Genomic DNA, 115,343 nt, shown 5'->3' with positions numbered 1-115,343 from the left:
GTCGCGTTCTCGTCGGGGTCGGCCGCTGCGAGCGTCGTGGGAAGGGTGGTCGTGCTGGTGGTCAAGCTGGTGGTCATGGTCTCTCCTGGTCGTGGTCGGTGCCCACGGGAGAGACCTCGCCGCACGTCCTGGACATGCGAGGAGCCGCCCGTGGGCGGCTCCTGATCTCGGGTTGGTTCGAAGGGCCGCCTCAGCTGGGCAGCCACCACGCGCGGGTCGGTGCGACGGTCGAACTCATGTCAGTCAGGATACGCGAGGAGCACCCGCTCGGCGATCAGGGTGACCCACGGACTGGGAATGCCCACCCGCTCGTTGGGCACGTGGGTCAGGCCGGGGTAGGCGCGGGCGGGCGTCCAACGGCCGTCCGGGCGACGGCGACCTCGGATGATCGCCAAGGCCTCGTCCATGCGCTCGTCGCGCGGGATCCGAGCGCCCGCAAGGGAGTCGAGTCCCCGCAGGACGTCGTAGTGCCACCGTGCCGGGTAGTGCAGCCCGGCGAACTCCGCCCGGATGACCTCCCCCGTGCGCTCGCTCCTCAGGAGCCGGTGGCGCAGGAGGAACTCAGCCGCCGACAGGCGTGCCCGGTCCAGCTCGTCGGCGCGGTAGGCGGCGCCCGACGCGAGGTAGCCGGTGATGCCCTCGATGACGCACACCGTCGTGTGCACCGACGAGTGCGTGACGGCGGCGCCGGGACGGTTGTGCCGGCAGTTGAAGCCCCCGTCCGCCACGACCTCACGCAGGAGGAAGTCGACGACGCTGCGCAGCTCGCCCTCCGGCGCTCCTAACCAGCTCGAGTAGCCGAGGGCCATGCCGTTGATGCAGGCGTCGCTCGGCTTCGTGGGTGGGGACGGGCTGACCCCACCGTCGGCAGCCTTGTGCGAGCCGAGGACGAGGGCCACGGTCTCGCGGGCGGCGTCGTGGGCGCCCGGGAGTCCGATCTGGCTGAGCTGCAGCAACGTGTAGTGGCTGGAGGTCCACTTCGGCTGGTAGAAGCCGCGTCCCCAGTGACCCTCCGGCCCACGCGCGGCGAGCAGCGCCGCGCCGATGCCCTCGGTGGCGATCCGTGCCTGGAGGCTCGCGTCCTCGTGACCGAGCAGGTCGCGCGTCGCGAGGTGGGCCACGGCGACGTCACCGTCGAGGAGCCAGCCGAGGACGGCGGAAGTGGTCACCGTCTCATCGTGACAGTCGGGCTGCCCCCGTCGACAGACCTAGGCTGACAGGCGTGCCAGACCCGACCCCGACCAGCCCTACCAGCCCTACCAGCCCGACCAGCTCGGCCTCGAGCCGCACGTCCCAGCAGGCGGCGCTGCTCGACCAGCTCGCCGCACTGACCGAGCTGCCCGACGTGCGCGACCGCGCGGACGCGGCTCGTGAGGCCTGCACCCGGCTGCGTTTCCACGAGGCCCTGCGCCGGCGGATCCCCGAGGCCTCCGCCGAGTCGCGCGTCCGCGGTGCGCAGGCCAGCGCGGCACTCGACGGCGCGGAGTTCCCCGTCGACGTCGTGCGCGCGCTGATGAGCGGTGCCCGCGACTGGCCGGACGACCTCGACCCGGGCCTGCGCACCCTCAAGGGCGCCGTCTCGGCGACGGCCGAGAGCGAGCGCGTCGTCGCGCTCGTGCGCACCGCCCCGCTCCAGGCGCTCGCCCGGCTCCACGTCGCGGCCGCCTCGCCCGTCGTCCGCGGCGAGGCGCTCGGCCGTCCCCGCATGGGCGACGAGGACTGCACCGAGCTCGTCGACCTCGGGCCCGCACCCGCCCCGACCGTCGTGGCCGCACGCCTCGCCTCGCTGTCCGACGTGGTCGTCGCAGCGGCCGGCAGCAACCGGGTCCCCGCAGCCGTGGTCGCCGCCCTCGTGCACGCCGAGATCGCCTCCATCCGCCCGTTCGTCCACGGCAACGGTCTCGTCGCGCGGGCCATGGAGCGCGCGCTCGTCCAGGCCCTCGGGCTCGACCCGACGGGCGTCGCCGTCCCGGAGGCGGGCCACGTCGCGAACGGTGGGCCGGCCTACCTCGGTGCGCTCACGGCATACGCCCAGGGTGGCGCCGCAGGCGTGGGTCTCTGGCTCTCGCAGGCCGGGGAGGCGATGGTCCGCGGCGCCGCCGAGGGCGCGCGGATCAGCGACGCGGTGCGGGCGGGGCGGCTCACCTGAGTCTCGGCTGAACGCCTGGTTGCGACGATTCGTGCGGGATGTCCACGGGGGTGGACAGTTTCTTGCCGCCGCGAGGAGGTGGGGGGTGTCGCCACGCCGACGCCGTGGAGTAGAACGGAGTCAGGAACCACATCGCCGAGAGGCGTAGATCCGGATCCACGCAGAACAGATGTCTCGAGAAGAGGCCGAGTACCCACGCGAGAGCAGTTCCCTTGGAACAGTCCACCCCCGGGCGCACAACCGGGGCGACATATTTGAGAATGCACGCCTGGTAGCCCGGAGCTTCTCTGGAGGCCCTCCGACCGACGGTCCGGGGGCCTCCGCGCTGTGTGCGAGGATCGTTCCTCGTCGCCGGATTTGAACGTTTCCCTCGTGTCATGACAAATCATGAGAAATCATCGCGTGTCGTGACTTCTCGGTTTGCAATCCGGTGGACTAGCGTCCAGCATTGTTGGTGGTGCTCCCCTCCTGGGTCGAGCACCGACGCGATCTGGCCCCTCCCCCCCGGTGCCAGTCTCGTGAGGTGGCCTTCGTCTTCCCCCGGACGAAGGCCACCGCCATTTTCCGGACCTTTGCGGGTCGGCGCGCCGGGCTCGGCGTGGCTTTCGTTGTCCACACCCCTCTGGCGCGGGGGCGCTCTGTCCACCGGCTCGCGTATGCCGCTGGGCGGGCCCGTGTGACTGCGTGACGGTGGGCGCATGGGAAACGTCATCGCCTTCGTGCCGGCCTCGGGTGGGGTCGGGTCCTCGACCCTGGCGGTCGCCGTCGCAGTGCGGGCCGCCGCGGCCGGTCGCTCGGTCGTGGCCGTCGACCTCGACCGGGTGTCGGGGTGTCTCGACGTCATCTTCGGGCTCGAGCAGGAGCCGGGCTGGCGCTGGCCCGAGCTCGCCGACGTCGCCGGCCTGGTGGACGGTCTCGGGCTGGCCGACGAGCTCCCGGTCTCGTGCGGGGTGGCGGTCCTGTCGGGAAGCGGAGGCGCGGGTTGGGTGTGGCCCGCCGCCGACGAGGGTGACGGGGCCGGCGGTTGGGCCGAGAGCCTGCCGGACGTCGTGGCCGGCCTGGCCGACGCGCACGACCTGACGGTCCTCGACCTGTCGCGCGACCCGTCCGTGCTGGCCGGGGTGGCCCTGCTCGTCGACGCGGTCGTCGTCGTGTCGGGCACACAGGTGCCGCAGCTCTGCGCCACCTCCGCCGTCGTCACTGGCGTGCGCCGCCTGCTGCGCCGGCAGCGTGACGCGGGCCGGTCGTGGGATGCCGAGCCGCTGCTGCCGATCGAGCCCTGGGTGGTGCTGCGGGGCGACCGCATCGAGCCCGACCTCGAGGACCTCGTCGTGGACGGGCTCGACGTGCCGCTCGTTGCGACGATCGGCGACGACCGGCGCCTGGCCGCCGAGGTGACCGAGGGGCTGCCGCCGGGCGCGCGGGGACGTGGTGAGGTCGTGCGCGCCGCCGACGACCTGCTGCTCCGGCTCACCGACCAGGCGGTCGCGGCATGAGCGTCGAGCCACGCCCGGGCGGTTCGCTCACGGCGGCGATGTGGCAGCGCGTCCGGGGCGGCGTCGGTCCTGACGGCGTCGCGGTCGCCGAGGTGGCCGCGCAGGAGCGCGGGGCCCTCGGGGCCCAGCGCGTCGCAGAGACCCGTTCGGCGCTGGCCGCGAGGGTCCTCGGCGCCGGGCCGCTGGACCCGTGGCTCGCCGAGCCGGGCGTCACCGACATCGCCGTCAACGGCGACGGGCGCATCTGGGTCGACCGCGGCCACGGCATGGAGTGGGCGGGTGAGCGACTCGACGCCGACGACGCGCGCGGCCTCGCGGTGCGCCTCGCCGGCATCGCGGGCCGGCGCCTCGATGAGGCGAGCCCGTGGGTCGACGGCCAGCTCCCGTCGGGAGCCCGCCTCCACGCGATGCTGCCGCCCCTCGTCGACGGCGGTCCGCACATCACGATCCGGGTACCGCCACGGGAGCCGGTGTCGCTGTCCGAGCTCTGCGACCGCGCGATGCTGCCTCCCGAGTGGGAGCCCGTGCTGCGTGCGCTGGTCGCCCGGCGGCTCGCGTTCGTCGTCTCGGGCGGCACGGGAGCGGGCAAGACGACGCTCCTCGCGGCGCTCCTCGGCTGCATCGACCCGGTCGAGCGCCTGCTCGTCGTCGAGGACGTGCGCGAGCTGACGGTCGACCACCCGCACCTCGTGCGGCTCGAGGCGCGTCCGGCCAATGTCGAGGGGGTCGGCGAGGTCACGCTCACGACGCTGGTGCGCCAGGCGCTGCGCATGCGCCCCGACCGGATCGTCGTGGGAGAGGTGCGTGGGGCGGAGGTCCGGGAGCTCCTCGCAGCACTCAACACCGGACACGAGGGTGGCTGCGGCACGGTGCACGCCAACGCTCCCGTCGACGTCCTGGCCCGCTTCGAGGCACTGGGCGCCCTGACGGGCCTGACGCCCGAGGCGGTCCGGGCCCAGCTGGCGGCGGCCATCGACGTCGTCGTGCACGTGACACGCGACCGCGGTGGCCGGCGCGTCGCCTCCGTCGCGGCGCTCTTCCGCCGCGACGGCGACCCCTGCATCGTGCCCGCGCTCGAGTGGGACGGCCCGGGCCAGGAGCCCCGCCTCGGCCCCGCGTGGTCGGCGCTGGCGGGCCGCCTCGGGCTGGAGACGGAGCTCGCACGGCACGCCCCAGCGCTGTCAGGCGGCCCCGTGCTGGCAGTCGGCCCCGTGCTGGGGGCGGAGGCCGGGCGGACGGGCCGTGCGCTCGCTGACTCCCACCCGGGCCCGCCGGCCGCAGTGATGGCGTGCCCTGATCCGACCTCTTCGGCTGCGCCAGACGACCCCGTCCGAATAGGGGAGGCGTCGTGAACGCCGGGTCAGCGGGGGTGGTCGCGGCGGCCCTGCTCGGTCTGGCGGTGCTCGTGTGGCCCCGTCGGGTGCCGCTGAGGTCGACCGACGTCGACGTCCGCGTCGGCGCCGTGGGCGGGACCGGGGGCGGGACCGGGGGCGGGACCCGGGGCGGGCAGCGCGCTGGTCGCGACCCGGCAGCGGACGGGTCCTCGCCGGGCTCTGATGCCACGGGACAGAGCGTGTGGCAGCGGGATCCGGTCGACCTCTTCCGCCGGTGGCGACTTCGTCGTCGGCCGGGAGCGCTCGTCGACGACGTGCTCGACCTGCTGCGGGGCATCGGACCTGCGCTCGGGGCAGGGCTGACGCCGAGTCGGGCCATCGAGCTCGCGGCCACGTCGACGCTCGGCGCCGAGCGGGTCCGTCTGGCCCGCGAGGCCTCGGGGCGGAGGAGCCGGCGGTCGTCCGCAGCCTCGTCGCCCCGCCGCCGGCGGGGGTTCGGTTTCGCGAGCGAGGAGCACCGGACCGTGCCCGTCGCCGACATCGACCGGCTCGTCGGGGGCCTGCTCGAGGCGACCGACCGAGCGGAGCCCACGTCGCCGGTCTGGGCACAGTGGGCAGCGCGCAGCGCGTCCCAGGAGCTGGCGCTCGTCGCCGCTGCCTGGCGCCTGTCCGAGAGCACGGGTGCGCCACTCGCGTCCGCGGTCGACCGCGCGGTCCGCGGGCTCCTCGACGCCCGGGCACGACGGGGCAAGGTCGCCGTCGCCGTGGCCGGCCCGCGTGCCACCGTCACGGTGCTGACCCTGCTGCCGCTCACGGGCCCGCTCTTCGGGCTCGCCTGCGGCATCGACCCGGCCACGCTCTACCTCGGCTCCCCGGTCGCGACGGTCTCGGTCCTCCTTGGACTGCTCCTCGTGTCGGTCGGGCGGGTCTGGTGCACCCGGATGGTCCGACGGGCGGTGCGACCGTGACACCCGAGGTCCTCGTCGACGCACTGCGAGACGCTCCGGCGCTCGGCCTCGTGGCGGCCGGCCTGACCGCCCTGGCCGTCCTCGTCCTCCTCGGAGGCGGCGGCGACACATCCGCTCGGGGGGCCGATGACCTCCTCACTCACCGCGGCGTCGGCTCGACACCCGAGACGGGCTCGGCGGGACGTCCAGGTCGTCCTTCTGACGACAGCAGCGCCGGCGACGGTGAGGCGACAGAAGCCGAGGTGTCTGCGGCGCTCTCCCTGCTGGCCCTGGCCTACCGCTCGGGTCTTCCCACGTGGGACGTCCTCGAGGCGGTGGCCACCGGCCTGACGGGTCGTGCGTCCAGGGACCTTCGCCAGGTCGCGGCCGCCCTGAGGTGGGGAGCGACGGAGGCCGAGGCCTGGGCGTCGGTCGGTCCCACGTGGGCGCCGGCCGCCCGGGCGGTCGCCATCGCCCACCAGGCGGGGGTCCCGCCCGGAGCCATGTTGCTCGCCGCCTCGGACGACCTCCACGCGGCCGAGCTCGAGCGGCTCGAGGTCTCCGCGGCCAAGGTCGGCGTGCGTCTCGTCGCCCCGCTCGGTCTCGTGCTGCTCCCGGCCTTCTGCCTGACCACCGTCGCGCCGCTCGTCATCGCCCTCGCCGGTGACCTGCTCCGCAGCTGACCGGCCCATCGACCGTCCCTCGACCCACGAGGGCACGCATCCCGGGCATCCCGTCCGGGTGAGGAGAGGAGAACCCATGACCCACAAGCTCATCCGACTGCGCGCGAGGTGCAGGGCGATCGCGGGGGCTCAGGACCGAGGGATGACGACCGCGGAGTACGCCGTCGGCATCATGGCGGCCTGCACCTTCGCGCTCGTGCTGCTCGGAGTCGTCAAGTCCGACGCGGTGCGCGGCGCCCTGGCCGGCATCGTCCAGAGCGCCCTGGGGATCGCGGGGTGAGGTCGCGACGCGCCCGACCCGATCCGGGCCGGGAGCGCGGGATGGTGACGGCGGAGCTCGCCGTCGCCATCCCGTCCATCGTGCTCGTCCTGGCCTTCTGCCTCGTCGCCGTCAACGCCGCCGTCGACCAGATCCGGTGCGTCGACGCGGCACGCGTGGCCGGTCGGGCTGCGGCCCGGGGTGACGACCCCCCGCGGGTACGGGCGCTCGCGGCCGAGTCGGCCCCGGCGGGCGCTCGGGTCCAGGTCGCCGGCGTCAGCGGGGGAGTGCGGGTCACCGTCTCGGCGCGCACCGGGGGCTGGGGACTGCTCCCTGGCTGGGAGCTGAGCGCGTCCGCCGTGACCCCGGTCGAGTCGCCGTCATGAGCGCCCCGCCGCCCCAGCCATCGCCGGAGCCCCTGCCGTCGCCGTCACGGTCACTCGCGCCGACGGTGTCACCTCCGCCCCCGCCGTCACCCGCGCCGACCCTGCCATCTCAGCCGGCACCGTCACCCGCACCGACGCCGACGTTGCGGCGCAGGCCGGAGGGCGAGCGCGGGGCGGCGAGTGTCATGGTCCTGTCGCTCGTGGCCGTGGTGCTCGCCCTCACGGCGGGTGGCCTCGTCGTGGCCTCGGTGGTCGTGGCCAGCCACCGGGCCCGCGTCGCCGCCGACCTCGGCGCACTCGCCGGCGCCGCGGCGATGCAGGACGGAGTGTCAGCAGGACAGGCCTGCTCCGTCGCGCACCAGGTGGTTCGCGCGAATGGTGCTGCGACGCAGTCGTGCTCGTCGACGGGAGGTGACCTCGAGCTACGGGTCGAGGTCCGTGCCGCCCTCTGGCCCGAGCCTGCGACGGCTCGTTCACGCGCCGGTCCCGAACGCTGACGGCAGGCTCGTCGGTGCCGCTACGCGTCAGCGGTTCGCCCCGGGGTCAGCCGGTGTGTCGGGTGCTGAGCGTCAGCGGTTCTGCCAGGCGTCCGGGGCCGTGAGCAGCTGGCGCACCCGGTCGGGAAGGTCGCCGGTGCGCAGGTCCTCGAGGGAGGTGTCGTCGAGCACCTCGCGCAGGCTTGCACGGACAGCGACCCAGAGGCTCGGCAGATGGGTGGCGACCCCTTGGTACTCCGTCTCGTGCGGTCGCAGGCCGCGCACCTCGGCGAGCGGTCCGTCGACGGCGCGGAAGATGTCGCCCACACTGATGTCCCCGCGTGGGCGCCCCAGCACGTAGCCACCACGGGCGCCGCGACGGCTGAGCACGAGGTTGCCGCGCCGCAGGTCGGCGAAGATCGCCTCGAGGAACTTGCGCGGCAGCTCCTGCCGGGTCGAGAGGGTGTCGATGCTGATCGGGCCCGACCCCTCCGCGTCCGCTTCGGCGAGGATGAGCATCGCGCGGACCGCGTAGTCGACTCGTGCCGAGATGTCCACCCGTGCAGTCTGCCGCACACGACGCCCGCGCCGCGCCGATGCCCGCACCCGACCCTCCCGAATCGGCCGCTGACCTCCCGTCACACCAGTGAGCGGGGTCGCGTCGCCCGAGGTGGGCGACCCGACCGCCGGGCCAGAGGTGCCCACTCGATCACGAGAGCGCCCGGCACCCTGTGTTCCGGGAGAACGTGTCCCCTGGTCACGAGAGCGCCCGGCATCCTATGCTCCGGGAGAACGTGCCCACTCGACGTGGGAGACCCCGGAGTCCCGTGCGCGAGGGGAGGGGTCCACTCGACGTGGGGAGACCCCCGAGGTCGGTGAGCCGAGAGAAGTGCCCACTGAGGGGTGGGGAGTGGGGAGTGTGACTGAGGCGGCGAGGTGTCGTCCCCTCGCCGCCTCAGTTCACTCGGTGACCCGAGCCGCCCACCCACGTCGCTCGGCGACGAGAGGGGCTTCACGGCATACGTTATGCCGTTGCCTGTGCCCGTGCGAGACCTGTCCCACCTTGGTTCACGCACCTGGACGGCGAGCGTCAGATGGCGAGCGCGGGATCGTGCTCAACGACGCTCGACCGGCCGACGGCGCGCGCGTGGATCGTCTCGCCCTCACGCAGCTGCAGCTCGGCAGCGTCGCGCCGGGTGATCTGGGCGGCGAACCGCTCGCCGGAGTCGGCGCGCAGGTCGACCCGCACCTCGAAGCCGAGGGGCACGACGCGCTCGACGACGGCGTCGATGACGCCGGGGGAGTCAGGGACCTTCGCGTCGAGGGCCAGCGCCATCTCGCGGCTGCGCTCGAGGGCGATGTCGTGCGGCCGGACGAGCTGCCCGCCGAGGTGCGCGACCGAGCCGAGGAAGCCCATGACGAAGTCGTTGGCGGGGCGCTCATAGAGCGTGACGGGGTCACCGACCTGCTCGATGCGTCCCCTGTTGAGCACGGCGATCCGGTCGGCCACGTCGAGCGCCTCCTCCTGGTCGTGCGTCACGAGCACCGTCGTCACGTGGACCTCGTCGTGCAGCCGGCGCAGCCACTGGCGCAGGTCGGTGCGCACCTTGGCGTCGAGCGCGCCGAACGGCTCGTCGAGCAGCAGCACCTGCGGGTCGACGGCGAGGGCCCGGGCGAGCGCCATCCGCTGGCGCTGCCCACCCGACAGCTGCGCCGGGTAGCGGTGCTGGAATCCGTCGAGCCCGACGATCTCGAGCAGCTCGTCGACCTTCTTGCTCGTCTCGGCCTTGGGGCGCTTGCGGATCGTCAGTCCGAAGGCGACGTTGTCGCGGACGGTCATGTGCTTGAACGCGGCGTAGTGCTGGAAGACGAAGCCGATCCCACGCCGTTGCGGCGGCTCGTCCGTGACGTCGCGGCCCTCGATGGTCACGGTCCCGGAGTCGAGCTCCTCGAGTCCGGCGATCGCGCGCAGCAGCGTCGACTTGCCCGAGCCGCTCGGCCCGAGCAGCGCGGTCAGCGAGCCGCTCGGGATGTCGAGGCTCACGTCGTCGAGCGCGGTGAACGAGCCGTAGTCCTTGCGGGCGCTGGTCACGGTGATCATCGGTCGCTCCTCTTGCGGTCGAGCAGGGTCATGAGCAGCAGCACGACGAGCGCGATGCCCATGAGGAGGGTGGCGGCGGCATACGCGCCGTAGGTGTTGTGGTCGTCGATGTAGCGCGAGTGGACGAGGAGCGTCAGGGTCTGCGAGACCCCGGGGAAGCCGGAGCTGACCATGATCACCGCGCCGAACTCACCGAGGGCCCGCGCGACCGTGAGCACGACGCCGTAGGTCAGCCCCCAACGGACCGCGGGGAGCGTGATCCGCCAGAACGTCTGCCACCCGTTGGCCCCGAGCGTCGAGGCGGCCTGCTCCTGGTCCTGGCCGATCTCGTGGAGCACCGGCTCGACCTCGCGCACGACGAAGGGCAGCGTGACGAAGATCGTCGCGAGGACCATGCCCGGGATGCCGAAGATGACCTGGAAGCCGGCCCGGTCGAGGGCGCCGAACCACCCGCCTGCGCCCCACAGCATGATGAGCGAGACGCCGACGACGATCGGCGACACCGCGAATGGCAGGTCGACGACGGCCTGGAGCAGCCCGCGTCCGCGGAACCGCCCGCGCACGAGGGCGAGCGCGGTCGCGACGCCGAAGACGACGTTGACCGGCACCGTGATCGCAACGATGAGCAGCGACAGGTTGAGCGCCGACTTCGCTGCGGGCGTGGAGATCGAGGCGATGAACTCCGACAGGCCGGGCTCGAAGGTGCGCCAGAGGATGACCCCGATCGGCACGGCGAGCAGGACGAAGAGGTAGCCGAGCGCGACGACGCGCAGCGTCAGGCGGGTGCCCCGGGAGACCCTCATGCGTCACGCTCCTCGCGTCGCTGGCTGCGGCTCGACACGACCCGCAGCAGCAGCAGCGTGACGAACGCGATGGCGAGCAGGGCCACCGAGACGGCGGCGGCGTTGAGCGGCCGGTCGATCTCGATCTGCTGCTGGATGTACTGCGAGGCCACCTGCGTCTCACGGGGGATGTTGCCGCCGATGAGCACGACCGAGCCGTACTCGCCGATGGCGCGCGCGAAGGCGAGACCGGTGCCGCTGAGGATGGCCGGCGCCAGGGTCGGCAGCACGATGCGACGGAAGGTCGTCCATGTCGTGGCGCCGAGGGAGGCGGCCGCCTCCTCGACCTCGTGGTCGGCCTCGATGAGCACCGGCTGCACCGACCGGACGACGAACGGCAGGGTGACGAAGAGCAGCGCGACGACGAGCCCCCAGCGCGTCGCGTTGAGCTCGACCCCGATGGGGCTGTTGGGGCCGTAGAGCGAGAGCAGCACGATGCTGGCGACGATCGTCGGCAGCGCGAACGGCAGGTCTATGACGGCGTTGACGAAGCGCTTGCCGCGGAACTCGTCGCGCACGAGCACCCACGCGACGAGCGTGCCGACCACGGCGTTGACGAGCGCGACGACGGCCGAGACGAGCACGGTCACCCAGAGGGACGCGAGCGCGGCGGGCGCGGTCACCGCCTCCCAGAAGCCGGCGAGGCCCTCGTCGAAGGCCGCGACCGTCAGGGCCGCGAGCGGCAGGAGCACGATGACGCTGAGCCACAGGGTGACGATGCCGATGCCGAGGGGTCCCCGCAGTCGTCGGAGGCCCTTCCCGTGGCGCCTGGGTCGCGTCGTGCCCCTGGGTGGCTCCGCCGGGCGTCCGGTCGGGAGCGTGTCCGGGGGCGTGTCCGGGAGCGCAGCGTCGCCGCCGTGAGGGCGTATGCCGTCCGGCGCGGTCGCGTCCGGACGCGGCGGCAGGGGCGCCGCGTCCGTCTCCGGATACGGGCCCCTGCGCTGCTGGTCGGTGTCAGGCGTCACTGCGTCGCCTGGTCGTAGATCTTGGCGATGTCACCGACGTCCTTCTTGAAGAGCGTGCTGTCGACGGTCTTCCAGCCACCGAGGTCGGCGATCGTCCAGAGCTTCGTCGGCGCCGGGAACTTGGAGGTGTACTCCTGGGCGACGGTCGGGTCGACGGGGCGGAAGCCTGCCTCGGCGAGGAGCTTCTGCGCCTCCGGCGTGTAGAGGTAGTCGTTGAACGCCGTGGCCGTGGCGAGGTTCTTGCTGCCCTTGAGCACCGCGGCGGGGTTCTCGATCTTGAACGTCGTGGGCGGCGTCACGTGCTCGACGGGGTCGCCGTTCTTCTCGATGAAGAGGGCCTCGTTCTCGTAGCTGAGGAGCACGTCGCCGCTGCCCTGCAGGAAGGTCTCGGTGGCCTCGCGGCCGGATTTCGGCTGCACCTTCACGTGGTCCTTGACGAGTGCGGACACGTAGGCGAGGCCGGCAGCCTTGTCGACGCCACCGTTGCTCTTGGCGGCATACGGGGCCAGGAGGTTCCACTTGGCCGAGCCGGACGAGAACGGGTTGGGCGTGACGACCTCGAGGCCGGGCTTGAGCAGGTCGTCCCAGTCCTTGATGCCCTTGGGGTTGCCCTTGCGCACGACGATCGTCACGACGGAACCAAAAGGAATCCCCTTGTGCTCGTTGGCGTTCCAGTTCGGGTCCACGAGTCCGGCGTCGACGAGGCGCGTGATGTCGGGCTCGACCGAGAAGTTGACGAAGTCGGCCTCGGCGCCGGCTGCGACCTTGCGGCTCTGGTCGCCCGAGGCGCCGTAGCTCTGCTGGAACTGCACCCCCTGTCCGGCCTTCGTCTTCTGGAAGGCGGGGATGACGACGTCGAAGCCGACCTTCGGGACGGCATACGCGTAGAGGTTGATGGTGCTCGTCGTGGCGCCATCGGCGGCGGCCGTGCCGGCCGCTGCGGCGGAGTCGCTGGCGCCGCCGCCGGCACACGCCGTCAGGCCGAGGGTCGCGGTGACGGCGATGGCGGCGATGGCGATCGAGGGGCGGCGCATGTCGGGCTCCTGAGGGGTGAGGTCCGGATCGGGGTCGCGCCGCGGGGTGCGGCGGGCCGGGTCGGGCGGCGGCCGTCGGGTGGCTGCTTTCCTATCCGTTGCATGGGAGTTTCGAATAGCGAGGCGTTACTGGTCAAATAACGCAGCATTATGTCTCAGAGTGTGGTCCGTCCCGCCCGATCCCCCGCCTGACCCCCTGCCTGGCCCCGTCTGACCGCCCGCCTGCCGGAGGAGGCCGCGGCCAGCGCCGGCTCAGTCGCCGCGCGACAGGGACCGCACGCGCAGCACCGGCCCGACCGTCGACGTCGTGGCGACGTCGGTGGCGGCGTCCCCGCTCACGGTCACCCGGGCGCCCGGCTCGGCCTCGAGCGCCCACCCGGGCGGGAGCAGCAGCTCCCACGTCGTCCCGTCGTCCGCGTCCAGCACGAGGGGTCGCTTCTCCACCTCGACCCGGCGGAGCGTCCCTCGCGCGACGACCGTGGGCGCCTGCCTACCGGTCGTCCCGCCTGTGATCTCGTGCCACGGGCCCGATGGGCCCGAGGAGCCCGACGGCCCGGAGGAGCCCGACGGGCCGGACGAGCCCGAACGACCCGGCAAGCCCGGCGAGCCCGACGAACCCGATGGGCGCGGTCGGCGGGGTGGTCGGTTCACGTCGGCCTCCGTGGTCCTGGACCGGCGTGGCGCAGCACGAGGTCGAGCAGAGCCACGGCGCCTCGCTTGTCGAGGGGCTCGTTGCCGTTGCCGCACTTGGGCGACTGGATGCACGACGGGCAGCCCTCCGGGCACTCGCACGAGTCGATGGCATCACGGGTCGCCCTGAGCCACGGGCGGATCCGGCGGTAGCCGCGCTCGGCGAAACCCGCACCGCCGGGGTGTCCGTCGTAGATGAGGATCGTCGGCAGCCCGGTGTCCGGGTGCAGCGCGGTGGACACGCCGCCGATGTCCCAGCGGTCGGCGGTGGCGAAGAGCGGGAGCATGCCGATCGCCGCGTGCTCGGCCGCGTGCGCGGCACCGGGTATGCCGTCCTCGGCCACTCCCGCGGCCGCGAACTCCTCGACGGGCATCGTCCACCAGACGGCCTTCGTCGCGAGCGAGCGCGGCGGCAGGTCGAGCGGGTGCTCGCCGAGCACCTCGCCGCCGGGCAGGCGGCGCAGGAACGAGGTCACCTGGTGGCGCACCGTGACGTGCCCGAAGGAGCAGCGCAGCGGCCCCCAGTCCTCGTGCTCGGTCTCGTGGACGATCCGGAAGTCGCTCACCGACTGCGCCTGCGTCGTCCAGCCGGGGTCGCCGCGCACGGCGAAGGCGGCGTGGTCGTCGAGGTCGAGCTCGGTGACGACCCACGCCTGGCCCTGGTGCAGGTGCACGGCGCCGGTGTGCACCTGGGCGTGCGCGCTCGCGTCGTCGACGGTGCCGATGACGCGGCCGGTGCGGGTCTCGATGATGCGGACGGGCTCGCCGGCCCCGCGCAGCGAGAGGTGGTCGGCGGGTCGGTCCTCGCGCCCCCAGAACCAGCCGCGTGGCCGCTTCTTGAGGATGCCGCGGGCGACGAGCGCGTCGAGCAGGACTCGCGTCTGCGGCCCGAAGATCTCGAGGTCGGCCTCGGTCACCGGCAGCTCGGCCGCCGCTGCGGCGAGGTGCGGCGCGAGCACGTGCGGGTTGTCGGGGTCGACGACGGTGGCCTCGATGCCGCGGCCGAAGATCGCCTCCGGGTGGTGCACGACGAACGTGTCGAGCGGGTCGTCGGCGGCCACGAGCACCGCGAGCGAGCGCTCGCCGGAGCGCCCGGCCCGACCGGCCTGCTGCCACAGCGACGACAGGGTCCCCGGCCATCCGGCGAGCAGCACGGCGTCGAGGCCGCTGACGTCGACGCCGAGCTCGAGCGCGTTGGTGGCCGCGAGCCCGAGCAGCTCCTTCGCGCGGAGCGAGCGCTCGAGCTCGCGCCGCTCCTCGGGGAGGTAGCCGCCGCGGTAGGCGGCGACACGGTGCTCGTCGGTGACGGGGACCCGCTCCTTCGCGATCCGGGCCACGACCTCGACCCCGGCCCGGGACCGTGCGAAGGCCACGGTCTGCACGTGCTCGCGCACGCACCCGGCGAGCAGCTCGCCCGTCTCCGTGATGGTGCTGACGCGGGACGGCTGCCCGGTCTCGTCGACGAGCAGCGGCGGCTCCCACAGGGCGAAGGTCATCGACGCGCGGGGCGACCCGTCCCGCGTCACCGGGGTGACCGGCATACCGAGGAGCCGGGAGGCGTGCTCCTCCGGGTCGGCCACGGTGGCGGACGCGAAGACGAAGGTCGGCTCGCTGCGGTAGCGCGCGGCCACGCGGCGCAGCCGTCGCAGCACGGCCGCCATGTGCGCCCCGAAGACCCCCTTGTAGACGTGGCACTCGTCGACGACCACGTAGCGCAGCGCCCGCAGGAACGAGCTCCACCGCTCGTGGCCGGGCAGCAGGGAGTGGTGGAGCAGGTCGGGGTTGGTCAGCACGAGGTTCGCGTGGTCGCGGATCCAGCGACGCTCGTCGGTGGGCGTGTCGCCGTCGTACGTCGCGGGGCGGACCGCGGGCAGCGCGAGCCGGTCGATGCGGCTCAGCTGGTCGGCGGCGAGCGCCTTGGTGGGGGAGAGGTAGAGCGCCGTGGCGCCGCGGCCGTTCGGGGCGTTCGCCCCGGCGATGATGTCGCTGAGGATCGGCAGGTGGTAGCCGAGACTCTTGCCCGACGCGGTCCCGGTGCTGACGACGACGTGGCGCCCGGCGTGGGCGGCCTGCGCCACCTCGACCTGGTGCGACCAGGGGGCCTGGATGCCGGAGGCGAGGAGCGCGCCGAGGAGCGTCGGGTCGACCCAGTCGGGCCACTCGCCGAGCATCGCCCGGCGTGCGGGCACCTCGTGGACGTGCACGAGACGCTCGGGATGGTCGCCGACGAGCGTGCGCAGGAGGTCCTCCGGCACGGGTCCCGTGGGCGATGGCTCCCCGTTCATGTGGAGCAACCGTATGCCGTCGGGGTACGGTAACCGACGTGCGGGGGATGTTACTGCGCAGTCAGTCACACAGGGGGAACGTGACGGGCGGGGAACGGTCAGCACTACGTCAGGACCGGACCAGCGCGACCTCGCGACCAGAAGCTTTGCAAGTGTGGGCACAGGAAGGGAAACAGGTGGATCTCTCGATCACCCGAGCCGACCATGGCGAGCAGACCGTGGTGCACCTCGGCGGTGAGATCGACGTCTACACCGCGCCGCTCGTGCGCGAGAAGCTCGACGAGCAGATCCAGAGCGGGCGCACCCAGCTCGTCGTCGACCTCACGGACGTGACCTTCCTGGACTCGACGGGGCTCGGGGTGCTCGTCGGGCGGCTCAAGCTGACCCGCACCCGGGGCGGCTCGATGCGGCTCGTCGGCACCGACGACCGCGTCCTCAAGGTCTTCTCGATCACCGGCCTCGACAAGGTCTTCGAGATCCACCCGACCCTCGACGCGGCGCTCGCCGCGAGCGAGGCCGGGGCGAGCACGCCGGGCGAGCAGTCCTGAACGACACCCCCGTCGTCGACCGGTCCCTCGTCGCGCTGCTGCGTGCGGACCTCTCGGCGGCCGGTTTCACCGTCGACGGCGTCGCCGACCGGCTCGGCCCGGTGGCGTCCGCCGCCCTGCACCGGGAGCAGCCACTGCCCGCGCTGCTCGAGACCGATGCGTCGGCCACGTCGGTCGACGACGCGTGCGGCGTCCTCGTGCGCCTCTTCACGCTCGGCCGTCCGGTGCGGGCCTCGGCCCTCGCTGCGACCCTGCCGTCGCTCGGCGTCGACGGGGCCGTCGCCCTCGGCCTCGTGCGTCTCGAGGGCGGCCGTGCCGGCTTCGCCGCCGACCGCTGGGCACCGCCTGACCGCGACGTCGTCGCGACGTGCGACCTGCGGCCCTACGGCGACGATGCCCACGACTGGTGGGTCGCCTCCGACCTCTCCGAGCTCGCCGTCGGCGGGCCGCTGCGTCCTGACCACGTGCTCGGCATCGGCGGCGCCTCGACCACCCTCGCGTCGTGGACCGTCCGGCGGTCCGTCGACCGCGCGCTCGACCTCGGGACCGGGTGCGGTGTCCAGGCCCTGCACCTGACCGGCCACGTCGGTGCGATCGTCGCCACCGACATCTCCGAGCGAGCCCTGGCGTATGCCGCCTTCAACCTCGCGCTCGCCGCCTCCGAGGGTGCCGACGCGGTCCCGGGCGTTCAGCTGCTCGGCGGTGACCTGCTCGATCCCGTTGCGGGGCAAGAGTTTTCGCTCGTCGTCAGCAACCCGCCCTTCGTCATCACGCCCCGTGACGAGGGCCTGCCACTCTACGAGTACCGCGACGGCGGCCGCGCCGGTGACACTCTCGTCCGTTCGCTCGTCCGCCAGGTCGGCGCCGTGCTGGAGCCGGGCGGCATCGCCCAGTTCCTCGGCAACTGGGAGGTCCCGGCCGGTCGCACGTGGCGAGACGTGTGGGCCGACTGGCTCGACGAGCAGGCCGGTGAGGGTGTCGCCCTCGACGCCTGGGTGATCCAGCGTGAGTCCCAGGACCCCGCCGAGTACGCCGAGCTGTGGGCGCGCGACGGCGGCGCCCAGCCCGGGAGCGAGGCCCACTCGAGGATGTATGCCGCGTGGCTGCGCGACTTCGCCTCGCGCGGTGTCGAGCGGGTCGGGTTCGGGGTCGTCACGCTCCAGCGTCCGGCGACGGACCGGGCGACGTGGCGTTCCCTCGACGAGGCCCACGGCCCTGTCGCGGCGCCGATGGGACCGGCGGTCGACGCCGGCCTGCGCGCCCGGACGTGGCTGGCGGAGCACTCCGACGACGACGTCCTCGACGTCGCCTGGTCGTGCGCGCCCGACGTGACGGAGGAGCGCCACGGCACACCCGGCGCCGAGGACCCGAGCGTCATCCTCGTCCGGCAGGGCGGCGGGCTGGGACGCGTCGTCCGTGCCGGGACGCTGCTGGCGGCATACCTCGGTGTGGCCGACGGTGAGCTGACGGCGCGGGTCGCGCTCGACGCCATCGCGACGGTGCTCGACCTGGATGCCGGCGACGTGCGGTCCGAGCTCGTCCCCGGCCTGCTCGTCTGAACGAGCAGGCCGCCGCCGTAAGGGTTTTCGCGCTCCTCAGCGCGCGATGGAGGTCAGGCGAGGAGCTTGGCCGCCGTGGTGATCGTCTGGATGACGCCGTAGGCGAGGATGACCGCGATGACCGCCCAGAGGGCGACGACGCGCGCAGGTCCCGGCATCCGGGACGAGCCCTCACCGTCGTCCACCGGCGCCGGCTTGGCCGCCTCGACGACGTCGTCCGACTCGTGGAAGCGGTCGGCGACCGGGCGCACGAGGAGGTTGGCGACGAAGCCGACCGCCAGCACGCCGACCATCGTCAGCAGCGCCGGCGTGTAGGCGTCGGCCGTCAGGGTGCCGGGCTTGCCCTGGGCGTCGAGGAAGCCGTTGATGATGAGCGGGCCCGCGACGCCGGCGGCCGACCAGGCCGTGAGCAGCCGGCCGTGGATGGCGCCGACCTGGAAGGTGCCGAAGAGGTCGCGCAGGTAGGCGGGAGCGGTCGCGAAACCGCCGCCGTAGAACGAGATGAGCACCGCGGCGATGAGGACGAAGAGCCCGATGGCGACGTGGCCGGCGAGGGCGAGACCGATGTAGGCGAGGATGCCGACGCCGAGGTAGACCATGTACATCGGCTTGCGGCCGATGGCGTCGCTCGTGGAGCTCCACACGAAGCGGCCGGCCATGTTGAAGAGCGACAGCAGGCCGACGAATCCGCCTGCGGCAGCAACGGTCACGGCGGACGAGCCGTTCTCCCGGAAGAAGTCCTGGATCATCGGGCTGGCCTGCTCGAGGATGCCGATACCGGCCGTGACGTTGCAGAAGAGGACGACCCAGAGCAGCCAGAACTGCGGCGTGCGGATCGAGCTCGCGGCCGAGACCGACTTCGTCGTGACGAGGGCGGCGGTGTCGCTCGCGTCGGCGGGCGGGGTCCAGCCCTCGGGCTTCCAGTCGGGGTGCGGCACGCGGATGTTGAAGACGCCGATGAGCATGACGAGCGCGTAGACGATCCCGAGGGTGACGAAGAGGAGGGTCAGGGCGTGCCCGTCGGCCGTCGACGTCGAGTCGGAGGGGGTGTAGCCCGGGTCGTAGCGGCTGAGCAGCTGGCGCGAGAGGGGGCTCGCGACCATGGCGCCGCCACCGAAGCCCATGATCGCGAGGCCCGTGGCGAGGCCCGGACGGTCCGGGAACCACTTGATGAGCGTCGAGACCGGCGAGATGTAGCCGATGCCGAGTCCGATGCCGCCGATGACGCCGTAGCCGAGGTAGAGCAGCCACAGCTGGCTCGTCGCGATGCCGGCCGCCCCGACGAGGAAGCCGGCGCTCCAGCACACCGTGGCGACGAACATCGCCTTGCGGGGGCCGTTGCGGTCGACCCACGTGCCGAAGACGGCGGCGGACAGGCCGAGCATGACGATGGCGATCGAGAAGATGATGCCGATCGCGGTCTGCGAGGTGTCGAAGTGTGCGACGAGTGACGTCTTGTAGACGCTCGTCGCGTAGACCTGGCCGATGCACAGGTGGACGGCGAGGGCGGCCGGCGGGATGAGCCAGCGGTTGAAGCCGATCGGGGCGACCGTGCGGCGACGGTCGAGGAATCCCGGGGAGCTGGTGGTCGTGGCGGTGCGCTGCGTCGTTGCAGTCATGCGGACCTCGGATCGACGAGAGGGACGGGTGGGCGTGGGACCGCGCGCGAGGTGGCGGTGGCGCGGACGAGGGATCCGGAGGGGTGCATACCCGGGTTCAGGGCGAAATGTGTCATCCGTACCGGGCAATCGACTTGTGAGTGAGCACTCACTCATTCATGATGGACAGCATGTCGACACGAGTGGACGGCCAGCGCGCCGGTCAGCGGGCCGCCCCGATGAACCCCGACGACCGCCGGGACGCCCTCATCGAGGTCTTCGTCCGGCTCGCCCACCGCGAGGGACGCAAGCCGACGACGAGCGAGATCGCCCAGGAGGCGGGTGTCGCCGAGGGCACGATCTTCCGGGTCTTCCCGACCAAGGAGGTTCTCGAGAACGAGGCCGTCCAGGCCGCGTTCTGCCCGGCTCCCGTGCGGCGGCGCATCGCGGCCATCGACCCCGAGGGCTCGCTGCGTGACCGGCTCGTCGACTTCACACGGATCATGCAGATGCGCTTCACCGAGGTCTTCGGTCTGATGGGCGCCCTCGGCCTGAGCGAGCCGCCCAACCGCGGCCCGCACCGGGCCTGCTATGACGCTGGTCGGCACCTGCGCGGACACGCCGACGAGGAGGAGCACGAGGCCGCCCACCAGCCGCTGCTCGAGTCGATCCACGAGCTGCTCATCCACGACGAGGAACACCTCGTCGTCCCCGGCCCCGACGTCATCCACCGCATCCGGCTGCTCACCTTCTCGGGCAGCCACCCCGGCATCGCCGACGGGCAGGTGCTGACGCCCGAGGAGATCGTCGACACCGTCCTTTTCGGACTCGTGAGACGGCCCAGCCCCACCGAGAGCGGCCTGTCGATCGCCGAGCTCCACGCGCAGCTCGGCGGGGAGCCGCGGATGCTCGCACCGAGCGGGGAGCCGCGACCGTGACAAACCAGTTGACCCTCACCCCACGTGAGTCCCTAGCGTTCCTCAGCGACACCACGCACCGAAAGGCACCGACATGCTGATCCGACTGCTCCGCAGTCACCTGCGCCCCTACTCGGGCCAGATCGTGCTCATCGTCCTGGCCCAGCTGGTCAGCACCATGGCCTCCCTCTACCTGCCGAGCCTCAACGGCGAGATCATCGACGAGGGCGTGGCCAAGGGCGACACCGCCTTCATCATCAGCCACGGCGGCATCATGCTCGCCGTCAGCCTCGTGCAGATCGCCGCGTCCATCGCGGCCACCTTCCTCGCCGCCCGCGTCGCCATGGGCATGGGTCGCGACATCCGGGGCAACGTCTTCGGCACCGTCGTCGACTTCTCGGCCCAGGAGGTGACGCGCTTCGGCGCGCCGACGCTCATCTCGCGCAGCACCAACGACGTCACCCAGGTGCAGATGGTCGTCTTCATGGGCTTCGCCCTGCTGGTGACGACCCCGATCATGATGGTCGGCGGCATCATCATGGCCCTGCGTGAGGACGTCGGCCTGTCGTGGCTCGTCGCCGTCGCGGTGCCGCTCCTCGGCCTCGTCGTCGGCCTCGTCATCTCCCGGATGGTGCCGTGGTTCGGGCGCATGCAGACCTCCCTCGACGGGGTCAACCGCGTGATGCGCGAGCAGATCACCGGCATCCGCGTCGTGCGCGCCTTCGTCCGCGAGGAGCACGAGGAGGCCCGCTTCGCCGAGGCCAACGACCAGCTGACCAACGCCGGTCTCCAGGTCGGGCGGCTCATGGCGCTCGTCTTCCCGATCGTCATGGTCATCTTCAACCTCTCGACCGTGGCCGTCATGTGGTTCGGCGCCCACCGCATCGCCTCCGGCGACATGCAGATCGGCGAGCTGACGGCGTTCCTGTCCTACCTCGTCCAGATCCTCATGGCCGTCATGATGGCGACCTTCATGGCCACGATGATCCCGCGTGCCTCGGTCTCGGCCGGCCGCATCCAGGAGGTCCTCGACACCGAGTCGTCCGTCGTGGAGTCCGTCCAGCCCCTGCGGATGCCGGCCGCTGCCGCCGGGCTCGAGTTCGTCGGCGTCGACTTCCACTACCCGGGAGCCGAGGCGGCCGTGCTCCACGACGTCAGCTTCCGGGCCGACCCGGGGCGCACGACGGCCATCATCGGCTCGACCGGTGCCGGCAAGACGACCCTCCTCGGCCTCGTGCCGCGCCTGTTCGACGCCTCGACGGGCCGCGTGCGGGTCGGGGGCGTCGACGTGCGCGACCTCGAGCTCGACGACCTGTGGAGCAAGATCGGGCTCGTCCCGCAGAAGCCGTACCTCTTCAGCGGGACCGTCGCGACCAACCTGCGCTACGGCAACCCCGACGCCACCGACGACGAGCTGTGGGACGCCTTGCGCATCGCGCAGGGACAGGACTTCGTCGAGGCGATGGGCGGCCTCGACTCGGCCATCGCACAGGGCGGCACCAACGTCTCGGGCGGCCAGCGCCAGCGCCTCGCCATCGCCCGGGCGATCGTCAAGCGACCCGACATCTACCTGTTCGACGACTCGTTCTCGGCCCTCGACCTGTCGACGGACGCACGCCTGCGCCGGGCCCTGCGCCCGGCCACGGCGCACAGCACCGTCGTCATCGTGGCCCAGCGCGTCTCGACGATCGTCGACGCCGACCACATCATCGTGCTCGAGGACGGCCGCATCGTCGGCCAGGGCACGCACGACCAGCTCGTCGACTCCTGTGAGACCTACCAGGAGATCGTCGAGTCCCAGCGCAGCGCGGAGGAGGCGGCCTGATGGCCGAGGGAGTCAAGACGGCCGAGGAGAAGGCCGCGGAGAACCGGCGCGGTCCGGCCCGTCGGGGCGGTCCGCCCCACATGCAGATGGGCCAGCCGGGCGAGAAGTCGCTCAACTTCGGCCCGTCGGCCAAGCGCCTGCTGGGCCGGCTGCGCCCGCACCGCGTCAAGGTCATCGTCGTCCTCGTGCTGTCGGTCGCGAGCGTCGCGCTCAGCTCGATCGGGCCGAAGATCCTCGGCCGCGCGACCGACCTGATCTTCGCCGGTGTCATCGGTAGCACGATCCAGGCGCCGCCCGGCACCACCAAGGAGCAGGTCATCGAGACCCTGCGGGCGCAGGGCCAGACGACGTATGCCGACCTGCTGAGCAACGTCGACTTCACCCCGGGCGAGGGCATCGACTTCGAGGCCGTCGGCAGCGTGCTGCTGGTCGTCGTCGCGCTCTTCGTCGTCGCGTCGCTGCTCATGTGGATCCAGGGTTGGATCCTGCAGGGCGTCCTCCAGCGCACGATGTACGACCTGCGCCAGGAGGTCGAGGCCAAGCTCAACCGGCTGCCGCTGCCCTACTTCGACAACCAGCCGCGTGGCGAGCTGCTCAGCCGCGTGACCAACGACATCGACAACGTCGGCCAGTCCCTGCAGCAGACGATGTCGCAGCTGCTCAACTCGCTCCTCACGGTCGTCGCCGTGCTCGGCATCATGTTCTGGATCTCGTGGGAGCTGGCGCTCATCGCCCTCGTCTCCATCCCGATCTCGATCGTCGTGACGGCCCTCATCGCCAAGCGCTCGCAGAAGCTCTTCATCCAGCAGTGGCGCAACACCGGCGAGCTGAACGGCATCGTCGAGGAGACCTTCACCGGCCACGGGCTCGTCAAGGTCTACGGCCGCCAGAAGGAGACCCAGGCGAACTTCAAGCAGAAGAACGACGAGCTCTTCGAGGCGTCGTTCGGTGCCCAGTTCATCAGCGGCATCATCATGCCGGTCATGATGTTCGTCGGAAACCTCAACTACGTCGCCATCGCCGTCGTCGGTGGCCTGCGGGTCGCCTCGGGCACGATGAGCCTCGGTGACGTCCAGGCCTTCATCCAGTACTCCCGCCAGTTCACGCAGCCGCTGACGCAGGTCGCCTCGATGGCCAACGTGCTCCAGTCGGGCGTCGCGTCGGCCGAACGCGTCTTCGAGGTGCTCGACGCCGAGGAGCAGGAGCCAGACCTCGCCACCCCGACCCGCATCGACGACCCGCACGGCGCGGTGGCGTTCGAGTCGGTCGCGTTCTCCTACACGCCCGAGAAGCCGCTCATCGAGGACCTCGACCTGTCGGTGCGGCCCGGACAGACCGTGGCCATCGTCGGCCCGACCGGCGCCGGCAAGACGACGCTCGTCAACCTCATCATGCGGTTCTACGAGCTCGACGGCGGACGCATCACCCTCGATGGCGTCGACATCCGCGACCTGACGCGCCACGACCTGCGCGCCCGCATCGGCATGGTGCTGCAGGACACGTGGCTCTTCGGTGGCACGATCCGCGACAACATCGCGTACGGCCGGCCGGGTGCCACGGACGAGGAGGTCGTCGCGGCCGCCAAGGCCACCTACGTCGACCGTTTCGTGCACTCGCTGCCCGACGGCTACGACACGGTGCTCGACGACGAGGCGTCCAACATCTCGGCCGGCGAGAAGCAGCTCGTCACGATCGCCCGCGCGTTCCTCTCCGACCCGGCGCTGCTCATCCTCGACGAGGCGACGAGCTCGGTCGACACGCGCACCGAGCTGCTCGTCCAGCACGCCATGGCGGCGCTGCGGTCCGATCGCACGAGCTTCGTCATCGCGCACCGTCTCTCGACGATCCGCGACGCCGACCTCATCCTCGTCATGGAGGAGGGGCGCATCGTCGAGAAGGGCTCGCACGCCGAGCTGCTCGCGACCGATGGGGCCTACGCGACGTTGTATGCCGCCCAGTTCGCGGGTGCCGCGGCCGACCTCGACGAGACGGCGGGGGCACCCGGTGCGCCGGACGGCATACCCGAGCTTGCCGGTGTCGGGGCGGGCGCGCCCGGACCGACCGGTGGACCCGGCGTCCCTGCGCCGGACAGCGCGGTGCCGGCGGACGGTGCTCCGCCGAGCTGACTCGCGGGAGCCCGCCGGGGCGCCGGTGCAGACCCGACTGCCGCGCCGACCACGAGGTCGGCGCGGCAGTCGCGTTGTGGGAGAGGGCGGGTCAGGCCGTCTGCGGCGGAGTGGGGTGGCAGGAGCCGTCCGCGCTCTGGTAGGCGCACCAGCTCGGCGGTGCGGCCTGGGCGTTGGTGGCGGCACCCGACATGCCGAAGAGGCCGGTGACGATGACGGCGGCGGCGACACGAGCGACAAGCTTCATGATGGTGACTCCCCTTGACCATGAGGCCCGTCCGGTGAGGGCCTGTGCTGATGCACCCGACCCTACGGAGGGTGCGCCAACAAACGGCTAACAACCGTTAGCCGGTCGCTGCCGAAGGTGTGCCGGGAGGCGCAGGGCGTCCCGAGGCAGGTCGAGCCGCCCGAGGATCGCCCGGTACTCGGACGCGGCCGCGCGGACGGCACCGGGCGGTGGCTCGCCGGAGTCGTCGGTCGAGGCGGTGGTGGGGGCGGCGTAGGGCAGGTGCTCCTCGCACGTGGCCTGGCGGGCCAGGTCACGCGCCAGCTCCAGCTCGTCGCCGGACGCCCGCCGAGCGGCGACGAGCCGCGTCACGCGCGGGTGGGCGTCGCCCCAGCGTTGGGCCGCCGTGTCGAGGTCGATGCGCAGCCGCAGGAGGTCGAGGTCCTCACCCGACCGGGACTGCGCGTCGAGTCGTGGTCGCGCGGCGTCGTAGTCGGCCATGGCGCCGGTGAGCGCGCCACGCCCGAGGTGAGCCCGGGCGCGTGCGAGGTGGCAGTGCGCCTCGCCGAGGTCGTCGCGCACCTCGTGGGCGAGCTCGAGGGCCTCGTCGAGCAGGGACTCGGCCTCGTCGAAGAGGTCGAGGTCGATGAGCCCCTCGGCGCGGGTGACGAGCCAGATGCACGTCGAACGGCGGGAGCCGTGCCGACGCGACTCGGTGACCATCGCGGCGAGGAGCGGGTCGCCTTCGGTGGGCCGTCCCATGTTGCGCAGGAGCACTCCCCGATGGGCGTCCGCCGTGGTGCGGGCCGTCAGGTCGTGACGGGTGGTCGCCAGCTCGGCCGCCTGCTCGTACCAGCGGAGCGAGGCGGCGAAGTCCCGCTGCGTCATGGCTGCCCATCCGAGCTGTGAGAGCGCCCGCTGCTCGAGTGGCCCGTCGCCGACACGTCGGGCCGCGGCGAGGAAGCGGGTCGCCACGTCGGTCAGCTCGTCGTGACGGTGCTCCTGGGCCAGGACGCCGAACAGGGCAGCGAGGAGCTGTGCCGCCAGACGCTGGTCGGCCTCGTCGGGGTAGTCGTCGAGGGCGATGCGCAGGACGCGTTCGCGCTCGTCGTCGTAGGCCCGGATCGTGAGGAAGGTACGGATGGACAGGGCGATGCGTGCGGCGAGCTCGCGGTCGTCGCGGGCCACTGCCGCGTGGACGGCGCCGACGAGGTTGAGCCGCTCGGACTCGAACCAGTCGGCCGGGGACTCCGAGGCGGCGCGGGCCGCGGCGTCTGCGGACGGACCCGTCGTCCCGTCGTCCACCCGGGCGTCCCCGGGGTCGAGCCGGGCGTCGGCCACGTCCGCGAGGGCGAGCCACTGCCACGCCAGGACGGCAGCGAGCTCGTCGACGTTCGGCGACGGCTCGGCTTCGCCCAGCGCCTCGCCTGCGAGCTCCGCGACGAGGCTGTGCACGCGAAACCGGGGCTGCCCAGCGGTGTCGCGCCCGGTCGGCTCGACGAGGTGGCAGTCGATGAGCTCGTCGAGGGCGCGGGTTGCTCTGCTCACGCGGAGCCCGCGTCCCCGGGGGCCGTCGCCCTGCGCGCCCTCGCATTGGGCGCCCTCGCCCTGCGCGCCCTCGCCCTGCGCGCCCTCGCGCTGCGCACCGGACGGCTGTGCTGGCGGATCGAGCAGGAGCGATGCGACCCACCCGGGCCAGTCGCCCGAAGGAGCGACAGCGAGGCGGCGGAAGAGGATGCCGGCGGCGGGTGACAGGTCGGTGACGGAGGTCGTGATGCTGGCCCTGACGTCGATGTCGCCGACCGACAGCTCGTCGAGGCGGGCGTGCTCGTCGCTGAGGCGGTCCCGGAGATCCTCCAGCCGGAGGTGCTCGTCCGTCGCGAGCTTGGCGGCTGCGACGCACAGTGCCAGGGGCAGGTGCCCACAGAGCGTGCCGATCTGCTCCAGGACCCCGCGGTCGTCGCCCTCCGGCGTCCCGGACAGCCCCGCGAGCATCGAGGTCGCGTCCTCCGCCAGCAGTGGGGGGATGGTGTGCCGGTGCACCCCGGGCAGCCCGGCGAGCTTGCTCCGGGAGGTCACGAGGGCGGCCGACCCGGGCGAGGTCGGGAGCAGCCGGCGCACCTGGGCCTCGCCCGAGGTGTCGTCGAGCACGACGAGGACGCGCTTGCGGTCGACCGTGCTGCGGTAGAGCGCGACCCGCTCGTCGGGGTCGGCCGGGATGGCCGCGTGCTCGACGCCGAGGGCGCGCAGGAACCGGCCGACGACCTCGTGGCCGTCCGCGGCCCCGGACGGTCCTGCGCCCAGCGCCGCATGCAGGGTGCCGTCGGGGAACGCATCGGCGAGCTGGTGGGCGGCCGCGACGGCGAGCGCCGTCTTGCCCACCCCACCGACCCCGGCGAGGACGACGATGGACGGGGGCCCCGATGACGGGATCTCCGCGCGACGCCGCGTGAGCTGGGACATGACCGAGCCCAGGATCGCGTCGCGTCCCACGAGGGTCCACGTCATCGCGGGCAGCTCGCGGGGCACGATGCGTGGCTGCGGCCGGGCGGACGCCAGCGCCGAACCGTCGAGGATCCGCGTGTTGAGCTCGCGCAGCCCCCGGCCGGGTTCGACCCCGAGCTCGTCGAGGAACTGGCGGCGGACCTGGCGGTAGGCGTCGCTGGCCTCCTGCCGGCGCCCGGTCGCCGCGAGCGCGCGGATGCGGTGCTCATGCAGCCGCTCGTTCCACGGGTCGGCCGTCAGGTGCTCGGAGGCCGCCCTCAGGACCGCCTCGTGCTGTCCGCCGGTGGCGAGCGACTCGAGCAGCAGCTCCACGGCGGCGATCCGTTCCTCCGCGAGGCTCTGGATCAGGGCCTCGGTGCCGGCGTCGGAGCTGGCCGGGACCGCGTCGCTGAGCGGGGCTCCCCGCCAGAGGTCGACGGCACGGGAGGCCGTGCGGGCGGTGTCGTCGTCACCGGCGGCGCGCTGGGCCCGAGCCTGGGTGCAGAGGCTGCGGAACTCGGCGAGGTCGAGAGAGTGCCGGGTCATGCGCAGCTCGTAGCCGAACGGCCGGGTCGTGACGAGGCCCGGGTCGTGGGCGACCAGGCGCCGCCGCAGACGCGCGATGAGGTTCTGCAGCTGCTGCCGCGCCGTCGGTGGTGGCTCGTTCCACAGCGAGTCGATGAGCTGCTCCGTGGGCACGAGTCGATCGGCGCCGACGAGGAGGAGGGCGAGGACGAGACGCTCGCGGCCACCGCCCAGCGGAATGGGGGCGCCGTCGTCGTCGAGAGCCTCCACCGGCCCCAGCACCCGGAACTGCACAGGGACATTGAACCCGACCCCGGACGTGACCGCGCGGCACGACCTCGGCCCTGCGCCGGATGGGGACGTCGTCCGCGACGTGGCAGGGCGTCGGCGGCCCCCGGGAAGGGCGCCCTTTCACCGGAGAATGGCGCGCGCCGTTAGGGGTTAACGAATTGTTAGCGGCGCGGTGGACATTCGACACAAGCCAGGGCGCGGTCATCCCCGAAACGCGTCCGGCGGTGAGGCGACGCGGTCGCATCACGCCTTTCGCACTTCCCGTCCGACGGACGAGAGATCGCGGAACCAGCCACCGGGAACCGTCAGGAAACGAAGGAGTCAGTCTCATGAACATCTCCATGCGGATGAAGCGCACCGTCGCCGCCGTCGCCACGCTCGCCGCCGTGGGTGCGGGCACGGCCGTGAACGCCGTCAACGCCGACGCGGCCGGCACCCGCCCGCTGCTCAAGGTGCCCTTCACGTGCCAGCAGGAGTGGCGGGGCCAGACCTGGCAGGGTCACAACCCGGACCGCGCCATCGACTTCAACCAGGGGTCGGGCGACTTCGACCTCGGCAAGGCCGTCAAGGCGAGCGCCGGCGGCCGGGTCTCCGCCGCCGGCAACGTGGGCAGCGGCTACGGCAACCGCATCATCGTCGACCACGGGAACGGCTGGAGCACGCTCTACGCCCACCTCAACTCGATCAACGTCAGCGTCGGACAGAACGTCGCGGACACCACGACGATCGGCACCGTCGGCAAGTCCGGTGGCCAGGCCACGTCCCACCTGCACTACGAGCAGCGCGCCGACGGCAGCCCGGTGAGCATCAAGTTCGGCACCAGCACGTGGGTGTCCTACTACACGACCGACTACTTCACGCGCACCAACTGCTGAACCGTGCTCCCGCGGGCCCAGGGGTTCCGCGGGGGGACGCGTTCGACGGCGTATGCCGCTGGGTGGACTCGTGCACCACGAGTCCACCCGGTGGCGTACGCCCATTTCCGTAAGGCCCCGACCTGCCGACAGCGAACCATTCTCCGCGGCATTTCCACGTGTTAGCGAATTGTTGGTCCGTGATGGCAGGTTCGGCATCGCCAGAAACACCAGGTGAAACCACCACAACACCAGGCGCCGAATCGTGAGAAGGCTCGCGACGGCCCCCGATAAGGAGTTGAAACCATGTCGACGATGTCCCGCCGCACCATGATCCGTTCGGCCCTCGCCACCACGATGATCGCCGTTGCGGTCACCGCCGCACCCGCCGCCCCCGCCAGTGCGGCCCCCAACGACCCCATCAGCAGGGCCGACGTCATCGACAGGGCGCAGAACTGGATGGACCGCAACATCCAGTACAGCCAGAGCGGCACCGCGACGGGGCCCGACGGCGTCTACTCGTGGCGACGCGACTGCTCGGGCTTCGTGTCGATGGCCCTCAAGCTCGGACCCACCGGCCTCAGCGCGCCGAACACGTCGGCACTGGCCACCTCCACCTACAGCTTCGGCATCTCGCGCGCCAACCTCAAGGCCGGCGACTTCCTCGTCGACCCCGGCAACCACACCGTCCTCTTCCAGAAGTGGGCCAACGCCGACCACACGCAGTTCTGGCTCTACGAGGAGTCCAACCCCACCGACGACATGAACCACCGGATCGCCAACCTCAGCAGCTACTCCGGCTACCTCGCCCGTCGCGCGAACAACATCCGCGACTGACTCCGGTTCTCGGCCCACGACACGGCGCCTGCCTCCTCGTGGGGGCAGGCGCCGTGTCGTGGGGCGGCCGGCGGTCGAGCGAATGCGCCGGCCCGGGCTCTCAGCCGGTCCGCTCGAGGGCCTGGCGCACCGAGTCCCGGATCGAGACCATGTCCCAGTTGTAGGGGTCGATGGCGGCCGCCGGGCTCGTCTCCCGGTGCGCGCGCACGTGGCGCTGGTCGCGACCGAGGCGAGCGACGATCGTCGCGGCGGCCACGATCGCGGTCGACTTCTGCACGCTCGTCGCGTACTGCGTGGGGTCCTGGGTCGTCGCGGCGTACTCGACCTCGATGCCGACGTAGACGGCATCGCCGTCCCCCTCGGGCATCGGGCCACTCGTGTCGGCCCGGCCGGCATGGCTCGCGCGCCCCGCGGCGACGACCCAGCACTCCCCGTTGCGGTCCACGAGGACGTGGCAGAGGGGGCCGGGGCGATCGGTGTCCCCGGCGACCACCAGGTCGAGCGACGGGTGGGGGTCGGACGGCGTCGCGAGGACGGCGGTGTGGTGGAGCAGCACCCCGCCGGGCTCGAACACGCCGGGCCCCAGGCGCGTCGTCCATCCAGAGGTCTCGTGGACGACGAGCCCGGCGTCCCGCAGCGCGTCGGCCAGCCAGGTCAGGGGCAGCGGCTCTCCCTGGCTCGCGAGGGCTCCCGGCTCGGGTGATGAGGTGGCGGTTCCGGCGCCGGCAGAGTCGTCCGCGGCGGCCTCGGACCCGCCGAGCGGCAGCGCGCGCATGCAGGTCTCCGTTCGGGTTCGGACCGGACGGTCCGGTCACGAGCCGACGATCCCAACTCCCAGTAACAACGGGCTAACCCGAGCGCCGGCGGAGCAGCGATGGAGGGGCGAACGGCAACCCGCGTGGAAGAGGACGCGTCCACGGAGCCGACCGGACGGCATACGCCCTCGGGCCCGGCGGCGGCGCGCTCAGGGCTCGAGGAGGACGGCCCCGGGCCCGTGCTCGGCCAGCACGTCGGACGGGTTGTTGAGCGCGCACGTGCGCAGGCTGAGGCACCCGCAGCCGATGCAGGAGTCGAGCTGGTCGCGCAGCTTCTCGATGCGGCGGATCTGCTCGTCGAGCCGGCCGCGCCACGCGCGCGAGAGCCGGGCCCAGTCCGTGGCGGTGGGGGTGCGCGCGTCCGGGAGCGTTGCGAGTGCGGCCCCGATCTCGTCGAGCGACAGGCCCACCCGCTGGGCCGCCCGGATGAACGACACCCGGCGGATCGTCGCCCGCTCGTAGCGGCGCTGGTTGCCGGTCGTGCGGACCGAGCTGATGAGCCCGAGGTCCTCCCAGTAGCGCAGGGCGGAGGTGGCCGCGCCGGTGCGCTCGGCGACCTGTCCGATCGTCAGGCCCGACATCTAGGCCACCCTTGCCTCGGCGAGGCGGGCGAGGATCTCCTCGACCGTCTCGTCCGGCGTCTGCTGCGAGCTGTCGAGCCACAGGCCGATGTGCGGCGTCTCCGTGCGCACCTTGTGGTCGAAGTCGCGGATCGACCAGAGGTCGCCGTAGCCGACCTTGACCCGCTCGGACTCGCGCTGCATGACGGTGCCCACGTCGGGCGCGAGCATCACGAGGCTGAGCGGTCGCGCGGTCAGCTGGTCGAGGAAGGGCCGAAGGGTCGTCCCGACGAAGAGGTCCTGGACGACCACGGTGAAGCCCGCCGCGGCGTACTCGTTGGCGGAGTGGGCCGCGATGGCGTGCCGCAGGGCGAGCTGCCGCTCCGCCTCGGGGTCACCGTGCGGCGACATGTCGACGCGGCCGCGCACGACGACACGGCGGAACTCGTCGCCGCGCAGGTGCACCGCGCGCGAGAAGCGCTCCGCGAGGAGCTGGGAGACGGTCGACTTGCCCGCGGCCATGACGCCGGTGACGACGATGATCTGCGGGAGGTCGACGGCGGAGTGGAGGGGCCGGTCGCTCACACCGCACCACCCTAGGCGCCGCGGGGTGAAAAGTCGCCAGAGTTCATGTGACGTTCAAGTAGCGTCCGCAGCCCTCCGCCGCCCGGCACCGATGCCGTATGCCGTCACCGCCCCTGTGGAGTGGCCCTGTCGGTCCCACGGACGGTGGCCCAGTCCCGTCAGGCGTAGGCCTCGACCTCGTCGGGGGTGGCTCGACGCACGACGACACGCGTCCAGGCGCCGACGTAGAGGCGGTCGTCGTCGCCCAGCTCGGTCTTGGGGCCGACGGCGATCGCGCGCTGGGGGAGCGGCCCCGACGCGGGCCCGACGAAGGTGCCGTTGGAGCTGCCGAGGTCCTCGACGAACCAGCGGCTCCCGTCGGTGGTCAGCTGCGCATGGCGGCGGCTGACTCCGGGGTCGGACGAGAGGTCGATCTCGGGGTGGGTGTTCTTGCTCGTCGACACGCGGCCGAGCAGGACGCTGCGGTGGCGCAGCGGCATGATCGTCGGCAGCCCCGGTGACGGGCAGGGGTCCTCGGCCTCCTGGGTCTGGTACCAGTCCGGGTCGACCCAGACCTCGGCCAGCCACTCGAAGGACGTGGTGGACTCGCCGGTCGAACCGTCGGACGCAGCGGCTGCGGCACCCGCGGCACCCGCGGGGCCGGCTGACGCGTGACCGACGGCTTCGCCCTCGGGCTCCGTGTCGGCGAGGTCGCCGGGTCCGGCCGCCGGGTCGCGTGGCATCGCGCCGGTCGTGAAGTCGTAGCCGCAGGCCTCGCAGAAGAGCGCGCCGTCGGGGTTCTCGGTCTGGCAGTGGGGGCACACGAGGGCGGCCGGAGCGACCGGGTCCGCCGTCTCAGGAGCCGTGGCGGCCGCGGCCGGCGAGTCGAGGTCGAGGGAGGAGCCTGACGTCGGAGCACCGGCTGCAGGGGCGGAGGCGGGGTCGCCCGCGCTCGCCGCGACGCCGCCACCCGAGGCCGGCTGGGCGCTCGCGTCGATGGGCGAGCCGCACGTGTCGCAGTAGTCCTCGGCCTCGGACGTGTGCCCGTTGGGGCAGACAGCGCTCACCGGCGCACCCTGCTCGTCTTCGTCGAGGCCGTGTCGAGCGACATCTCGTCGATCTTCGAGGCCCCCTTCTTGAGGCGGACGGTCCCGGTGTCGGCGTCGTCGATCTCGACGACCTTCTTGAGGCGGGAGGTCATCTCGTCGTTGCCCGTCTGGTCGGCGAGCTGGACGGCCCGGCCGAGCTTCGACGTCGCGACGTCGTCCTGGCCGGCGGCCTTGGCCGCGAGGCCCTCCTGGATGACGGTGGCGAGCTCGGCCTGCCCGGTGTAGGCGGCGACCGCGGGGTCGATGCGCGTCGTCAGCGAGTCGTCGTTGCTCCACTTGGCCTTGACGAGCGCCTGCGCGACGGGGTCACCACCGAGCGAGAACTGCACGCGGGCCGCCAGCTGCTCCTGGCCCAGCGTGCGGGCGGGGAGGCGGACGGCCACGTGGTAGTCGCGGCTCTCGTCGGACCACGCGCCGGTCGGGTAGGCGCCGGTGAGCGGGTTGACGACGGTGCGACGTGACGTGAGGTCCTCGAGCGTCGGTGACACCTGCTTGACGAAGAGCAGCTCCGCGCCCTGCGGCACCCACACGCGCAGCTCCGAGTTGGCGACGCCGCGTGACATCGACGTGCGCATCATCGCCTCGAACTCGGCGGCCATCTCCTCCGGCGCCGGGATGAGGTCGACGGTGCCGAGCAGCGCCGAGGCGATGCCGCGCACCTCGTCGACGCGCCACTGGTCGCCGACGCCGCGGCAGTCGCACTGGAAGGCACCGACGCAGCTCTGGACCGCGGCCTGCAGCGACTGGGACGTCTCGCCCTCGTTGACGCCGTCGGTGAGCAGGATCGCGTGGCGCTTCGTCACGTGCGGCACGGTCTCGAAGATCTGGCGGGCGAGGGAGAGCCAGGTGCCCATCGCCGTGCCGCCGTTGGCGCGGAGGCCGTCGATGGCGCGGCTGGCCTCGCCGCGGGTGTGCGCCGACATCGGGACGAGGGCGCCCTGGTGGCTGTACGGGTAGACGATCTGGGCCGTGCCGTTGCCCGACACGATGGAGAAGAGCGTGCCGTCGACGATCTCGGCGAGCGCGGCCTTGGCGGCCTCGCCGGCCGCCGCGACCCCGCGCCGACCCATCGAGCCGGACGTGTCGATGAGGATGACCTCTGCGGCCGAACCGGGATCGGCCAGCCCCGCCGAGGCCGCGGACGACGTGCCCGTGGACGCGCCCGTCGAGGTCACACGCACGATCGCGTGCACGTCGGTGCCCCCGTCGGGCAGGAACTCGTTCTGGAACACCTCTGCCGTGAAGTCAGCCATCGGTCGGGTCCCCTTCCACCGGCGCCGCCGCTGCGGTCGCCTCGGTCGTCGTCGTGCTCGATCCTCGCCCAGCCAGTCTGGCGAGGGCAACCGTGATGTTGTCGCGTCCACCCTGCTCGTTGGCGAAGTCGACGAGCGCCTGCGCCAGGGTGGTGGGCGTGGCGTCGTCGAGCCGTGCCGCCGCGTCGTGCAGCAGGGTGCGCAGCGACTCGGCCTCGGAGCAGTAGTTCCACAGCCCGTCGGAGCAGACCATGAGCCAACCCGGTGTCGGCGTCAGCGTCGTCAGGTGCGGCGTGAGGTCCTCGGGTGCGTCCTTGCCGAGCCAGCGCGTGATCGAGTGCGCGTGCGGTCCGGTTTCGGCCTCGAGCCTAGGTACACCCGCGGTCATCTGCTCCTGCGCGAAGGAGTCGTCGCGGCCGAGCTGACGCGCCGGCTCGTCGGCGGCGTCCGGCAGCCAGTAGACCCGGCTGTCGCCGACGTTGCCGGCCACGACGACGTCGTCCTCGACGACCGCGGCCGCGAAGGTGCACGACGGGGGGTTGGGGACGTCCTCGACGACCGAGGCGGCGACGGCCTCGTTGGCGCGGGTGACGGCGCTCGTCAGCGCCCGCGCGGCACCGGACGCCCACGAGTCCGGGGTGCCGACGCCCTTGGGGAACGGCTGGTCGAGCACGGCCCGGGCAGCTTTCGCGGCGGCGAGCGAGGCGATGTGCGAGTCGGTGGCCATCGAGACGCCGTCGCAGACGACGAGGACGGCCCGCGACCCCGGTGGGTCGGTGGCGCTGAGCGACATGGCGTCCTCGTTGCGGGCGTGGCGCCTGCCGATGTCGCAGACGCCCCCGACCCAGGCCGTCGGCGAGTCGACGAGGTGGTCGCGGGGGTTGGGCGGCGGGGTGCCGCAGTGGTCGCAGTAGCCGTCGACGATACGGCCCTGGCCGCAGGCGTGGCAGGTGAGGTCGTCGGTCGCGGGGGCGGTGGCCGAGGAGGGCACGGCCCCGGTCCAGCCGACGTCGAGGGGGGACTCCTCACCGGCGGGCGCGGTCTGCGGCGTCGCCGAGGCGAGCACCGTGCCGTCCGAGACGTCGGCCGGCGGCTGTGCCCCGTCGGAGGCGCGGGCCGCGACCACGAGGTCGGCGCCGCACGCCTCGCAGAAGGTCGAGTCGGCCGGGTTGGCCGTGCCGCAGGCGGGGCAGTCCCGCGAGGCGGGTGGCGCGGGCGCGGTCGTGACGCTCGGCAGGGACCCGGGCGCAGGCACGGGAGCGGGTTGTGGCGCTCCCGCGGTCGGGATGTCGGTCACCAGAGGCTCCAGGGTCGGATGGCGTTGGCCTCGTCCACGAGGGGAACGCGCTCGGACAGGTCGGGGGTGCGCTTGGCCAGCTCGCGCAGGGCCTCCTCGAGCCCGAGACGCAGGCCGTTGGGGGTGCCCTTGTGCTCGCCGAGGCGGACGTCGGCCTTGTTGCCGGTCTTCTCCACCGTCACGAGCGCCTCACGGTAGATCAGCGTCGTGAGCTCGGCACGGCGCCGCGCCGACAGCGACGTGTCGTCGAGGGTGCGCAGGGCCTCGGCGAGGTCGGGCAGTCCCCGGTTGGCCTTGGCGAGCAGCTCGGCGAGACCCGCGCGTGCAGTGCGGTAGGCGCTCGACTGGACCGGGACGAGGCGGTATGCCGCCACGGCACCGTCGACGTCGGACCGTGCGGCCCGGATGCGGGCGAGACCGAACGCGGCCATCGGGACGTAGGTCGCGTCGGTCCGCGCGCAGGCCACGTAGAGGTTCTCCGCGACGGCCGCGTCACCGGCCTGCTCCGAGGCCTGGGCGAGCGCCAGCTTGGGCGCCAGCTCGCCGGGCACCTGACCGTAGACGGCGTTGAAGGCGGCCTGGGCGGCGCGTGAGTCGCCGCGCTCGAGTGCCGCGAGACCCTGGATCCAGACGGCCCGCCACTCCCACGGGTCGGCGCTCAGCAGCTCGCCCGCGGTGGTCTCGGCGACGTCGGGCCTGCCGGCGTCGAGTGCGGTGCGTGCCTGCTCGAGGAGCACCTCCGTCGTGCGCACGGCCGCGCGCTTGAGCGTCGCGAGGCGTTCCTCCGGCGAGCCGGACACCGTGGTCAGCCAGCCCGTCTGGGGGTCGTGCGGGTCGCGTCGCAGCGCCGGCAGGTTGCGCCAGTCGTCGGGCTCGACGCCCGGGGTCGGCACGTCGAAGAGGAGTGAGCTGACCGTCGTCGCCGCAGCGCCCGACCCCCGGTCGAGGGCGACGACCTCACGCAGCACGCCGACCATCTGCGAGCGCAGCTCGTCGGCCGAGACGAAGCGGTCGTCGCGGTTGGGCGCACACGCCTTGGCGACGAGCCGGTAGAAGGAGTCGTAGCGCTGGAAGACCGGGACGGTGTCCTGCGCGGGCAGCGTGTTGAGGTAGGTCGTCTGGTAGCCGCGGAACTCCATCGTCAGGACGACGAGCGTGCGGCCGATCGTGTAGATGTCGGAGGCCGCGGAGACGCCGAGCTCGGCGACCTCCGGGGCCTGGTAGCCCACGGTGCCGAAGATCGCCGAGTCGTCGTCGTCTGCGCGGCGCACGCCGCCGAGGTCGATGAGCTTGACCTCGTCGCCGACCTGGATGATGTTGTCGGGCTTGAAGTCGCAGTAGACGAGCCCGAGGTCGTGGAGGTACTGGAACGACGGCAGGATCTCGAGGATGTAGGCGAGGGCCTGGTCGACGGGCAGCGGATCGTACCTCCCGGCGGCCTGGAGGCGCTGCTTGAGGATCGACTTGAGCGACGTGCCGCCGACGTACTCCATGACGATGTAGCCGGCGTCGTCGTGCGTCACGAAGTTGTAGATCTCGACGATGCTCGGGTGCGACACCTGCGCGAGGAAGCGCTGCTCGGCGATCGCCGCCGCGAGGGCGTCGGGGTCGGCGGAGTTGAGCAGGCCCTTGAGCACGACCCACCGGTCGGACACGTTCTTGTCGCGCGCGAGGTAGATCCAGCCGAGGCCACCGTGGGCGAGGCAGCCGGCGACCTCGTACTGCCCGGCGACGAGGTCGCCCGCCTTGAGCTTGGGGTCGAAGGAGAAGGGGTGGCGGCAGTTGGCGCAGAAGCCGGTGGTGCGGCCCGGCTTGCCGTCTCGACCGCGGCCGACGGGCTCGCCGCACTTCGGGCAGAAGCGCTTGTTCTCGGGCACCGACGGGTTGGTGAGCAGGGCCTTCTCGGCGTCGATCTCTGGAGCCGGCCGCACCGAGGTGATGCCGCCACCGAGGCGGGCCGAGCGCAGTCGCTGCGAGCCCCCGGTGCGTCGTGTCGCGATCGACCCGGACTCGCGGGCCCGCTTGGAGCCCAGGGCTGCCGATGCGAGGTTGCTCGAGGCGGCCGACCGCGTGGAGATCTCGGGGCCGACGCCCCCGGTGGCCGCGGTCGCGGCGGTGGCACCGGCTGTGGCGGGTGGGTCGGAGGGCGCGGCGTACCCGGCGACGCCGAGCTGGTCGGCCGGGGTGCCGCACACGTTGCAGTAGCCCGCGTCGATCGTCCCGCTGCAGCCGGGCTGCTGGCACGCGCCCCCCTCGGGGATCGACGGACCGACGGCCGGCGCCGCGGCTCGGGCCGGGGCCGCGACGGGCGTGGACGCCGCGCCGACGGAGGCGCTCGTGACGGGGACCGGGCTCGACCCGGCGGCCATGCCGCACACGTCGCAGTAGCCGTCGACGATCGTTCCGGTGCAGCCCGGCTGCGTGCAGTTCATGGGCGAGGCCTCTGGGGTCGGGGTGCGGACGGACGGGGGGCGAGGCGGCCGGAGCGAGGCTGCGGGCGGGTCGCCGTGTCGACGTAGGCGGAGAAGGCGGCCGCGAGCGCGCGGGCGCGGCCGATCGGCAGGGGACGCGAGGCGAGCGTCTCGTCGAGACGGCGACGCAGCTCGGCCACGTCGGCCTCCGCCTCGGGCGTCAGCGTCGCCGACGCGGCCATGGCGCCGACGGCACCCACGAGCCCGACGACCTCGTCGCGCTCGGCCAGCCCGGCGGCATACGTCTCGTGGGCGAGGTCGAGGGCCCGCGAGACCCGCTCGAGCTTGCCGCGGTATGCCGTGAGCTCGGCCGCCGCCTGCGGCACGGGTCCCAGCGCGCGGACGTTGGGGATCGCGAGGTGCGGTGCGGGCGTGATCGCCTCGAGGCAGGCGCGCTCGAGGGCCCGGATGGCGGCGGCACGCGCGTCGAGCTCCTCGACCTGCTGCTGCGTGCGCACCCGGCTGCGAGCGGCCGAGGCGCGCTCTGCGGCGGCGACGATGAGGTCGCGCTCGAGCACCGCGACGTCGATCTCGAGCGGACCGATGATGCCGCCGACGTCGGCGCCGCGTCGGGCGCGCTCGACGAGGTCGCCCATGCGCCGGTCGAGCCGCACGAGCTTCTCGGTGGCGTCGTCGCGCTCCGCACCGGCGGGGACGAGGGGGACCTGGTCGCGAGTGCGCTCGATCCCCGCGCGCACCAACGTGATCCGCTGGGTCGCCTCTGCCGCGCCCGGCGCGAGGGAGGCGCGCGCCTGGAGGGTGCGGGTCAGCGAGTCGAGCAGTCGGCACGCCTCGGGGAGGCTCACCGCGAGCGAGCCGCTGGACGGCAGTGCCAGGTGCTCGGTCGTGTTGGAGTCGAGCCGCCCGTGGATGAGCGTCGAGAGCCGTTCGGCCTCGACCGGCCCGACCCGGCCACCGTCGAAGGTCGTCTCGAGGAGCGTGAGCCGGTCGCTGACGGCCTTCCAGAAGGTCAGCGCCACGGTGAGGTCGGTGGTGATCGCGACCTGCTCGGCCTGCGAGAGCTTGAGGACGGCGCGGTCGACCTCGCCGAGGTCGGCACGGCGCTGGGCGACCCACTCGCGCAACGCGTTCAGGTACGTCTGGGCCTCGCCGGCCTGGACGGGCACGCCGAGCCGCCCGGGCGCCGTCGGGGCGACGGTGCCCGGGTCGGGATGGCTCTGCGGCACCGCGCTCATCGTCCGTAGACCGGGGTCGGGGGTGCGGGCGCGGGCCCGAGCGGTGCCGCCAGCCAATGGTTGTAGATCGCCTTCCACCCGCCGTCTGCCTCGAGGTCGGCGATGACCCGGTTGAGGTAGCGCGCGAGGTAGACGTCGGCCTTGTTGACGCCCAGGCCGTAGGGCTCGACGGTGATCGCCTTGGCGCTCGTGACGACGGTGTTGGGGTCCTGCGCGGCGAGGCCGGCGAGCACGGTGTCGTCACCGGTGATGGCGTCTGCCTTGCCCTGCTGGAGCAGCACGAGGCATCCGGTGTGGGTGCCGGCCGTCACGACGACCGGCCCCTTGACCTGCTGCAGCTTGGCCAGCGAGGTCGTGCCGGTGGGGGCGCAGACCCGCTTGCCCTTCAGGTCGGCGAGCGTGAGGTCCTTGGCGCCGGGCAGGGCCTTGCTGACGAGGACCTTCTGGCCGGACCGGTAGTACTCGGCCGAGAAGCCGATGTCGTTCCAGCGATCGCACGTCATCGACATGTTGCGTGCGACCATGTCGATCTCGCGGTTCTTGAGCAGGGGCTTGCGGTCGTCGGCCGTGATGACGCGCAGCTGGACCTTCGAGGAGTCGCCGAAGATCGCCTTGGCGACGGCCCGGGCCATGTCGATGTCGAAGCCCTCGATGCCGCCGGTGAACGCGTTGCGGGCCCCGAAGAGGTACGTGTCGGCCGAGACGCCGACCGTGATGAACCCCTTGTCGATGATCCGGCGCATCGACGCATCGGTGATGTCGCCACGGCTCGGCAGGCTCGGCAGCGGGTCGTAGGACTGTGTCGCGTTGCTGCACGTCGGCGCCGGGGCGGCGGGTGTGCTGCTCGTCGGCTTGGGTGCGGCGCTCGCCGGCAGCTGGGTCTCGGCGTAGGTGACGCCGGAGCAGCCGGCGAGAACCCCGACGCCGGCGACGGCGACGAGGGCCACGAGGCGACGCCGCAGCGCCCGGGTGATGGTGCTCATCGGTACTCCTCGATCCGCTGGCCGACTCCTCGGACGATGAGCCACGACGCGACGAGGGCCGCGAGGGCGACGACGACGGCCATGAGTGGCGCCGCACGGCCGAGCGTCTCCAACGTCGTGACGGTGGCCTTGGCGGCGCTGTCGCGGGCCTGCGTCACGGCGACGTCGAAGGTGCTGAAGGTCTTGGCGGCACCGCCGTCCTCCGTGCTCGTCGACAGCGTGACCGCGTCGTCCCAGTGACCGCCCTTGTCGAGGGAGCGCACCTTGACGTGGGCGTCGACGTAGTCGGCCCACTGGTCCTGGAGGGCGCTGTCGTCGAGGGTGGCCAGCGTCGCGTCGACGGCCTTGCGGTCGGCGACCCAGGCCTGTTCGTTCGAGGCCCCCGAGCCCCGGCGGATCAGGGTGAGGCTCTCGTTGGCGCGGGCGTCGTTGGCTGCGGTCGTCACGTTCGCGAGGGCGACGGCCCGCTGGTAGCTGCCGTTGGAGACGTCGCGCGTCGCGCTGCCGACGCCGGTGATCACCGTCGCGGTCACGAAGAGCGCGACGAGGAGCAGGGCGATGGCTCCCGTCAGGGACGGGTTGAGGTAGCGGTGTGTGCGCTTGGCCAGCCAGACGGCGAGCGCGACGAGGCCGATGAGGGACACGACGCCGACGAGCAGCTGGAGGCTCGAGTTGCTGCGCTCGAACTCCTTCTTGGCGCGCTCCTCGTTGGCCTTGACGACCTGCGTCACGATCGGGATGGCATCGGCGCGCAGGCCTGCGCTGGCCTGGGTGAGGTACTGCGCGCCGACGGGCAGGCCGAGCCGGTTGTTCGATCGGGCCTGCTCGACGAGGGCGGCATACGTCTGCACGCGCTGCGAGAGCACCCCGAGGGCGTTGCCGTCGGCGGGCTGGGCGGCGGCGGCCTCGGCGATCCCGGCGGCGACCCGGCCCATGGCGCCCTCGTAGCTGGCGCGTGACTCGGGCGACTCGAGGCCGCCGACGAGGAACGCGTTGGTGGCGACGGCGTCGGCGCGCAGGAGGTCGACGTGGATCGACTGGGCCCGGACCACCTGGGCGCTGTTGTTGGCGGCGCGCTCGACGGCCGCCTCCGAGGCGAGGAGGGCGTTGGCGCTGACGGCTCCGAGCAGCACGGCGGCAACGACGCCGAGGAGGCCGAAGAGGCGCATCCGCCCGGGAGTGCCGTGCAGGAGCCGGCCGGCGAGGCCGCGGGCGCCGGGGATACCCCCGGAGAGGCTGCCGGCGATGGTGCGCGGCCGCTGGCCCGCGGGCGCGCCGGACGACGCACCCGCCGGGATGGCGACGGGGATGTTCGTCGTCGGTGCGCTCATGCGGTGTCCTCGTGCTCGGTCGCGCTGGTGTCGTGCTGCTCGTGCTGCTCGGTCTGCCCGTCCTGCTCGGTCTGCCCGTCCGAGACTGCCTCATCGGCGTCCGCCGGACCATCAGGGTCTGCCCTGACCGCCGCCGGGTCCTGCTCGGGGGCGCCGGGCGCGTCGTCTGCCGCAGTTCCGTCGGCCGGTGGGTCGGCGGGCGCGTGGGCTGGTTCGTCGGCCGGCGTGTCGGGCTGGTCGGTGAAGTCGTCTGCAGTGAGTAGACGCAGGTCGTCGCGCGTCGGCTCCGTCGCGTCCTTGAGGCGCCACGCGTGGCGACCGACGGCGTGCTCGAAGACGTTGCGCGAGAAGCGGCCGTTGCCGAACGCAGGTGTGCGCGGCGTGGCCTCGAGCTGGTGCCGGACGCGGGTGCGGGCGTCGTCGGTCAGCTCGTAGTCGCTGCCGGCGGCGATCGAGTCGAGGATCGCGAGCAGCTCGTCGTCGGAGTAGTCGTCGAACTCGATCGTCGTCGTGAACCGGCTTGCCAGGCCGGGGTTCTGGGCGATGAAGCCGACCATGGGGTCGGGATAGCCGGCCACGATGACGACGAGGTCCTCGCGGTGGTCCTCCATCTCCTTGACGAGGGTGTTGACGGCCTCCGAGGCGTACTGGTCGCCGGTCAGGGCGTAGGCCTCGTCGATGAAGAGCACCCCGCCCGTGGCCTTGGCGCAGACCTCGGCCGTCTTCATCGCTGTCTGCCCGACGTAGCCGGCGACGAGCTCGCTGCGGTCGACCTCGACGAGCTGCCCGGTGGGCAGCAGCCCGAGGGCCTTGTAGATGCCGCCGACGAGGCGCGCGACGGTGGTCTTCCCGGTGCCGGGGTTGCCGACGAAGATGAGATGCCGGCTCATCTTGTGTGCTTTGAGGCCGGCCTCGGTGCGCATCTTCTCGACGGTGAGCAGCGCGACCTGGCGGTGGATCTCCTTCTTGACGCGCTCGAGACCGATCATCGCGTCGAGCTCGGCGAGGAGCTCCTCGACGGACTTCTCGGGCTCGGCCGGCGTCCTGGGCTCGGCCGGTGGGTCAGCAAGGGCGGCTGACGCCGTGGCACCGCTGTCCTGACCTCCGGGCGGGCCGCCTTGTGCCGCAAGGCGATCCGGTTGCAGGAGATCGAGGAGCCGTGGGTCGATGGGGCCGGGAATGCTCGGACGCATCGTGTCGGGGGACCCGAGGCCCATCCCGGGTGTGCCGCCGAGGAGCCGGCGCTCTGCGTCGGACTCGCTGCCGGGGAACGCGGGCACCCGCTGGGAGGACAGGCGTGCGGCGGCGAGGTAGGCACCGGACGCGGCCGAGGCGTTGGCGATGACCCAGATCGGCGCCGTCCCGAGCATGACGGCGGACGACGCGACCTCGGTCAGCGCCTCGGCGTACTCGGGGGCGAGCGTGTGACGGGAGGCGACGAGCGCCTCGAGCAGGTCGGTCGGGGCTCCGCGCCAGCGCCGCCCGCGCGAGGCGGCGTCGAAGAACGCCTCGTTGATGCGGGCGAGGTCGGTCAGGCCCGGGTGTGCGACCTCGGCCCAGGCGGGGGGCGCCCCGGGCACGGCCTCGGCGAGGGCGGCGGCGACGCGCAGCCCCTCGTCGCGGGCCGCGGCCGGGTCGAGACCGGCCTCCGCGGCGACGTCGCTCAGCTGGTCCAGGCTCTCGGCGAGGCGGGACTCGTCAGCGTTCATGCTCGGTTCTCATGCATCACTCCGGCGGGGCCAGTGGGCGGGGGGAGGCGGACGGTGACGTGCTGACGGCACCCGGAGGACTCGGGGTGTGGGCCGAGCCGGTCTCGGGCGGAGGGGCGACGCGAACCGGGTCGGGACCGAGCCCGAGCACCCCACCGTCGGAGGCCTGGCCGAACTTCTGCTCGAGGAACGCCCCGTGCACGATGATCGCCTCGGCGTCGGCACGGCATACGGCGTCGTAGACCTTGTCCATCGTCGTGCCGAGCAGGTCGAGCTGGTCGACGAGGAGCATGACCGAGCTCTTGCCCGCGGCGATGGGACGCGTGTCGGCCCAGTCGCGCGGGAGGCGCAGGTAGTTGCCGATGGCGACCGGGAGGTAGTCGGTGGCGGTGGCCATGACGCTGAAGCCCTCTCGGCTGCCGAGGCCGAGGTTGTCGAGGCGCGGCAGGGTCTGGCGCACGATGCGGGTGACGCGCAGCAGGCGGGAGAGCACGACGCCGGGCACCTTGCCCTCGCGGGCCTGCGTCTCGATGGCGTCGAGCGCCCCGAGCAGCTGCTCCGTGGTGGGTGGGCCCGAGCGCACGGGCTCGGGTGCCTCGGGCCTGTCCAACCCGAACCACGACCGGATACCCACTGCTGTGTCCCCTCTGGTGTGTCGCGCGCCGACCGTCGACCGGCCACGCACATCCTGCTGTACGAGTCGCGCCACGGCGACCCTGCCTCACCTCACCCGCGTCGCGGGCCCGTCACCGGCTCCCGGTCCCAGCCACCCTCACCGGCCCGAGCCGAGGTCGAGCAGTCCGGGCGCGGCGTTCTCGGCGCGGCGGGCGTCCTGCTTGGACACGCGGTCGAGGTAGGAGCGCGACTTGGCCACCTCGGTCTCGAGCGTGCCGATCGTCGCGGCCATGTTGTCGAGCGCCCGCACCTTGAACTGGTCGATGGTGTCCATCGTCTCGTAGATGTTGGCGAACGCCTTCTGCAGCGACTCGATCGACAGCGTCGCGCTCGCCGACTGCTCCTGGATGCGGGCGGAGTTCTGCTTGAGGGCCTCCGACGTACGCTCGATGATGCCCGAGGTCGTCGTGTTGAGGGCCGTGATCTGGTCGAGCACGAGCTGCTGGTTGTTGAGCGCCTGGGCCACGATGACGGCGGTGCGCAGGGCCGAGACCGTGGTCGTCGTCGCGCGGTCGACGCCCTTGATGAGCTCGATGTTGTTCTTGATGATGATGTCGATCGCGAGGTAGTTCTGGATCGACACGGCGAGCTGGGTCAGCAGGTCCTGGTGCTTCTGGCGGACGTAGAAGAGGACGTCCTCGCGCAGCGCCTTGGCGCGTTCGGGGTCGGTCGACTCGAGGGTCGCGACCTGGGCGGCGAGCTTGGCGTCGAGGCGCTCGGCGACGTAGACGTACTGGTTGAGCCGGCCCATCGACTCCCAGAGGTTCTTCTTCTCGAGGTTGAGGGCGACGTTGTCCTTGACGAGCTCGTCCTGGCCGGACTGGAGCGAGTGGAGGATGCCGTTGAGGTGGCTCTGCGCCGACTGGTACTTGCGGAAGTAGTCGTTGACCTTGTCGCCGAACGGGATCATGCCGAGGAACTTCTTGGCGCCCGCGGCCTGGCCCGGGTCGAGGTCCTCGACCGTGCGCCGCAGGTCGAGCAGCGTCTTGCCGACCTTCGAGTTGCCCGACAGGCCGCCCTCGTTGAGCGCCTTGACGGGCATCTGGAGCATCCGGTTGGACGACTCGGCGGCGAACCGCACCTCGTCGTTGCCCATGCTGCGCACGTCGGCGGCCTTGGTCTCCCACTCGGGCGAGCGGGCCGCGGCCTTCGTGAGGGAGTCGAGGTAGGTGTCGACCTTGGCGTCGAGGCCGGGCAGGGCCGCCTCGGGGACGGCCGGTGCCATCTTCGGCGCGGCGGTCTCGGCGACGGCGGCCGTCGGCGCGGGGGCCGTGAGGATGAACGCGTCGCCGGGCGGCGGCTCGAGGGGGGCGACCTGGGCGGGCGCGGCTGCCTGGGCGGCGGGCTGGTCAGTCATGTGGAGCGGGTCCTTCCCTCGCGTGCCGGCCGCGTCGGCGACGCGACCGAAGTCCCTCGCCCGTCGGCACCACGGACGGCGCACGAATCACGCCTGCGGCGCGCTCGTCGGGCGTACGGCCACTCTACGTGCCGTGCGCCTGCGACGGGTGGGCGAACGCGTGGGTTCCGTCGCCCCGCGGACCCGTCCGGAGTCCCTGACGAGGCCCCGGTGGAGCCCCGGTGGAGAGGAGCGGCCGCGGCTCGGAGTCAGGGGAGGTTACGAGCCGCGGCCGCGTGTGTGGGGCACCCACACCGGAAGAACGGACGGGGTTACCCGCCGGTTCCCGGGGTGATCCGGGGCCGCGCACGGGTCGCCCCGGGCGCGGGCCCGGGTCGCTCAGTCGAACTGCCAGGAGCGCTTGCTCAGGCCGAACCAGAAGCCGTCGATGACGCTCTTGTTGTCGAGGCCGCCCGACTCGTAGGCGGCGCCGAGGGTCACGAAGAGCGGCGCGAAGTGCTCGGTGCGCGGGTGTGCCTCGTGGGCCGCGGGGGCCTTGTCGAGGAAGTCGAGCAGGCCGTCGACGTCCTTGGCCTTCATGGCCTCCTGGGCCCAGTGGTCGAACTCGGCGCTGGCGCGCGGCGGCTGGCCGTCGGCGCCGGCGTGCGGGTTGAACCAGCGCAGGTTGTGGGTCGTGAAGCCGGAGCCGACGATCATCGTGCCCTGCTCGCGCAGCGGGGCGAGGCGCCGGCCGATCTCGAAGAGGCCGCGCGGGTCGAGGGTCGGCATCGACATCTGGAGCACCGGCACGTCGGCGTCGGGGAACATCTCCTTGAGCGGGACGTAGGCGCCGTGGTCGAGGCCGCGCGCCTCGTCGCGGTGCACCTCGTGGCCGGGCCACGTCAGCAGCTTCGTCACGTCGTCGGCGAGCGCGGGCGCCGCGGGCGCGTCGTAGGTCACCTCGTAGTACTTCTGCGGGAAGCCCCAGAAGTCGTAGGTGAGGGGGGCGCCGGTCGTCGAGCCGAGGGTCGTCGGGGCGTCCTCCCAGTGCGCCGAGACCATGAGGACGTCCTTGGGCTTCGGCAGGTCCGCGGACCACCCGGCCAGCTCGGCCGTCCAGCGCTCGTCGTCGGCGAGCGGCGGGGCGCCGTGGCTGAGATAGAGGACGGGGGCGGACATGGCGGTTCCTTCCGAAGTTGTTGAACTCTAAACTACCATGGGAACGTGGCTCCGCGCGTCATCATCCCCGAGGACGTATGCCGTGTGGCCCCGTTTCTCCGCACCCCCGCTGAACCGTCGAGAGGCCACCTCTAGCCCACCCTCAACCCTCGAGAGGCCACAAGGGCGGCGTCCGCGCTTGGCCTCGACGTGTCAGACGCGGCCACACGTGGCCTCTCGACGTGTCAGACGCGGCCACACGTGGCCTCTCGACGTTTGAGGTGGGCGGGGCGCGGTGGGCGCGGGACGAGCGGGTCGCCAGGGGACGGCATACGCCCTCTCCGGCGGATGTCGTGAGACCACACCCGGCGCGGGCTGTTACGGTCGGTCCGCGTCCACGTCGGGGCAGCGACGAATCCGCTGCACGTGAGATGCGGGAAGTTGAAGGTGCACCATGGCCGCAGGCAAGGGCCGCAAGCTCGTCATCGTCGAGTCGCCCGCCAAGGCGAAGACCATCGCCGGATACCTCGGAGGCGACTTCGAGGTCGAGGCGTCCGTGGGTCACATCCGTGACCTGCCGAACCCCTCCGAGCTACCGGCCGACATGAAGAAGGGCCCGTTCGGCAAGTTCGCCGTCGACGTCGACAACGGCTTCGAGCCGTACTACGTCGTCGACCCGGACAAGAAGAAGAAGGTCGCCGAGCTCAAGCGCCTCCTCAAGGACGCCAGCGAGCTCTACCTCGCCACCGATGAGGACCGCGAGGGCGAGGCCATCGCGTGGCACCTGCTCGAGGCTCTCAAGCCGCGGGTCCCCGTCAAGCGCATGGTGTTCCACGAGATCACCCGCGAGGCGATCCAGCGCGCCGTCAACGACACCCGCGAGATCGACACCGCGATGGTCGACGCCCAGGAGACCCGCCGCATCCTCGACCGCCTCTACGGCTACGAGGTCAGCCCGGTGCTGTGGCGCAAGGTCCGTCAGGGCCTCTCGGCCGGCCGCGTCCAGTCCGTCGCGACCCGCATGGTCGTCGAGCGAGAGCGCGAGCGCATGGCGTTCGTCCGCTCCTCCTACTGGGACGTCGAGGGCGACTTCACGCCCGACAGCGCGAGCCAGCAGTTCACGGCCCGGCTCTCGTCCGTCGACGGCGTCCGCGTCGCCACGGGCCGCGACTTCGCCGACGACGGCCGCCTCACCGGCAGGGGCGTCGTCCACCTCGACGAGGCGCTCGCGACCCGCATCGCGCAGGCCTGCCTGCCCCTGGCTGCACGTGTCACCGACGTCCAGGAGAAGCCCTACACGCGCCGCCCGTCGGCGCCGTTCACGACCTCGACCCTCCAGCAGGAGGCCTCGCGCAAGCTGCGCATGTCGTCCAAGAACGCGATGCGCGTGGCGCAGCGGCTCTACGAGAACGGCTACATCACCTACATGCGTACCGACAGCACGACGCTGTCCGACGCCGCCATGACCGCCGCGCGCAGCCAGGCGCGTGACATGTACGGCGCCGAGTACGTCCCGGACAGCCCGCGCCGCTACGAGAAGAAGGTCAAGAACGCCCAGGAGGCCCACGAGGCCATCCGCCCCGCCGGTGACCGTTTCCGCTCGCCGGCCCAGGTCGCGGGGTCGCTGCGCGGCGAGGAGTTCGCGCTCTACGAGCTGATCTGGAAGCGCACCGTCGCCTCGCAGATGGCCGACGCCCGCGGCTCGACCGCCACCGTCAAGCTCGCTGTCGACACGGCCGTCGAGGGTGCGCAGTCCGTCGAGTTCAGCGCCAGCGGCACCGTCATCACGTTCAAGGGCTTCCTCGCCGCGTACGAGGAGGGCCGCGACGACGAGGCCGCCGCCCGCGCCGACGCCGCCGCCGAGGAGCGCCGCCTGCCCAAGCTCAGCGCCGGCGTCCCGCTCGAGGTCGTGCGCGCCGAGGCCGACGGCCACGAGACGAGCCCGCCCGCCCGCTTCACCGAGGCCACCCTCGTCAAGGCGATGGAGGAGCGCGGCATCGGCCGACCCTCGACGTATGCCGCGACGATCGGCACCATCCAGGACCGCGGCTACGTCTTCACCAAGGGCCAGGCCCTCGTGCCGACGTGGCTCGCCTTCGCCGTGACGCGCCTGCTCGAGGAGCACTTCGGCAACCTCGTCGACTACGAGTTCACCGCCTCGATGGAAGAGGACCTCGACCGCATCGCCAACGGCGACGAGGGCCGTGTCGCGTGGCTCAAGCGCTTCTACTTCGGCGAGGAGGCCACCTCGTCCGCCGGCCTGCGCAACCTCGTCGAGGACCTCGGCGAGATCGACGCCAAGGAGATCTCCACGATCCCGATCGGCGACGGCATGGTCGTGCGCGTCGGCCGCTACGGCCCGTACGTCGAGGAGCTCGTCCCCGCGGGCGTCGACCTCGAGACGGGCGAGGTCGCCGACGGCGCCGAGGTGCCGGCCACGCCGCGCCGCGCGACGATCACCGACGACATCGCCCCCGACGAGATGACCCCCGAGAAGGCACGCGAGCTGCTCGAGGTCGCCGCCGACGACGGCAAGGTGCTGGGCAAGGACCCCGAGACCGGTCGCGACATCATCGCCCGCGCCGGGCGCTACGGGCCCTACGTCACCGAGGTCATCGAGGACGACGACGCCGGTGCGGCCGACAAGCCCAAGGCCAAGAAGGCGGCCAAGGTCAAGCCCCGCACGGCCTCGCTCTTCAAGGACATGGAGCTCGCGACCCTCGACCTCGAGTCGGCGCTCAAGCTGCTCTCGCTGCCGCGCGTCGTCGGCACCGACGCCGAGGGCGTCGAGATCACCGCGCAGAACGGCCGCTACGGCCCGTACCTCAAGAAGGGCACGGACTCGCGCTCGCTCACGACCGAGCAGCAGCTCTTCGACATCACGCTCGACGAGGCGCTCGCGATCTACGCCCAGCCCAAGCAGCGCGGGCGCGCGGCTGCTGCACCGCCGCTCAAGGAGCTCGGCGCCGACCCCGTCAGCGGCAAGCCCGTCGTCGTCAAGGACGGCCGTTTCGGCCCCTACGTCACCGACGGCGAGACCAACGCGACGCTGCGCAAGGACGACGACCCCGAGGCGATCACGCCGGAGCGCGGCTACGAGCTGCTCGCCGAGAAGCGCGCCAAGGGCCCGACCACCCGCAAGCGCGTCGTGAAGAAGACGGCGAGGAAGACCGCGAAGAAGGCGACGACCCGCACGACGAAGAAGGCCGCCACCAAGAAGGCCTGACCCGCGCACCGCTCGAGTGAGCTCTCACTCGAGGGTGGTTCGGCGATCACTCGAGTGGCTCATTGCGTATGCCGTGTGGTGGCCCTGCCGGGGACGCTGCGCTCGCGCTAGCGTCGGGACGTGATCGAGACCCGACGCCTCGAGGCTGCCGACCGGGACCGGTGGGAGGTGCTCTTCCGTGCGTACATCAGCTTCTACGAGCGCGAGCTCGGCCAGGCGGCATACGACAGGGCATGGCGCGAGATCGCCTCTGACGCAAGGCTGCACGGGCTCGGGGCATGGCTGGACGGCGAGCTCGTGGGGATCACCCACTTCCTCGTGCACCCCAGCTCGAGCGAGCCGGACCTCTGTTACCTCGAGGACCTCTTCACCGAGCCGGCGGTGCGCGGCCGGGGCGTCGCGAGCGCCCTCATCGCAGCCGTGCGCGACTGGGCGCGCGGGCAGGGCTGCGGCTGCGTCTACTGGCAGACCCACGAGTCGAACGCCGTCGCCCGCCGGCTCTACGACGAGGTCGCGACGTTCGAGGGCTACGTCGTCTACACGACGCCGGTCAGTGGCGCGGGTCGTGGCGCGGGTCGTGGCGCGGGTGGTGGCGCGGATGCTGGCGACGGCCGCGGTGACGGGAACGTCGGCGCGCGGTGAGAGGCTGAGTCCATGTCAACCGTTGTCTTCGTCCACGCCCACCCCGACGACGAGGCCTCGCAGTCCGCCGGCTCGATGGCTCGCGCCGTCAGCGAGGGCCACCGCGTCGTGCTCGTCGTCGCCACCAACGGCGACCACGGCGACGCGCCCGACGACCTGGCCGAGGGCGAGACCGTCGTCGAGCGGCGCCGGGCCGAGGCCGCCGCCTCCAACGCCGTCATCGGCACCCACCGCGTCGAGTTCCTCGGCTACGCCGACTCCGGAATGACCGGGTGGGCGCAGAACGACCACGAGGAGAGCTTCGCCCGGGCCGACACGGAGGAGGCGGCGCAGCGCCTCGCGGCGGTGCTGCGCGAGGAGGCCGCCGACGTCGTCGTCGGCTACGACTGGCACGGCGGCTACGGCCACCCCGACCACGTCAAGGTGCACGCCGTGACCAGGCGGGCGGCCGAGATCGCCGGCACGCCGCGCTACCTCGAGGGGTCGATGAACCGCGACGCGATGATCCGCTCGCACCAGGCGGCGATGGCGGCCGGCCACGACGTGGGGGAGTGGGACCCGAGCCAGCCGATGGACGACGGCAACCCGCTCGGCAGCCTCGAGAGCGAGCTGCACTGGGCGTGCGACGTGGGCGAGTTCCTCGAGGTCAAGCGCTCGGCGCTCAAGGCGCACGCGAGCCAGTCCGACGCGCAGGGGATGCTCCAGATGCCGGTGGAGATGTTCGCGGTGGCCTTCGCCCAGGAGCACTACATCGAGCCCGGCCGTCCCGACGGGATGGTCGCGGGCTGGTTCCTCGACGGCTGAACCGTCCGGTAACCTACTCGCGGTAACAATGCCGTTTCCTCCGGAGGGACCCCCGATGCCCGAGATCGACTTCACGACCGCCACCGCTGAGCAGCTCGCCGCCGTCGAGCCCGGCGACTTCATCCGCATCGTCAAGGAGATGTCCGACAAGGACGTCAAGGAGGTCATGGAGAGCGACAACCGGGGCGCCATCGTCGACGCGATCTTCCGGCGCATGCCCGAGCTCTTCCGGCCCGACCGGGCCGGTTCGACGACCGCCACGACCCACTGGAGCATCACCGGGCGCCCCGACGGCTTCGCCGACGAGTGGACCGTGCGCTTCGCCGACGGCACCTGCACCTCGGTCCCCGGCCACGACGGCGACTCGACGCTCTCGCTCGCGATGTCGCCCGTCGACTTCACCAAGGTCATCACCAAGAGCGGCAACCCGGTGATGATGTTCATGACCGGCAAGATCAAGGCCAAGGGCGACCTCGGGCTCGCGGCCAACATCGCGAACTTCTTCGACATCCCCAAGGCCTGAGGAGCCCGTCGTGGTGGAGTTCTCGCTCGCCCTGAACGACGACCAGACCGAGCTGCGGGACTGGGTGCACGGCTTCGCCGCCGACGTCGTGCGGCCGGCCGCCTCCGAGTGGGACGCCCGCGAGGAGACGCCGTGGCCCGTCATCCAGCAGGCCGCGAAGAACGGCCTCTACGGCTTCGAGTTCCTGGCCCAGTGCTGGTCCGACCCCACCGGCATCTCGATCAACCTCGCCAACGAGGAGCTCTTCTGGGGTGACGCCGGCATCGGGATGTCGATCTTCGGCACGACCCTCGCGGTGGCCGCGATCTACGGCTCGGGCACGCCCGACCAGATGGTCGAGTGGCTGCCGCAGTGCTACGGCGACGCCGACGACCCGAAGCTCGCCGCCTTCGCGACGACCGAGCCTCAGGCCGGCTCCGACGTCGGGGCCATGCGCACCCGCGCCCGCTACGACGAGGCCGCCGACGAGTGGGTGATCAGCGGCCAGAAGGCCTACATCACCAACGGCGGCATCGCGAACGTCCACGTCGTCACGGCCGTCGTCGACCCCGAGCTCAGGGCTCGCGGGCAGGCGGCCTTCGTCGTGCCACCCGGCACGAAGGGCCTCGAGGGCGCCAAGAAGCTGCGCAAGCTTGGGCTGCGTGCCTCGCACACCGCCGACGTCTTCCTCGACGACGTGCGCGTCCCCGGGTCGTGCCTGCTCGGCGGCAAGGACAAGCTCGACGAGCGCCTTGCCCGGGCCCGCGAGGGAGGGTCGTCGAGCGGACAGGCGGCCATGCGGACGTTCGAGATCTCGCGTCCCACGGTGGGTGCGCAGGCGCTCGGGATCGCCCGGGCGGCATACGAGTACGCCCTCGACTACGCCAAGGACCGCGTCGCCTTCGGCCGGCCGATCATCGAGAACCAGGCGATCGCGTTCGCGCTGGCGGACATGCGGACCGAGATCGACGCGGCCCGGCTGCTCGTGTGGCGCGCGTCGTGGATGGGTCGGACCAACCAGCCGTTCACCGCTGCCGAGGGCTCGATGAGCAAGCTCAAGGCCGGCGAGGTCGCGGTGGCCGTCACCGACAAGGCCGTGCAGATCCTCGGCGGGGCCGGCTACGTCACCGACCACCCGGTCGAGCGGTGGTCGCGCGACGCGAAGATCTACACGATCTTCGAGGGCACGTCCGAGATCCAGCGCCTCGTCATCGCCAGGGCCATCAGCGGCGTCCGCATCCGCTGACCCGTCGAGTGGCCGGCTGTGGCCGCCCCCGACATGTCGAAAGGCCAGTCTCGCGACGAGAACTGGCCTTTCGACGGGCACGAGGGGGCGAGACGTGGCCTCTCGACGGGCAATAGGGGGCGAGACGGCCTCTTGACGGGCAGCGCCCACCCGACCCCGAGGGTCGAGTGGGCGCTCCCGCGCGGTGCGGCGTCGCTCAGGCGAGCGCGTCGATGATCTCGTTGAAGGTCGTGGACGGACGCATCACGGAGGCCACCTTGGCCGGGTCGGGGCGGTAGTAGCCGCCGATGTCGACCGAGTGACCCTGGGCGTCGACGAGCTCCTGGGAGATCGTGGCGATGCTGTCGGAGAGGGCCTTGGCCACCGGGGCGAAGGTCTCGGCCAGCGCGGCGTCGTCGGTCTGAGCCGCGAGCTCCTGCGCCCAGTAGAGGGCGAGCCACACGTGGCTGCCCCGGTTGTCGATCTGGCCGACCTTGCGGGCCGGGCCCTTGTTCTCGTCGAGGAGCGTGCCCGTCGCGCGGTCGAGCGTCTCGCCGAGCACCCGGGCCCGCGGGTTGTCGGTGACATCCGCCAGGTGCTCGAAGCTGACCGCCAGGGCCAGGAACTCGCCGAGGCTGTCCCAGCGCAGGTAGTTCTCCTGGACGAGCTGCTGGACGTGCTTGGGCGCCGAGCCGCCGGCGCCTGTCTCGAAGAGGCCACCGCCGTTGATGAGCGGGACGACCGACAGCATCTTGGCCGACGTGCCGAGCTCGAGGATCGGGAAGAGGTCGGTGAGGTAGTCGCGCAGGACGTTGCCCGTGACCGAGATCGTGTCCTCGCCCTTGCGGATGCGGCCGAGGGAGTAGGCGATCGCGTCGGTCGGCTTCATGATCTCGATGATGAGGCCGTCGGTGTCGTGCTCGGTGAGGTACTCGGTGACCTTGGCGATGAGGTTCGCGTCGTGGGCGCGGTCGGCGTCGAGCCAGAAGATCGCCGGAGTGCCCGTCGCGCGGGCGCGGGTGACCGCGAGCTTGACCCAGTCGCGGATCGGCACGTCCTTGGTCTGGCAGGCGCGCCAGATGTCGCCGGCCGAGACAGCGTGCTCGAGCAGCGCCGCTCCGGAGCCGTCGACGACGCGAACCGTCCCGTCGGCCGGGATCTCGAAGGTCTTGTCGTGGCTGCCGTACTCCTCGGCCGCCTGTGCCATGAGGCCGACGTTGGAGACCGAGCCCATCGTCGACGGGTCGTAGGCGCCGTTGGCGCGGCAGTCGTCGAGGACGACCTGGTAGATGCCGGCGTACGAGCTGTCGGGCAGGACGGCGAGCGTGTCCTGCTCGGCGCCGTCGCGGTCCCACATGTGGCCCGACGTGCGGATCATCGCCGGCATCGACGCGTCGACGATGACGTCGCTCGGCACGTGGAGGTTGGTGATGCCCTTGTTCGAGTCGACCATGGCGATGGCCGGGCCGTCCTCGAAGCCCTGCTTCACGGCGGCCTCGACCTCGGCCCGCTCGTCGGCCGGCAGTCCCTCGACGGCCTTGAGCACGGCGCCCAGCCCGTCGTTGGGGGACGCGCCGACGGACGCCAGCGAGCCGGCATACGTCTCGAAGACGTCGGGGAAGAAGGCGCGCACGACGTGGCCGAAGATGATGGGGTCGGAGACCTTCATCATCGTCGCCTTGAGGTGCACCGAGAAGAGGACGCCCTCGGCCTTGGCCCGCTGGACCTGCTCGGAGAGGAAGTCGCGCAGCTTGGCCACGTCCATGAACGTCGCGTCGACGACCTCGCCGGCGAGGACGGGGATCGACTCCTTGAGCACGGTGGTGGACCCGTCGGCACCGACGAGCTCGACGCGCAGGGTGTCGTCGGCCGACAGCACGACGGACGTCTCGTTGTGCCGGAAGTCGTGCGCCGCCATCGTCGCGACGTTCGTCCTGCAGTCGGCGCTCCACGCCCCCATGGAGTGCGGGTGCTTGCGGGCGTAGCTCTTCACCGACGCCGGCGCGCGACGGTCCGAGTTGCCTTCGCGCAGAACGGGGTTGACGGCCGAGCCCTTGATCTTGTCGTAGGCCGCCCGGGCCGCCTTCTCCTCGTCGGTGGACGGGTTGTCGGGGTAGTCGGGCAGCGCGTAGCCGGCGGCCTGCAGCTCGGCGACCGCGGCCTTGAGCTGCGGGATCGACGCCGACACGTTGGGCAGCTTGATGATGTTGGCCTCGGGCGTCTTGGCCAGGGCGCCGAGCTCGGCCAGGGCGTCGCCGACGCGCTGCTCAGGCGTCAGGGCGTCGGGGAACGCGGCGATGATGCGACCCGACAGCGAGATGTCACGCGTCTCGACCTCGACGCCGGCCTGCTTGGCGAAGGCCGAGACGATGGGCAGCAGCGAGGCCGTGGCCAGGGCGGGCGCCTCGTCCGTGTGCGTGTAGATGATTGTCGAGTCCAACGCGGGTGCTCCGTTCGGGTTGCTGTTCGTGCCGAGATCCGGTCTTCGTGGATCCGCGAATAAATCTTGATGTCAAGATAACCGATGCGGGGCGACCGTGGGGCCGCCGTCCCATCCTGCCGGGGTGGCCTGCGCCACGCCAGAGACCCCCGCCCTAGGCTGGAGCGGGTGAGCACCGACCCGCGCAGCGACGCCGACGTCACGACACCTACCCGCGGCATCGACGCGGCCACCGCCCGGCACCTGCACCACGTGCTGGCCACCGAGCAGCGCCGGGGGCGGCTGCCGTCGGTCGCCGCCGGGATCGTGCGCGACGGCGACCTCACCTGGTCGGATGCCGTCGGGACGCTCGACGGGCGCGCCGCAGGGGAGGCGGCCGACACCGACACGCAGTACCGCATGGGTTCCATCACGAAGACCTTCGTCGCCGTGGCCGTGATGCGTCTGCGCGACGCCGGTCGCCTCGACCTGCTCGACCGGTTCGAGGACCACGTGCCCGGCTCGGCGCTGGGCGGCGCGACTATCGCGCAGCTGCTCTCGCACGGCGCCGGTGTGCAGGCCGAGACGAACGGCGCGTGGTGGGAGCGCACGCCCGGTGGCGACTGGGATGAGCTGGCAGGGCCGGGCGCGGGATCGCCTGTGGAACAGCGGTTCCGGGCCGGCCGGCGCTTCCACTACACGAACGTCGGCTTCGCGGCGCTCGGCGAGCTCGTGGCCAGGGCGCACGGCACCGACTGGTTCGACGTGGTCCGTCGTGACCTGCTCGAGCCGCTCGGCATGTCTCGCACGACCACACGCCCCACCGGTCGCGCGGCCCACGGGCTCGCGGTGCACCCCTTCGCCGACGTCCTCCTGACCGAGCCCGAGCACGACGCCGGCGCGATGGCCCCGGCCGGCCAGCTGTGGACCACGGTGCAGGACCTGTCGCGCTGGGCCGCCTTCGCCGGTGGTGAGACGGGCGACGTGCTGTCGGGGGACACGCTCGCCGAGATGTACGAGCCGCACACCGTCGTCGACAACCCCGGCCAGGCGTGGACGACTTCCCACGGGCTCGGCTGGCAGGTCTGGAACGTCGACGGCACGAGGTATGCCGGTCACGGCGGCTCGATGCCCGGTTTCCTCGCGGGCCTGCGGGTCGACGTCGAGAGCGGAGACGGCGTCGTCGTCCTCGCGAACTCGACGAGCGGCATGGGCCAGGTGGCCACCGACCTGCTCGCGGCCTTCGTCGAGCGCGAGCCGCGCACCCCGGAGCCCTGGCACGCGGCCGGCGACCCGACCGCGCTCGACCTGGTCGGCACGTGGCACTGGGGCCCCTCGGTGTCCACTGCCCGCCTCGTCGGTGAGCACCTCTTGCTCGGCGAGCCGGGTCAGGCCCGCGGATCGCGCTTCGCACCGACCGGACCTGACGAGTGGGTCGGCCTGGACGGCTACTACACGGGCGAGCCGCTCCGGGTGGTGCGGGCCACCGACGGCACGCCGTCACACCTGGACCTCGCGTCGTTCCGGTTCACGCGTACGGCCTACGACCCGGCGGCCGACGTGCCCGGCGGCGTCGACGAGGGCGGTTGGCGCTAGTGCCGGACTCACCCGACCTGTCGAGGCTCGTCTGGCCCCGGCTCACCGACCGGCTCGCGCTGCGGCCGCTCACCCTCGACGACGTCGACGCCGTCCACGCGTACCGCAGCCTGCCCGAGGTCGTCGTCCACCTCAGCCACGACGTGCTCAGCCGTGAGCAGGTGCTGACCCGGGTCGCCCAGCGCGTCGAACGCGGCCGCGCCGGTGCCGAGGAGCCGCTCCTCGGTCTCGCCGTCGAGGAGCGGCGCACGGGTCGCGTCGTCGGCGACGTGATGCTGCGGCTCGAGCCGTGCCACAGCATCGCCAGCACCCCGGCGCGCGAGTGGGAGGGGACGATCGGCTACGCGCTGCACCCGAACGCGCAGGGCCGCGGACTGGCGGCCGAGGCGGCTGCCGAGCTGCTCGTCATCGGATTCCGCGACCTGGGGCTGCGCCGGATCACGGCCGACGCCTACGCCGACAACATCGCCTCGAACCGCGTGCTGCGCCGCATCGGGATGCGTCACGAGGCCACGATCCGGGCGAAGTCGCTCGGCAAGGACGGCACCTGGCTCGACGACAACATGTGGGCCCTGCTGCGCGAGGAGTGGCCCGTCTGAGCCGAGCGGCGCCCCCGCAACCCGCCCGTCGTATGCCGTCTCCACCCGCCGACCGAACGCAGCGTTCGGTGCCGAACGCGCTGCTGGAACACTGAGTTCGAGACCGAACGCGGCGTTCGGGGGAGCTGCGGGCGTGGCGTCAGCTCGTGTGGTCCGACCGTGCGACGAGGGCCTCGATGCCGTCGAGCAGGAGCCCCAGGCCGTAGGCGAACTCCTCGTCGAAGAAGTCCTCGTCGTCGTCTCCGAGGGCCTCGGGACCGGCTGCCGCGAGCCGGGGGAAGCTCGCGGGGTCGATGAGGGCCCCGATGAGCTGGAGGTAGGCGCCCTGCGGACTGTCGGGGTCCACGGGCCCGGTGAGTCCCATCTGGATCGTCTGGCGGACGTGGTTCTGGCCCCAGCCGTCGATGGCGAGCAGGGCGGAGAGTCGTTGCTGACTCGTCAGGGGGAGGCCTTCGAGGGCCTCGAGTCCCGACTCCATCCAGCCGATCAGGTTGGGGGTCAGCGGCGGCGCGCTCTGGCGCGCCTCGGTGGTCCACGGGTGGGCGAGTCGCCGCGCACTGATCTCCCGGGCCCACCGGGTGATCCGCCGGCGCCAGTCCTCGTCGGCGGCGTAGCGCAGGTCCGGCGGCCCGTAGGCGACGTCGACCATGACGGACGACAGCTCGTCCTTGCTGTCGACGTAGCGGTAGAGCGACATCGTCGTGAAGCCGACCGCCTGGGCGACGCTCTTCATCGAGATGGCGTCGAGCCCCTCGGCGTCGGCGATCTCCACCGCGGCAGCGCCGATCTCGCGGATGCTCCGTCCCGGCTTGGGACCGCGGCGCCCCTCGGACTCGCGGCCCCAGAGCAGCTGGAGGTAGCGCGGCAGGTCGGTCATGGGCCCATCCTAGTCAACTGCTTGCGCGATACGCAGATGCGGCGTACCTTTCCGTGTGCCAGATAAACACTATGTCACATACGCAGATTGTGAGGAGCTCGCTGTGTCATCGTCCGTCACCTCCCCGCCTCGAGCCGGCCGTCGCGAGTGGACCGCGCTCGCCGTCCTCTGCCTGCCCCTGCTCATCGTCTCGATGGACGTCTCCGTCCTCTTCTTCGCCGTGCCGCACATCGCCGAGTCGCTGTCACCGACCGCGAACCAGCTGCTCTGGATCTTCGACATCTACGGGTTCGTGCTCGCCGGTCTGCTCCTGACGATGGGCGGCCTGGCCGACCGCTTCGGCCGGCGACGGCTGCTCCTCGCCGGCGCGCTCGCCTTCGGCGTCGCCTCGGTCCTCGCGGCGTATGCCCCGACCGCCGGTTGGCTCATCGCCGCCCGGGCCCTGCTCGGGGTGGGCGGCGCGACGCTCATGCCGAGCACCCTCGCGATCATCCGCAACCTCTTCAACGCCGACGACGAGCGTGCCAAGGCCGTCGGGGTCTGGTCCGCGGTCATGGCGGGCGGCGTCGGCATCGGTCCGATCATCTCCGGCATCCTGCTCGAGCACTACTGGTGGGGCTCGGTCTTCCTCATCAACGTGCCGGTCATGCTCGCGCTGCTCGTGGTGGCGCCGTTCCTGCTCCCCGAGTCGCGCTCGGAGGCGAGCCGGGTCGACGTCGTCAGCGCGGTGTTCTCGCTGCTCGCCATCCTCCCCGTCATCCACGTGCTCAAGCAGCTCGCCTCGGACGGCTGGTCACCGGCACTGATGCCGTATGCCGTCGTAGGCCTGGGCGCGGCCGTGGTCTTCGTGAGGCGTCAGTCGCGCATCGACAGCCCGATGGTCGACCCGCGGCTGTTCGCCCACCGGGGGTTCGGGGGCTCCATCGCCGTGCAGGTGATCGGGATGTTCGGCGTCATGGGCAATGCCGTGCTCATGACGCAGTACCTCCAGTCGGTCCTCGGCTACAGCCCGCTCGCGGCGGCGCTGTGGAGCCTGCTGCCCTCGATCGCCGTCGGTGCGGCGGCTCCGACGGCTGCCGCGGTGTCGCTGCGGGTCGGTCGCCCGATCGTCATGGCGACCGGGTTCGTCGTGGCCGCCGTCGGCTACATCGCCATGAGGTCCGCCGGAGCCGAGTCGTCGATCTGGGTCGCTCTCGTCTGCGCGTCCCTCGTGGCGATGGGCCTCGTGTCCGTCGCGACGCTCGTGACGGAGTACGCGATCGGCGTGGCGCCGGCCGAACGTGCCGGATCGGTGTCGGCCCTCGTCGAGACGGCGGGGGAGCTCGGCGGGGCGCTCGGGATGGCGGTCCTCGGCAGCGTCCTCGGGGCCGTGTATGCGGCCCGGATGGACGTGCTGCTGCCCGCGGGTCTCCCGCCGGGGGCCCGTGATGCCGCCCAGCAGACGCTGGGGGAGGCCGGGGTCGTCGCGGCGCGGCTCGGCGGAGCGCAGGGGCAGGCGGTCCTCGAGGCCGCGCGGACGGCATACGTCGACGGGATGCACGTCAGCGACGTCGTCGCGGCCGGGCTGCTCCTCGTCGGCGCGGTCGTCGCGCTCACCACGCTCCCGCGGCACCGACCCGATGAGCCCGCCCGCGCCGGTGTCGAGGTCGACAGGTCGTTCCAGTCGACGTGACGTCGGCTGACACGGGTGTGGGCCACGCACCGGAAGGGAGTCCGGCGCGTGGCCCACGGTCTGCCGCGACCGCTTGGGTAGGAGTCGGTCGGGCCTCGAGACACGTCGAGGGGTCAGGCGTGCTGTCGGGTCAGCACCAGGGGTAGACGAACAGGCTGCTGTCGCCGGCGCGGTGGTCGGCGAGGAGCAGGCTGAACGGCACCGGGTCGGGCACGCCGCTGATGTCGGCCCCGGGTCGGACCGTGACGCCGAGCGACTCGACGGCGTAGGTCAGGTCGACCCCGTTCTTGGCCACGGCCCCGAGCAGTCCGGCGCTCCGCAGGGTGGAGATGCCGGACTGCATGCAGGACGTGTCCGGAGATGCGGAGGCCGAGCCGGCCGTCGTCAGGACGGCGGCGGAGGCCAGGGCGGCCGCTGCGGCGATCGGGAACATCCTCATGCGTGACTCCTTCGTCAGTCCCCGAGTGTCTATGGTTTGTCCAATGTTTGGACAGTCCTGATTCAAAGGCCCGTGGCGCCTGTTGTCAATGGTTTGTCGAGGGTTGAGTCTCACGATCCCGACTGGTGGTCGGCGTTGCCTCGGGCGCGGCAGTCCGATCGGCCGGCTCGGGGGTCGGGTGCGGCCGGCGGGGCCACCAGAAGCGGTCGCCGAGGACCACCGCGATGGCCGGGACGAGGAGCGTGCGCACGACGAGCGTGTCGAGCAGGACGCCGATGCAGATGATGACGCCGATCTGGGCCAGGACGACCAGCGGCAGGACGCCGAGCACCGCGAAGACGGCGGCGAGCAGGATGCCTGCACTCGTGATGACGCCACCCGTCGCCGCCAGGCCGCGCAGCATGCCCTCACGAGAGCCGTGGCGCCGGGCCTCCTCTCGTGCTCGCGTCACGAGGAAGATGTTGTAGTCGACACCCAGGGCCACGAGGAAGACGAAGGCGAAGAGGGGTGCGCTGTCGTCGAGCGCGGAGAAGTCGAAGACCTTGCTGAAGATCCACCACGAGGCGCCGATGCTGGCGAGGTAGGTCGCGACGACGGTGGAGACGAGCACCATCGGGGCGACGATCGACCGCAGCAGCACGACGAGGGCGAGCAGGACGAGGGCGAGCACGAGCGGGAAGATGACGAGCCGGTCGCGAGCCGAGGCCTCCGCCTGGTCGAGGGCCACGGCCTCGGTGCCCGCGACGTGGCTCTCGGGCAGCGAGGTCAGGGCGGCGCGCAGGGCCACCACGGTGTCTGCGGCAGCCTCGGACCCTGGGGCCGCCTCGATGACGGCGTCGATCTCCGCCACCCCGTTGCCCTGGTTGACCATCCGGGCGCCGGCGATGCCCTCGACCCCCTTGGCAGCGGCGGTCACGGCCTGCGGGTCGTTGGTCGTCATGATGATGGCGGGGTCGGCGCTACCGGCGGGGAACGACTGGGCCAGGCGCTCGCCCGCCGAGATGGCCTCCGGCTTCTGAAGGAACTGGTCCGAGGTCTTGAGGCCGGTGTCGATGAAGGCGATGCCCGTGGCCAGCACCGCGAGCCCGACGAGAGTGATGCTGATGATGCGCTTGGGGTGCGCGGCGACGCGGTTGCCGACCTTGCGCCACAGCGACGTGCCGTCGGCCAGAGCGGCCTCGCCCTCACGCGGCACGCGCGGCCAGAAGATCCATCGGTCGAAGATGACGAGGGCGGCGGGCAGCACGATGAGCACGAAGGCCGCGGCCACGACGATCCCGACGGCGCAGGCGAGCCCGAGGCCACGCGTCGCCGGGAAGAGCGAGAGCAGTAACGTCAGCAGGCCGATGACGACCGTGACCGAGCTGGAGAGGACGGCCTCGGCCGTGCGGCGCAGGGCGAGCGACATCGCCTCGCGCCGGTCGTGGTGGCGGCGCAGCTCGTCGCGGTAGCGGGAGATGAGCAGCAGGGCGTAGTCGGTGCCGGCGCCGAACACGAGCACCGAGAGGATGCCGATCGTCGACTCGTCCCACACGACGTCGAACACCGCGAGGGTGTGGGTGGCGAGCACGGCGGCCAGCCGGTCGGCCACGCCGACGACGATGAGCGGGAAGATCCAGAGGATCGGGCTGCGGTAGGTGATGACGAGGAGCAGCGCCACGACCGAAGCGGTCGCGATGAGCAGGCGCGTGTTCGCCCCGGAGAAGACGGCTGCCAGGTCCGCCTGGACCGCGGCCGGGCCCGTGACCTGCGCGGTGACCCCGTCGGGCAGGTCGGCCTTGACGGTCGCCCGGATCTTCTTGACGGCCTCGGCGGTCGCGGTGGCGTCGCTGTCGTCAACCGGCACGACCGCGAGCACTGCCGTGCCGTCCTGGCTGCGCTGCAGCGGCACCCGGCCGGCACCCGGCACCTGCGCGAGCCGGGCCTCGATCGCGCTGTCGGTGCTGGGCGACAGCTGTCCGGAGTCCGTGCTGAAGACGATGACGGCCGTCGACCCCTCCACCTCGGGCAGTTGCTCGCGAAGCTCGATCGCCTGCGCGCTGTCCGAGCCGATGGGCAGGGCGTCGGTCGCTGACGCGGTGCGCGTCGCCTCACCGACGGCGCTGACGACTCCCATCGCCCCGGCCAGGGCGAGGATGACGATGGCCACCGCCCACCATTTGCGTGTGATCCTGTCGGTCACCGAGCTCACGAGTACCTCCGCTAAGATGAGTAAGCAAGTTACTCAGAAGATTACTAAGTTGGTGAGTGACATTAGCAGCAAACAGAGCGACCGCCAATCGCCGCCTGAGGGCGGTGCTGCCGTCGGCAGCGCCAGAGGCAGTGTCGAGGCTGCGCCGCGCCTGAGCGCGGCGACCGGCGTGCCGAACTGGCGGCTCACCGGAACACTCTCGGCCCTGCAGGAGCTCGTCGAGGTCGCCGAGGCGGTGCCCGCGGTCGTGGCGCGCCAGGCCGGTCTCAGCACCTCTGAGCTGCACTCGCTCCGTCACCTCATGCGCGGTCCCATGGGGCCCGTTGACCTCGCCAAGGTGCTGGGGGTGACCTCGGCGGCTTCGTCGGGCGTCGTGGACCGCCTCTGCAGCCACGGCCACGCCGTGCGGCGTCCGCATCCCGACGACGGCCGTCGCACCGAGGTGGTCATCACCGACAGCGGGCGCGCCGAGGTGACGGCCCGGATGCGGCCGATGTTCGTGGCACTGGCGGAGCTCGACGGCTCCCTGACGGACGACGAGCGGGTCGTCGTCGAGCGCTACCTGCGCGGCGCGACTGCCGCGATGCGCAACCTCACGACCTGAGGCTCAGGCGGGCAGCTGCCCCCTCAGCAGGCTGTCGCCCGAGTGCGCCGGCTTGTCGTCGAACTGCTCCTTGGAGACGTCGACGACGACGTAGCCCTGGTCGATGAGGTCCTGGCTGATCGGGAAGGTGTCCGACTCGCCGGGACGCAGCACGCCGACGGAGACCATCCGCTTGCCGTCGGTGTTGATGAGCCAGACCTCGAGGTAGCCGTCGCCGGCATCGAGCGGACGGTCCGTCACGACGCTGAGGTCGAGCCCGTCCCCGGCGCGCACGACCGAGGCCTCGCCCTCTCGCTGGCGTGTGTCGAGGGTCTCCAGGGCGACCTGCGAGACACGCCCGCTGTCGTCAGGGGCCCAGATGGCCCGCCCGGCGAGCAGTCCCACGACGAGGCTGGCCGCCACGAGAGCGGCGCCCCACGCCGCGGCACGTCGGCGCGTCGCACGAGCGGACGCCGCCGTGATCGGCCTGACCGTCGCGTCCGCGGGGACGGGTTCGGGGGCGTATGCCGTCCCCGCCGTCGCCGGGGGACCCGTCGGGTTCGCGGGTCGGCCGGGTCGGTCGTCGGCGTCCGTCCCGGACGGACGCTCGTCCCGTGGCTGGGAGGTCTCCGCGGGCGTGGTCGCGGGTCCGGTGTCGGGTCCCGCCACGGTGGCGGGGGCCGGTCCGGCATCGGCTGGGGTGTCGGGCTCGGCGTCGATCTGGGCGGCCACGCGCGCCCAGACGGCGTCGTCGGGAGCCTGCCAGCCGGCATGCGCCAGCGGTCCTGAGGCGAGGCGCAGGGTGCGGCGCAGCTGCTCCACCGACGCGGAGCACACGGCGCACTGCTCGACGTGGGCAGAACGATCGGCCTCGACCTTCTCGCCCAGGGCGAGGTCGACGAGATCGTCGTCAGTCGGATGCGACACGTTCCACCTCCTTGAGTCGGTCTCTCAGCTCGAGCAGTCCCCGCCTGACGTGGCTCTTCACGGTGCCGAGGGGCATCTCGAGCGTGCGGGCGATGTCATCGTGCGTGCGGTCCTCGATGAAAGCCATTCGGAGCACGGTCGCTCGCGGATCGCCCATGCGCTCCAGCTCGTGGACGAGGAGCAGTCGTTCGGCCCAGTCGGAGTCGTGCGTGGTCGTCGGCTCGGTGACCACCTCGGACGCGAGCGCCTGCAGGTTTCGGTGGGTGCGGTAGCGCTGCGTGCGCACGTCGGCGACGCGGTGCTTCGTGATGCCCACGAGCCATGCCGCCGGCGACCCGCGGTCGGGTCGGAGGGTGGCGCGTCCCCGCCAGGCGGCGACAAACACCTGCTGGACGACGTCCTCGGCGTCCTCCCTGGTGCCGAGGGCGCGCAGGGCGATGGTGTGCACGAGGGGGGACCAGCGGCGGTACATCTCGGCGAGGGCCTCGCGGTCCCCGCCGATCAACCGGACGGCGAGCTCGGCGGACTCGACGTCAGGGTCCTCGTGCACGTGCACGGACCCACCTAACCACGTCCGGCTCACGCGAGCGGCTCGGCGGTCACGACGACGTTCTCGTCGTAGCGGTGCTGCTCGCGGTCGAAGTCGCCCCCGCACGTCACGACGTGGAGCAGTGCAGGTCCGTCGCGGGCGAAGAGGGCGGCGAGGTCGAGCGTCGTCTTGCGGACCTGGGTCACCGACGTGACGGCATACCTCGTCCTCATCTCGCCCGACCGCACCGTGATGACGTCGCCCGTGCGCAGCTCCTCGACGGCCGCGATGGGGCCGATCCCGTAGCCCGGCATGTCGAGGTGCGCCGCGAGGACCGTCGACCCGGCGTCGTCGCCGGGCCGCGGGCCGTAGCGGTACCAGCCCATCTGCGCCGGCGTCTCCGGGAGCGCCATCTCGCCGTCACGGGCGACGCCCACCGGCACGACCCGCATGTCGATGCCGAGACGGCGGATCGTCAGGCGGTCGGGGGCCGCCGCGGTCGCGCCCGCCTGCTGCGTCGCCGGGCGGACCCCCGGTTGTGTCAGACCGGCCGACCCGGTCGTCCCGGCCGGCGACCCCGGCGACCCCGGCTGCGGGGGAGAGGTCGTGGGGTCGCCGGCGGCGGGTGCGGCGGTGCCGGTGACGCCCGCCCCGGACGCCGCTGGGAGGGCGGCGTCGGAGTCACGCGTCAGCCACGCCGTGCCCACGCCCGCCAGGAGGGCGGCCGCGAGCGCGGCGACCACCCCCCTGGACGGGCTCGACGCCCGGGCCCGGGAGCGGCCCGATCCTGGGTCGACGGTGCGGTTCATCTCGGTCGTTCGCGACGGGTGCGTAGCGGGTCAGCGGATCCCGGCGGCGCGGCGGCGCGACACGAGGACGAGCCCGCCCACGGCGGCAGCGGCACCGATGACGGTCGCGTATCGGGCCACCTCCGAGGAATCTCGGGCCGCAGCGGCCTGGCCGCCCGCCCCGGCCGGGACTCCACCCGGGGCCGAGTGCATGCCGGAGAGGGTCTGGACCGCGAGCTCCAGGTTCTTGTCGGCGGCGCTGCCCCACGCGTACACGATCGTGTTGGTGCCCTCTTTGAGGTCGAGGTCAGCTGGGCCGATCGCGACGGTGTCGGTCCCCGCGAGGACGACGTCGGCCGAGATCGTGCCGGCGGGCACGTCGGCCTTGGCCTCGTTCGGGTTCGTGAGGTTCTTGAAGGCCGCCGTGCCGTTGGCCCGGACGTCGACCGCGGGGGCGGCGGCCGTGTGGCGCACGGTGATCCGCGCCTTGCCGGCATCGATCGTGGACGTGTCGTTGACGAAGGGTGTGAGGACCGGCTTGCCCGCCTCGGACAGGTGCGCGACGACCGTGACGTTGGCGCCGCCCGGCACCTTGACGTCGTTGGCCTCGATGACGGCTGCGCCACCGGCGCCCGCCCCGGCCTGCGTGACCTTGAGGTCGTAGGTGCCCTCGGGGAGCATCAGCGGATCGGTCAGCGTGCCGGGCTTGAAGTCTGTCAGAAGGGCCTTGCCGTTGGCGTAGACGTCGACCGTCGCGCCGGGCACGGCGTGGAGGATCGAGACCGTGGCGTCGGCCGCGTGGGCCGGGGCCGCGAGGAAGGCGGCCGGAGCGAGGGCGAGGGTCGTGGCGGCGGCGATGCGAAGCGACTTCATGGTCGTTCCTTTCCAGAGGGGTGAGTGCTCGAGTGCGACGGGGCCGCGCTCGGGTGGGAGGTGCATCCGGGAGGGGAGGCGGTGGCGTGCGGTGCGGACCTCGGGGCCGCGCGGGAGGGCGTCAGAGGTCGGCGGGGCGCAGGACGAGGACGATGCCGTGCGCGATCTGCCGGTTGCCCTGGTTGATGTCGAGCGCCCGCGGGTTGAGCAGGGGGTCGGCATCGTTGCGGTCGCCGTCGACGAGGCGGACGAGCTTGAGCCAGCGCGACAGCACGTCGACCTTGATGCTCGTGCCGGGGAGCGCCGTCGCCAGCATCGCGCCGTCGGACCGGAGGGCCTGCGACGAGGTGATGGGGCCGCCCGGGACGACGTGATAGAGCAGCACCTGCTCCAGGACGTCGATGCCGACGGCGCCGGCGAGCGCCTGGAAGACCTTCGTCTCGGAGCCGTACCAGCGGCCCGTCAGGTCGGCGGCGAGGACCTGGAAGGCCCGGTCGTTGGGGATGAAGGCCGTCAGCGGCACGTCACCATGCGTCAGCAGGCCCACCGGGCTGTCGGGCTTGGCCGCGAGGACGGCGAGGACCGCCTCGGTGACGATGTCGTAGTCGTACCAGTTGCCGTCGAACTGGTTGCCGTCCGCGAGCAGCACGTCGGCGAGGCTCGTGGTTCCGCTCGGGGTGGCTGCGGCGACCACCGATGACTGGGCGCGCGATGCACTCGATGCGCTGGACGCAGCAGGGGCGGCGACAGCGGCAGGGACGGCGAGGGCGCCGGCCAGGGCCGCGACGACGGGGACGAGATGACGCTTCTTCACGGTCGGTCCTCTCTTCGGGAGCGACGGCGTCGTGTGCCGTCTGCTCCTACTTCCGAGAACGTGCCGTGCAGGGATGCACCTACCGCGAACTTTCTTCTCGCGGTGGGGGGCGTGCTGCGTCAGAGGTGCGCGTTGACCGCCTCGGCCGCGCGCTGGCCGGAGACGAGGGCGCCCTGGATCGACGCCGTGTCCCGGTGGTCGCCGCACACGAAGACGCCGTCGCCGAGCGTGACCGGGGCGCGGACCACGAGGGGTGGCGTCATCGCCGGCAGCGCGGCCTCGACGCGATGGCGGGTGACGACACGCCAGTCGGAGGTGTCGCAGCCGTAGATCTCACCGACGTGTCGCAGGACGTCGGCCTCGGACGCGTCCCCGTCGGGCCGGTCGAGCAGGCACGTCGCCTCGACGAGGTGCTTCGTCGGTGGGGCGTAGCTCGGGGCTGCTGCCGTCATGACGGCGGTGTTCCACACAGGGCCGGGTGGGGCGGAGTCGTGGCGCCGCCCGTCGACCGCGACGAGCGGGAGGGAGTGGGGCGGCTCCGGTGCGTCGAACCACCACGTGACGAGGCCCTTGGTCGGAGGCTCGGGGAGGGTGGTGAGGTTGGCCGCGCCGATCGGGTCGGTGGCCACCACGGCGCTGCGGGCGTGCAGGTGCCGGCCGTCGACGCGGACGTCCACGCCGCCGTGCACGGGCGTGATGGACTCGACGTGGCTGCGCAGCCGGACGCGGTCGCCGAGCGGCTTGGCCACCTGCTCGGGCAGGGCGTGCATGCCCGTCGCCGGCACCGCCGGCCGGCCGAGGGCGAACATCCGCACGAGCAGCTTCGTGAAGTTGGCCGACGACCCTCCGTGGCTGTCGACGAGGACCCCGGCGAGGAAGGGGTCGAGCACCTCACGGCGGAGGCGGCCGGTGACGCCGGCCTCGTCGAGCGACTCCGCGAGGGTCGAGTCCTGCTGTGCCAGAACGGTCTTCGGGTCTGCCATGACGCGTGCCGTCCACCGGGTGACGCCGGCGAGCTCGCGTGGGTGGAGGTAGCCGCTGCGCATCGTCTGGGCGAGGAGCCGGGGCTCGCGCATCGGGTCGGCGAGCACCTGCAGGCCGTTGGTGCGGCGCACCAGCACGCCGGACCCGAAGGGCTTGAGGTCGAGCGTCGACACGTCGACCCAGCGTCGGACCGCCGGGTAGGCGGGGTTGAGCACCTGGAAGCCACGGTCGCACCGGAAGCCGTCGACCACGTCGGTGCGGATCCGGCCGCCGACACCGTCGCTCGACTCGAGGACGACGACCTCGTGACCGAGCTCGGTCAGCCGTCGCGCGCACCGCAGCCCTGCCAGTCCTGCCCCGACGATGACGACGTCAGCGTCCACGAAGGATCACCCCACTGCTCGAGTCCGGCCCCCGTCGCAGCGTAGACCTCGCGGGGTGGCCGCGGGAGGGGCCGAGGACGGCGTCCGCAGCCCGCGCCCTGCCGGCGTCGCGTCGCGCCGCCCGCGGTCTCCTCGACGCGTGCCGAGCAGGCCGACGCCGAAGGGCGCCCCGACCCCGCGAGGTTCTCGGCGGCGACCTCAACCGCGCAGGCGCACCGACAGGCAGGTGACGCAGCCCTCGAGCTTCTCGAACTCGGAGATGTCGACGGTCGTCACGTCGTGCCCGCGAGCCGCGAGCAGCTGGGCGGTGCGAGGCGCGGAGGCCGACATGAGCACCGACATGCCACCGAGCAGGACGACGTGGGCGCCGGACTCCTCCGGGACGGCGAGGAACTCGGGCCACGCAGACAGGTCGTCGACGAGCGGCGGGTAGCCCAGCACCGTGCCGTCGGGCAGGGCCGTCACCGCGGACTTGAGGTGCAGCACCTTCGACACCGGCACGGGGACCACCTCGACGCGATGTCCGTCCCAGGCGCGTCGCAGCTGGTCGACGCCGGCGAGGTTCGTGCGCCCGCCGACACCCACCCAGACGACGTGTCCGTGCTTGAGCACGTCCCCGCCGTCGAGGGTGCCGGGCTCCTCGACCTCGACGGTGCGGTAGCCGTATGCCTCGACGGCCTCGCGGACGCCGGCCCGCTCGGCCCGTCGCTCGGGCGCGCCGGACCGGCACAGCACCGCGACGTCCCCGTGCACGACGACCTGGTCCTCGATGAACACGCCGTCGGGGCAGTCGTCGACGGGTGGCGCCTCGACGACGGACCAGCCGCGCCGGCGGAGGACGTCGACGTACTCCTGCCACTGGCGCAGCGCCAGCCCGACGTCGACGGATCCCGAGCGCTCGATGTGCGTCACGATCCCGTCCGCGAGTCGGGGGGAGGGTCGGCGGACGAGCGCGAGACGACGGTGCACGCGCTCACTCTAGGGGCGTCGCACACCCCGGCCGACGGGGCGCGTCCGCCCTCAGTGGGCGAGGGTCGGCTTCTCGTCCGACCGTGCCGTCGGCCACCAGCCCTGCGTCTGCGCCGTGTGGGTCAGCTGCTCGCGGTAGGCCGATCCGGCCGCGCGCACGCATCGCTCGACGTCCTCGTCGTCGAGCGCCCCGAGGCGCCACCGCAGGAGGCGTCGGGCCGTGATCGGCTGGTCGCACAGCGGACGCAGCACCCCACCCGGCGGGGCGGACGCGGTGGGGACCGCGAAGGACACCGCTCGCCCGGCGACCACGGCCGGCCACAGCGGTCCGAGGTCGTGCGGTCCGTAGGTCGACCGCAGGGTGACGCCGAGGCGAGCGATGACGGCGCTCGTCGTCTCGGAGCCCGGGTCGACCTCGGTCGGCGGCAGGATCCAGTCCTCGCCGGCCAGCTCCGTGATGTCGACGCACCGCTGCGACGCGAGCGGGTGCGACGCGGACAGGGCGACGAGCAGCGGCTCGCGCTCGACGATGACCCGCTCGCCGATCATGGCGCGCGGCCCTTCCTCGCGTCGGTCGGCCACGAGCGCGATGACGACCGCGACGTCGACCCGGCCGTCGCTGATCGCCTCGGTCGTGGTGCCGCCGGTGAGCGGCGGCACCGGCATCAACGGACGTCGCATGTCCGTCGCGTAGGCGTGGCTGACGAAGGACGTGAAGTAGCGCATCGAGTCCGACGTGATCCGCAGCGGCGCGTCGCTCGCCCGGTGGGTGCGGACGTCCTCGCGCAGTGCCGCCACCTCGTCCAGGACCGTCCGGGCCCGCGACACGACGCGCTCACCGATGGCGGTGCAGGCGACCCCGTCCCCGCTCGGGCGGAACAACGTGCACCCGAGGGCTCGCTCGATGCGCCCCACCTCGGACCCGAGGGTCGCCGCGGACACCCCGAGCACGGCCGCGGCGGCGGGGATGCTGCCCTGCTGCGCGACCACCGCGACGACGCGCAGGTGTCCGACCTCGAGCTCCACGTACCCGAGCGTAGGGCGCACGCCCGACGGCGCCACCCGGGACGCCGTGGGCCTCCCGCGGCGATCCGGGCTTCAATGGGATTGACCCTCACGTGGCGTGAGGCGTCAGGCTCGATCCATGACCGGAAGGACGCAGGAGATGACCACCTGGACGGTGGGGCAGGTCGCCGACCTCTTCGACGTGACGGTGCGCACCCTGCACCACTACGACGAGATCGGCCTGCTCGTCCCGAGCGAGCGCTCGCGGGCGGGCTATCGGCTCTACACCGCCGAGGACCTCACGCGGCTCCAGCAGGTCGTGGTCTACCGGCGGCTCGAGATGCCGCTCGAGGAGATCGCGACCCTGCTCGACCGCGGCGAGGACGCGGCCGACCACCTGCGCCGTCAACGCGCGACGGTCATGACCCGGCTGGACGAGCTGCGCGAGCTCGTCTCGGCCATCGACCGAGCACTGGAGAGAGCGATGAACGACCAGCCCGCCACGACCGAGGACCTCAAGGAGCTCTTCGGTGACGGCTTCACGGACGAGTACGAGCAGGAGGCTCAGGAGCGCTGGGGCGAGACCGACGCGTGGAAGCAGTCACGGTCGCGCACGAAGCGCTACACCAAGGCCGACTGGGAACAGGTCAAGCAGGAGGCCGACGCCGTCAACGCGGCCTTCGTCGCGGCGCTGCGTTCGGGTGAGCCGGCGTCGGGCGAGGCGGCCATGGACGCCGCCGAGCAGCACCGCCGGCACATCCACGACCGCTTCTACGACCTCGACCACACCTTCCACCGGGGCCTGGCCGACATGTACGTCGCCGACCCCCGCTTCACGAAGACGTACGAGGACATCGCACCCGGCCTCGCGGCATACGTCCGCGACGCGATCCACGCCAACGCCGACCGCCACGCGACGGGCGGCTGAGCACGGGACGCGCCTGACCGACAGGTGAACGCGGCGGGGGAGGGCGACCYCCCCCGCCGTAACCTTGGCGCATGCGAGTTGGTGTCTTCGGTGCAACGGGTCAGGTGGGCGGCGTCATGCGCGCCCTTCTCGAGGAGCGGGACTTCCCGGTCACGCAGGTGCGGTTCTTCGCGTCCACGCGCTCGGCCGGCACGACGCTTCCCTTCAAGGGTGAGGACGTCGTCGTCGAGGACTCCGCGACGGCCGACTTCTCCGGCATCGACATCGCGCTCTTCTCCAACGGCGGCGCGGCCTCGAGGGAGCTCGCGCCGAAGGTCGCCGCCGCCGGCGCCGTCGTCGTCGACAACTCCAGCGCCTGGCGCAAGGACCCCGAGGTCCCGCTCGTCGTCTCGGAGGTCAACGCCGCAGACCTCGGCGACATCCCGAAGGGCATCGTCGCCAACCCCAACTGCACGACGATGGCCGCAATGCCGGTGCTCAAGCCGCTGCACGACAGGGCCGGCCTCGTGCGCCTGCACGTCTCGAGCTACCAGGCCGTGAGCGGCTCCGGCGGCGCGGGCGTCCAGGAGCTCGACCGCCAGCTAAGGGGGGCGTATGCCGCGGGCGACCCCACCGGGCTCGCGCTCGACGGGCGCGCGGTGGCCGTGCCCGAGGCGCAGCTGTATGCCGTCCCCGTCGGCTTCAACGTCGTGCCCCTCGCGGGGTCGGTCGTCGACGACGGCTCCCTCGAGACCGACGAGGAGCAGAAGCTGCGCAACGAGTCGCGCAAGATCCTGCACGCCCCCGACCTCCGGGTCTCGGGCACGTGCGTGCGCGTCCCCGTCTTCACCGGGCACAGCCTCGCGATCCACGCCGAGTTCGAGGGTGACATCTCGCCCGAGGAGGCGCTCGACCTGCTCAAGAACGCACCGGGCGTCATCGTCACCGACGTGCCCAACCCACTCGAGGCGGCCGGTCGCGACGAGGTCTTCGTCGGGCGCGTGCGGGCCGACCAGGCGGCGCCCGAAGGCAAGGGCCTCGTGCTCTTCGTCGTCGGCGACAACCTGCGCAAGGGTGCGGCCCTCAACGCCGTCCAGATCGCCGAGGAGCTGCTCGCCCGCCGCTGAGGCCCGCCACCCCACTCGCGCACCACCCCACCCGCGCAACACCCCACCCGCGCAACACCACCCGGGCAACACCCCACCCGCGCAACACACCGTGCAGGTCACAACCCACCGGGATCGGATCGCGGTGGGTTGTGACCTGCACGGTGTGTTGCGGGGAGACTTCGTTCGGGGACGCGGGGGCGGTGTCCGGGCGGTCGCATAGGCTCGGGGCGTGACGGAGAACCTCGCGGCCGCGACCCATCGGACGGCCACCGCCCCCGGGCTCTTCGTCTGCTTCGAGGGGGGTGACGGGGCCGGCAAGTCGACCCAGGTGCGCCTGCTCACCGACGTGCTCGAGCAGCGTGGACGCGAGGTCGTCGTGACCCGCCAGCCCGGCGGCACGCCGCTCGGCGCGCAGATCCGCGAGCTCGTGCTGCACGGCGACCATGTGGCGGCCCGGGCCGAGGCACTGCTCTTCGCGGCCGACAAGGCCCACCACGTCGACCAGCTGATCAAGCCGGCGCTCGCCGGTGGCTCCGTGGTCATCACCGACCGCTACGTCGACAGCGCGATCACCTACCAGGGGGCCGGTCGCGAGCTCGGTCGCGACGAGATCACCGCGCTCCAGCACTGGTCCGTCGGAGGCCTGCTGCCCGACCTGACGATCGTCCTCGACGTCTCGCCCGAGGTGGGGCGCCAGCGGCGCGGCGACACCCACGACCGCCTCGAGTCCGAGGCCGATGCCTTTCACGCCGCGGTCCGTCGCGGCTACCTCGAGCTCGCGGCCGCCGACCCCGAGCGCTACCTCGTCCTCGACGCGAGCGAGTCGGTCGAGCGCCTCCACGCCGGCATCGTCGACGGCGTCGACCGTGTGATGGCGGCCCGTCGATGACCGTCTGGGCCGACCTCGTCGGCCAGGAGCCCACCATCGAGACGCTGTCGCGCGCCGTCAGCGACGAGTCGGCGATGACGCACGCCTGGCTCTTCACGGGCCCGCCCGGGTCCGGTCGCTCGACCGCGGCCCGGGCGTTCGCCGCGGCCCTGCAGTGCCCCGACGGCGGGTGCGGTCAGTGCCGTGAGTGCCGCACCGCCCTCGACGGCAGCCACGCCGACGTCAAGGTCGTGGCCACCGAGGGACTGTCGATCAAGGTCGCCGAGGCACGCGCGCTCGTGCAGGAGGCCGCACTCCGACCGTCCGTCGGCCGCTGGCGCATCATCATCATCGAGGACGCCGACCGTCTCACCGCTTACACCGACGCCCCGGCCGACGCGCTGCTCAAGGCCCTCGAGGAGCCGACGCCGCGCACCGTCTGGATGCTCTGCGCCCCGAGCCTCGAGGACGTCATCGTCACGATCCGCTCGCGTTCGCGCCACGTGCGGCTGCGCACCCCTCCCGTCGAGGCCGTCGCCGAGCTGCTGCAGCGCCGCGACGGGGTCGACCCCGCCATGGCGTTGTATGCCGCCCGCGCCGCCCAGTCGCACGTGGGCCTCGCGCGCCGGCTGGCTCGCGACGAGCAGGCCCGCATCCGCCGCCGCGACGTCATCGCCATGGCGACGAAGATCCTCGGCGTCGGCGACGCCATCGGTGCAGCCGCCGACCTGGCCCAGATCGCCGACGAGGAGTCGACCTCCTCGAGCGCCGAGCGCGACGCCGCCGAGAAGGCCCACCTCATGGAGACGCTCGGCGCCGACCCGAGCGCGCGCACCCAGCCGCCCCACATCCGTGCGCAGGTCGCTGCGCTCGAGCGCGAGCAGAAGACCCGCGCGACCCGGTCGGCCCGCGACGTCGTCGACCGGGCCCTCGTCGACCTCACGTCGATCTACCGCGACGCGCTCGTGCTGCGCCTGCGCTCCGAGGTCGACCTCGTCAACCCGGACGCCGTCGACAAGGTGCGCGCACTGGCCGGGGTCTTCGGTCCCGAGCAGCTGCTCGCCGCCATGGACGCCATCAGCGAGGCCCGCGACCGCATCAACGCCAACGTCTCGCCCCTGCTCGCGCTCGAGGCCATGGCCCTGCAGCTGCGGGTGCCACGCGACCTCGGCATCTGACATCCCTCGCGGGCGCCGCCGTGTGAGGTTGTTCATGCACGAAACGGGCAGCCTCGACGGGTCCGGGCCCCGGCGCGTGCGACAGCCGGCGCGACGGGCAGCCCGCGCGACCCGGCATACGGCCTCGATGCGGTCACGTCCGCAGCTCGGAGGCGGCTCCCGACAGGTCGACCGGTTACGGTTTCGGGCATGACGACACGCCCTGCCGCCATCTCCCGCGCCCTCACCGCCGCCGCGGCGACCCTGGCGCTGGTGCTGGCAGCAGCGGCCTGCACGACGAGCGAGCCGCCGATCGGCCCCGCCTCGAAGACGGGGCTCCCGGCGGCCACGGCGGCGCCCACCGAGGCGCTCGCCTCCTACTACTCGCAGAAGCTCGACTGGAAGAAGTGCGGCAGCCTCGAGTGCGCCGACCTCCGGGTCCCGCTCGACCACGCCCACCCCGACCCGTCGAACGACCTGACGATCAAGGTCGCGCGCGTCAAGGCCCGCGACCAGGCCAGGCGTCTCGGCTCGCTCCTCGTCAACCCCGGCGGTCCCGGGGCGTCCGGCATCGACTACGTCCGCGGCGGCGCCGAGACCATCGGCGGGCCGGAGGTCCGGCGCTACTACGACCTCGTCGGCTTCGACCCGCGCGGCGTCGCGAGCTCCGACCCCGTCGACTGCCTCGACGACAAGGCCCTCGACCGTTTCCTCTCCGCCGACCCCACGCCCGACGACGCGGCCGAGGAGCAGGCCCTGCTGACGCAGGCCAAGGCCATGGCCGACGGGTGCCAGAAGGACAACCCCGAGCTCGTCAAGCACCTCTCGACCGCCGACGCGGCGCGCGACATGGACATCCTCCGGGCCGCCGTCGGCGACCCCCAGCTGAACTACCTGGGCAAGTCCTACGGCACGTTCCTCGGCTCCAGCTACGCCGACCTCTTCCCGCAGCGGGTCGGCCGGGTCGTCCTCGACGGGGTCGTGCCCCCCGACCTGACGAGCGCCGAGCTCGGCGAGGGCCAGGCCCGCGGCTTCCAGATCGCGACCCAGGCCTTCATCGAGGACTGCGTCACCGAGGACTGTCCCCTCGGCGACACCCCCGAGGCGGCGCTCAAGGGCCTCGACGACCTCTTCCGCGAGGTCGACCGCCAGCCGCTGCCCACGGGCGACCCGAGCGCGCCGCTGCTCACCGAGGGCTGGGCCCGGCTCGGGGTGGCCGTCGCGCTCTACGACCAGGGCGCCTGGGGCATCCTCACCGACGCCCTCAAGGAGGCGAAGGCCGGCAACGGCCAGAGCCTCATGCAGCTGGCCGACGCCTACGCCGACCGGCGCCCCGGGGGTGGCTACGACGGCAACCTGATGGAGTCGATCTACGCCGTCAACTGCCTCGACCGGCCCGACAGCCCCGACCTGTCCGCCTACGAGACGTATGCCACGGACTTCTCCGCGAAGGCGCCGACCTGGGGCGCCAACCTCGCGTGGGGCGCCCTGCCCTGCGGCGTGTGGCCGGAGAAGTCCGCCGTCGGCCCCCACAAGGTCACGGCGCCCGGCAGCGACCCCATCGTCGTCGTCGGCACGACGCGTGACCCCGCGACGATCTACGAGTGGTCGGTGCGGCTGCGCGACCAGCTCGACAACGCCGTGCTCGTGTCCTACGACGGTGACGGCCACACGGCCTACGGCCGGAGCAACACGTGTGTCGACAGCGCCATCGACGCCTACTACGTGCAGGGGCGCGTGCCCAAGGACGGACTCAAGTGCTGAACGAGGACCCGCGTCCCGACGACCTTCCCGACGCTCCGAGCGGGTATGCCGCCCTGCCGCCCTCCTACCCGGCGCCCTCAGCGGGTGCCGGCGGGGGCGCGCCGGTCGGGAGCGGTGGGTCCGGCGTGTCCGGCGTGTCCGGCCTGTCCGGGCCGGGCAGGCCCGGGCGTTCGCCGCTGCGCCCCGTGCTCGCGGCCGTCGCCGTGGTCGCCGTGGTCGCGGTCGTCGTCCTCGCCGCGTGGCGCATCGGCAACCCGCCGAGCGTCGCCGTGCCTCGACCCACCGTCTTCCCGTCCGGCTCGGTGACGCCGAGCCCGCCGTCGGTCCAGCCGTCGCCGGGCGCGGCGCTGTCGCGGGACTACCCGGCCGCGCTCGCGCCCTTCTACACCCAGCAGCTCGACTGGTCACCCTGCGCCGACAACGCCAAGCACCGGTGCACCACGATGGAGGTGCCCGTCGACTACGCGAAGCCGACCGGCGACCGCTTCACCCTCGCGCTGCGCAAGGCCCCGGCGACCAAGCCCTCCGAGCGCATCGGCTCGCTCGTCATCAACCCCGGCGGCCCCGGTGGGTCCGGGGTCGAGTACGCCCAGTACTCCTCGTTCGTCTTCTCACCGGCGGTGCGGGAGGCGTACGACGTCGTCGGTTTCGACCCGCGCGGGATCGGGGCCTCGAGCCCCGTGCGGTGCCTGGCGGACTCCGACATGGACGAGCTCTTCAGCGCCGACCCGACGCCCGACTCGGCGGCCGAGCGCTCGACGCTGCTCGCCGACGTCGACGGCGTGACGAAGCGCTGCGCGGCACGCGGTGGTGACCGCGCGATGCACATGAGCACGACCGAGGTCGCCCGCGACATGGACGTCATGCGGGTGCTCCTCGGCGACGAGAAGCTCAACTTCTTCGGCGGCTCCTACGGCACGTTCCTCGGCGCCGTCTACGCCGACACCTTCCCGAAGAAGGTCGGGCGGATGGTGCTCGACTCGGCGATGTCGCCGAACCAGACCGAGCAGCAGGAGATGACCTACGACATCCAGGGCTTCGAGTCCTCGATCGACGCCTTCATCGACTGGTGCGTCGCCCGGCCGGACTGTGCGCTCGGCAGCGACAAGGCCGGCGCCCGCCAGAAGATCGTCGACCTGCTCGACAACGTCGAGAAGAACGGCCTGACGACGAACAAGCCCGGTCTGACCCGGATCGGCGAGGGGTGGGTCGGCTTCTCGATCTTCATGTGCCTCTACTCCGACCAGTCGTGGCCGACGCTCAACAAGGGACTCGCCCAGGCGTTCACCGGCAAGGGCGACATCCTCCTCGCCAAGGGCATGTCGGTCGTCGAGCGCGGCATCACCGGTGACTACGCGCCGAGCACCTACCTCCAGGCGATGATCCCGGTGCGGTGCGCGGACTGGCCGCGGTCCACGGCCGACCCGTCCCTGGCCGCCGAGCAGAAGAAGGCCAAGGCGGCGCACCCGCTCTGGGCCCGGATGACCGGTGAGCTCTACGACAACTGCCGCACGTGGCCCACGGCCGGTCGCACCCCCAAGGGCACGACGCTCGCGGTCGGTGCCGACCCGATCCTCGTCATCGGCAACGAACGCGACCCCGCGACACCCATCGGCGGCACGAAGCAGCTCGCCAAGGACCTCGCGTCGGGCATTCTGCTCACTTCGGACCACGACGGGCACGGCACCTACTACGCTGGCAACCCGTGTGTGGACTCCGCCGTGGACGGGTACCTGCTCAGGGGAACGGCGCCGGCCGACGGCACGACCTGCTGAGCAGACTGCTCGCGCCCCTCGTCTCCGTCGCGGTCCTCGCGACACTCCTCCTGCTCGCCAGCAGTCCCTCCTACGCGCCCGGTGCCGGCTCGTCCGGCGGTTCGGTCACGGCGGTGACCGAGGGCGCACCCGACCCGGGTTCGTCGGATTCATCGGGGCCGTCGGGTTCGTCGGGGCCGGACGACGACGCCGCCGCGACGGACGGCGAGGCGGCGCCGCGCGACCGGGTGGAGCTCGGTACGCCGACCTCGAAGCCGGCCCAGGGGCTGGACGTCTTCTATGACCAGGCGATCAGCTGGCGTCCGTGCGACGACACCGGTGACGGCAGGGGCTCGGACGCCGACCGGTGCGGCACGGTGCGGGTCCCCGTCGACTACCTCGCGCCGCGGGCCGAGACGGTCGAGATCGCCCTGCGCAAGGTGCCGGCCGCGAACTCCAAGGCGCGCAAGGGGACGCTCTTCGTCAACCCGGGCGGACCCGGTGCCTCGGGCCTCGAGTTCGCGATGGAGGCCCGTGACTTCTTCTCCGACGACGTCCGCGAGGTGTGGGACGTCGTCGGCTTCGACCCGCGGGGCATCGGCGAGTCGGGTGGCTTCGCGTGCCTGCGGGGGAGGGACCTCGACGCGATGTATGCCGCCGACCCCACGCCCGACACGAAGGCGGAGAAGGCCGCCGCAGTGTCGTCGCGGACCGCGCGCCTCGACGGCTGCCTGGCGCGAGGCGGTGCGCTCGCGCGCAACATGGGCTCCGAGCAGGTGGCTCGCGACCTCGACATCATGCGTGACGCCGTGGGGGACGCCCACCTCAACTACTACGGGATCAGCTACGGCACGCTCATCGGGGCGCTCTACGGGGCGCAGTTCCCCGACCGGATCGGGCTCATGGTCATCGACTCTGCCGTCTCGCCCGACTACGTCGCGATGGACTCGGCGACGCAGGACGACGTCGACGGCTGGGCCGAGGGCGAGGCAGCGACGGTGGAGGAGGGCCTCGACGCCTTCCTGGAGGACTGCGTCGACCAGGGCGACTGTGCCCTCGGCGACGACGTCGACGCCGCCCGGACCCGGCTGCTCACCTTCCTCGACCGGCTCGACCGCAAGCCGCTCACCAGCGACGCCGAGGGCATCCCGCTGCTCACCGAGGGCTGGGCCGTGACGGCGATCAACGCCGTGCTCCTCTACGAGGACTCGTGGGAGGACGTCGACGACGCCCTGCACGTCGCGCTCGAGGACGGTGACGGCACCGACCTCGTGTGGACCGCGATGGACGCGGTCATGCGCGACGACGACGGCTCGTACGTCGGTGGCTACGAGGCGAGCCACCTGCCGATCCACTGCGCGGACTGGCCGCTGGACGCGACCTCGGAGATGGAGCCGAGCCGCTCCGTCCTCGTCGACCATCCGGTCTACGCCCATCTCTACGGAGTGGTGACGGACTCCTGCGACGGCTGGGTGGGCACCCAGCGGACCAACCTCATCCTCACCGTGGATGCCACCTCGCCGGTCCTCGTCCTCGCCAACGAGCGTGACCTCACCACGCCGCCGGACGGCACCCGAGAGATGGGACGTGGCATCTTCGGGTCGCGCTTCGTGCTCGTCGACGCGGACGGCCACGGGGTCTACGCCAACGGCAACGACTGCGCCGACGCGATCGTCGACGACTACCTCGCGCGGGGACTCGCGCCACGCAACGGCGAGCTCTGCGACGCCTGAACGGCCCCACGCGCGTCGAGGGGGCACCTTGCCGATGGAAGGTGCCCGTTCGACGGTGGCGAGGGCGTATGTCGGGTGGCCGGCGACGCGCGTCCGCCCGGTGGGCTGGTCCGCCCGGTGGGCTGGTCCGCCCGGTGGGCTGGTCCGCCCGGTAGGGCTCGTCCGCGCCGGTAGGGCTCGGCCCGGTCAGTCAATCGAGACCCGGACGACGATCTTGCCCGCCGTGTGCCCCTCCTGGTTGAGCCGGAACGCGTCCGCCAGCTCCTCCAACGCGAAGGCGCGCGCGATCGGCACCGACAGATCGCCCCGCTCGACCAGCTCGGTCAGGCGGGTGAGCTCGGAGCCGTCCGGGCGCACCCAGACGTAGTGCCCACCGGCCCCGGCGACCGACCCGTCGGCGATCGACGCGTGACGACCGCCCTCGGCGAGCACGGCGGTCGTCACGTCGAGGACACCGCCCACGAAGTCCGCGACGGCGTCGACACCCTCCGGAGCGAGCGCCTTGACGCGCTCGACCACACCGTCGCCGTAGGCCACCGGCTCGGCCCCGAGCTCGCGCAGGCGATCGTGGTTGCGCTCCGAGGCCGTGCCGATGACCCGGGCGCCGAGCGACCGGGCGATCTGCACCGCGAGCGAGCCGACTCCACCGGCGGCGGCGTGCACGAGCACGGTGTCGCCCTCGCCGACCTCGAGGCGGGTGAGCAGACGTAGGGCGGTGAGGCCGGCGAGGGGCAGGCCGGCGGCCTCGTCCCACGACATCGACGCGGGCTTGGCGGCGACGGCTCGCACCGGCACGCTGACGAGCTCGGCGAACGTGCCGCCGTGGACGTAGTCCTTGCGGGCGTAGGCAAGCACCTCGTCGCCGGGGGCGAACTCGGGGGTGTCGTAGCCGACGGCCTCGACGACCCCGGACACGTCCCAGCCCGGGACCACCGGGAACCGGACGTCCATGACGGCGTCGAGGCCGCCCGACATGAGCTTCCAGTCGACCGGGTTGACCGACGCCGAACGGACGCGCACGAGCACCTCGCCGGGGCCGACCTTGGGCTGCGGCTGCTCCGTGAGGGCCAGCACCTCGGGGCCGCCGTAGGTTTCGTAGGTCGTGGCGCGCATCGTCGGGGTCGTCGTCTGGGTCGTGTCGGTCATCCGTGGTCCTCCTGGGTCGTGCCGGTCGTGGGCTGGGTGGTGAGCAGGTCGCGCGGGCGCCCGGTCTCGCGGTCTCCCCAAGGACAAGTCGCGGCGGTCGGCGCGGCATTCCCAGGCGCCGGCAGGGTGCTTCGGCGGCGTCCGGACCGGCCCTGCCGGGGTGGCCGGGGCGCGATTTTTCTCCGGCAGGGGTCGTGCGTATACTCAACCTCCGTGTCCGGTCGCACTCGTCGCGGCCCTCACGACCAGCCGCTTTAGCTCAGTCGGCCAGAGCGATTCACTCGTAATGAATAGGTCATCGGTTCGATTCCGATAAGCGGCTCCAGCAACGCCCCCGGCTTCTGCCGGGGGCGTTTCTGCTGGTCAGAGGCTTGAACTGCCTCATTGAGTAGGACGCTGCCAGCCCGGCGGGGCTCCGCTCGGCGGCGGATTGCCTCCGGGTGACCATCTATGTCCATCTACCTTCGCTTGGCGCACTCCCGGCGCCGCGCACCACCAGCCGGGCTAAGCCTCCGATCCGACCTTGAGTCTGACCTGGGCAGGCGGACTGGGGGAGGCCGGCAGTGTTCGAGGGCGTTCGAGGGCGTTCGTGAGCGTCTGGATCTGCTGATGAGGGCTAGTTCGGTTCGCGCGGCGTCTCCGTCGCTGCGTTCGAACGCGCCGCCGCTTCAGTCGTCACAGAATCGGTCGCGCAGCGACGCCGAGAACGCTGACCGGCTGCAGCGGCGGCCCGTCCGGCCGTTGGTCTTTGCCACCTCGGTGGGCGATGAAGTCGACCACCTCGAGCCCATAGGAGACATGTCCCACGACGGAGTACAGCTGGCCTCCCGGTGGGACCTGGAACGTGTCATGCACGATGAAGAACTCGCCGGCTGTCGCGGCCGCGCGATCGCCGCGGGCCAGCCCGACGTCTCCGAGATGGTAGGTGCGGTCCTGGGGGACGTTCTCCAGAGGCAGGGAGAACCCGGGATCCGCCGTGCCGCGGCCGGACGGGTCGCCGCACTGCAGAAAGTGCGTTGGAGCCCGCAGTGTCGTCAACCGGCGACACACGCTGTCCCCCCAGTACCCGGCTCGGGCAAGCATCACGAATGACGCGACACTGCGTGGGGCGGCGCGTCCATCCAAGGAGATGCGGACGTCGCCGCACGTCGTCGATAGCGAGACGTCCCATGTGCTGCCTTGTGCGGCGCTCCCGGGCGGCGCGGCCGTGAAGGTCGGGTGGTCAGTCGGCAGCGCACGGGGCGCTCCGCACGTCACTGGACGCGGCGTGAGGTCCGAGGCCCCTAGGTGCTTCTTCGGGCCGGAGTTCAGGTACATCACGAACGCAAAGCAGGCGACGACGATGCAGCCGAGGACGACCAGGGACACGGCAAACATGAGGCTACGGACTGGACCCCACTTCTCCCTGGACATGCACAGAACCTAGACGCTGCGCGAGCGACCACGGTTGATACGCGTCCACGAGGCTCCCCTCCCGATACCGGACCGTCCGCGTCCAAGCCGGCCGTCGCGACATCCGATCATGCCGCACTGAGGACGGCTACGCTCGCCCGATCGTGCCGCCGAGCGCAGGTGGCTCGCCGCCCCGGGTCGCTGGCGTGCGACCGCTTGGCCGGGCCGGTGCTGAAGCGATCGAGACGTCTGGCGGCGCTCAGTGCTGGTTCAGGGTCGCTGCTGGTCGGCCGGTGCGCCGTGAGAGGGGAGCGGCTCGCTGGCGGCCCAGCTGGCGAGTAGGGCTAGCGCGTCGTGGGTTGGTGTGCCGTGCTCGGGGAGGTAGGTGACCAGGCTGGTGCTGGCGCCGGGCTCGAGTGGCAGTGACTCGAAGGGCAGGTCGAGGTCGCCAACGATTGGGTGGTGCAGCTTCTTGACGCCCGTGCTGTGGATGCGGACGTCGTGGGCGGCCCAGCGGAGCCGGAAGTCCTCGCTGCGTGTGGACAGCTCACCGATCAGGTCCGAGAGCCCTCGGTCGTAGGGGCTGCGGCCGGCTTCGGCACGCAAGAGGGCGACGGTGTCGTTCGCGACGGTCTCCCAGTCGCGGAACAGGGAGGTCGCGCGCGGGTCGAGGAAGACCAGGCGGGCGTTGTTCACGGGCTCGTCGGTGTCGTACCAGGGCGAGAACAGGGCCCGGCCCAGGGGGTTGGCAGCGAGCACATCGAGGCGCCCGTTGAGCACGACTGCCGGCACGGTCGGCATCGCCTCGAGCAGACGTTGGATGGTGGGGCGAACCCAGGTGGGCGCCGGTGGTCGCCTATTCGTCGCGCGTGCTGGCGTGCCCGCGGTGCGGAGGAGATCGAGCAGGTGCGCCCGTTCGGCGGCGTCGAGGCGCAGCGCGTGGGCGATCCCGTCGATGACGCTCTCGGACACGCCGGTGGCATCGCCTCGTTCGAGGCGGACGTAGTACTGCGGGGAGACTCCGACAAGCAGGGCGGCCTCCTCTCGTCGAAGTCCGGGCACCCGGCGGCGGCCGTCGCCGTAAGTCGGCAGGCCGGCCTGCTCGGGCGTGATTCTGGCTCGACGGGTGCTGAGGAACTCCCGAATCTCAGCCCTGACGGCGTCTCGGGGGCGCGGGTCCGGTGCGGTCACGTCATCAACTGTAGGAGAGCCCAAGCCAAGGTTGGGGTCCCTCTCAGTGGCCCCCACGACAGGGACTGCCATGGCTTCTCGTCTGCTGCTTCTCTGGCTGGAGGGACCACAACCGCGTCGCCCACCCAATCCACCCACAGGAGCACTCATGCAGACCGCACACCTCGGAGGCCTCGTGGTTTCCCGCATCGGCCTCGGTGCCATGACCATGGCCGGCACCTACACGTCGGAGGGCGCACTCGACCACGACGAGTCGACCCGCACCATCCACCGAGCCCTCGATCTCGGCGTCACGCACATCGACACCGCCGAGATCTACGGACCCTTCCTCAGCGAAGAGCTCGTCGGACGCGCCATCGCCGGCCGGCGCGACCAGGTCGTGCTCGCCACGAAGTTCGGCCTCGTCTCCCACCACCCCGGCACCGACCCCCAGCCCGGCAAGATCGACAGCAGCGCCGCGAGCGTCAAGGCGGCCGTCGAAGGCTCGCTGCGACGCCTCGGCACCGACCACATCGACCTGTACTACCAGCACCGGGTGGACCAGTCGACGCCGATCGAGGAGACCGCACAGGCCGTCGCCGACCTGATCGCCGAGGGCAAGGTGCTGCACTTCGGCCTGTCGGAGGCGTCGCCCGAGACCATCCGACGCGCCCACGCCGTGCAGCCTGCGTCGGCGCTGCAGACCGAGTACTCGCTCTGGACCCGCGACGTCGAGGCGGAGATCCTGCCGCTGCTGCGCGAGCTGGGCATCGGCTTCGTGCCCTACTCGCCGCTCGGCCACGGCCTCCTCACCGGCCAGATCCGCACCGTGGACGACTTCGCCGACGATGACTGGCGTAAGACCAACCCGCGGTTCGTCGGCGAGAACTTCCAGCGCAACGTCGCGCTAGTCGACGAGGTCACCGCCATCGGCGCCGAGATCGGCGCCACCCCGGCGCAGACCGCGCTCGCGTGGATCCTCACGCGCGGCATCGACATCGCGCCCATCCCCGGCACCCGCCGCGTCGCCCGTGTGGAGGAGAACACGGCCGCCGACGCGATCGAGCTCACCACCGGCCAGATCGCGCGCCTTGAAGCGCTGGAGCCCGCGGCGGGAGCACGGCACGACGACGTCAACATGGCGTCGATCGACCGGTGACGCCCACCCGCTCTACGACATGCGCAGGGATTTCCACCCGTACCCCGACTACCAGTGGGAGGGTGCTCAAGGCGTTTCTGGCCGGCGAGATGGACCCCGGAGAGGTCATTGACCAGAGCACCGAGCGGGCGAGCAGCCGTGGCCGGACATGTACGCCGAGGGGCATGCTGAGCATTGGCTGACGACACCCCAGCTCAACGAGGCCAATCAACGACAGTGGGAACTGGCCTGCAGCGCACCCTGGGCCTGAACTCGGGTCGGCGCAGCCCTCCGCTATTGCCGCCGAGAGGTGATCACCCGCCGCGTATGCACGGAGTTGGGTCGCGAGCGTCGCGCGTGCTGAGCGGCGCGTCCTGAGCCGTCCAGGGCTCGCGTTCGTACATCTAACTGGCCATCCATCGCTGCGTATGGGAGCGGTCGTCTATGGACGCCGGTGGACTGTGATTCGGGTGGTTGCGGAACGTCGCATGAGTGGCTCAAAGCGCTCGTAATGACTAGGTCATCGGTTCGATTCCGATAAGCGGCTCCAGCAACGCCCCCGGCTTCTGCCCGGGGGCGTTTCTGCTGTTCAGATGCTTGAACCGCCTGACTGAGCAGGGCGCTGCCAGCCGGCACGGGCCTCTGCCCGGGGGCGTGACGCTTTCGGGTGTTCATCTGTGTCCGTCAACTGCGCTTGGCGCACTCCCGCCACCACGCACCGAGCAGATCGCCGAATCGGTCGCGCGCTCGGTCCGGGTCCGGTTCGCACCACGACGGTGTCGAGGAGGTGGGATCGGGCGCGCCGATGGAAAATGGCGCCGACCGCAGTTCGAGTACGGTCCGATGAAACGCGGTGCGCGCATCAAGGGAGAGCAACGAGATGAGACCACTTCGATACTCGATCAACGTCACGCTCGACGGCTGCTGCCATCACGAGGCAGGGCTGCCCCCCGACGAGGAGTCGATGCGCTACTGGACCGCTGAGATGGAACGAGCCGATGCTCTGCTGTTCGGCCGGGTGACCTACGAGATGATGGAGTCGGCGTGGCGGCAGCCGGCCACGGGCACGTGGCCCGACTGGATGGATGAGTGGGAGATCCCGTTCGCCGAGGCCATCGACCGGACGAAGAAGTACGTCGTGTCGAGCACGCTGAGCGGGGTCGACTGGAATGCCGAGCTGGTGCGAGGCGACGTTGGGCAAGCGGTGCAGCGGCTCAAGCAGGAGCCGGGCGAGGGCCTGTTCGTGGGTGGCGTGACGCTTCCCCTGGCGTTGGCAGATCTGGGACTGATCGACGAGTACGTGTTCCTGGTGCAGCCGGTCCTTGCCGGACACGGGCCGACGTTGCTCGCCGGTCTGCGCGAGCGCATCCAGCTCGAGCTCGTGGATCGCCATGAGTTCCGGTCGGGGGCGGTCGCCCTGCGATACCGGCCCGCGCGAGTCACGGCCTGACGTGACGTGTCCTCGCACGTTGGCCGCTGCCTCGCGACGGAACGACGGCTCTCGCGCCTGATGCGTGGGAGGGTTCGGACCGACCCAACCGTGCGGACAGAACGGCTCCGGGCCCCGTCCCCTGCGTTCGTAGCAGGAGGCGGGGCCTTCGCCGTACCCCCGCGGCGAGGGGATCGGACCCGCGGAGGACGGTGACGGCATACGCCCGGGAATGACGAAGGAGCCCACCTGCGCGCGCAGGACGGGCTCCTTCGAGGCTGGTGCGGATGGGGGGGTGCGTGCCAGCCGTGGGGGTGTTACAGGTGTGACAGTAATGAAGCTGTAGGCCCTTGTATGCGTTTTCGGCGAGATTGGGTGGAGAAGTTTCGTAATGATCCTCAATGGGGGTTTTGTGCCCCGCCGGCAGCGGAGACACGGGGCCGGCCCCTCCTCGCGCTCCGGGGACGGTGGGTCTGGCACAGTGACCCGGTGAGCGCGACCCTGCGGGAGCTGAGCCCGGACGTCCTGGCCGAGACGCTCGAGGTGGCCTCCGGCCTCGTCGGCGCCCGACTGCGGGCGATCGGTGAGCCCTTCCCGGGCAGCCGCCGCACCCTCGTCGTCCGCGCCGCCGACGCCGCCGACGCCTCCCACCGTTCGTTCGTGGTGAAGCGCTACCTCGGCGACGAGGGACGGGAGGCGTATGCGAGGGAGGCCTCGGCCCTCGAGGCGCTGGCGGGCGTCGCGCAGACGCCCACCCTCGTGGCGGAGTCCGACGACCCGCGCCTCGTCGTCATGGGAGACCTCGGCGACGGCACCCACCTCGCCGACTCCCTGCTCGGCGCGGACGCAGAGCTCGCCGCCACCACGCTCACCGGGTGGGCCGCGGCGGTGGCCGGGCTGCACCTGGCCGGGCACCACGTGCGAGACGAGTTCGAGGCCGGCGTCCGGGCCCGCTCGGCGGAGCCGATCGACGTCGACTACCTCCCCGGTCAGCTCGCCCAGGCGGCCTCCGAGTGGACCCGGCTGGCCGCAGCCCTCGGTGTGGCCGTCCCCGAAGGCACCTTCGACGTGCTCGCCGCCCTGCCCTCGCGCTTCCGCGTCGACGCGAGCAGCCTCTCGGCCGCGGACATGTGCCCCGACAACAACCTCGTCGGGGATGCTGGGCTGGTCCTGCTCGACTTCGAGTTCGCGCTGTGGCGCCCGATCGCGTGGGACGCCGCCTACCTGAGCGTGCCGTGGCCGACGTGCTGGTGCGCCTGGTCGCTCGAGGAGGCCGCCGCGCGGACGGCCCTCGAGGAATGGCGCGACGCGGTGGCGGTCCAGTGGCCCGACGTGCGCGGCGCCGACTTCGACCACGACCTCGACCTCGCGACAGAGGGGTGGGCCTGGCTGGCGGGCAGCTGGTGCCTCGGCCCGCTCGTCGCCGGCGAGCCCCAGCGGGTCAACCCGGTCAGGCCGATGCCGCGCATGCCCGACCGCGTGCTGCGCTTCATGCGCACCGCCGCCGGCGGACGCGCCCTGCCGGAGCTCGCCGAGGTCGCGCGACGACTGGCCCGTGCCGTCGAGACGACGTATGCCGCCGCCGACGTGCCACTGGCACCCGCCTTCACCGCGGGCGGGTTCCGATGAGCGCGTGGACGACGCGGCGGGCGACCGCCGCCGACGCCGCCGCCGTCGTCGAGCTGCGGGCCCTGATGTTCTCGGCGATGGGCGTGCGCGGCGTCGACGACCCGGGCTGGCGGGAGGCGGCCACCGCGTGGTTCGAACGGGAGCTCGACGGGGGCCGGGCCTGCGTCGTCGTCGCCGTGGACGCGGACGGGCAGGTCGTGGCCGGGGCCATGGGCGGGCTGCGCTTCGAGACCCCGTCGCCGGTCAACCCGAACGGCGTCTGGGGCCTCGTCAACAACGTGGCGACCCAGCCCCGGGCTCGCCGACAGGGGCTGGCCCGGGCCTGCGTCGTCGGTGTCCTCGACTGGCTGCGTGACGAGAGTGACGCGACGGTCGTCGAGCTCTTCGCGACGGGGGAGGGGGCGGGGCTCTACGAGGAGCTCGGATTCGCCCCGACCGCCTGGTCCGCGATGCGCCTCCGCCTCGACCGCTGACGCGCGGCTCCGTTCTGGGGCCGCGGCGCTGACGTGGTCGGGTTCGGGGGCTGGTTCGCGTCGTTTGGGGGCCGCGGCGCCGACGTGGTCGGGTTCGGGGGCTGGTTCGCGTCGTTTGGGGGCCGCGGCGCCGGGGTGGTGGGACGTGCGCGGTCGTGCCAGAGGTGCGCGCTCAGTTTCCAGGTGCGCGGCGCACCGCGCACTGCTGGGTCGAGCCCGCACTCGTGGTGCGACCGCGCACCCGCCAGTCTCGGCTCAGGAGGTCGCGGCGGGCTCGGGCTGGTGCGACCGATGGGACTGAGCCCGCTCGAGAACCCGGCGGGAGCCCCACGACACGAGGACCGCGGCGGCCCCGGCGCCGACCGTGACGGCATACGCAGGCGTGTGTCCGCCCCAGTCGGCCAGGCGGCCGGCGAGAGCGGCGCCGAGCGCGTAGCCGAGCCCGGTGGCCGCGGCGAGCGCGGTCATCGCGGCACCCGTGCGCGACGGCGGCGTGACGCGCTCGCCCAGCGTGAACGTCGTGATCATGTAGGGCGCGACGGTGAGGCCGAGCACGAGCAGGACGGGGACGAGCGCGGTCAGCGACCCGACGAGGAGCAGCGGGGCCGAGAGGGCGAGCAGGCCGACCGCGAACCACCGCAGCCGAGCCGACAGCGCGAACCGTGCCGGCAGCCCCGCGACGGCGAGACCCGCGATGACGCTGCCGACCCCGAGCAGGGCGTGGAAGTAGCCGGTGAGGCCGGGGGAGCCCGCGTTCGTCGCGAGGACCGACGTGCCGGTCTGGACCGAGCCGAAGACCGCGCCGACGAGCAGCTGCGCGGCGCACAGGACGACGAGGGCGGGGGTCAGGAGCCGTCCGACGGCGCCGGTGGCCCTCGACGTCGCGGCGTGCGTGACGGCCGCGGTCTCGTGCAGGGCGAACCACGTGCCGAAGACCGCGAGGCCGGCGGCGGCGAGAGCCAGGGCAGCCGTCGGGCTGGCGACCGAGACGCCGAGTCCGACGAGCGCCGGTCCGAGGACGAAGGAGGCCTCGTCGGCCGCGCCCTCGTAGGAGAAGGCGGCGTCGACGAGGCGGTGCTGACGCGACCCGGTGTCGGCTGTGATCGGGCGCCAGCGCACGCGGGCCAGCGGGCCGATCTGCGGCAGGAGGAGTCCCGCGACCGCGCTCGCGACGGCAGCCACGCCCCACGGGAGCCCGGCGTCGACCACGAGGAGGATGCCGACCAGGCCAGCGGCCCCGGCGAGGGACTGGAGGGCGACGACCCGGCGCTGGCCGAGCCGGTCGGCGCGGGCGCCCCAGAAGGGCGCTCCGACGGCGTTGGCCACGGCGAGCGCGCCGGCGCAGAATCCGCCGGCGCCGTAGCTCCCGGTGGCGGTCGACACGAGCAGGAGGGTGCCGAGCTGGCTCATCGCGAGCGGCATGCGGGCCAGGAAGGCGACGACGATGTAGGTCCGGCCGGTGAGGCCGAAGAGGTGACGGTACGAGTCGATGGGTGACACGAGGGACGCTCCGGATCTGGTCGCGGGGTGCGCGACAGCGGTGCGTGCCTACCCGCCCAACAGGTCACGCCAGATCCCTGTGCACCTCCAGTGTAGGGCGTCGCGAGCCACGGCCCGGTCAACGCCGACGGCCCCGCCGGGAGCGACCGTGTCGTCAGGCGGGGTCCGTGTCGTCACGCGCCGTCCGTGTCGTCACGCGCCGTCCGTGTCGTCACGCGCCGTCCGTGTCGTCACGCGCCGTCCGTGTCGTCACGTGTCGTCACGTGTCGTCCAGCGTCGTCAGGCGTCGTCAGGCATCGTCAGTCGCGGAGGTGGTGGGCGCCGCGGACCGAGGGCGAGAGCCGGTAGATCGCCTCGACGAGGGCGGCGCCCACTGCCCCGACCGCGAGCGACTGCCACACGAGCGGGAGGGGTGCGTCGAGGTTGAAGAACTGGGCGGCGAACGGCCAGAGGAAGGCCGTCGTCGCGAGCCCGACCATGGTGGCGACGAGGGCGGCCTTCCAGAGCCGGAAGGGGCGTGAGAGGACGACGAGGATCCAGAAGAAGACGGTGAGCAGTGTGATCGTCGCGCCGCTGCCGGGCTGCCAGCACGCGACGTCGGCGACGGTCTTGGCCCCCGCGTCGACGGCGCAGCGGGTCGCGAACTCATCGGGCGGCACGCCGTAGCGGCTGCCGGCGAGCAGGTAGGAGGTGATGACGGCGAGGCCCGCGACGGCGCCCGACGGCACGGCGAAGCGCAGGATGCGCCCGAGGAAGCCGGCGAGGTAGCGGCGCTTGTTGGGCCCGAGCGCGAGGAAGAACGCCGGGATGCCGATCGTCACGGCCGACACGAGCGTCAGGTGCCGCGGCAGGAACGGGAAGGGCACGGCGGTCAGCGCGGCGGCGAGGATCGCGACGAGGCTCATCGCGTTCTTGGCGACGAAGAGGTTGGCGACCCGCTCGACGTTGCCGATGACGCGGCGCCCTTCGGCGAGCACGTCGGGCAGGTGCGAGAACCGCCCGTCGAGCAGGACGAGCTCGGCGACGGCCTTGGTGGCCTGCGCGCCGTTGCCCATGGCGACCCCGATGTCGGCGTCCTTGAGGGCGAGCGCGTCGTTGACGCCGTCGCCGGTCATCGCGACGACGTGGCCGTCCGCCTGCAGGGCGTGGACGAAGGCGCGCTTCTGCTCGGGGGTGACGCGTCCGAAGACCGTGTGCGTGGCGAGGGCCTGACGCAGCGCGTCCTGGTCGTCCGGGAGCGTGCGGGCGTCGACCGGCTCGCCGACGTCGAGCCCGACGGTGCGGGCGACGGCGGCGACGGTCACGGGGTTGTCGCCCGAGACGACCTTGATGGCGACGTCCTGCGCGGCGAAGTAGGCGAGCGTCTCCCGCGCGTCCGGGCGCACCTGCTCGGTGAGCGTCACGAGGGCGGCCGGGGTGAGGTCGGCCGGCAGCGTCGCCTCGGTGAGGTGCTCCTCGCTGCGGGCGAGCAGCACGACCCGGCGTCCGGAGTCGGCGAGCTCGGCCACCTGCGCCCGGATCGCCTCGATCACCGCCGGGGGGGACGGCTGCGGGTCGGCGGCGAGCAGCACCTCGGGCGCACCGAGCACCCACGTCGAGTGCTCCGCGAAGCAGGCCGCGCTCCACTTGCGCGAGGAGCTGAACGGGATCGTCTGCGTGCGCTCCCACCCCGGCGGTGCGACGACCGCGCCGACCGCCGTCAGGGTGCCGTTGGCGTTCGGGTCGTCGGCGAGCGCGCCCAGGGCGCAACGGATCTCGTCGGCATCCTGCCCGTCGAGGGGGTGCGCGTGCTCGAACACGATCTCGCCTGCGGTCAGCGTCCCCGTCTTGTCGAGGCACACGACGTCGACGCGGGCCAGGCCCTCGACGGCCGGGAGCTGCTGCACGAGGACGTTGCGACGGGTCAGCTGCACGGCCGACAGGAGGAAGGCCACCGACGTGAGGAGCACGAGGCCCTCGGGCACGAGGCCGACGACGCCCGCCGCCGACCGGATGACGACCTCGCGCCAGCCCTGGTCGCCGACGGTCTGCCACTGCGACCAGATCGCGATCGGCAGGGCGCCGACGATGACCCACGTGATGTAGGTCAGCAGGGTGTTGATCGAGTCCTGGATCTCCGAGCGCGTGCGCGTGAACTTCCGTGCGTCGGCAGCGATCCGGTTGACGTAGGCGTCGGCCCCGACCTGGCTCGCGTGGTAGCGGCCCGACCCTGCGACGACGCTCGTACCCGACATGATGTCGTCGCCCTCGCCGTGCGGCACGGGGTCGGACTCGCCGGTGAGGTTCGCCTCGTTGAGCTCGAGACCGGCGCTCGCGATGAGCGTGCCGTCGGCGGGGACCTCGTCGCCGGTGCGCAGCTCGATGAGGTCGTCCTGCACGACGTCGGTCGTCGGTACGACGCGCACCTCGCCGTCGCGCACGACGCGCGTCGTCGGGGCGTTGAGCAGGGCCAACCGGTCGAGCTTCCGCTTGGCGAGGTACTCCTGCACGATGCCGATGGCGGAGTTGACGACGAGGACGATCCCGAAGAGTCCGTCGGCGAACGACCCCGTCACCATGACGAGGACGAAGAGCGCGCCGAGGATCGCGTTGAAGCGCGTCAGCACGTTGGCGCGCACGATCTCGCCGATGGAGCGCGACGTCCGCTCGGTCAGCCGGTTGACGGCGCCGCGCGAGACGCGCTCGGCCACCTCGGCGCCGGTCAGCCCGTCGGGCCGGGTCAGGGTCGCCCGCTGCCTCGTGCCCTCCGTCGCCCCGGGTGTCGTCACCGGCCCATTGTCGTATGCCGGGTGCTGGCCTCCGTGGCGGAACGCGGGCGAACGCTCGGTGGCGTCGAGCGGGAGGCGGCGGGACGGCATACGCCCGCGGTGGCCGGTGGCGGACAAAGGTTACTGATCGGTCTTCGGACGAGGTCCGGGGCCTCGTCCAGGTCGTGGGACGATGGGGCGCGTGACTGAGTCGATCCAACGTGCCCGCGCCACCACCGCCTCCTACTCGATCACGATGCGGATCCACGCCGGCACCGACCCGGCGGTCATCGGGGCCCTCGCGGTCAAGGTCGCCGAGAGCGGCGGCATCACGACGGCGCTCGACATCGTCGACTCGCACCCCGACCGCCTCGTCATCGACCTCACCTGCTCCGCGAGCAACGCCGAGCACTCGACCGAGGTCGTGGAGGCCGTCGAGACCCTCGAGGGCGTCCACGTCCACCGGGTCTCCGACCGTGTCTTCCTGCTGCACCTCGGCGGCAAGATCTCCGTCGAGTCCAAGGTCAACCTGCGCAACCGCCAGGACCTCGCCATGGCCTACACGCCCGGCGTCGGTCGCGTGAGCCAGGCCCTCGCCGACCACCCGGAGGACGTCCCGAAGCTGACGATCAAGGGCAACTCGGTCGCCGTCGTCACGGACGGCTCGGCGGTGCTCGGGCTCGGCAACATCGGCCCGATGGCGGCGCTGCCCGTCATGGAGGGCAAGGCCGCGCTCTTCAAGCGGTTCGCCGACATCGACGCGTGGCCGATCTGCATCGACACCACCGACGTCGACGAGATCGTGCGCACCGTCGAGCTCATCGCACCCGGCTTCGGCGGCATCAACCTCGAGGACATCGCCGCGCCCCGCTGCTTCGAGATCGAGGCCAAGCTGCGCGAGCGCCTCTCGATCCCGGTCTTCCACGACGACCAACACGGCACGGCCATCGTCGTGCTCGCCGCGCTGAAGAACGCCCTGCGCTGCATCGACAAGAAGCTGCCCGACGCCCGCATCGTCGTCTCCGGCGGCGGTGCAGCCGGTTCGGCGATCGTCCAGCTGCTGCTGGCTGCCGGCGCCATCGACGTCACCGTCTCTGACCGCCCCGGCCTGCTCAACCGGGACGACGAGTCGCTGACACCGGCGTGGCGCGACCTCGCCGAGAAGACCAACCCCCGCGGCCTCACCGGCACCCTGCGCGACGGCCTCCAGGGCGCCGACGTCTTCATCGGCGTCAGTGCACCGCACATCCTCGCGCCCGAGTGGATCAACGAGATGGCCGACCAGCGCATCGTCTTCGCGCTCGCCAACCCCGACCCCGAGGTCGACATCTACGAGGCGACGCAGCGCGCGACGGTCGTGGCCTCGGGCCGCAGCGACTACCCGAACCAGATCAACAACGTCCTCGCGTTCCCCGGCGTGTTCCGCGGACTGCTCGACGCGCGTGCGACCGACGTCACGACCGAGATGCTCATCAAGGCGGCTGACGCCATCGCGTCCGTCGTCACCGACGAGCAGCTCAACCCGAACTACATCATCCCGAGCGTCTTCCAGCCCGACATGAGCAAGACCGTCGCCAAGGCGATCGTCGACTGCGTGCCCAAGGCCCCCGCGAAGAGCATCCCGATGACCGGCGCCAACTGAGGAGCCGACACACCGGATGACGAGCTCGACCCATCCCGGGCAGCGCTACCCGCTCGACGGCCACCGGGCGTGGGCGGTGTGGGCGGCGGCCATCTCGGTCTACGTCCTCGCCGTCTTCCACCGCACCTCCCTGGGTGTCGCCGGGCTCGAGGCCGCCGAGCGCTTCGGCATCAGCAGCTCGCAGCTGTCGACCTTCACGATCCTCCAGGTCTTCGTCTACGCGGCGATGCAGCTGCCCGTCGGGGGGCTGCTCGACCGCTACGGCAGCAAGCGGATGCTCGGGGTCGGCCTGACGCTGCTCACCGTCGCGCAGTTCGGCTTCGCGTTCGTCGAGTCCTTCCCTGCGGCCCTGCTGTGCCGCGTGCTGCTCGGCATGGGCGACGCCATGGTCTTCATCTCGGTGCTGCGTCTCGTCGCGCTGTGGTTCTCGCCGCGGCGCACGCCGATGGTGACGCAGCTGACCGGCGTGCTCGGGCAGCTCGGGGCGCTCGTCGCGGCCGGACCGCTCGCGGCCGCGCTCCACCACTTCGGGTGGACCCCGTCGTATGCCGCCGCGGCCTCCGTCGGCGCGCTCACCGGGGTCGCGCTCGTCGTCGTCGTCAAGGACAGCCCCTACGTCGACCACCACCGGGACGAGCTGAAGCTGCGGGCGATCGCGCGCACCCTCCGCGCGGCGTGGCTCGTGCCGGGCACCCGGCTCGGGCTGTGGTCGCACTTCACGTCGCAGTTCGCCGCCAACATGTTCACGATGCTGTGGGGGTTCCCGTTCCTCGTTGCCGGACAAGGGCTCTCGTCGTCCACGGCCAGCATCATGCTCATGGTCATGGTGGTCACGACGGTCGTCTCCAGCCCTGTCATCGGCACGTTGACGATGCGCTACCCCTTCTCGCGCAGCACCCTCGTGCTGTGGATCGTGGCCGCAGCGATCGCCGCGTGGACGCTCGTGCTGCTCTGGCCGGGGCGGGCGCCGCTGTGGATGCTCGTCGTCCTCGTCGTGCTCATCGCCATCGGCGGACCCGGCTCGATGATCGGCTTCGACCTGGCCCGCACCTTCAACCCGCCGACCCGCATCGGCAGCGCCTCGGGCATCGTCAACACCGGTGGGTTCATCGCGACGCTGACCGCGGTCGCGCTCGTCGGTGTCGTGCTCGACCGGGTGGCGCCGGGCGGCCCGTCGACGTGGGACGTCGACTCGTTCCGGGCCGCGATGACGGTGCAGTACCCCGTGTGGGCGCTCGGGATCGTGCAGATCCTGCGCTACCGCCACAAGGCCCGGCGCGCAGCCCTCGAGGCCGACCCCGCCGCGTACGCCGCCATGCAGGCCGGCCGGTCCGTCACCTTCCACTGACCCCCCGCCCCCCAACCGTCGAGAGGCCACGTCCTGTCGGTGCGGACCCGTCGAGAGGCCACCTGGGGCCGGGTCAGGTCTAGCCTGCTCGGGAGGGAGGCGCGATGGCGACGACGTGGGCCGACGTGGACGAGCTGGCCGGGCGGCTGCCCGGCGCCGAGGCCGGGGTCGCCCACGAGGGGTCTCCCGCCTGGCACGCCGGACGGCATACCTTCGCTCGTCTGCGGTGGGACGACGACGGGCGCGAGCTCGTCCAGGTGTGGACGGGCGAGATGGACACCGAGCCGGCGCTCGCCGACCGGCGCGACACGTTCGTGCGCATCGACACGTTCCGCTACCGCGTCACGATGTGGGCGCGGCTCGACCGCCTCGACCGTAGTGAGCTGGCCGAGCTGCTCCTCGAGTCCTACGACATCCGCGGCGGCCGCCGCCGGCGCGGCACCACCGGCCTCGACGACCTCCTCCGCTGACCTGACGCGCGAACGCGGCGTTCGGTGTCGAGCTCAGCGTTCTACCAGTGAGTTCGACACCGAACGGCGCGTTCGGTGAGGGAGTCGGGGTCGGTCAGGCGTCGCCGACGGTGAGGGCCTCGGCCTCGGTGCGCGACGTGACCTCCTCGGCGCCGTGCCCCGGCGCCTCGTCGAGCGCGCTGATGATCCGGCGAGCCGTGAGGAGCACGAGGACGGCGAGCACGACGGCGACCGAGCCGACCCAGAAGGGCAGGTGGATCGACTTCTCGCCGAGGTTGCCCGCGAGCCACGGTGCCACGGCACCACCGCTGAAGCGGACGAAGGAGTACGCCGCCGACGCGACCCCGCGCGGGGCGGGGGAGACCTTCATGACCGTCTCGGTGATGAGGGTGTTGTTCACACCCAGGAAGGCCCCGGAGACGATGACGCCGACGACGAGGACCGTCTTGTCGTCCGTCCAGATCGCCATCGCGGCGAGGATGACCGCGAAGCCGAGCAGGGCGCCGACGATGCCGGCGAGCGTGCCGAAGCGACGCTGGATCACCGGGGCCGCGAAGACCGACGTGATGGCGAGCAGGACGCCCCAGCCGAAGAAGATGAAACCGATCTCGTGGGCGCCCATCGCGAGCGGGAACGGCGTGAAGGCGAGCAGCGTGAAGAAGCCGAAGTTGTAGAGCAGTGCCGTGATGCCCACGGTGAGCAGGCCTCGGTGTCCCAGGGCGCGCAGCGGCGCGGTGATCGAGGTCGGGTTCTCGGCCGGCGGGGTCTTCGGGAGGGTCGTCAGGGTCGCGACGAAGGCGACGGCCATGAGGACCGCCACGCCGTAGAACGGCCAGCGCCACGAGATGCCGCCGAGCCAGCCGCCGAGCAGCGGGCCGGTGGCGATGCCGACACCGAGGGCGGCCTCGTAGAGGATGATCGCCTGCTTCACCGAGCCCGCGGCGGCGTTGACGATCGTCGCCAGGGCCGTCGCGATGAAGAGCGCGTTGCCGAGGCCCCACAGGGCGCGGAAGGCGACGATGCCGCCCACGGTGTCCTGGCTGCCGGCGAGGCCTGCGCCGACGATGATGAGCGCCAGCCCGAGCAGCAGGGTGCGCTTCGCGCCGACGCGGCTGCTCACCCAGCCGGTGCCGAGCATCGCGATGCCCATGACGGCGAGGTAGCTCGTGAAGAGGAGCGAGACCTGCGAGGGGCCCGCACCGAGCTCGTCGGCGATCGGCTTGAGGATGGGGTCGACGAGGCCGATGCCCATGAAGGAGATCACGCAGGCGAAGGCGATCGACCAGACGGTCTTGGGTTGGCGCCACATGGTGGTGGTCATCCGTCCTTTCGGGTGGGGTGCGGGGCAGGGTCGTCCGCCGCGGCGGCGAGCAGCTCGTCCATGACGTCGATGGCGACCCGGACCCGCTCGAGCGCGGGTCCGTCGAGCTGGTCGAGGGCGGGGGACAGGACGGCCAGTCGGGCTCGGCGCACGCTCTCGAGCGCGGCGTGGCCCTCGTCGGTGAGGGAGATCACCGTGGCGCGCGCGTCGTCGGGGTCGGACGCGCGGCGCACCCATCCCGACGCCGCGAGGCGCTGGAGCTGGGTGGTGATCGTCGGCTGGCTGCTGTGATCGGCGGCCGCCAGGGCGCTGACGCGGGAGGGGCCCAGCTCGTCCAGCAGGGCGAGCAGCCGGGCCTGCGCGAAGGGCACGTCGAACGACGCGTGCCGGCTGGCCCAGCGCGAGAGTCGCGCGGCCGAGCGCAGCAGGTCGTTGCCCAGGGTGGTCGGTTCGGTCACTCGCGCCAATTTACATAGACAACCTATGCATATCAAGCCGGCCCTCGTGTGACAGGTGGGGTGGGGCGCTCACTCGTGTGGCGGCGGGGCGCTCACTCGAGGGCGGCGTCCGCGATGTCGGCGAGGTGGTCGAGGTCGGTGAGGTCGAGGACCTGGAGGTAGAGGCGCTGGGCGCCGGCGGCCTCGAACGTCGCGATCTTCGTCGCGACCTCGTCGGGCGAGCCGGCCAGGCCGTTCGCGCGCAGCTCGTCGAGGTCACGCCCGATGGCGTCGGCACGCCGCCGCAAGGTCGCCTCGTCCCGACCGACGCAGACGACCTGGGCCGCGGAGCACGTGAGTGCTCCGGGCTCCCGACCCGCATCGCGCGCCACCGCGCGTACCCGCTCGAAGAGCCGGCCGGCCTCGGTGGCCGACATGAACGGCGCGTTGAACTCGGCGGCATACCTCGCGGCCAGCGCGGGCGTGCGGCGCTTCCCACCGCCGCCGATGATGATCGGCACGCCACCGTCCTGGGTGGGCTTGGCGAGGGCGGGGGAGTCGACGACGGGATAGTGGGTTCCGTTGTGGCTGAACGTCTTCCCGGGCTCGGTAGCCCAGAGTCCGGTGATGACCGCGAGCTGCTCCTCGAGTCGGTCGAAGCGCTCGCCGAGCGGCGGGAAGGGGATGCCGTATGCCGTGTGCTCGGCCTCGAACCACCCGGCGCCGAGTCCCAGCTCGACACGTCCACCGCTCATCCGGTCGACGCCGGCGACCTGGATGGCGAGCGGTCCGGGGAGGCGGAAGGTCGCGGAGGTGACGAGCGTGCCGAGCCGGATCGTCGACGTCTCACGCGCCAGGCCGGCGAGCGTCGTCCAGGCGTCGGTCGGGCCGGCCCCGCCGTCGCCGCCCATGGCGAGGTAGTGGTCGGAGCGGAAGAAGCCGCTGAAGCCGAGCGCCTCGGCGGCACGGGCCACGGCGAGGAGGTCGTCGTAGGTGGCGCCCTGTTGGGGCTCGGTGAAGATGCGCAGGTCGACGGTCATGCCCCTGCAACCACGGGTCAGGCGCGAACAATCCCGTCGACGACGACCTCGAGCATGGGCCGGACGTCGAGGTCGGCGTGGCTCGTGTCGGCGACGCTCGCGACACCGCTGACGAGACGCATGACGTTGGCGGCGTCGACGCCGGGGCGCAGGTCGCCGCTCTCGTCGAGGTGGTCGATGACGCGGCGGTTGGCGTCGCCCATGACGCGGCACTTGCGGTACATCGGCGACGCGGGGTCGTCCATGGCGGCGCAGATCTTGCTCGCCGCACCGCGGTGCAGGGTGATGTGGTCGATGAAGTGCTCGAACCAGCCCAGCAGCATCTCGCGGGCAGGCAGGCCGGTGGCGATCGCCGCGTCGGCGTCGGCGGACACGCGGTCGGTCCAGTCCTGCATGAGGGCGTCGACGAGGGCCTCGCGGGTGGGGAAGTGGCGGTAGAGCGTGCCCGGGCCGACCCCGGCCCGCTTGGCGATCTCGTCGAGCGAGGAGTCGGTGCCGCGCTCGGTGAAGACGATGCGGGCGGTCGCAAGGATCTTGTCGTAGTTGCGCCTGGCGTCGGCGCGCATCGGGCGAGGCAATTTCTCGGGGCCCTCCTGAGCCGGTCCGTCAGCCGAATCCCCTTGGGTGGCAACAGATCCCGGCGACGGTTCGAGCGTCGCGCTGCCAGCTTCGGCAGGCTTCACGAGGAATCTCCTTGCTAAAACGGAGACAGTCTCCGTATTGTGGGTCAGGCAGAACCGGAGTGGTTCTCCGCTAATCGTAGCGCCGATCGTCGTCACAGAGGAGTCCGGCACCCATGACCACCACGATCCAGCCCACCCGACAGGCCCGCCGCGTCCACCTGTCGCACCTCGCCACGACGCACCGTGCCCCCCTCGTCCCCCGTGGCACGCACGGCACGCACGGCACACACGGCACCGAGGGCACGCACGGCACGCAGGGCGCCGCGACCGACGGCGGCCGTGTCCGCCGCGCCCGCGCCACCTCCTTCACTCCCATGGCTCGTGACCCGCTCACCGACGAGAGCTCGCGCCACCCGTCCCCGTACCACGAATCCTGAGGTCAGAGATGTCGACCAGCACCACCGCGTCACCCACCACCCGACAGCCGGCGTCACCGGCGCAGAGCAACGAGCGGGCCGCCCGGGCCGCCCGCCGCGGCACCATCGGGCTCGGCGTCGTCCTCGTCGCCCAGCTCATGCTCGTGCTCGACGCCACCGTCGTGAACGTCGCGCTCCCGCACATCCAGGCCGACCTCGGGTTCACGCCCGCGGGCCTGTCCTGGGTGCTCAACGCGTACACCCTCGCCTTCGGCGGGCTGCTGCTCCTGGGCGGGCGCCTCGGCGACGTCTTCGGGCGGCTGCGCATCTTCGAGATCGGCCTGGCGATCTTCACCGTCGCGAGCCTGCTCGGTGGCCTCGCCACGTCCCCCGCGTGGCTCATCGCCGCGCGCACCCTCCAGGGCGTCGGCGCCGCGTTCGCCGCACCGAGCGTCCTCGCGCTCGTCACGACGAGCGCCCCGAACGAGGCCGCGCGCAACCGCGGGCTCGCGCTCTTCACGGCCGTGTCGTCCGCCGGCGCGTCCATCGGCCTGCTCCTCGGTGGCATCCTCACCGACTACGTCAGCTGGCACTGGACGCTCTTCGTCAACGTCCCGATCGGGGCCGTCGTGCTCGTCCTCGCGCGCCGCTACGTGACCGAGACGCCGAGGATCCGTGGCCGCTTCGACGTGGTCGGCGCGATCACCGCCACCCTCGGGTCCGTCTCGGTCGTGCACGGCTTCATCAGCGCCGCCGACCGCGGCTGGGCCTCGCCCGTGACGATCGGCTCGTTCGTCGTCGGCGCGCTCCTGATCGCGCTCTTCGTGCGCACCGAAGGTCGGGTCAGCCACCCGCTGCTGCCGCTCGCGCTCGTCCGCAACCGCACCCGCGGTGGCGCGCTCGTGCTCATGGCGCTCGTCGTCGGCGCGCAGTTCTCGACGTTCTTCCTCGTGACGCAGTACCTCCAGCGCGTCCTCGGCTTCAGCCCGGTCGCCACCGGCGCCGCGTTCCTCCCGCTCAGCCTCGCGATCTTCGCGACCTCTCGGGTCAGCGCTCGCCTCGTCGCGAAGGTCGGTCCGCGGCCGATGCTCCTCGTGGGCACGCTGGGCCTCACGGCGAGCTTCGTGTGGCTGAGCACGATGTCGACGACGAGCACGTATGCCGCCCACCTCCTCGGCGCACTGGTGCTCAACGGCGTCTCGGCCGCGCTCGTCTTCATGCCGGTCACGGTCGTCGTCCTCGGCGGCGTCGACCGCGCCCAGGCCGGCACCGTGTCGGGCCTGCTCCAGACCGCGCAGCAGCTCGGTGGCGCCGTGGGCCTCGCGGCCATCGTCAGCGTCTACGCCTCGCAGGCGGTTCCCGGCCAGTTCGTTCCGGGCGTCGAGCCGGCGTTCCTCACGTCGGCGGCCTTCACCCTCGTGGCGCTGCTCGTCGCGGCGTTCGTGCTCCGGCCCCGCCCCGCACGCGTGGTGGCACCGGTCGAGCCGACCCGCGAGACCGTCGCCGTCGCGACCGCGGACGGCGCCGAGGCCCAGTGAGCGCACCTGGCGGCTGACCGGATCTGGCTCCGGCAGATCGAACAGCAGATCGAACAGCAGATGGACCGGCGTCCGGTGGGGTGATCACCCCACCGCACGCCGGTCCATCGCGCATCTCACCTGCAAGCCCCGCCCTGAGGCCGCACCGCCGCCGGAGACGGCTGACCCCCGCGACCCGGACGGGTGGCGGGGGCCAGGCACACGGCATACGGACGCTTGCGGGCAGGTGTTGCGGGAGGCTCAGTGCCCCTGTGGCATCGCCCAGCGGGCCGTCGAGACGCCCTGCTCCTTGGCGCGCTCGATGGCCTCGCTGATGATCTTCTCGGCGGCCTCGCGGTTGCCCCAGTCGGAGCCCTCGACGTGCTTGCCTGGCTCGAGGTCCTTGTAGCGCTCGAAGAAGTGCTGGATCTCCTTGAGCGTGAACTCGTTGACGTCGCCGATGTCCTTGATGTCGACGTTGCGCGGGTCGACGGGCACGCACAGCACCTTGTCGTCACCGCCCGCCTCGTCGGTCATGTGGAAGACGCCGATCGGGCGGGCCTCGACGACGACGCCGGGGAAGAGCGGCTCGGGCAGCAGCACGAGGGCGTCCAGGGGGTCGCCGTCCTCGCCGAGCGAATCCTCGATGTAGCCGTAGTCGGCGGGGTAGGCCATGGGCGTGAAGAGGTAGCGGTCGAGGCGGATCCGACCGGTCTCGTGGTCGACCTCGTACTTGTTGCGCTGTCCGCGCGGGATCTCGATGGTGACGTCGAACTCCACGTCTTCCCCTTCTTCACGGTCTTCGGGTGGCGGCTCGGGTGCCGAAGCACTCGCCGGCGGCTGACAGAATCGTCCGCGACAGTGTGGCAGCAAGGACGGTCCTTGCGCGAAACAGCGACGGACGATCGGACGGGGGGAGACGCGCGATGGCGCACGAGACGCAGCCGGGTCGACGCGGTCCCCGCCTCACCTACGGCATGGCTGCCGTGTGGTCGGCCGTCGCCGTGCTGCTCGGGTATGCCGTCCTCGACGTCGCCGATGCGGCGCCCGGTGCGCTGACGGTGCAGCCCCTGCCGCCGCCCCCGCCCACCGAGACGATCGCGACGCGGACGCTGCCCTCGGTCCCGCAGCCCACCATGGCGACCTCCGTCGCCCCGCCGTTGCCGTCGCTGGCCGGCGACACCGCCGCCCCGTCGGCGGCGGGCATCGAGCAGGCACTCGCCTCGGTGCGGGCCCTGCCGGCGCTGGGCGACTCGGCCCTCGTCGTGCGCGACGGGCAGACCGGCGAGGTGCTGCTCGACCAGGGCGGCGACGAGCTGCGCATCCCGGCCTCGACGACGAAGCTGCTCTCGGCGGCGGCCGTCGGCCAGACCTTCGCTCCCGACGAGACGCTGCGCACCGTCGTCCGCGAGGGTGACGAGCCCGACCAGATCGTCCTCGTCGCCGGCGGCGACTCCCTGCTCAACCCGGGCAAGGGCGACCCCGACGCGGTCGCGGGCCGTGCCGGCCTGCGCGACCTCGCCGACCAGGTGGCCTCGGCCCTCAAGGCCCGGGGCACCGGCAGCGTCAGGCTCTACGTCGACGAGACGTATGCCGCCGGGCCGACGACGGCTCCGACGTGGGCCCCGACATTCCGCAGCTCCGGCATCACCGGCGCCGTGGCGATGCTCGGGCTGTCGACCCAGCGGGCTCACGGCGGGTCGCCCGGCCCGGCCGACCCCGTCGCCTCCACCCGCGCGGCCTTCGCCCGGCAGCTCGAGGCGCGCGGGGTCGACGTGACGCTCGCCGCGCGCGGTCAGGCTCCGGGGGTCCCCGGCTCGCCCATGCCGACGCCCGCCGGCACCGGTGCGCCGTCGGCGACGCCGTCCGACGGTGCGACCCTCTCCGAAGGCGGCACGTCCACGGCAGGCGCGCAGGCGCCGACGACCCCGGCTGCCACACCGACGGTGCCGGCGAGCGGTCCCGGCTCCGTCCTCGGCAGCGTCGAGTCCGCGCCCGTGCGCGAGCAGCTCGCCCTCGCCCTCACCGACAGCGACAACGCGCTGACCGAGATCCTCTCCCGCCAGGCGGCCTACCGCTCGGGGGCCGGCACCGACTTCGCCGAGGTCGGCTCGTGGGTGGTGTCGCAGGTGGCGGCGCTCGGCCTCGACACGACGGGCGTGACGCTCTCCGACGCGAGCGGCCTGTCCCGCGAGAACCGCGTCCGCGCCTCCCTCCTGTCCGACGTGCTCGTGCTCGGCTACGACGGGAAGCACGCGGTGCTCCGGCGTGCTCTCGACGGCCTGCCGATCGGTGGCCTGACCGGCACCCTGGCCGACCGGTTCACCGGGGCCGACCACGACGCGGCGGGCCGCGCACGCGCCAAGACCGGCACCCTGACCGGGGCCAACGCCCTGGCCGGGAGCGTCGTCGACGACGACGGTCGGCTCCTCGTCTTCGTGGGTATGGTCGCCGGAGTGGGAACCAACGACGCGCGAGCGGCGTTGGACCGTTTTGTAGCGGCGATCGCCTCGTGCGGGTGCCGCTGACGGGCCGGTGGGCCGCTCGGGGTCCTGGTGCGCGACCGTGGTCGTGACCTCTCCGTGTGGCCGGCTGGGCCACCCAGACACCTCGCGCGACGTCGACACCGTCACGGCACCGAAAGGGCTGGCATGACCGACACGACCCTCCCGACCCCTGTGGACGCCAACCGTCCCGACCGTCCGGGGGGTGGGGCACCGGTCGCGTCCGTCGACTACGAGTTCGCCAAGCGGACCGGACGGGCCATCGTCAACCCCGGCCCCCAGGTCTCGAGCGACGAGGCCGCGGCCATCGTCGCCGACCTGCGCGCGGCCGCCGCCTCCGCCGTCGGACCCGTCGCCGAGACGAGCGCCCTGACGGCACCGGCCGACGCGCCCGCGCCCCTCGTCGTCGACCGCGCCGGCTGGATCAGCGCCAACGTCGACTCGTTCAGGTCGATGCTCGACCCCGTCGTCGACAAGCTCAACGCGGCGAAGAAGTCGTCGACGAACGCCACGGCCGCCGCGATCGGTGGCAAGGTCACCGGCGCCGAGATGGGCGGGCTGCTCGCGTTCCTCTCGAGCAAGGTGCTCGGCCAGTACGACCTCGCCCCCGGTGGCACGCCGCGCCTGCTGCTCGTCGCCCCCAACATCGTCGCGGCCGAGCGGCGCCTCCAGGTCGATCCCACGGACTTCCGGCGCTGGGTCGCCATGCACGAGGAGACCCACCGCGTGCAGTTCACGGCCGTGCCGTGGCTGCGCGACCACATGGTGTCCCGCACCCAGGCGCTCGCCGTCGACCTCGCGCCCACCCCGGAGGACCTCTCCAAGCGGTTCGAGCAGCTGACGAAGAACCTCCCCGAGGTGTTCAGCTCCGGCGAGGGCATCGGCCAGCTCTTCGCGACACCCGAGCAGAAGGCCCAGATCGCCGAGCTCACCGCCGTCATGTCTCTGCTCGAGGGCCACGCCGACGTCGTCATGGACGCGGTCGGCCCGCGGGTCATTCCCAGCGTCGACGAGATCCGCCGCAAGTTCGACGAGCGCCGCAACAGCTCGGTCGGCATCGACCGCCTGCTGCGCAAGCTGCTCGGCCTCGAGGCCAAGATGCGCCAGTACCGCGACGGCGCCGTCTTCGTCCGGGCCGTCACCGACCAGGTGGGCCGCGACGGCTTCAACGCCGTGTGGACCTCGCCCGAGACCCTCCCGCACGCCGCCGAGATCCTCGAGCCGGACGCCTGGGTGCGTCGGGTCCACGGCTGAGCGATGCGAGGTCCCGCAGAGATGCCCGGTCCCGACCCCGCCGTCGCCGCCACCCGCCTCGCGGTGCGTGAGCACCTCGCCGACGTGCCCGAGGGCAGTGTCGTCCTCGTCGCCTGCTCGGGCGGTCCCGACTCCGTGGCGCTCGCAGCCGCGCTCGCCTTCGAGGCGCCGCGCTCCGGCGTGCGAGGTGGCGCCGTCGTCGTCGACCACGGTCTGCAGGAGCGCTCCGCCGAGGTGGCCGAGGACGCCGCGGCCGTGTGCCGCGAGATGGGACTCGACCCCGTCGACGTCGTCCGCGCCGACGTGCGCACCAGCGGCGCCGGGCTCGAGGCCGACGCCCGCGCGGCCCGCTACGCCGCCATCGAGCGGGCCGCCGACCGCGTCGGTGCCGCCGTGGTGCTCATCGGCCACACCCGCGACGACCAGGCCGAGCAGGTGCTGCTCGGCCTGTCCCGTGGGTCGGGTGCGCGGTCGCTCAGCGGTATGCCGGTGCGCCGGGATCGCTTCGTGCGTCCCCTCCTGGGCCTGCCGCGCGCGACCACCCTGGCCGCCTGCGCGGCCTACGGCATCAACCCCTGGGACGACCCCCACAACAGCGACGACTCGTTCCGGCGGGTCCGCGCCCGCAGGCTGCTCGCCACCCTCGAGTCCGACCTGGGCCCCGGCTTCGGCGCGGCGCTCGCGCGCAGCGCCGACCTGCTGCGCGAGGACGCCGACTACCTCGAGAGCCTGGCCGTCCGGGCCCGCGCCGACCTGCCGACCGGCCCGGCCGGCGACGGTGTCGACCTCGACGCGCTCGCCGCGCTGCCCCGGGCGATCCGCACCCGTGTCTGGCGGCTGCTGGCCGCCGAGGCGGGCGCACCGCTCGCCGACGTCAGCGCCGCGCACGTCGAGTCGCTCGACGCGCTCCTGACGTCGTGGCACGGACAGGGCCCGCTCCACGTGCCCGGCGGCATCGCCGTCGCCCGCACCGGTGGTGCCATCGTCTTCAGCCCCCTGCGCCAGACCGCCAACGCGTGAGCGCGACGGCGCCGCCCGGTGCCGCCCGGTACCGCCCGGCGCTTCCCGGCCCTTCCCGGCCCTTCCCGGGCCGCCTCCCCGGCGGGGACGGCGCCCGTCCCGGTGCGGTTGAATGGACCCGCCCCGCACGACCCTGCACCACCCCGCATCGCACTGAGGAGCCTTCGTGGACCACGAGCACATGGGAGATGACCTGGCCAAGGTCCTGTTCACCGAGGAGCAGATCCAGACCCGCCTCTCCGAGCTCGCCGCCGACATCTGGAAGGACTACGAGGGCAAGGAGTTCCTCCTCGTCGGTGTCCTCAAGGGTGCCGTCGTCGTCATGGCCGACCTCATGCGTGCCCTGCCCGGCACCGCGCCGATGGACTGGATGGCGGTCTCGTCCTACGGCTCCGGCACGAAGTCCTCGGGTGTCGTCCGGATCCTCAAGGACCTCGACACCGACATCAGCGGCCGCCACGTGCTCATCGTCGAGGACATCATCGACTCCGGCCTGACGCTGTCGTGGATCAAGTCCAACCTCGAGTCGCGCAAGCCGGCGTCGGTCGAGATCTGCACGCTGCTGCGCAAGCCCGACGTCGTCAAGGTCGACATCCCCGTCAAGTACGTCGGCTTCGACATCCCCAACGAGTTCGTCGTCGGCTACGGCCTCGACTACGCCGAGAAGTACCGCAACCTCCGGTGCGTCGGCACCCTGGCCCCGCACGTCTACGCCTGACCGCGGCGGGGACCGGTGACCTTCTCGATCGTCGCCCGCCAGGGTGACGCCCACGGCATCGCCGTCGCGAGCAAGTTCCTCGCCGTCGGTGCTGTCGTCCCGGCCGCCCGCCTCGGCGTGGGTGCGGTCGCCACGCAGTCGTTCGCCCGCGTCGCCTACCTCGACGAGCTGCTCGACCGCCTCGCCGCGGGTGAGCCGGCCGACGTGGCGCTCGCCGCGGCGACGGCGCTCGACGAGGGCCGCGAGACCCGTCAGGTCGGTGTCGTCGGGCTCGGCTCGGCCGCCACCTTCACGGGCTCGGAGTGCAACGAGTGGGCGGGGGGCGTCGCGCGCGACGACGGCGACACGGCATACGCCATCCAGGGCAACATCCTGACCGGGCCCGAGGTCGTCGCGGCCATGGAGCGCGCCTGGCACGACACCGCCGGGGAGCCGCTGGCGCGGCGGCTGCTCGCGGCGCTCGTCGCCGGTGACGCCGCAGGCGGCGACTCCCGGGGGCGCCAGAGCGCTGCCATGTATGCCGTCGAGCCGGGTTCCGGCTACGACGCGTGCGGGGTGCTCGCCGACCTGCGCGTCGACGACCACGCCGACCCGGTCACCGAGCTCGGCCGCCTGCTCTCGGACTGGGAGATGTACTTCGGAAAGCCCGAGGACGTCGCGCCGCTGCAGGGTGGGCTCGCCGACGAGGTGCGTGCACTCCTCGCGGCCAAGGGCTTCGCCGACGCCGATGTCGCGACCGCGCTGGCCGACTGGGCCGGCAACGCGAACTACGAGGCCCGCCTCAGCCCCGACGGCATCGACCGCCGGGTCCTCGAGGCCCTCCGCGCCGCCACCCCCTGACCCACCCTGCTCGCCCGAACGCCGCGTTCGATCTCGAACTCACAGTCAGGACGCTGAGTTCGGCACCGAACGCGGCGTTCGGTGGGGGAGGCGCGGTGGGTCAGAGCTTGCCGGCGACGCGGAGGAGGTACTCGCGACGGTGCAGCGGGTCGAGGTCGGTCCGCGACCGCACCGGCGGCCGACCGGTGACGGGCCGGTAGCCGTCGAAGCTGCACGCGAGGTCGCCGAGGCCGCTCGTGAGCCCGGGGACCCGTTGCTGCAGCTCGTGCAGCCGCTCGGCGGGCACCTCGCCCCGCAGCCGCGTCACCGGCCCGAGCACCGCGGTCGCGCGCGGGGTCGCCCGCACGTGGCCGAGCATCGTCAGGGCCGCGCCGAGCACCTCGCTCGGCACCTCGAGGTCGAAGCGGTGCACCGGCTCCTCGACCGCCGTGCCCGCGAGGCGCAGCGCCTCCATGAGCACGAGCGGGGTCAGGGTGCGGAAGTCGCCGGCGGTGCTCGACATCGACTTGTCGAACTTCTGGTGCATGTGGCTCTGCCGCGGCCAGTAGCCCGAGTGCGTCATCGTGACGACGCAGTCGGTGACCGGCCAGCCCTGAAGGCCCTGGCCGAGGGTCGCGTGGACGGTGTCCTCGACAGCCGTGAAGAACGACGCCGGCATCGAGCCGAGCTCCACCTCCAGCGCGAAGCGCACGCCGCAGCCCGACGGGGCCGGGTCGACGCGCAGCCCGACCGTGGCGAGGAACGGGTTGGGTGGCACGTCAATGACCTCGAACGCGGCGCCCGACCCCGTGACCCGCTCGCGGCAGATGACGGTCGTCGTGCTGAACGTCGCCTCGACGCCGAAGTCGGCCTCGAGGGCCGCACCGATGACCTCCTTCTGCACCTCGCCGTAGAGCGACACGTGGGTCTCGCCGCGGACCTCGTCGTGGCGCAGGTCGATGAGCGGGTCCTGCTCCGCGAGGTGGGTCAGGGCCGTGTGCAGCCGGGCGCGGTCGGCGGGGTCGCGGGCCTCGACCACCGTCTCGAGGGTCGGCGGCGAGAACTCGTGGACGAGGGGACGGGCGATCCGCACGTCGCCGACGAGGTCGCCGATCCGGGCCCGCTCGAGCCCGACGACCCGCGCGATGCGCCCGGCCGGCACCCGCGGCACCCGCTCCACCTCGCCGCGGACGTGCACCGACAGGCCGGTGACCCGTTCCTCGCGGCACCGCGCGTCGCCGCGGCGTTCGCCCCGGTCGTCGGGGGCGGAGGGCGTATGCCGTGTGCCCGGGTCCGCCGGGTGCGCCGGGTCCGCGCGGCCGTCGTGGACGAGCACCCGGTCGCGCACCGCCAGCGAGCCCGAGGTCACGCTGACGAGCGCGACCTTCTCGCCGGAGCCGCCGCGCTGGATCGCGAAGACGGTGCCGGCGAGGGGCGCGTCGGGGTCGGGTGCCGGCGTCGGCAGCAGGTGCGGCAGGGCCCGGGCGAGGTCCTCGACGCCGACCCCGGTCATCGCCGAACCGACCAGCACGGGGCACACGAGTCCCCGGACGGTCTGGTCGCCGAGGACGGTCCGGAGCCGACGCCCATCGATGCGGTGCGGGGCCTCGACCCAGTCGGCGAGCAGGCGGTCGTCGACCCGGCTCAGCGCCTCGACGACGCGGTCACGGGCTGCCGCGGTGACCTGGTCGCCGCCGTCGCGCTCCGCCCGGCCCAGTGCCGCCAGGCCCAGGGCCGCGAGGCCGTCCGGGACGACCGCGGCGCCGCGCGTGCCCTCGTCGACGACCCGGCCGAGGGGCACGGGCGTGACGTCGAGCCGATCGACGACCTCCCGCAGCACCGCGTCCGTGCGGGCACCGGAGCGGTCGACCTTGTTGACGAAGAGCACGGTCGGGATGCGCAGGCGTCGCAGTGCCCGCATGAGCACCCGGGTCTGGGCCTGCACGCCCTCGACCGCCGACACCACGAGCACGGCGCCGTCGAGCACGGCGAGCGAGCGCTCGACCTCCGCGATGAAGTCCGAGTGGCCGGGGGTGTCGACGAGGTTGACCGTGACGGGGTCGTCGGCCGGGCCGAGCTCGAAGGAGACCACGGCGGCCTTGATCGTGATGCCTCGGGCGCGCTCGAGCGCGAGGGTGTCGGTCTGCGTGCTGCCGTCGTCGACGCTGCCCGGCTCGGCGATGACGCCGGCGTGCAGCAGCAACCGTTCGGTCAGGCTCGTCTTGCCCGCGTCAACGTGGGCGAGGATCCCGAGACCGAGGGCGCGTCCGGGACGCGCCGGTGGGGTGGGTGGGGTGTCCAAGGTGCTCCATGTCCTGTGCGTGGGTGTGGGTGACCTGCTCGGGTGACATGAAGCTGCGGCGCATCCCGGTGCCCTCTCTCCTCGGCCGTGCCTGGCGTCGACGGGACCGTCGACCGCTCCAGTGCAGCAAGGTGGGGGAGCGTGCGGCAACCGGTTTTGGGCCGGGAACCCGGCACACGGCATACGCGAGTGGTGCCGCCGGCCCGGGCACGGCGTCGATCCGTGCGTGGGCTGGTTGGTCACCGGGCCGCCGCATGCGGAACACTGGTAGTCCGCCGGACGTTGTGCCGGTGGACAAACTCACCGGACGAGCAGGAGGACCGGGGTCTCACAGACCCCGCACGTACATGGACGCTAAGCGGATTCTGCGCACACCACTGTTGTGGATCTTGGTCCTCATCAGCGCGCTCGTCTTCGGCATGATGTTCTCCGAGTCCGGCCCGCCCCGGATCGACACGTCGGCTGCCATGAAGCAGATCACCGACGGCAACGTCGAGTCGGCCAAGCTGCTCAACAACGAGCGGATGGAGCTGACCCTCAAGACGCCCTACACCTCGCCCGACGGCACCGTGAAGGACGCGAAGTCGGTCTACGCCTACTACGTCGACGCCCGCGGCACCGACGTCGTCGAGGCGCTCAACACCAAGCCTCCGACGAAGGGCGTCGACGACCAGATCGACGAGCCCAGCTGGTTCGGCTCGCTCCTCTTCTCGATCCTGCCGATCATCATCATCCTCGGCCTCTTCTGGTTCCTCATGGGCCAGATGCAGGGCGGCGGCAACCGCGTCATGCAGTTCGGCAAGTCGCGCGCCAAGCTCGCCACCAAGGACACCCCGAAGGTCACCTTCGCCGACGTCGCCGGGTGCGACGAGGCCATCGAGGAGCTCCAGGAGATCAAGGAGTTCCTCCAGGAGCCGGCGAAGTTCCTCGCCGTCGGCGCCAAGATCCCCAAGGGCGTGCTGCTCTACGGCCAGCCCGGCACCGGCAAGACGCTGCTCGCCCGCGCCGTCGCGGGTGAGGCGGGGGTGCCGTTCTACTCGATCTCCGGCTCCGACTTCGTCGAGATGTTCGTCGGTGTCGGCGCGAGCCGCGTCCGCGACCTCTTCGAGCAGGCCAAGGCCAACGCGCCCGCCATCGTCTTCGTCGACGAGATCGACGCCGTCGGACGCCACCGCGGCGCCGGCATGGGCGGCGGCCACGACGAGCGCGAGCAGACGCTCAACCAGCTGCTCGTCGAGATGGACGGCTTCGACGTCAAGACCAACGTCATCCTCATCGCGGCGACCAACCGCCCCGACATCCTCGACCCCGCGCTGCTGCGGCCGGGCCGCTTCGACCGCCAGATCGCCGTCGACGCGCCCGACATGATCGGCCGCCACCGCATCCTCGAGGTCCACGCCCAGGGCAAGCCGGTCACGGCCGACGTCGACCTGCTCGCCGTCGCCCGCCGCACGCCGGGCTTCACCGGCGCCGACCTCGCCAACGTCCTCAACGAGGCCGCCCTGCTCACCGCCCGTGGTGACAAGAAGGTCATCGACAACGAGGCCCTCGACGAGGCCATCGACCGCGTCATCGCCGGCCCGCAGAAGCGCACGCGCATCATGTCGGCCAAGGAGCGCAAGATCACGGCCTACCACGAGGGTGGTCACGCCCTCGTCGCCGCGTCGCTCAACCACACCGACCCGGTGACCAAGGTGACGATCCTGCCGCGTGGGCGGGCCCTCGGCTACACGATGGTCATGCCGCTCGACGACAAGTACTCCACGACCCGCAACGAGATCCTCGACCAGCTCGCGTACGCCCTCGGTGGCCGCGTCGCCGAGGAGATCGTCTTCCGCGAGCCGACGACGGGTGCGAGCAACGACATCGAGAAGGCGACCGGCATGGCCCGCAAGATGGTCACCGAGTTCGGCATGTCCGAGCGCGTCGGCGCCATCAAGCTCGGCCAGAGCACCGGCGAGGTCTTCCTCGGCCGCGACATGGGCCACCAGCGCGACTACTCCGAGGAGGTCGCACGCATCGTCGACGAGGAGGTCCGCTCCCTCATCGACGCGGCCCACGACGAGGCCTACGCCGCGGTCAACGCCAACCGCGACCTTCTCGACCACCTCGTCCTCGAGCTGCTCGAGAAGGAGACGCTCAACGTCCACGAGCTGGCCGAGCTCTTCAAGCCGGTCGTCAAGCAGCCGGCCCGCCCGACGTGGCTGTCGTCCCAGACCCGCCAGCTCGGCGACCGCCCGCCGGTCCTGACGCCCGCCGAGATCGCCGCGAAGAACGGCTCGGGCGGTCAGAACGGCTACCTGCCCCCGCCCGTGCCGGCCGACAAGGTGATCGAGGACAAGATCGACGAGGCGGCCGCCGTCGGCGCGCACTCCCTCGCCGAGGAGCACCCCGCCGAGCAGGTCATCGAGGTGCCGGACGACCAGGTCGTCAACCCCGGCGAGAAGAGCTGAGCGTGGCGGTCGACCACGCGCGCGCCGAGGCGGCGGTCCGCGAGTTGCTGCTCGCCATCGGCGAGGACCCCGATCGCGAGGGACTGCGCGACACGCCTGGGCGTGTCGCGCGGTCCTACTCCGAGATCTTCGCCGGCCTCGACCAGACGGCCGAGGAGGTGCTCAGCAGGACCTTCTCGATCGACCACGAGGAGCTCGTCATCGTCCGCGACATCGAGCTCTACAGCACGTGCGAGCACCATCTCGTGCCGTTCCACGGCGTCGCCCACGTCGGCTACATCCCCGACAAGGACGGCCGGGTCACCGGACTGTCCAAGCTCGCCCGCCTCGTCGAGGTGTTCGCCCGTCGTCCGCAGGTTCAGGAGCGGCTCACGTCGCAGATCGCCGACGCGCTCGTCGAGCACCTGTCGGTGCGCGGCGTCATCGTCGTCATCCAGGCCGAGCACCTCTGCATGTCGATGCGCGGCATTCGCAAGCCCGGCGCGAGCACCATCACCTCGGCGGTGCGCGGCCAGCTGCGCGACCCGGCCACTCGAGCAGAGGCCATGGCGCTCATGCTCGAGGGCAACAAGTGACCGACGGCGCGACACCCGCACCACCGACCGCGACACAATGGCGCCCATGACCGCGCGCCGCCCCGACCTCGACGCGACCTCCCTGCTCGGCGTGCGCGACCGCACCCTGGTCATGGGGGTCGTCAACGTCACGCCCGACTCCTTCTCCGACGGCGGGGAGTGGTTCGAGCATGACGCGGCCGTCACGCACGGGCGTGACGTGCTCGCGGCCGGTGCCGACATCGTCGACGTCGGGGGCGAGTCGACCCGTCCCGGCGCCGAACGCCCGTCGGTCGAGGAGGAGCTGCGCCGGGTCGTCCCCGTCGTGGCCGCCCTTGCCGCCGACGGCGCCGTGGTCTCCGTCGACACGATGCGCGCCACGGTCGCGCGTGCCGCCGTCGACGCCGGTGCCTCCATCGTCAACGACGTCTCGGGCGGCCTCGCCAACCCCGACATGGTCCCGTGGGTGGCCGCCGAGCGGCTGCCCTACATCGCGATGCACTGGCGCGGCCACAGCACCGGGATGCAGTCGCGCGCCGTCTACGACGACGTCGTCGAGGAGGTCCTGCGCGAGCTGGCAGAGCGTCGCGACGCCCTGCTGGAGGGTGGCATCGACGAGGAGCACCTCGTCCTCGACCCGGGGCTCGGCTTCGCCAAGAACGCCGACCACAACTGGGCCCTGATGGCCGCGCTGCCGGCGCTGCACGACCTCGGCCACCCGATCCTGCTCGGAGCCTCCCGCAAGACCTTCCTCGGACGTCTCGGGCGCGACGAGGGCGCCACGCCGAGGCCCGCCGCCGAGCGTGACGTCGAGACGACCGCGACCTCCGTCATGGCCGCGATGGCGGGGCTGTGGTGCGTCCGCGTCCACGACGTCGCCTCGACGGTGCGCGCCCTGACGGTCGTCCAAGCCGCGCTCGAGCACGCCCCCGACGACCTGACCGAAGGCCCCGACTGATGGCCGACCGGATCGTGCTGCAGGGCGTCTCGGCCCGCGGCAACCACGGCGTGCTCGCCGTCGAGAAGCGCGACGGCCAGACCTTCCTCGTCGACGTGATGATGCTCTGCGACCTCGAGCCCGCGGGGCGCACGGACGCACTCGAGGCCACCGTGAACTACGCCGAGGTGGCGAACGACGTCGTCGCGCGGATCACCGGGCCGTCCTTCGACCTCATCGAGCGCCTGGCCGAAGTCATCGCCGACGACGTCCTGCGCCACGATCTCGTCGAGGAGGTGGAGGTCGTCGTGCACAAGCCCGAGGCACCGGTGGGCCACCCCTTCACCGACGTCCAGGTGCGCGTCGAGCGAAGGAACGCCGCCCACGTCGTCATCGCTCTTGGCACCAATCTCGGCGACCGTGGGCAGACGCTGGCCGACGCGGTCGCCGCCCTCACCGCGCTGCCGGGGCTCACGGTGACGTCGGTGTCCGACATCGTCGCCACCGAGCCGGTCGGTGGTCCCGAGCAGCCCGAGTACCTCAACGCCGTCGTCACCGGCCGGTCGCTGCTGCACCCGCACGACCTGCTCGTCGAGCTCCACCGCATCGAGGCCCTGCACGGACGCACGCGCGAGGTTCGCTGGGGCGCCAGGACCCTCGACCTCGACCTCGTCCAGTACGGCCTTCCCGGTGGATACCGCGAGGTCGTCAGTGACGACCCGGAGCTGACACTGCCCCACCCCCGCGCCCATGAGCGCGCCTTCGTCCTCGTGCCCTGGCTGGACGCCGACCCGCGAGCCACGCTGCGCGTCTCCGAGGGCCGCGACGGCATACGCCCGGTGGTCGACCTCTTGGCCGACCTCGACCGATCGGGCGTGCGTCCCGGTCCCCGATGGGAGCAGCAGTGACTCCACACTCCGGCATCCGCGCCACGACGCTCGTGCTCGCGGGACTGGCCATGACGGTGGTCGCGTGGCTCGGGCTGCGCTGGATGATGTCCGGCGGCAGCGCCGTGCCCGAGCCGGGCTGGGTCGGCGCCGCGGCGATGCTCTTCCTCATCGGGGGGCTGGTCCTCGCGGGCTGGCAGGTGCGCAAGGTACGGGACGGGTCGCCGAACCCCGCCGTCACACCCCTGCGAGCCGCCCGCACGCTGGTGCTCGGCCAGGCCGGGGCGCTGACCGGCTCGGTGCTCGTCGGCTGGTACCTCGCCAACACCCTCGTCCTGCTGCCGGACGCCGACGTCGACTCCCAGCGCGGGCGCCTCCTGCCGTTCGTGCTGCACGCCGTCGTCGCGCTGCTGCTGGCCGTGGCCGGGATGGTCGTGCAGAACTGGTGCCGCCTGCGGCCGCGCGACGACGAGGACGAGGACCAGCCAGCGGCCTGACCGCCGCGTATGGTCGGCCGGATGATGTGCGTCATGGTGCCGCGTCCGGTGGGGTGATCACCCCACCCGATGCAGCACGATCCGGCGGTCGTCGAGCACGCCAGGTCAGGTGGTGCCGACGACGGTGATCGTCGAGGTGGGTGCCGGTGTCGTGGTCGACACCGACGGCGGCTGGGGCGGTCCGTCCGGCGTCGTCGTGCGGACGGGCCACGGCGGCGGGATCGTGTCGACGGTGTCCTCGTCGGAGCAGGCCGCGGCGAGCGTGATCGCCGCCGTGATGAGCGTGACGGCGACGGCGCGCAGGGCACTCTCGCGCGAGACCCGGGCGGACGGCATACGACCCCTCACTTGTCGACGTCCCCGACGACGAAGAACATCGAGCCGAGGATCGCGACCATGTCGGCGATGAGCTGGCCCGGCAGCATCTCGCTCAGCACCGAGATGTTGTTGAACGATGCCGAGCGCAGCTTGAGCCGCCACGGCGTCTTCTCCCCGCGGGAGACGAGGTAGTAGCCGTTGAAGCCGAGGGGGTTCTCGGTCGCGCTGTAGATCTCGCCCTCGGGGACCTTGAGCACCTTGGGGAGCTTGACGTTGATCGGCCCCTGCGGCAGCTGCACGAGCCGGTCGAGACAGGCCTGGGCGAGGTCGAGCGACACGTGCACCTGCTCGAGCAGCACCTCGAGGCGCGACAGGCAGTCACCGGCCGTGCGGGTCACGACGCGGCCAG

102 protein-coding genes and 1 tRNA gene (2 of these 103 only partly in view) are annotated in these 115,343 nt (G+C 72.2%); 51 read left to right on the top strand and 52 right to left on the bottom strand.

Translation table 11 applies throughout. From position 1 onward, the window contains the following. Together trpS and ASD90_RS19775 are read right to left on the bottom strand one after the other, a co-directional pair. A protein-coding gene (gene trpS / locus ASD90_RS19780; protein WP_200958658.1) for a tryptophan--tRNA ligase crosses the window boundary here: on the bottom strand, positions 1-77 show its 5' portion. The gene continues 1,078 nt to the left of window position 1, outside the view; 77 of the gene's 1,155 nt are visible here — the first part of the coding sequence; the start codon lies at positions 75-77; its stop codon lies beyond the left edge, outside the window. 162 nt (positions 78-239) lie between these two features. Beyond that, positions 240-1,169: a hypothetical protein gene (locus ASD90_RS19775; protein WP_056760176.1), complete on the bottom strand. Its 930-nt coding sequence runs from the start codon at positions 1,167-1,169 to the stop codon at positions 240-242. A gap of 53 nt (positions 1,170-1,222) precedes the next feature. On the opposite strand from ASD90_RS19775, the gene ASD90_RS19770 reads away from it, so the two are divergent. The 8 genes from ASD90_RS19770 to ASD90_RS19735 all read left to right on the top strand — a co-directional run bounded on the left by ASD90_RS19770 (position 1,223) and on the right by ASD90_RS19735 (position 7,751). Continuing rightward, the gene (locus ASD90_RS19770) at positions 1,223-2,149 is read left to right on the top strand and encodes a Fic family protein (protein WP_082588883.1); all 927 of its coding nucleotides are present in this window, start codon (positions 1,223-1,225) and stop codon (positions 2,147-2,149) included. 698 nt (positions 2,150-2,847) lie between these two features. Next, on the top strand, positions 2,848-3,645 hold the full coding sequence (locus ASD90_RS19765) for a hypothetical protein (RefSeq protein ID WP_056760173.1): 798 nt from the start codon (positions 2,848-2,850) through the stop codon (positions 3,643-3,645). Next, on the top strand, positions 3,642-4,997 hold the full coding sequence (locus ASD90_RS19760; RefSeq protein WP_082588882.1) for a TadA family conjugal transfer-associated ATPase: 1,356 nt from the start codon (positions 3,642-3,644) through the stop codon (positions 4,995-4,997). Before ASD90_RS19765 ends, ASD90_RS19760 begins: the two co-directional genes overlap by 4 nt. Next, positions 4,994-5,947, top strand: coding sequence for a hypothetical protein (locus ASD90_RS23845; RefSeq protein WP_056760171.1), 954 nt, complete (start codon positions 4,994-4,996; stop codon positions 5,945-5,947). The genes ASD90_RS19760 and ASD90_RS23845 overlap by 4 nt, the downstream gene beginning before the upstream one ends. Then, the gene (locus ASD90_RS23840) at positions 5,944-6,609 is read left to right on the top strand and encodes a type II secretion system F family protein (RefSeq protein ID WP_162260226.1); all 666 of its coding nucleotides are present in this window, start codon (positions 5,944-5,946) and stop codon (positions 6,607-6,609) included. The genes ASD90_RS23845 and ASD90_RS23840 overlap by 4 nt, the downstream gene beginning before the upstream one ends. Before the next feature lie 76 nt (positions 6,610-6,685). Next, positions 6,686-6,889 (top strand): DUF4244 domain-containing protein, encoded by a 204-nt coding sequence (locus ASD90_RS19745; RefSeq protein WP_056760167.1) that lies wholly within the window; start codon positions 6,686-6,688, stop codon positions 6,887-6,889. Between the two features lie 41 nt (positions 6,890-6,930). Continuing rightward, entirely contained in the window at positions 6,931-7,254 is a 324-nt protein-coding gene (locus tag ASD90_RS19740) for a TadE family type IV pilus minor pilin (protein ID WP_056760165.1), read from the top strand. Then, a complete protein-coding gene (locus tag ASD90_RS19735; protein WP_304437873.1) occupies positions 7,251-7,751 on the top strand; it encodes an Rv3654c family TadE-like protein in 501 nt (166 codons plus the stop codon). The genes ASD90_RS19740 and ASD90_RS19735 overlap by 4 nt, the downstream gene beginning before the upstream one ends. Positions 7,752-7,823: 72 nt before the next feature. On the opposite strand, the gene ASD90_RS19730 is transcribed toward ASD90_RS19735, so the two are convergent. The 7 genes from ASD90_RS19730 to ASD90_RS19700 form a co-directional block, all read right to left on the bottom strand. Next, positions 7,824-8,288 (bottom strand): Rrf2 family transcriptional regulator, encoded by a 465-nt coding sequence (locus ASD90_RS19730; RefSeq protein ID WP_056760160.1) that lies wholly within the window; start codon positions 8,286-8,288, stop codon positions 7,824-7,826. 532 nt (positions 8,289-8,820) lie between these two features. Then, on the bottom strand, positions 8,821-9,831 hold the full coding sequence (locus ASD90_RS19725; protein ID WP_056760158.1) for a sulfate/molybdate ABC transporter ATP-binding protein: 1,011 nt from the start codon (positions 9,829-9,831) through the stop codon (positions 8,821-8,823). Beyond that, on the bottom strand, positions 9,828-10,634 hold the full coding sequence (gene cysW / locus ASD90_RS19720; protein ID WP_056760156.1) for a sulfate ABC transporter permease subunit CysW: 807 nt from the start codon (positions 10,632-10,634) through the stop codon (positions 9,828-9,830). Before cysW ends, ASD90_RS19725 begins: the two co-directional genes overlap by 4 nt. Next, complete coding sequence (gene cysT, locus ASD90_RS19715) at positions 10,631-11,638, bottom strand: sulfate ABC transporter permease subunit CysT (protein WP_056760154.1); 1,008 nt, start codon at positions 11,636-11,638, stop codon at positions 10,631-10,633. The genes cysW and cysT overlap by 4 nt, the downstream gene beginning before the upstream one ends. After that, positions 11,635-12,672: a sulfate ABC transporter substrate-binding protein gene (locus tag ASD90_RS19710; protein WP_056760152.1), complete on the bottom strand. Its 1,038-nt coding sequence runs from the start codon at positions 12,670-12,672 to the stop codon at positions 11,635-11,637. The genes cysT and ASD90_RS19710 overlap by 4 nt, the downstream gene beginning before the upstream one ends. Positions 12,673-12,924: 252 nt before the next feature. Continuing rightward, entirely contained in the window at positions 12,925-13,098 is a 174-nt protein-coding gene (locus ASD90_RS19705) for a hypothetical protein (protein WP_235506815.1), read from the bottom strand. A 221-nt stretch (positions 13,099-13,319) separates the two neighbouring features. After that, positions 13,320-15,647 (bottom strand): DEAD/DEAH box helicase, encoded by a 2,328-nt coding sequence (locus tag ASD90_RS19700; RefSeq protein WP_235506814.1) that lies wholly within the window; start codon positions 15,645-15,647, stop codon positions 13,320-13,322. Positions 15,648-15,823: 176 nt separating this feature from the next. Between ASD90_RS19700 and ASD90_RS19695 the strand changes: the two genes are divergently transcribed. Then, positions 15,824-16,195: an anti-sigma factor antagonist gene (locus tag ASD90_RS19695; RefSeq protein WP_056760146.1), complete on the top strand. Its 372-nt coding sequence runs from the start codon at positions 15,824-15,826 to the stop codon at positions 16,193-16,195. Continuing rightward, the gene (locus tag ASD90_RS19690) at positions 16,192-17,754 is read left to right on the top strand and encodes a methyltransferase (protein ID WP_056760143.1); all 1,563 of its coding nucleotides are present in this window, start codon (positions 16,192-16,194) and stop codon (positions 17,752-17,754) included. The genes ASD90_RS19695 and ASD90_RS19690 overlap by 4 nt, the downstream gene beginning before the upstream one ends. 53 nt (positions 17,755-17,807) lie before the next feature. Here ASD90_RS19690 and ASD90_RS19685 read toward each other — a convergent pair whose 3' ends face one another. Continuing rightward, complete coding sequence (locus tag ASD90_RS19685; RefSeq protein ID WP_056760141.1) at positions 17,808-19,373, bottom strand: OFA family MFS transporter; 1,566 nt, start codon at positions 19,371-19,373, stop codon at positions 17,808-17,810. Positions 19,374-19,543: 170 nt separating this feature from the next. Between ASD90_RS19685 and ASD90_RS19680 the strand changes: the two genes are divergently transcribed. The 3 genes from ASD90_RS19680 (at position 19,544) to ASD90_RS19670 (ending at position 24,220) form a co-directional block, all read left to right on the top strand. After that, entirely contained in the window at positions 19,544-20,290 is a 747-nt protein-coding gene (locus ASD90_RS19680) for a TetR/AcrR family transcriptional regulator (RefSeq protein ID WP_235506812.1), read from the top strand. 73 nt (positions 20,291-20,363) lie between these two features. Continuing rightward, positions 20,364-22,094, top strand: a complete 1,731-nt coding sequence (locus ASD90_RS19675) for an ABC transporter ATP-binding protein (protein ID WP_056760139.1) — start codon at positions 20,364-20,366, stop codon at positions 22,092-22,094. Continuing rightward, positions 22,094-24,220: an ABC transporter ATP-binding protein gene (locus ASD90_RS19670; protein WP_056760138.1), complete on the top strand. Its 2,127-nt coding sequence runs from the start codon at positions 22,094-22,096 to the stop codon at positions 24,218-24,220. The genes ASD90_RS19675 and ASD90_RS19670 overlap by 1 nt, the downstream gene beginning before the upstream one ends. 91 nt (positions 24,221-24,311) lie before the next feature. Here ASD90_RS19670 and ASD90_RS23650 read toward each other — a convergent pair whose 3' ends face one another. Continuing rightward, on the bottom strand, positions 24,312-24,467 hold the full coding sequence (locus ASD90_RS23650; RefSeq protein WP_157610599.1) for a hypothetical protein: 156 nt from the start codon (positions 24,465-24,467) through the stop codon (positions 24,312-24,314). 87 nt (positions 24,468-24,554) lie between these two features. Further along, positions 24,555-27,749: a BTAD domain-containing putative transcriptional regulator gene (locus ASD90_RS19665; RefSeq protein ID WP_056760136.1), complete on the bottom strand. Its 3,195-nt coding sequence runs from the start codon at positions 27,747-27,749 to the stop codon at positions 24,555-24,557. 326 nt (positions 27,750-28,075) lie between these two features. Between ASD90_RS19665 and ASD90_RS19660 the strand changes: the two genes are divergently transcribed. After that, the gene (locus tag ASD90_RS19660) at positions 28,076-28,621 is read left to right on the top strand and encodes a murein hydrolase activator EnvC (protein ID WP_056760134.1); all 546 of its coding nucleotides are present in this window, start codon (positions 28,076-28,078) and stop codon (positions 28,619-28,621) included. Between the two features lie 285 nt (positions 28,622-28,906). After that, complete coding sequence (locus tag ASD90_RS19655) at positions 28,907-29,437, top strand: hypothetical protein (protein ID WP_056760133.1); 531 nt, start codon at positions 28,907-28,909, stop codon at positions 29,435-29,437. A gap of 100 nt (positions 29,438-29,537) precedes the next feature. On the opposite strand, the gene ASD90_RS19650 is transcribed toward ASD90_RS19655, so the two are convergent. The 14 genes from ASD90_RS19650 to ASD90_RS19585 all read right to left on the bottom strand — a co-directional run bounded on the left by ASD90_RS19650 (position 29,538) and on the right by ASD90_RS19585 (position 45,915). Further along, a complete protein-coding gene (locus tag ASD90_RS19650) occupies positions 29,538-30,212 on the bottom strand; it encodes an N-acetylmuramoyl-L-alanine amidase (protein ID WP_056760131.1) in 675 nt (224 codons plus the stop codon). Between the two features lie 189 nt (positions 30,213-30,401). Then, positions 30,402-30,833, bottom strand: coding sequence for a redox-sensitive transcriptional activator SoxR (gene soxR, locus ASD90_RS19645; protein ID WP_056760129.1), 432 nt, complete (start codon positions 30,831-30,833; stop codon positions 30,402-30,404). Further along, entirely contained in the window at positions 30,834-31,397 is a 564-nt protein-coding gene (locus tag ASD90_RS19640) for an AAA family ATPase (RefSeq protein WP_056760127.1), read from the bottom strand. 158 nt (positions 31,398-31,555) lie between these two features. Further along, the gene (locus ASD90_RS19635) at positions 31,556-32,443 is read right to left on the bottom strand and encodes an FHA domain-containing protein (protein ID WP_056760126.1); all 888 of its coding nucleotides are present in this window, start codon (positions 32,441-32,443) and stop codon (positions 31,556-31,558) included. Next, entirely contained in the window at positions 32,440-33,738 is a 1,299-nt protein-coding gene (locus ASD90_RS19630; RefSeq protein WP_056760124.1) for a VWA domain-containing protein, read from the bottom strand. The genes ASD90_RS19635 and ASD90_RS19630 overlap by 4 nt, the downstream gene beginning before the upstream one ends. Then, positions 33,731-35,035, bottom strand: a complete 1,305-nt coding sequence (locus ASD90_RS19625) for a protein phosphatase 2C domain-containing protein (RefSeq protein ID WP_056760122.1) — start codon at positions 35,033-35,035, stop codon at positions 33,731-33,733. The genes ASD90_RS19630 and ASD90_RS19625 overlap by 8 nt, the downstream gene beginning before the upstream one ends. Further along, positions 35,032-37,467, bottom strand: a complete 2,436-nt coding sequence (locus tag ASD90_RS19620) for a serine/threonine-protein kinase (protein ID WP_056760121.1) — start codon at positions 37,465-37,467, stop codon at positions 35,032-35,034. The genes ASD90_RS19625 and ASD90_RS19620 overlap by 4 nt, the downstream gene beginning before the upstream one ends. After that, positions 37,464-38,702, bottom strand: coding sequence for a hypothetical protein (locus ASD90_RS19615; RefSeq protein WP_235506810.1), 1,239 nt, complete (start codon positions 38,700-38,702; stop codon positions 37,464-37,466). The genes ASD90_RS19620 and ASD90_RS19615 overlap by 4 nt, the downstream gene beginning before the upstream one ends. Continuing rightward, positions 38,699-39,685: a glutamate ABC transporter substrate-binding protein gene (locus ASD90_RS19610; protein ID WP_056760117.1), complete on the bottom strand. Its 987-nt coding sequence runs from the start codon at positions 39,683-39,685 to the stop codon at positions 38,699-38,701. The genes ASD90_RS19615 and ASD90_RS19610 overlap by 4 nt, the downstream gene beginning before the upstream one ends. Next, positions 39,682-41,016 carry a hypothetical protein gene (locus ASD90_RS19605; protein WP_056760116.1) on the bottom strand — a complete coding sequence of 445 codons (1,335 nt, stop codon included), beginning with the start codon at positions 41,014-41,016 and terminating at the stop codon, positions 39,682-39,684. Before ASD90_RS19605 ends, ASD90_RS19610 begins: the two co-directional genes overlap by 4 nt. Then, positions 41,013-42,725, bottom strand: a complete 1,713-nt coding sequence (locus ASD90_RS19600) for an AAA family ATPase (RefSeq protein WP_056760114.1) — start codon at positions 42,723-42,725, stop codon at positions 41,013-41,015. Before ASD90_RS19600 ends, ASD90_RS19605 begins: the two co-directional genes overlap by 4 nt. Positions 42,726-42,741: 16 nt before the next feature. Further along, positions 42,742-43,308, bottom strand: coding sequence for a hypothetical protein (locus tag ASD90_RS19595; protein ID WP_056760313.1), 567 nt, complete (start codon positions 43,306-43,308; stop codon positions 42,742-42,744). A 189-nt stretch (positions 43,309-43,497) separates the two neighbouring features. Beyond that, positions 43,498-44,757 (bottom strand): toxic anion resistance protein, encoded by a 1,260-nt coding sequence (locus tag ASD90_RS19590; RefSeq protein ID WP_056760311.1) that lies wholly within the window; start codon positions 44,755-44,757, stop codon positions 43,498-43,500. A gap of 378 nt (positions 44,758-45,135) precedes the next feature. Then, positions 45,136-45,915 carry a class III extradiol ring-cleavage dioxygenase gene (locus ASD90_RS19585; RefSeq protein WP_056760112.1) on the bottom strand — a complete coding sequence of 260 codons (780 nt, stop codon included), beginning with the start codon at positions 45,913-45,915 and terminating at the stop codon, positions 45,136-45,138. Positions 45,916-46,348: 433 nt separating this feature from the next. Between ASD90_RS19585 and topA the strand changes: the two genes are divergently transcribed. The 5 genes from topA to ASD90_RS19560 all read left to right on the top strand — a co-directional run bounded on the left by topA (position 46,349) and on the right by ASD90_RS19560 (position 52,314). After that, the gene (gene topA, locus ASD90_RS19580; RefSeq protein WP_056760111.1) at positions 46,349-49,120 is read left to right on the top strand and encodes a type I DNA topoisomerase; all 2,772 of its coding nucleotides are present in this window, start codon (positions 46,349-46,351) and stop codon (positions 49,118-49,120) included. Between the two features lie 120 nt (positions 49,121-49,240). Then, positions 49,241-49,762 carry a GNAT family N-acetyltransferase gene (locus ASD90_RS19575; protein ID WP_235506809.1) on the top strand — a complete coding sequence of 174 codons (522 nt, stop codon included), beginning with the start codon at positions 49,241-49,243 and terminating at the stop codon, positions 49,760-49,762. Between the two features lie 12 nt (positions 49,763-49,774). Continuing rightward, on the top strand, positions 49,775-50,566 hold the full coding sequence (locus ASD90_RS19570) for a PIG-L deacetylase family protein (protein WP_056760108.1): 792 nt from the start codon (positions 49,775-49,777) through the stop codon (positions 50,564-50,566). A 55-nt stretch (positions 50,567-50,621) separates the two neighbouring features. Further along, positions 50,622-51,089: an SCP2 sterol-binding domain-containing protein gene (locus tag ASD90_RS19565; protein WP_056760106.1), complete on the top strand. Its 468-nt coding sequence runs from the start codon at positions 50,622-50,624 to the stop codon at positions 51,087-51,089. A gap of 10 nt (positions 51,090-51,099) precedes the next feature. Next, positions 51,100-52,314: an acyl-CoA dehydrogenase family protein gene (locus ASD90_RS19560; protein ID WP_056760103.1), complete on the top strand. Its 1,215-nt coding sequence runs from the start codon at positions 51,100-51,102 to the stop codon at positions 52,312-52,314. Between the two features lie 196 nt (positions 52,315-52,510). Here the strand turns inward: ASD90_RS19560 and ASD90_RS19555 are convergent, their stop codons facing one another. Then, entirely contained in the window at positions 52,511-54,733 is a 2,223-nt protein-coding gene (locus ASD90_RS19555; RefSeq protein WP_056760101.1) for an NADP-dependent isocitrate dehydrogenase, read from the bottom strand. A 168-nt stretch (positions 54,734-54,901) separates the two neighbouring features. Here ASD90_RS19555 and ASD90_RS19550 point away from each other — a divergent pair, with 168 nt between their 5' ends. Both ASD90_RS19550 and ASD90_RS19545 read left to right on the top strand, forming a co-directional pair. Then, positions 54,902-56,308 carry a serine hydrolase gene (locus ASD90_RS19550; RefSeq protein WP_235506807.1) on the top strand — a complete coding sequence of 469 codons (1,407 nt, stop codon included), beginning with the start codon at positions 54,902-54,904 and terminating at the stop codon, positions 56,306-56,308. After that, positions 56,308-56,907 (top strand): GNAT family N-acetyltransferase, encoded by a 600-nt coding sequence (locus tag ASD90_RS19545; protein ID WP_235506823.1) that lies wholly within the window; start codon positions 56,308-56,310, stop codon positions 56,905-56,907. Before ASD90_RS19550 ends, ASD90_RS19545 begins: the two co-directional genes overlap by 1 nt. A 139-nt stretch (positions 56,908-57,046) precedes the next feature. Here the strand turns inward: ASD90_RS19545 and ASD90_RS19540 are convergent, their stop codons facing one another. Then, positions 57,047-57,784: a TetR/AcrR family transcriptional regulator gene (locus ASD90_RS19540; RefSeq protein ID WP_056760099.1), complete on the bottom strand. Its 738-nt coding sequence runs from the start codon at positions 57,782-57,784 to the stop codon at positions 57,047-57,049. A gap of 103 nt (positions 57,785-57,887) precedes the next feature. On the opposite strand from ASD90_RS19540, the gene ASD90_RS19535 reads away from it, so the two are divergent. Next, positions 57,888-59,456 (top strand): MFS transporter, encoded by a 1,569-nt coding sequence (locus ASD90_RS19535; protein WP_056760097.1) that lies wholly within the window; start codon positions 57,888-57,890, stop codon positions 59,454-59,456. Between the two features lie 130 nt (positions 59,457-59,586). On the opposite strand, the gene ASD90_RS19530 is transcribed toward ASD90_RS19535, so the two are convergent. Both ASD90_RS19530 and ASD90_RS19525 read right to left on the bottom strand, forming a co-directional pair. Then, positions 59,587-59,895 (bottom strand): hypothetical protein, encoded by a 309-nt coding sequence (locus ASD90_RS19530; RefSeq protein WP_056760095.1) that lies wholly within the window; start codon positions 59,893-59,895, stop codon positions 59,587-59,589. An 85-nt stretch (positions 59,896-59,980) separates the two neighbouring features. Beyond that, positions 59,981-62,044 carry an MMPL family transporter gene (locus tag ASD90_RS19525; protein WP_235506806.1) on the bottom strand — a complete coding sequence of 688 codons (2,064 nt, stop codon included), beginning with the start codon at positions 62,042-62,044 and terminating at the stop codon, positions 59,981-59,983. Between the two features lie 94 nt (positions 62,045-62,138). On the opposite strand from ASD90_RS19525, the gene ASD90_RS19520 reads away from it, so the two are divergent. Next, a complete protein-coding gene (locus ASD90_RS19520) occupies positions 62,139-62,690 on the top strand; it encodes a MarR family winged helix-turn-helix transcriptional regulator (protein ID WP_235506804.1) in 552 nt (183 codons plus the stop codon). Positions 62,691-62,693: 3 nt separating this feature from the next. On the opposite strand, the gene ASD90_RS19515 is transcribed toward ASD90_RS19520, so the two are convergent. From ASD90_RS19515 to ASD90_RS19480, 8 genes are all read right to left on the bottom strand, one after another. After that, positions 62,694-63,596 (bottom strand): anti-sigma factor, encoded by a 903-nt coding sequence (locus tag ASD90_RS19515; protein WP_056760090.1) that lies wholly within the window; start codon positions 63,594-63,596, stop codon positions 62,694-62,696. Continuing rightward, complete coding sequence (locus tag ASD90_RS19510; protein ID WP_056760088.1) at positions 63,580-64,152, bottom strand: RNA polymerase sigma factor; 573 nt, start codon at positions 64,150-64,152, stop codon at positions 63,580-63,582. The genes ASD90_RS19515 and ASD90_RS19510 overlap by 17 nt, the downstream gene beginning before the upstream one ends. Before the next feature lie 23 nt (positions 64,153-64,175). After that, positions 64,176-64,934 (bottom strand): class F sortase, encoded by a 759-nt coding sequence (locus ASD90_RS19505; RefSeq protein ID WP_082588875.1) that lies wholly within the window; start codon positions 64,932-64,934, stop codon positions 64,176-64,178. Between the two features lie 30 nt (positions 64,935-64,964). Beyond that, entirely contained in the window at positions 64,965-65,786 is an 822-nt protein-coding gene (locus ASD90_RS19500; RefSeq protein ID WP_056760084.1) for a DUF4397 domain-containing protein, read from the bottom strand. Between the two features lie 121 nt (positions 65,787-65,907). Then, a complete protein-coding gene (locus ASD90_RS19495) occupies positions 65,908-66,600 on the bottom strand; it encodes a fasciclin domain-containing protein (protein ID WP_056760082.1) in 693 nt (230 codons plus the stop codon). 119 nt (positions 66,601-66,719) lie between these two features. Continuing rightward, entirely contained in the window at positions 66,720-67,967 is a 1,248-nt protein-coding gene (locus ASD90_RS19490; RefSeq protein WP_056760080.1) for an NAD(P)/FAD-dependent oxidoreductase, read from the bottom strand. 198 nt (positions 67,968-68,165) lie between these two features. Next, positions 68,166-68,936, bottom strand: coding sequence for a dimethylargininase (gene ddaH, locus ASD90_RS19485; RefSeq protein ID WP_056760078.1), 771 nt, complete (start codon positions 68,934-68,936; stop codon positions 68,166-68,168). A gap of 51 nt (positions 68,937-68,987) precedes the next feature. Continuing rightward, positions 68,988-69,962, bottom strand: coding sequence for a LysR family transcriptional regulator (locus ASD90_RS19480; protein ID WP_057586325.1), 975 nt, complete (start codon positions 69,960-69,962; stop codon positions 68,988-68,990). A 139-nt stretch (positions 69,963-70,101) separates the two neighbouring features. On the opposite strand from ASD90_RS19480, the gene ASD90_RS19475 reads away from it, so the two are divergent. The 7 genes from ASD90_RS19475 to ASD90_RS19445 all read left to right on the top strand — a co-directional run bounded on the left by ASD90_RS19475 (position 70,102) and on the right by ASD90_RS19445 (position 79,233). After that, a complete protein-coding gene (locus ASD90_RS19475) occupies positions 70,102-70,869 on the top strand; it encodes a MerR family transcriptional regulator (protein ID WP_056760075.1) in 768 nt (255 codons plus the stop codon). Positions 70,870-70,940: 71 nt separating this feature from the next. Continuing rightward, positions 70,941-71,975: an aspartate-semialdehyde dehydrogenase gene (locus ASD90_RS19470; protein WP_056760073.1), complete on the top strand. Its 1,035-nt coding sequence runs from the start codon at positions 70,941-70,943 to the stop codon at positions 71,973-71,975. Between the two features lie 211 nt (positions 71,976-72,186). Next, a complete protein-coding gene (gene tmk, locus ASD90_RS19465) occupies positions 72,187-72,846 on the top strand; it encodes a dTMP kinase (RefSeq protein ID WP_056760071.1) in 660 nt (219 codons plus the stop codon). Continuing rightward, a complete protein-coding gene (locus tag ASD90_RS19460) occupies positions 72,843-74,003 on the top strand; it encodes a DNA polymerase III subunit delta' (protein ID WP_056760070.1) in 1,161 nt (386 codons plus the stop codon). Before tmk ends, ASD90_RS19460 begins: the two co-directional genes overlap by 4 nt. 189 nt (positions 74,004-74,192) lie before the next feature. Next, entirely contained in the window at positions 74,193-75,746 is a 1,554-nt protein-coding gene (locus ASD90_RS19455; protein ID WP_056760067.1) for an alpha/beta hydrolase, read from the top strand. Beyond that, the gene (locus ASD90_RS19450; protein WP_056760065.1) at positions 75,740-77,521 is read left to right on the top strand and encodes an alpha/beta hydrolase; all 1,782 of its coding nucleotides are present in this window, start codon (positions 75,740-75,742) and stop codon (positions 77,519-77,521) included. The genes ASD90_RS19455 and ASD90_RS19450 overlap by 7 nt, the downstream gene beginning before the upstream one ends. Further along, entirely contained in the window at positions 77,452-79,233 is a 1,782-nt protein-coding gene (locus ASD90_RS19445) for an alpha/beta hydrolase (protein ID WP_056760063.1), read from the top strand. The genes ASD90_RS19450 and ASD90_RS19445 overlap by 70 nt, the downstream gene beginning before the upstream one ends. Before the next feature lie 186 nt (positions 79,234-79,419). Here the strand turns inward: ASD90_RS19445 and ASD90_RS19440 are convergent, their stop codons facing one another. Continuing rightward, on the bottom strand, positions 79,420-80,346 hold the full coding sequence (locus ASD90_RS19440; RefSeq protein WP_200958663.1) for an NADP-dependent oxidoreductase: 927 nt from the start codon (positions 80,344-80,346) through the stop codon (positions 79,420-79,422). A gap of 281 nt (positions 80,347-80,627) precedes the next feature. On the opposite strand from ASD90_RS19440, the gene ASD90_RS19435 reads away from it, so the two are divergent. Further along, positions 80,628-80,704: transfer RNA gene (locus ASD90_RS19435), tRNA-Thr, on the top strand. A gap of 350 nt (positions 80,705-81,054) precedes the next feature. Here ASD90_RS19435 and ASD90_RS19430 read toward each other — a convergent pair. Continuing rightward, positions 81,055-81,756, bottom strand: coding sequence for a peptidylprolyl isomerase (locus ASD90_RS19430; protein ID WP_056760060.1), 702 nt, complete (start codon positions 81,754-81,756; stop codon positions 81,055-81,057). 285 nt (positions 81,757-82,041) lie between these two features. Next, positions 82,042-82,962, bottom strand: coding sequence for a helix-turn-helix transcriptional regulator (locus tag ASD90_RS19425; RefSeq protein ID WP_056760058.1), 921 nt, complete (start codon positions 82,960-82,962; stop codon positions 82,042-82,044). Positions 82,963-83,110: 148 nt separating this feature from the next. Here ASD90_RS19425 and ASD90_RS19420 point away from each other — a divergent pair, with 148 nt between their 5' ends. After that, complete coding sequence (locus ASD90_RS19420; protein WP_056760057.1) at positions 83,111-84,100, top strand: aldo/keto reductase; 990 nt, start codon at positions 83,111-83,113, stop codon at positions 84,098-84,100. 663 nt (positions 84,101-84,763) lie between these two features. Here ASD90_RS19420 and ASD90_RS23835 read toward each other — a convergent pair. Further along, positions 84,764-84,991: a hypothetical protein gene (locus ASD90_RS23835; RefSeq protein ID WP_162260220.1), complete on the bottom strand. Its 228-nt coding sequence runs from the start codon at positions 84,989-84,991 to the stop codon at positions 84,764-84,766. Between ASD90_RS23835 and ASD90_RS19415 the strand changes: the two genes are divergently transcribed. From ASD90_RS19415 to ASD90_RS19405, 3 genes are all read left to right on the top strand, one after another. Further along, positions 84,960-85,529 (top strand): dihydrofolate reductase family protein, encoded by a 570-nt coding sequence (locus tag ASD90_RS19415; protein WP_056760055.1) that lies wholly within the window; start codon positions 84,960-84,962, stop codon positions 85,527-85,529. The two genes, ASD90_RS23835 and ASD90_RS19415, sit on opposite strands and share 32 nt — an antisense overlap. Positions 85,530-85,997: 468 nt before the next feature. After that, positions 85,998-87,137, top strand: coding sequence for a hypothetical protein (locus ASD90_RS19410; protein ID WP_056760053.1), 1,140 nt, complete (start codon positions 85,998-86,000; stop codon positions 87,135-87,137). Beyond that, positions 87,134-87,610 (top strand): GNAT family N-acetyltransferase, encoded by a 477-nt coding sequence (locus tag ASD90_RS19405; RefSeq protein ID WP_056760051.1) that lies wholly within the window; start codon positions 87,134-87,136, stop codon positions 87,608-87,610. The genes ASD90_RS19410 and ASD90_RS19405 overlap by 4 nt, the downstream gene beginning before the upstream one ends. Before the next feature lie 255 nt (positions 87,611-87,865). Here the strand turns inward: ASD90_RS19405 and ASD90_RS19400 are convergent, their stop codons facing one another. After that, positions 87,866-89,110, bottom strand: coding sequence for an MFS transporter (locus ASD90_RS19400; RefSeq protein WP_056760049.1), 1,245 nt, complete (start codon positions 89,108-89,110; stop codon positions 87,866-87,868). A gap of 299 nt (positions 89,111-89,409) precedes the next feature. Further along, positions 89,410-91,878: an HAD-IC family P-type ATPase gene (locus ASD90_RS19395; protein ID WP_056760305.1), complete on the bottom strand. Its 2,469-nt coding sequence runs from the start codon at positions 91,876-91,878 to the stop codon at positions 89,410-89,412. A 172-nt stretch (positions 91,879-92,050) separates the two neighbouring features. Here ASD90_RS19395 and ASD90_RS19390 point away from each other — a divergent pair, with 172 nt between their 5' ends. The 3 genes from ASD90_RS19390 (at position 92,051) to ASD90_RS19380 (ending at position 95,317) form a co-directional block, all read left to right on the top strand. Further along, a complete protein-coding gene (locus ASD90_RS19390) occupies positions 92,051-93,499 on the top strand; it encodes an NAD-dependent malic enzyme (RefSeq protein ID WP_056760047.1) in 1,449 nt (482 codons plus the stop codon). A 16-nt stretch (positions 93,500-93,515) separates the two neighbouring features. Further along, the gene (locus tag ASD90_RS19385) at positions 93,516-94,847 is read left to right on the top strand and encodes a nitrate/nitrite transporter (protein ID WP_056760045.1); all 1,332 of its coding nucleotides are present in this window, start codon (positions 93,516-93,518) and stop codon (positions 94,845-94,847) included. Between the two features lie 104 nt (positions 94,848-94,951). Continuing rightward, the gene (locus ASD90_RS19380; protein WP_056760043.1) at positions 94,952-95,317 is read left to right on the top strand and encodes an MmcQ/YjbR family DNA-binding protein; all 366 of its coding nucleotides are present in this window, start codon (positions 94,952-94,954) and stop codon (positions 95,315-95,317) included. A gap of 94 nt (positions 95,318-95,411) precedes the next feature. Here ASD90_RS19380 and ASD90_RS19375 read toward each other — a convergent pair whose 3' ends face one another. The 4 genes from ASD90_RS19375 to ASD90_RS19360 form a co-directional block, all read right to left on the bottom strand. Beyond that, positions 95,412-96,638, bottom strand: a complete 1,227-nt coding sequence (locus ASD90_RS19375; protein WP_082588872.1) for an MFS transporter — start codon at positions 96,636-96,638, stop codon at positions 95,412-95,414. Continuing rightward, positions 96,635-97,096 carry a MarR family winged helix-turn-helix transcriptional regulator gene (locus ASD90_RS19370; protein ID WP_056760041.1) on the bottom strand — a complete coding sequence of 154 codons (462 nt, stop codon included), beginning with the start codon at positions 97,094-97,096 and terminating at the stop codon, positions 96,635-96,637. Before ASD90_RS19370 ends, ASD90_RS19375 begins: the two co-directional genes overlap by 4 nt. A 92-nt stretch (positions 97,097-97,188) precedes the next feature. Beyond that, positions 97,189-98,115 (bottom strand): LLM class F420-dependent oxidoreductase, encoded by a 927-nt coding sequence (locus ASD90_RS19365; protein ID WP_056760039.1) that lies wholly within the window; start codon positions 98,113-98,115, stop codon positions 97,189-97,191. 17 nt (positions 98,116-98,132) lie between these two features. After that, positions 98,133-98,681, bottom strand: coding sequence for a TetR/AcrR family transcriptional regulator (locus tag ASD90_RS19360; RefSeq protein ID WP_056760037.1), 549 nt, complete (start codon positions 98,679-98,681; stop codon positions 98,133-98,135). A 230-nt stretch (positions 98,682-98,911) separates the two neighbouring features. On the opposite strand from ASD90_RS19360, the gene ASD90_RS19355 reads away from it, so the two are divergent. Beyond that, positions 98,912-99,175, top strand: a complete 264-nt coding sequence (locus ASD90_RS19355) for a hypothetical protein (protein WP_056760035.1) — start codon at positions 98,912-98,914, stop codon at positions 99,173-99,175. Between the two features lie 8 nt (positions 99,176-99,183). Further along, positions 99,184-100,692: an MFS transporter gene (locus ASD90_RS19350; RefSeq protein ID WP_082588871.1), complete on the top strand. Its 1,509-nt coding sequence runs from the start codon at positions 99,184-99,186 to the stop codon at positions 100,690-100,692. Between the two features lie 240 nt (positions 100,693-100,932). Here ASD90_RS19350 and ASD90_RS19345 read toward each other — a convergent pair whose 3' ends face one another. Further along, entirely contained in the window at positions 100,933-101,451 is a 519-nt protein-coding gene (locus ASD90_RS19345; protein WP_056760033.1) for an inorganic diphosphatase, read from the bottom strand. Positions 101,452-101,597: 146 nt separating this feature from the next. Between ASD90_RS19345 and ASD90_RS19340 the strand changes: the two genes are divergently transcribed. The 5 genes from ASD90_RS19340 to ASD90_RS19320 all read left to right on the top strand — a co-directional run bounded on the left by ASD90_RS19340 (position 101,598) and on the right by ASD90_RS19320 (position 107,007). Continuing rightward, complete coding sequence (locus tag ASD90_RS19340; RefSeq protein WP_056760030.1) at positions 101,598-103,199, top strand: D-alanyl-D-alanine carboxypeptidase/D-alanyl-D-alanine-endopeptidase; 1,602 nt, start codon at positions 101,598-101,600, stop codon at positions 103,197-103,199. A 123-nt stretch (positions 103,200-103,322) separates the two neighbouring features. Beyond that, positions 103,323-104,429 (top strand): zinc-dependent metalloprotease, encoded by a 1,107-nt coding sequence (locus ASD90_RS19335; RefSeq protein ID WP_056760029.1) that lies wholly within the window; start codon positions 103,323-103,325, stop codon positions 104,427-104,429. Positions 104,430-104,450: 21 nt separating this feature from the next. Then, positions 104,451-105,449, top strand: a complete 999-nt coding sequence (tilS, locus tag ASD90_RS19330) for a tRNA lysidine(34) synthetase TilS (protein WP_056760027.1) — start codon at positions 104,451-104,453, stop codon at positions 105,447-105,449. A gap of 166 nt (positions 105,450-105,615) precedes the next feature. Next, positions 105,616-106,167 carry a hypoxanthine phosphoribosyltransferase gene (gene hpt, locus ASD90_RS19325; protein WP_056760026.1) on the top strand — a complete coding sequence of 184 codons (552 nt, stop codon included), beginning with the start codon at positions 105,616-105,618 and terminating at the stop codon, positions 106,165-106,167. Positions 106,168-106,182: 15 nt separating this feature from the next. Next, positions 106,183-107,007: a DUF1028 domain-containing protein gene (locus ASD90_RS19320; protein ID WP_056760024.1), complete on the top strand. Its 825-nt coding sequence runs from the start codon at positions 106,183-106,185 to the stop codon at positions 107,005-107,007. A 100-nt stretch (positions 107,008-107,107) separates the two neighbouring features. On the opposite strand, the gene ASD90_RS24770 is transcribed toward ASD90_RS19320, so the two are convergent. Next, complete coding sequence (locus ASD90_RS24770) at positions 107,108-109,288, bottom strand: translation factor GTPase family protein (protein ID WP_056760020.1); 2,181 nt, start codon at positions 109,286-109,288, stop codon at positions 107,108-107,110. A gap of 347 nt (positions 109,289-109,635) precedes the next feature. Here ASD90_RS24770 and ftsH point away from each other — a divergent pair, with 347 nt between their 5' ends. From ftsH to ASD90_RS19290, 5 genes are read left to right on the top strand one after another with little or no spacing between them, the layout of a single operon-like run. After that, the gene (gene ftsH, locus ASD90_RS19310) at positions 109,636-111,741 is read left to right on the top strand and encodes an ATP-dependent zinc metalloprotease FtsH (RefSeq protein WP_056760018.1); all 2,106 of its coding nucleotides are present in this window, start codon (positions 109,636-109,638) and stop codon (positions 111,739-111,741) included. A gap of 2 nt (positions 111,742-111,743) precedes the next feature. Next, entirely contained in the window at positions 111,744-112,316 is a 573-nt protein-coding gene (folE, locus tag ASD90_RS19305) for a GTP cyclohydrolase I FolE (protein ID WP_056760016.1), read from the top strand. A 46-nt stretch (positions 112,317-112,362) separates the two neighbouring features. Then, positions 112,363-113,253 carry a dihydropteroate synthase gene (gene folP, locus ASD90_RS19300; RefSeq protein ID WP_056760301.1) on the top strand — a complete coding sequence of 297 codons (891 nt, stop codon included), beginning with the start codon at positions 112,363-112,365 and terminating at the stop codon, positions 113,251-113,253. Beyond that, complete coding sequence (folK, locus tag ASD90_RS19295) at positions 113,253-114,140, top strand: 2-amino-4-hydroxy-6-hydroxymethyldihydropteridine diphosphokinase (RefSeq protein ID WP_056760014.1); 888 nt, start codon at positions 113,253-113,255, stop codon at positions 114,138-114,140. The genes folP and folK overlap by 1 nt, the downstream gene beginning before the upstream one ends. Next, positions 114,137-114,616 carry a DUF3180 domain-containing protein gene (locus ASD90_RS19290; RefSeq protein ID WP_056760012.1) on the top strand — a complete coding sequence of 160 codons (480 nt, stop codon included), beginning with the start codon at positions 114,137-114,139 and terminating at the stop codon, positions 114,614-114,616. Before folK ends, ASD90_RS19290 begins: the two co-directional genes overlap by 4 nt. A 105-nt stretch (positions 114,617-114,721) precedes the next feature. On the opposite strand, the gene ASD90_RS19285 is transcribed toward ASD90_RS19290, so the two are convergent. Both ASD90_RS19285 and ASD90_RS19280 read right to left on the bottom strand, forming a co-directional pair. Further along, positions 114,722-114,952, bottom strand: coding sequence for a hypothetical protein (locus ASD90_RS19285; RefSeq protein WP_056760011.1), 231 nt, complete (start codon positions 114,950-114,952; stop codon positions 114,722-114,724). An 8-nt stretch (positions 114,953-114,960) separates the two neighbouring features. Beyond that, positions 114,961-115,343, bottom strand: partial view of an NADH-quinone oxidoreductase subunit D gene (locus ASD90_RS19280; protein WP_056760009.1) — the end only. Its footprint extends 805 nt past the window's final position; only the last 383 of its 1,188 coding nucleotides appear in the window; its start codon lies beyond the right edge, outside the window; it ends in the stop codon at positions 114,961-114,963.

Source organism: Terrabacter sp. Root181 (genome assembly GCF_001428505.1).
Taxonomy (GTDB): Bacteria; Actinomycetota; Actinomycetes; order Actinomycetales; family Dermatophilaceae; genus Terrabacter.
This window is presented reverse-complemented; position numbering and strand designations above follow the sequence as displayed.

Coding starts and splice junctions, on each gene's coding strand:
- ASD90_RS19765 (WP_056760173.1), top strand. CDS start 2,848: ATGGGAAACGTCATCGCCTTCGTGCCGGCCTCGGGTGGGGTCGGGTCC.
- ASD90_RS19760 (WP_082588882.1), top strand. CDS start 3,642: ATGAGCGTCGAGCCACGCCCGGGCGGTTCGCTCACGGCGGCGATGTGG.
- ASD90_RS19745 (WP_056760167.1), top strand. CDS start 6,686: ATGACCCACAAGCTCATCCGACTGCGCGCGAGGTGCAGGGCGATCGCG.
- ASD90_RS19740 (WP_056760165.1), top strand. CDS start 6,931: ATGGTGACGGCGGAGCTCGCCGTCGCCATCCCGTCCATCGTGCTCGTC.
- ASD90_RS19735 (WP_304437873.1), top strand. CDS start 7,251: ATGAGCGCCCCGCCGCCCCAGCCATCGCCGGAGCCCCTGCCGTCGCCG.
- ASD90_RS19725 (WP_056760158.1), bottom strand. CDS start 9,831: ATGATCACCGTGACCAGCGCCCGCAAGGACTACGGCTCGTTCACCGCG.
- cysW (WP_056760156.1), bottom strand. CDS start 10,634: ATGAGGGTCTCCCGGGGCACCCGCCTGACGCTGCGCGTCGTCGCGCTC.
- ASD90_RS19710 (WP_056760152.1), bottom strand. CDS start 12,672: ATGCGCCGCCCCTCGATCGCCATCGCCGCCATCGCCGTCACCGCGACC.
- ASD90_RS19700 (WP_235506814.1), bottom strand. CDS start 15,647: ATGAACGGGGAGCCATCGCCCACGGGACCCGTGCCGGAGGACCTCCTG.
- ASD90_RS19685 (WP_056760141.1), bottom strand. CDS start 19,373: ATGACTGCAACGACGCAGCGCACCGCCACGACCACCAGCTCCCCGGGA.
- ASD90_RS19680 (WP_235506812.1), top strand. CDS start 19,544: ATGTCGACACGAGTGGACGGCCAGCGCGCCGGTCAGCGGGCCGCCCCG.
- ASD90_RS19675 (WP_056760139.1), top strand. CDS start 20,364: ATGCTGATCCGACTGCTCCGCAGTCACCTGCGCCCCTACTCGGGCCAG.
- ASD90_RS19670 (WP_056760138.1), top strand. CDS start 22,094: ATGGCCGAGGGAGTCAAGACGGCCGAGGAGAAGGCCGCGGAGAACCGG.
- ASD90_RS23650 (WP_157610599.1), bottom strand. CDS start 24,467: ATGAAGCTTGTCGCTCGTGTCGCCGCCGCCGTCATCGTCACCGGCCTC.
- ASD90_RS19660 (WP_056760134.1), top strand. CDS start 28,076: ATGAACATCTCCATGCGGATGAAGCGCACCGTCGCCGCCGTCGCCACG.
- ASD90_RS19655 (WP_056760133.1), top strand. CDS start 28,907: ATGTCGACGATGTCCCGCCGCACCATGATCCGTTCGGCCCTCGCCACC.
- ASD90_RS19650 (WP_056760131.1), bottom strand. CDS start 30,212: ATGCGCGCGCTGCCGCTCGGCGGGTCCGAGGCCGCCGCGGACGACTCT.
- soxR (WP_056760129.1), bottom strand. CDS start 30,833: ATGTCGGGCCTGACGATCGGACAGGTCGCCGAGCGCACCGGCGCGGCC.
- ASD90_RS19630 (WP_056760124.1), bottom strand. CDS start 33,738: ATGGCTGACTTCACGGCAGAGGTGTTCCAGAACGAGTTCCTGCCCGAC.
- ASD90_RS19620 (WP_056760121.1), bottom strand. CDS start 37,467: ATGAACTGCACGCAGCCGGGCTGCACCGGAACGATCGTCGACGGCTAC.
- ASD90_RS19615 (WP_235506810.1), bottom strand. CDS start 38,702: ATGAGCGCGGTGCCGCAGAGCCATCCCGACCCGGGCACCGTCGCCCCG.
- ASD90_RS19610 (WP_056760117.1), bottom strand. CDS start 39,685: ATGAGCACCATCACCCGGGCGCTGCGGCGTCGCCTCGTGGCCCTCGTC.
- ASD90_RS19605 (WP_056760116.1), bottom strand. CDS start 41,016: ATGAGCGCACCGACGACGAACATCCCCGTCGCCATCCCGGCGGGTGCG.
- ASD90_RS19600 (WP_056760114.1), bottom strand. CDS start 42,725: ATGAACGCTGACGAGTCCCGCCTCGCCGAGAGCCTGGACCAGCTGAGC.
- ASD90_RS19590 (WP_056760311.1), bottom strand. CDS start 44,757: ATGACTGACCAGCCCGCCGCCCAGGCAGCCGCGCCCGCCCAGGTCGCC.
- ASD90_RS19585 (WP_056760112.1), bottom strand. CDS start 45,915: ATGTCCGCCCCCGTCCTCTATCTCAGCCACGGCGCCCCGCCGCTCGCC.
- topA (WP_056760111.1), top strand. CDS start 46,349: ATGGCCGCAGGCAAGGGCCGCAAGCTCGTCATCGTCGAGTCGCCCGCC.
- ASD90_RS19570 (WP_056760108.1), top strand. CDS start 49,775: ATGTCAACCGTTGTCTTCGTCCACGCCCACCCCGACGACGAGGCCTCG.
- ASD90_RS19565 (WP_056760106.1), top strand. CDS start 50,622: ATGCCCGAGATCGACTTCACGACCGCCACCGCTGAGCAGCTCGCCGCC.
- ASD90_RS19540 (WP_056760099.1), bottom strand. CDS start 57,784: ATGACCGACCTGCCGCGCTACCTCCAGCTGCTCTGGGGCCGCGAGTCC.
- ASD90_RS19530 (WP_056760095.1), bottom strand. CDS start 59,895: ATGAGGATGTTCCCGATCGCCGCAGCGGCCGCCCTGGCCTCCGCCGCC.
- ASD90_RS19505 (WP_082588875.1), bottom strand. CDS start 64,934: ATGAACCGCACCGTCGACCCAGGATCGGGCCGCTCCCGGGCCCGGGCG.
- ASD90_RS19500 (WP_056760084.1), bottom strand. CDS start 65,786: ATGAAGTCGCTTCGCATCGCCGCCGCCACGACCCTCGCCCTCGCTCCG.
- ASD90_RS19475 (WP_056760075.1), top strand. CDS start 70,102: ATGACCACCTGGACGGTGGGGCAGGTCGCCGACCTCTTCGACGTGACG.
- ASD90_RS19470 (WP_056760073.1), top strand. CDS start 70,941: ATGCGAGTTGGTGTCTTCGGTGCAACGGGTCAGGTGGGCGGCGTCATG.
- ASD90_RS19460 (WP_056760070.1), top strand. CDS start 72,843: ATGACCGTCTGGGCCGACCTCGTCGGCCAGGAGCCCACCATCGAGACG.
- ASD90_RS19455 (WP_056760067.1), top strand. CDS start 74,193: ATGACGACACGCCCTGCCGCCATCTCCCGCGCCCTCACCGCCGCCGCG.
- ASD90_RS19440 (WP_200958663.1), bottom strand. CDS start 80,346: ATGCGCGCCACGACCTACGAAACCTACGGCGGCCCCGAGGTGCTGGCC.
- ASD90_RS19430 (WP_056760060.1), bottom strand. CDS start 81,756: ATGTTTGCCGTGTCCCTGGTCGTCCTCGGCTGCATCGTCGTCGCCTGC.
- ASD90_RS19420 (WP_056760057.1), top strand. CDS start 83,111: ATGCAGACCGCACACCTCGGAGGCCTCGTGGTTTCCCGCATCGGCCTC.
- ASD90_RS19415 (WP_056760055.1), top strand. CDS start 84,960: ATGAGACCACTTCGATACTCGATCAACGTCACGCTCGACGGCTGCTGC.
- ASD90_RS19405 (WP_056760051.1), top strand. CDS start 87,134: ATGAGCGCGTGGACGACGCGGCGGGCGACCGCCGCCGACGCCGCCGCC.
- ASD90_RS19390 (WP_056760047.1), top strand. CDS start 92,051: ATGGGGCGCGTGACTGAGTCGATCCAACGTGCCCGCGCCACCACCGCC.
- ASD90_RS19385 (WP_056760045.1), top strand. CDS start 93,516: ATGACGAGCTCGACCCATCCCGGGCAGCGCTACCCGCTCGACGGCCAC.
- ASD90_RS19380 (WP_056760043.1), top strand. CDS start 94,952: ATGGCGACGACGTGGGCCGACGTGGACGAGCTGGCCGGGCGGCTGCCC.
- ASD90_RS19375 (WP_082588872.1), bottom strand. CDS start 96,638: ATGACCACCACCATGTGGCGCCAACCCAAGACCGTCTGGTCGATCGCC.
- ASD90_RS19365 (WP_056760039.1), bottom strand. CDS start 98,115: ATGACCGTCGACCTGCGCATCTTCACCGAGCCCCAACAGGGCGCCACC.
- ASD90_RS19360 (WP_056760037.1), bottom strand. CDS start 98,681: ATGCGCGCCGACGCCAGGCGCAACTACGACAAGATCCTTGCGACCGCC.
- ASD90_RS19355 (WP_056760035.1), top strand. CDS start 98,912: ATGACCACCACGATCCAGCCCACCCGACAGGCCCGCCGCGTCCACCTG.
- ASD90_RS19350 (WP_082588871.1), top strand. CDS start 99,184: ATGTCGACCAGCACCACCGCGTCACCCACCACCCGACAGCCGGCGTCA.
- ASD90_RS19340 (WP_056760030.1), top strand. CDS start 101,598: ATGGCGCACGAGACGCAGCCGGGTCGACGCGGTCCCCGCCTCACCTAC.
- ASD90_RS19335 (WP_056760029.1), top strand. CDS start 103,323: ATGACCGACACGACCCTCCCGACCCCTGTGGACGCCAACCGTCCCGAC.
- tilS (WP_056760027.1), top strand. CDS start 104,451: ATGCCCGGTCCCGACCCCGCCGTCGCCGCCACCCGCCTCGCGGTGCGT.
- ftsH (WP_056760018.1), top strand. CDS start 109,636: ATGGACGCTAAGCGGATTCTGCGCACACCACTGTTGTGGATCTTGGTC.
- folP (WP_056760301.1), top strand. CDS start 112,363: ATGACCGCGCGCCGCCCCGACCTCGACGCGACCTCCCTGCTCGGCGTG.
- folK (WP_056760014.1), top strand. CDS start 113,253: ATGGCCGACCGGATCGTGCTGCAGGGCGTCTCGGCCCGCGGCAACCAC.
- ASD90_RS19285 (WP_056760011.1), bottom strand. CDS start 114,952: ATGCCGTCCGCCCGGGTCTCGCGCGAGAGTGCCCTGCGCGCCGTCGCC.